103 protein-coding genes, 2 pseudogenes, 2 CRISPR repeat arrays and 1 other annotated feature (1 of these 108 running past the window's edge) are annotated in these 115,343 nt (G+C 57.6%); of the genes and pseudogenes, 18 read left to right on the top strand and 87 right to left on the bottom strand.

What is annotated here, in order from left to right; genetic code table 11:
• Window positions 1–985, top strand: the 3' portion of a protein-coding gene (locus QDI87_RS00515; RefSeq protein ID WP_278741929.1) for an L-fucose/L-arabinose isomerase family protein. It extends 509 nt beyond the left edge of the window; only the last 985 of its 1,494 coding nucleotides appear in the window; the start codon falls outside the window, past its left edge; the stop codon is at window positions 983–985.
• A 143-nt stretch (window positions 986–1,128) separates the two neighbouring features.
• On the opposite strand, the gene QDI87_RS00510 is transcribed toward QDI87_RS00515, so the two are convergent.
• The 4 genes from QDI87_RS00510 to QDI87_RS00495 form a co-directional block, all read right to left on the bottom strand.
• Window positions 1,129–1,722, bottom strand: coding sequence for a hypothetical protein (locus tag QDI87_RS00510; protein WP_278741928.1), 594 nt, complete (start codon window positions 1,720–1,722; stop codon window positions 1,129–1,131).
• A gap of 32 nt (window positions 1,723–1,754) precedes the next feature.
• Window positions 1,755–2,318: a hypothetical protein gene (locus QDI87_RS00505; RefSeq protein ID WP_278741927.1), complete on the bottom strand. Its 564-nt coding sequence runs from the start codon at window positions 2,316–2,318 to the stop codon at window positions 1,755–1,757.
• A gap of 109 nt (window positions 2,319–2,427) precedes the next feature.
• Window positions 2,428–3,006 carry a DNA-3-methyladenine glycosylase I gene (locus QDI87_RS00500; RefSeq protein WP_036375487.1) on the bottom strand — a complete coding sequence of 193 codons (579 nt, stop codon included), beginning with the start codon at window positions 3,004–3,006 and terminating at the stop codon, window positions 2,428–2,430.
• An 11-nt stretch (window positions 3,007–3,017) separates the two neighbouring features.
• On the bottom strand, window positions 3,018–3,335 hold the full coding sequence (locus QDI87_RS00495; protein ID WP_036375321.1) for a TIGR04076 family protein: 318 nt from the start codon (window positions 3,333–3,335) through the stop codon (window positions 3,018–3,020).
• Window positions 3,336–3,673: 338 nt separating this feature from the next.
• Here QDI87_RS00495 and QDI87_RS00490 point away from each other — a divergent pair.
• The 3 genes and pseudogenes from QDI87_RS00490 to QDI87_RS11725 all read left to right on the top strand — a co-directional run.
• Window positions 3,674–3,940: pseudogene (locus tag QDI87_RS00490) on the top strand (IS607 family transposase); the annotation flags it as partial.
• 17 nt (window positions 3,941–3,957) lie between these two features.
• Window positions 3,958–5,214, top strand: a complete 1,257-nt coding sequence (locus QDI87_RS00485; protein ID WP_278741926.1) for an RNA-guided endonuclease InsQ/TnpB family protein — start codon at window positions 3,958–3,960, stop codon at window positions 5,212–5,214.
• A gap of 242 nt (window positions 5,215–5,456) precedes the next feature.
• Window positions 5,457–5,609: a hypothetical protein gene (locus tag QDI87_RS11725; protein ID WP_368042937.1), complete on the top strand. Its 153-nt coding sequence runs from the start codon at window positions 5,457–5,459 to the stop codon at window positions 5,607–5,609.
• Here QDI87_RS11725 and QDI87_RS00480 read toward each other — a convergent pair.
• Entirely contained in the window at window positions 5,557–5,694 is a 138-nt protein-coding gene (locus tag QDI87_RS00480; RefSeq protein ID WP_278741925.1) for a hypothetical protein, read from the bottom strand. The two genes, QDI87_RS11725 and QDI87_RS00480, sit on opposite strands and share 53 nt — an antisense overlap.
• Before the next feature lie 42 nt (window positions 5,695–5,736).
• Between QDI87_RS00480 and QDI87_RS00475 the strand changes: the two genes are divergently transcribed.
• A complete protein-coding gene (locus QDI87_RS00475) occupies window positions 5,737–5,925 on the top strand; it encodes a hypothetical protein (RefSeq protein WP_278741924.1) in 189 nt (62 codons plus the stop codon).
• 30 nt (window positions 5,926–5,955) lie between these two features.
• Window positions 5,956–7,335 (top strand): DUF389 domain-containing protein, encoded by a 1,380-nt coding sequence (locus QDI87_RS00470; RefSeq protein WP_278741922.1) that lies wholly within the window; start codon window positions 5,956–5,958, stop codon window positions 7,333–7,335.
• A gap of 47 nt (window positions 7,336–7,382) precedes the next feature.
• Here QDI87_RS00470 and QDI87_RS00465 read toward each other — a convergent pair whose 3' ends face one another.
• From QDI87_RS00465 to QDI87_RS00405, 13 genes are all read right to left on the bottom strand, one after another.
• Entirely contained in the window at window positions 7,383–8,066 is a 684-nt protein-coding gene (locus QDI87_RS00465; protein ID WP_278741921.1) for a TerC family protein, read from the bottom strand.
• A 234-nt stretch (window positions 8,067–8,300) separates the two neighbouring features.
• Window positions 8,301–8,687, bottom strand: coding sequence for a C-GCAxxG-C-C family protein (locus QDI87_RS00460; RefSeq protein WP_036375304.1), 387 nt, complete (start codon window positions 8,685–8,687; stop codon window positions 8,301–8,303).
• Window positions 8,688–8,729: 42 nt separating this feature from the next.
• Window positions 8,730–9,251, bottom strand: coding sequence for a YaiI/YqxD family protein (locus tag QDI87_RS00455; protein WP_081828405.1), 522 nt, complete (start codon window positions 9,249–9,251; stop codon window positions 8,730–8,732).
• Between the two features lie 104 nt (window positions 9,252–9,355).
• The gene (locus QDI87_RS00450; RefSeq protein ID WP_155948061.1) at window positions 9,356–9,988 is read right to left on the bottom strand and encodes a hypothetical protein; all 633 of its coding nucleotides are present in this window, start codon (window positions 9,986–9,988) and stop codon (window positions 9,356–9,358) included.
• Between the two features lie 14 nt (window positions 9,989–10,002).
• Entirely contained in the window at window positions 10,003–10,398 is a 396-nt protein-coding gene (locus QDI87_RS00445) for a VOC family protein (RefSeq protein ID WP_036375301.1), read from the bottom strand.
• 65 nt (window positions 10,399–10,463) lie between these two features.
• Complete coding sequence (locus tag QDI87_RS00440; RefSeq protein WP_226866773.1) at window positions 10,464–10,880, bottom strand: UPF0158 family protein; 417 nt, start codon at window positions 10,878–10,880, stop codon at window positions 10,464–10,466.
• 121 nt (window positions 10,881–11,001) lie between these two features.
• Window positions 11,002–11,892 carry a prephenate dehydrogenase gene (locus tag QDI87_RS00435; RefSeq protein WP_278741919.1) on the bottom strand — a complete coding sequence of 297 codons (891 nt, stop codon included), beginning with the start codon at window positions 11,890–11,892 and terminating at the stop codon, window positions 11,002–11,004.
• Entirely contained in the window at window positions 11,889–12,902 is a 1,014-nt protein-coding gene (gene aroF, locus QDI87_RS00430; protein WP_278741918.1) for a 3-deoxy-7-phosphoheptulonate synthase, read from the bottom strand. The genes QDI87_RS00435 and aroF overlap by 4 nt, the downstream gene beginning before the upstream one ends.
• Before the next feature lie 50 nt (window positions 12,903–12,952).
• Window positions 12,953–13,183: a binding site (T-box leader), on the bottom strand.
• Window positions 13,184–13,317: 134 nt separating this feature from the next.
• The gene (locus tag QDI87_RS00425; RefSeq protein ID WP_278741917.1) at window positions 13,318–13,770 is read right to left on the bottom strand and encodes an N-acetyltransferase; all 453 of its coding nucleotides are present in this window, start codon (window positions 13,768–13,770) and stop codon (window positions 13,318–13,320) included.
• Between the two features lie 12 nt (window positions 13,771–13,782).
• A complete protein-coding gene (gene nth / locus QDI87_RS00420; RefSeq protein WP_278741916.1) occupies window positions 13,783–14,442 on the bottom strand; it encodes an endonuclease III in 660 nt (219 codons plus the stop codon).
• Between the two features lie 146 nt (window positions 14,443–14,588).
• A complete protein-coding gene (locus QDI87_RS00415; RefSeq protein ID WP_036375288.1) occupies window positions 14,589–15,950 on the bottom strand; it encodes a PFL family protein in 1,362 nt (453 codons plus the stop codon).
• A gap of 56 nt (window positions 15,951–16,006) precedes the next feature.
• Window positions 16,007–16,276, bottom strand: a complete 270-nt coding sequence (locus QDI87_RS00410) for an ACT domain-containing protein (protein ID WP_036375285.1) — start codon at window positions 16,274–16,276, stop codon at window positions 16,007–16,009.
• Between the two features lie 496 nt (window positions 16,277–16,772).
• The gene (locus tag QDI87_RS00405) at window positions 16,773–17,372 is read right to left on the bottom strand and encodes a hypothetical protein (RefSeq protein ID WP_278741915.1); all 600 of its coding nucleotides are present in this window, start codon (window positions 17,370–17,372) and stop codon (window positions 16,773–16,775) included.
• Window positions 17,373–17,677: 305 nt separating this feature from the next.
• Here QDI87_RS00405 and QDI87_RS00400 point away from each other — a divergent pair, with 305 nt between their 5' ends.
• A complete protein-coding gene (locus tag QDI87_RS00400; RefSeq protein ID WP_278741914.1) occupies window positions 17,678–19,099 on the top strand; it encodes an alanine/glycine:cation symporter family protein in 1,422 nt (473 codons plus the stop codon).
• 75 nt (window positions 19,100–19,174) lie between these two features.
• Here the strand turns inward: QDI87_RS00400 and QDI87_RS00395 are convergent, their stop codons facing one another.
• The 5 genes from QDI87_RS00395 to QDI87_RS00375 form a co-directional block, all read right to left on the bottom strand.
• On the bottom strand, window positions 19,175–20,836 hold the full coding sequence (locus QDI87_RS00395; protein WP_278741913.1) for a nucleoside kinase: 1,662 nt from the start codon (window positions 20,834–20,836) through the stop codon (window positions 19,175–19,177).
• A gap of 120 nt (window positions 20,837–20,956) precedes the next feature.
• A complete protein-coding gene (locus QDI87_RS00390) occupies window positions 20,957–21,955 on the bottom strand; it encodes an inorganic phosphate transporter (RefSeq protein ID WP_036375275.1) in 999 nt (332 codons plus the stop codon).
• A complete protein-coding gene (locus tag QDI87_RS00385; protein WP_005839353.1) occupies window positions 21,948–22,574 on the bottom strand; it encodes a DUF47 domain-containing protein in 627 nt (208 codons plus the stop codon). Before QDI87_RS00385 ends, QDI87_RS00390 begins: the two co-directional genes overlap by 8 nt.
• A 205-nt stretch (window positions 22,575–22,779) precedes the next feature.
• The gene (locus QDI87_RS00380) at window positions 22,780–24,024 is read right to left on the bottom strand and encodes an aminotransferase class I/II-fold pyridoxal phosphate-dependent enzyme (protein WP_036375263.1); all 1,245 of its coding nucleotides are present in this window, start codon (window positions 24,022–24,024) and stop codon (window positions 22,780–22,782) included.
• Window positions 24,025–24,214: 190 nt separating this feature from the next.
• Entirely contained in the window at window positions 24,215–25,447 is a 1,233-nt protein-coding gene (locus QDI87_RS00375) for an aspartate kinase (protein ID WP_055162465.1), read from the bottom strand.
• A 359-nt stretch (window positions 25,448–25,806) separates the two neighbouring features.
• On the opposite strand from QDI87_RS00375, the gene uraA reads away from it, so the two are divergent.
• From uraA to fba, 3 genes are all read left to right on the top strand, one after another.
• On the top strand, window positions 25,807–27,096 hold the full coding sequence (gene uraA, locus QDI87_RS00370; RefSeq protein ID WP_036375257.1) for a uracil permease: 1,290 nt from the start codon (window positions 25,807–25,809) through the stop codon (window positions 27,094–27,096).
• Window positions 27,093–27,992 carry an RluA family pseudouridine synthase gene (locus QDI87_RS00365; protein ID WP_036375254.1) on the top strand — a complete coding sequence of 300 codons (900 nt, stop codon included), beginning with the start codon at window positions 27,093–27,095 and terminating at the stop codon, window positions 27,990–27,992. The genes uraA and QDI87_RS00365 overlap by 4 nt, the downstream gene beginning before the upstream one ends.
• A gap of 133 nt (window positions 27,993–28,125) precedes the next feature.
• Entirely contained in the window at window positions 28,126–29,124 is a 999-nt protein-coding gene (gene fba / locus QDI87_RS00360) for a class II fructose-1,6-bisphosphate aldolase (RefSeq protein ID WP_036375251.1), read from the top strand.
• Between the two features lie 144 nt (window positions 29,125–29,268).
• On the opposite strand, the gene QDI87_RS00355 is transcribed toward fba, so the two are convergent.
• The gene (locus QDI87_RS00355) at window positions 29,269–30,033 is read right to left on the bottom strand and encodes an HAD family hydrolase (protein WP_036375248.1); all 765 of its coding nucleotides are present in this window, start codon (window positions 30,031–30,033) and stop codon (window positions 29,269–29,271) included.
• A gap of 87 nt (window positions 30,034–30,120) precedes the next feature.
• The gene (locus QDI87_RS00350) at window positions 30,121–31,905 is read right to left on the bottom strand and encodes a B12-binding domain-containing radical SAM protein (RefSeq protein ID WP_244881928.1); all 1,785 of its coding nucleotides are present in this window, start codon (window positions 31,903–31,905) and stop codon (window positions 30,121–30,123) included.
• Window positions 31,906–32,063: 158 nt separating this feature from the next.
• Between QDI87_RS00350 and pepF the strand changes: the two genes are divergently transcribed.
• Window positions 32,064–33,860, top strand: a complete 1,797-nt coding sequence (pepF, locus tag QDI87_RS00345) for an oligoendopeptidase F (RefSeq protein WP_278741912.1) — start codon at window positions 32,064–32,066, stop codon at window positions 33,858–33,860.
• A gap of 379 nt (window positions 33,861–34,239) precedes the next feature.
• Here pepF and rpmB read toward each other — a convergent pair whose 3' ends face one another.
• The 31 genes from rpmB to typA form a co-directional block, all read right to left on the bottom strand.
• A complete protein-coding gene (gene rpmB / locus QDI87_RS00340; RefSeq protein ID WP_036375242.1) occupies window positions 34,240–34,431 on the bottom strand; it encodes a 50S ribosomal protein L28 in 192 nt (63 codons plus the stop codon).
• Window positions 34,432–34,537: 106 nt separating this feature from the next.
• Complete coding sequence (locus QDI87_RS00335; RefSeq protein WP_036375238.1) at window positions 34,538–35,527, bottom strand: response regulator; 990 nt, start codon at window positions 35,525–35,527, stop codon at window positions 34,538–34,540.
• Window positions 35,528–35,541: 14 nt separating this feature from the next.
• A complete protein-coding gene (locus QDI87_RS00330) occupies window positions 35,542–37,383 on the bottom strand; it encodes an ATP-binding protein (protein WP_155948059.1) in 1,842 nt (613 codons plus the stop codon).
• A 137-nt stretch (window positions 37,384–37,520) separates the two neighbouring features.
• Complete coding sequence (fusA, locus tag QDI87_RS00325) at window positions 37,521–39,581, bottom strand: elongation factor G (protein WP_036375233.1); 2,061 nt, start codon at window positions 39,579–39,581, stop codon at window positions 37,521–37,523.
• Between the two features lie 170 nt (window positions 39,582–39,751).
• The gene (locus QDI87_RS00320) at window positions 39,752–40,261 is read right to left on the bottom strand and encodes a cob(I)yrinic acid a,c-diamide adenosyltransferase (protein WP_036375230.1); all 510 of its coding nucleotides are present in this window, start codon (window positions 40,259–40,261) and stop codon (window positions 39,752–39,754) included.
• A gap of 36 nt (window positions 40,262–40,297) precedes the next feature.
• On the bottom strand, window positions 40,298–40,741 hold the full coding sequence (ndk, locus tag QDI87_RS00315) for a nucleoside-diphosphate kinase (protein ID WP_036375227.1): 444 nt from the start codon (window positions 40,739–40,741) through the stop codon (window positions 40,298–40,300).
• A gap of 48 nt (window positions 40,742–40,789) precedes the next feature.
• Complete coding sequence (locus QDI87_RS00310) at window positions 40,790–41,314, bottom strand: gamma carbonic anhydrase family protein (protein ID WP_036375224.1); 525 nt, start codon at window positions 41,312–41,314, stop codon at window positions 40,790–40,792.
• Window positions 41,315–41,429: 115 nt separating this feature from the next.
• Window positions 41,430–42,677 (bottom strand): HD domain-containing protein, encoded by a 1,248-nt coding sequence (locus QDI87_RS00305; protein WP_055162441.1) that lies wholly within the window; start codon window positions 42,675–42,677, stop codon window positions 41,430–41,432.
• Between the two features lie 10 nt (window positions 42,678–42,687).
• Window positions 42,688–43,614 carry a homoserine kinase gene (thrB, locus tag QDI87_RS00300; protein ID WP_036375219.1) on the bottom strand — a complete coding sequence of 309 codons (927 nt, stop codon included), beginning with the start codon at window positions 43,612–43,614 and terminating at the stop codon, window positions 42,688–42,690.
• Between the two features lie 4 nt (window positions 43,615–43,618).
• On the bottom strand, window positions 43,619–44,920 hold the full coding sequence (locus QDI87_RS00295) for a homoserine dehydrogenase (RefSeq protein WP_055162438.1): 1,302 nt from the start codon (window positions 44,918–44,920) through the stop codon (window positions 43,619–43,621).
• Window positions 44,921–44,938: 18 nt separating this feature from the next.
• A complete protein-coding gene (locus tag QDI87_RS00290) occupies window positions 44,939–45,385 on the bottom strand; it encodes an ACT domain-containing protein (RefSeq protein WP_036375213.1) in 447 nt (148 codons plus the stop codon).
• 216 nt (window positions 45,386–45,601) lie between these two features.
• Window positions 45,602–46,201, bottom strand: a complete 600-nt coding sequence (gene plsY, locus QDI87_RS00285) for a glycerol-3-phosphate 1-O-acyltransferase PlsY (protein ID WP_055162254.1) — start codon at window positions 46,199–46,201, stop codon at window positions 45,602–45,604.
• Entirely contained in the window at window positions 46,201–47,532 is a 1,332-nt protein-coding gene (gene der, locus QDI87_RS00280) for a ribosome biogenesis GTPase Der (RefSeq protein WP_036375208.1), read from the bottom strand. Before der ends, plsY begins: the two co-directional genes overlap by 1 nt.
• A 36-nt stretch (window positions 47,533–47,568) precedes the next feature.
• A complete protein-coding gene (locus QDI87_RS00275; RefSeq protein ID WP_278741911.1) occupies window positions 47,569–48,978 on the bottom strand; it encodes a DUF512 domain-containing protein in 1,410 nt (469 codons plus the stop codon).
• Between the two features lie 94 nt (window positions 48,979–49,072).
• Window positions 49,073–50,116 carry a 30S ribosomal protein S1 gene (rpsA, locus tag QDI87_RS00270; RefSeq protein ID WP_244881918.1) on the bottom strand — a complete coding sequence of 348 codons (1,044 nt, stop codon included), beginning with the start codon at window positions 50,114–50,116 and terminating at the stop codon, window positions 49,073–49,075.
• A gap of 2 nt (window positions 50,117–50,118) precedes the next feature.
• Window positions 50,119–50,946: a 4-hydroxy-3-methylbut-2-enyl diphosphate reductase gene (ispH, locus tag QDI87_RS00265; protein WP_036375204.1), complete on the bottom strand. Its 828-nt coding sequence runs from the start codon at window positions 50,944–50,946 to the stop codon at window positions 50,119–50,121.
• Between the two features lie 101 nt (window positions 50,947–51,047).
• The gene (locus tag QDI87_RS00260; RefSeq protein ID WP_036375201.1) at window positions 51,048–51,653 is read right to left on the bottom strand and encodes a lysophospholipid acyltransferase family protein; all 606 of its coding nucleotides are present in this window, start codon (window positions 51,651–51,653) and stop codon (window positions 51,048–51,050) included.
• Window positions 51,654–51,657: 4 nt separating this feature from the next.
• Entirely contained in the window at window positions 51,658–52,314 is a 657-nt protein-coding gene (gene cmk, locus QDI87_RS00255; RefSeq protein ID WP_036375199.1) for a (d)CMP kinase, read from the bottom strand.
• 37 nt (window positions 52,315–52,351) lie between these two features.
• Window positions 52,352–53,656 (bottom strand): 3-phosphoshikimate 1-carboxyvinyltransferase, encoded by a 1,305-nt coding sequence (aroA, locus tag QDI87_RS00250; RefSeq protein ID WP_278741910.1) that lies wholly within the window; start codon window positions 53,654–53,656, stop codon window positions 52,352–52,354.
• A 44-nt stretch (window positions 53,657–53,700) separates the two neighbouring features.
• The gene (locus QDI87_RS00245; RefSeq protein WP_036375193.1) at window positions 53,701–54,945 is read right to left on the bottom strand and encodes an NAD(P)/FAD-dependent oxidoreductase; all 1,245 of its coding nucleotides are present in this window, start codon (window positions 54,943–54,945) and stop codon (window positions 53,701–53,703) included.
• Entirely contained in the window at window positions 54,942–55,691 is a 750-nt protein-coding gene (locus tag QDI87_RS00240) for a pseudouridine synthase (RefSeq protein WP_036375473.1), read from the bottom strand. Before QDI87_RS00240 ends, QDI87_RS00245 begins: the two co-directional genes overlap by 4 nt.
• 5 nt (window positions 55,692–55,696) lie before the next feature.
• A complete protein-coding gene (locus QDI87_RS00235; RefSeq protein ID WP_244881919.1) occupies window positions 55,697–56,905 on the bottom strand; it encodes a D-alanyl-D-alanine carboxypeptidase family protein in 1,209 nt (402 codons plus the stop codon).
• 99 nt (window positions 56,906–57,004) lie between these two features.
• A complete protein-coding gene (locus QDI87_RS00230) occupies window positions 57,005–60,391 on the bottom strand; it encodes a DNA polymerase III subunit alpha (protein WP_036375188.1) in 3,387 nt (1,128 codons plus the stop codon).
• Between the two features lie 109 nt (window positions 60,392–60,500).
• Complete coding sequence (locus QDI87_RS00225; RefSeq protein WP_244881921.1) at window positions 60,501–62,099, bottom strand: ribonuclease J; 1,599 nt, start codon at window positions 62,097–62,099, stop codon at window positions 60,501–60,503.
• Window positions 62,100–62,532: 433 nt separating this feature from the next.
• On the bottom strand, window positions 62,533–63,324 hold the full coding sequence (locus QDI87_RS00220) for a class I SAM-dependent methyltransferase (protein WP_081828404.1): 792 nt from the start codon (window positions 63,322–63,324) through the stop codon (window positions 62,533–62,535).
• 25 nt (window positions 63,325–63,349) lie between these two features.
• Window positions 63,350–65,320, bottom strand: a complete 1,971-nt coding sequence (mutL, locus tag QDI87_RS00215) for a DNA mismatch repair endonuclease MutL (RefSeq protein ID WP_036375181.1) — start codon at window positions 65,318–65,320, stop codon at window positions 63,350–63,352.
• Window positions 65,317–67,914: a DNA mismatch repair protein MutS gene (mutS, locus tag QDI87_RS00210; RefSeq protein ID WP_036375178.1), complete on the bottom strand. Its 2,598-nt coding sequence runs from the start codon at window positions 67,912–67,914 to the stop codon at window positions 65,317–65,319. Before mutS ends, mutL begins: the two co-directional genes overlap by 4 nt.
• A gap of 74 nt (window positions 67,915–67,988) precedes the next feature.
• The gene (gene miaB, locus QDI87_RS00205) at window positions 67,989–69,320 is read right to left on the bottom strand and encodes a tRNA (N6-isopentenyl adenosine(37)-C2)-methylthiotransferase MiaB (RefSeq protein WP_172674695.1); all 1,332 of its coding nucleotides are present in this window, start codon (window positions 69,318–69,320) and stop codon (window positions 67,989–67,991) included.
• Between the two features lie 202 nt (window positions 69,321–69,522).
• Window positions 69,523–70,983: a beta-Ala-His dipeptidase gene (pepD, locus tag QDI87_RS00200; RefSeq protein WP_036375176.1), complete on the bottom strand. Its 1,461-nt coding sequence runs from the start codon at window positions 70,981–70,983 to the stop codon at window positions 69,523–69,525.
• A gap of 109 nt (window positions 70,984–71,092) precedes the next feature.
• Window positions 71,093–71,632: a cell division protein SepF gene (locus QDI87_RS00195; RefSeq protein ID WP_051652179.1), complete on the bottom strand. Its 540-nt coding sequence runs from the start codon at window positions 71,630–71,632 to the stop codon at window positions 71,093–71,095.
• A 171-nt stretch (window positions 71,633–71,803) separates the two neighbouring features.
• Window positions 71,804–73,624 carry a translational GTPase TypA gene (gene typA, locus QDI87_RS00190; RefSeq protein ID WP_036375170.1) on the bottom strand — a complete coding sequence of 607 codons (1,821 nt, stop codon included), beginning with the start codon at window positions 73,622–73,624 and terminating at the stop codon, window positions 71,804–71,806.
• A gap of 263 nt (window positions 73,625–73,887) precedes the next feature.
• Between typA and gltS the strand changes: the two genes are divergently transcribed.
• The gene (gene gltS, locus QDI87_RS00185) at window positions 73,888–75,141 is read left to right on the top strand and encodes a sodium/glutamate symporter (protein WP_036375168.1); all 1,254 of its coding nucleotides are present in this window, start codon (window positions 73,888–73,890) and stop codon (window positions 75,139–75,141) included.
• 155 nt (window positions 75,142–75,296) lie between these two features.
• Complete coding sequence (locus tag QDI87_RS00180) at window positions 75,297–75,707, top strand: amino acid-binding protein (protein WP_036375165.1); 411 nt, start codon at window positions 75,297–75,299, stop codon at window positions 75,705–75,707.
• 95 nt (window positions 75,708–75,802) lie between these two features.
• On the opposite strand, the gene QDI87_RS00175 is transcribed toward QDI87_RS00180, so the two are convergent.
• The 8 genes from QDI87_RS00175 to QDI87_RS00140 form a co-directional block, all read right to left on the bottom strand.
• Window positions 75,803–76,825: a 3-deoxy-7-phosphoheptulonate synthase gene (locus QDI87_RS00175; protein ID WP_248617147.1), complete on the bottom strand. Its 1,023-nt coding sequence runs from the start codon at window positions 76,823–76,825 to the stop codon at window positions 75,803–75,805.
• 171 nt (window positions 76,826–76,996) lie between these two features.
• Complete coding sequence (locus QDI87_RS00170) at window positions 76,997–77,461, bottom strand: YbaK/EbsC family protein (RefSeq protein ID WP_036375159.1); 465 nt, start codon at window positions 77,459–77,461, stop codon at window positions 76,997–76,999.
• 94 nt (window positions 77,462–77,555) lie between these two features.
• Complete coding sequence (locus QDI87_RS00165) at window positions 77,556–77,717, bottom strand: hypothetical protein (protein WP_169737570.1); 162 nt, start codon at window positions 77,715–77,717, stop codon at window positions 77,556–77,558.
• A gap of 14 nt (window positions 77,718–77,731) precedes the next feature.
• Entirely contained in the window at window positions 77,732–78,538 is an 807-nt protein-coding gene (locus QDI87_RS00160; protein ID WP_278741908.1) for a hypothetical protein, read from the bottom strand.
• 57 nt (window positions 78,539–78,595) lie between these two features.
• The gene (locus tag QDI87_RS00155) at window positions 78,596–78,931 is read right to left on the bottom strand and encodes a hypothetical protein (protein WP_278741907.1); all 336 of its coding nucleotides are present in this window, start codon (window positions 78,929–78,931) and stop codon (window positions 78,596–78,598) included.
• Between the two features lie 239 nt (window positions 78,932–79,170).
• Entirely contained in the window at window positions 79,171–79,935 is a 765-nt protein-coding gene (locus QDI87_RS00150; protein WP_278741906.1) for a 5'-methylthioadenosine/S-adenosylhomocysteine nucleosidase, read from the bottom strand.
• Between the two features lie 176 nt (window positions 79,936–80,111).
• Complete coding sequence (locus QDI87_RS00145; protein ID WP_278741904.1) at window positions 80,112–80,771, bottom strand: hypothetical protein; 660 nt, start codon at window positions 80,769–80,771, stop codon at window positions 80,112–80,114.
• Window positions 80,772–81,363: 592 nt separating this feature from the next.
• Window positions 81,364–81,708: an RNA-guided endonuclease InsQ/TnpB family protein gene (locus tag QDI87_RS00140; protein ID WP_278743345.1), complete on the bottom strand. Its 345-nt coding sequence runs from the start codon at window positions 81,706–81,708 to the stop codon at window positions 81,364–81,366.
• Between the two features lie 107 nt (window positions 81,709–81,815).
• Here QDI87_RS00140 and QDI87_RS00135 point away from each other — a divergent pair, with 107 nt between their 5' ends.
• Window positions 81,816–82,811, top strand: coding sequence for an IS30 family transposase (locus QDI87_RS00135; RefSeq protein WP_278741901.1), 996 nt, complete (start codon window positions 81,816–81,818; stop codon window positions 82,809–82,811).
• Here the strand turns inward: QDI87_RS00135 and QDI87_RS00130 are convergent.
• The 6 genes and pseudogenes from QDI87_RS00130 to QDI87_RS00105 all read right to left on the bottom strand — a co-directional run bounded on the left by QDI87_RS00130 (window position 82,803) and on the right by QDI87_RS00105 (window position 85,659).
• Entirely contained in the window at window positions 82,803–83,360 is a 558-nt protein-coding gene (locus tag QDI87_RS00130) for a transposase (RefSeq protein WP_278741899.1), read from the bottom strand. The genes QDI87_RS00135 and QDI87_RS00130 overlap by 9 nt on opposite strands.
• Window positions 83,357–84,049 carry an IS630 family transposase gene (locus tag QDI87_RS00125; protein WP_270843451.1) on the bottom strand — a complete coding sequence of 231 codons (693 nt, stop codon included), beginning with the start codon at window positions 84,047–84,049 and terminating at the stop codon, window positions 83,357–83,359. Before QDI87_RS00125 ends, QDI87_RS00130 begins: the two co-directional genes overlap by 4 nt.
• On the bottom strand, window positions 84,034–84,501 hold the full coding sequence (locus tag QDI87_RS00120; protein WP_270843449.1) for a helix-turn-helix domain-containing protein: 468 nt from the start codon (window positions 84,499–84,501) through the stop codon (window positions 84,034–84,036). The genes QDI87_RS00125 and QDI87_RS00120 overlap by 16 nt, the downstream gene beginning before the upstream one ends.
• Before the next feature lie 83 nt (window positions 84,502–84,584).
• Window positions 84,585–84,944 carry a hypothetical protein gene (locus QDI87_RS00115; protein ID WP_278743394.1) on the bottom strand — a complete coding sequence of 120 codons (360 nt, stop codon included), beginning with the start codon at window positions 84,942–84,944 and terminating at the stop codon, window positions 84,585–84,587.
• 39 nt (window positions 84,945–84,983) lie between these two features.
• Window positions 84,984–85,028 (bottom strand): annotated as a pseudogene (locus QDI87_RS00110) (hypothetical protein); the annotation flags it as partial.
• Complete coding sequence (locus QDI87_RS00105) at window positions 85,018–85,659, bottom strand: IS607 family transposase (protein WP_278741895.1); 642 nt, start codon at window positions 85,657–85,659, stop codon at window positions 85,018–85,020. The gene QDI87_RS00105 and the pseudogene QDI87_RS00110, both read right to left, overlap by 11 nt.
• On the opposite strand from QDI87_RS00105, the gene QDI87_RS11720 reads away from it, so the two are divergent.
• On the top strand, window positions 85,659–85,958 hold the full coding sequence (locus QDI87_RS11720) for an EamA family transporter (RefSeq protein ID WP_423791155.1): 300 nt from the start codon (window positions 85,659–85,661) through the stop codon (window positions 85,956–85,958). The genes QDI87_RS00105 and QDI87_RS11720 overlap by 1 nt on opposite strands.
• A gap of 639 nt (window positions 85,959–86,597) precedes the next feature.
• Here QDI87_RS11720 and QDI87_RS00100 read toward each other — a convergent pair.
• The 17 genes from QDI87_RS00100 to ylqF all read right to left on the bottom strand — a co-directional run bounded on the left by QDI87_RS00100 (window position 86,598) and on the right by ylqF (window position 107,195).
• A complete protein-coding gene (locus QDI87_RS00100; RefSeq protein WP_278741894.1) occupies window positions 86,598–87,515 on the bottom strand; it encodes a winged helix-turn-helix domain-containing protein in 918 nt (305 codons plus the stop codon).
• Between the two features lie 12 nt (window positions 87,516–87,527).
• Window positions 87,528–90,671 (bottom strand): type I restriction endonuclease subunit R, encoded by a 3,144-nt coding sequence (locus QDI87_RS00095; RefSeq protein ID WP_278741893.1) that lies wholly within the window; start codon window positions 90,669–90,671, stop codon window positions 87,528–87,530.
• Window positions 90,672–90,749: 78 nt separating this feature from the next.
• Complete coding sequence (locus tag QDI87_RS00090; RefSeq protein WP_278741891.1) at window positions 90,750–91,844, bottom strand: restriction endonuclease subunit S; 1,095 nt, start codon at window positions 91,842–91,844, stop codon at window positions 90,750–90,752.
• Window positions 91,834–93,342 (bottom strand): type I restriction-modification system subunit M, encoded by a 1,509-nt coding sequence (locus tag QDI87_RS00085; protein WP_278741889.1) that lies wholly within the window; start codon window positions 93,340–93,342, stop codon window positions 91,834–91,836. Before QDI87_RS00085 ends, QDI87_RS00090 begins: the two co-directional genes overlap by 11 nt.
• Window positions 93,343–93,383: 41 nt before the next feature.
• Window positions 93,384–93,638 (bottom strand): helix-turn-helix domain-containing protein, encoded by a 255-nt coding sequence (locus QDI87_RS00080; RefSeq protein ID WP_278741887.1) that lies wholly within the window; start codon window positions 93,636–93,638, stop codon window positions 93,384–93,386.
• A gap of 27 nt (window positions 93,639–93,665) precedes the next feature.
• Window positions 93,666–93,923, bottom strand: coding sequence for a hypothetical protein (locus tag QDI87_RS00075; RefSeq protein WP_278741884.1), 258 nt, complete (start codon window positions 93,921–93,923; stop codon window positions 93,666–93,668).
• Between the two features lie 44 nt (window positions 93,924–93,967).
• Window positions 93,968–95,329 carry an IS701 family transposase gene (locus tag QDI87_RS00070; RefSeq protein WP_278741882.1) on the bottom strand — a complete coding sequence of 454 codons (1,362 nt, stop codon included), beginning with the start codon at window positions 95,327–95,329 and terminating at the stop codon, window positions 93,968–93,970.
• A 110-nt stretch (window positions 95,330–95,439) separates the two neighbouring features.
• Entirely contained in the window at window positions 95,440–96,813 is a 1,374-nt protein-coding gene (rlmD, locus tag QDI87_RS00065; protein WP_278741880.1) for a 23S rRNA (uracil(1939)-C(5))-methyltransferase RlmD, read from the bottom strand.
• Window positions 96,814–96,817: 4 nt separating this feature from the next.
• Window positions 96,818–97,483 carry an HAD family hydrolase gene (locus QDI87_RS00060; protein WP_278741877.1) on the bottom strand — a complete coding sequence of 222 codons (666 nt, stop codon included), beginning with the start codon at window positions 97,481–97,483 and terminating at the stop codon, window positions 96,818–96,820.
• A gap of 71 nt (window positions 97,484–97,554) precedes the next feature.
• Window positions 97,555–98,997, bottom strand: a complete 1,443-nt coding sequence (gene gatB, locus QDI87_RS00055) for an Asp-tRNA(Asn)/Glu-tRNA(Gln) amidotransferase subunit GatB (RefSeq protein WP_278741875.1) — start codon at window positions 98,995–98,997, stop codon at window positions 97,555–97,557.
• Window positions 98,997–100,466: an Asp-tRNA(Asn)/Glu-tRNA(Gln) amidotransferase subunit GatA gene (gene gatA / locus QDI87_RS00050; RefSeq protein WP_278741873.1), complete on the bottom strand. Its 1,470-nt coding sequence runs from the start codon at window positions 100,464–100,466 to the stop codon at window positions 98,997–98,999. Before gatA ends, gatB begins: the two co-directional genes overlap by 1 nt.
• 14 nt (window positions 100,467–100,480) lie before the next feature.
• Window positions 100,481–100,771, bottom strand: coding sequence for an Asp-tRNA(Asn)/Glu-tRNA(Gln) amidotransferase subunit GatC (gene gatC, locus QDI87_RS00045; protein ID WP_036378431.1), 291 nt, complete (start codon window positions 100,769–100,771; stop codon window positions 100,481–100,483).
• 109 nt (window positions 100,772–100,880) lie between these two features.
• Window positions 100,881–103,298: a primosomal protein N' gene (gene priA / locus QDI87_RS00040; protein ID WP_278741870.1), complete on the bottom strand. Its 2,418-nt coding sequence runs from the start codon at window positions 103,296–103,298 to the stop codon at window positions 100,881–100,883.
• 121 nt (window positions 103,299–103,419) lie between these two features.
• The gene (locus QDI87_RS00035) at window positions 103,420–104,952 is read right to left on the bottom strand and encodes a YifB family Mg chelatase-like AAA ATPase (protein WP_278741868.1); all 1,533 of its coding nucleotides are present in this window, start codon (window positions 104,950–104,952) and stop codon (window positions 103,420–103,422) included.
• 77 nt (window positions 104,953–105,029) lie between these two features.
• Entirely contained in the window at window positions 105,030–105,386 is a 357-nt protein-coding gene (locus tag QDI87_RS00030) for a YraN family protein (RefSeq protein WP_278741866.1), read from the bottom strand.
• Between the two features lie 106 nt (window positions 105,387–105,492).
• Window positions 105,493–106,275: a ribonuclease HII gene (locus QDI87_RS00025; protein ID WP_278741865.1), complete on the bottom strand. Its 783-nt coding sequence runs from the start codon at window positions 106,273–106,275 to the stop codon at window positions 105,493–105,495.
• Window positions 106,272–107,195 (bottom strand): ribosome biogenesis GTPase YlqF, encoded by a 924-nt coding sequence (gene ylqF / locus QDI87_RS00020; protein WP_278741862.1) that lies wholly within the window; start codon window positions 107,193–107,195, stop codon window positions 106,272–106,274. Before ylqF ends, QDI87_RS00025 begins: the two co-directional genes overlap by 4 nt.
• Window positions 107,196–107,302: 107 nt before the next feature.
• Between ylqF and QDI87_RS00015 the strand changes: the two genes are divergently transcribed.
• The 3 genes from QDI87_RS00015 (at window position 107,303) to QDI87_RS00005 (ending at window position 112,875) form a co-directional block, all read left to right on the top strand.
• Entirely contained in the window at window positions 107,303–107,887 is a 585-nt protein-coding gene (locus tag QDI87_RS00015; RefSeq protein ID WP_278741860.1) for a BsuPI-related putative proteinase inhibitor, read from the top strand.
• A gap of 109 nt (window positions 107,888–107,996) precedes the next feature.
• A complete protein-coding gene (locus QDI87_RS00010) occupies window positions 107,997–109,343 on the top strand; it encodes a hemolysin family protein (protein ID WP_278741857.1) in 1,347 nt (448 codons plus the stop codon).
• A gap of 126 nt (window positions 109,344–109,469) precedes the next feature.
• A CRISPR array of direct repeats spans window positions 109,470–111,449; the repeat unit is 33 nt; unit sequence ATTTCAATCCACGCTCCTCATGCGAGGAGCGAC.
• A 133-nt stretch (window positions 111,450–111,582) separates the two neighbouring features.
• Window positions 111,583–112,875, top strand: coding sequence for an ISL3 family transposase (locus tag QDI87_RS00005; RefSeq protein ID WP_072003553.1), 1,293 nt, complete (start codon window positions 111,583–111,585; stop codon window positions 112,873–112,875).
• Window positions 112,876–112,941: 66 nt separating this feature from the next.
• Window positions 112,942–115,325: direct repeats of the CRISPR family, unit length 33 nt; unit sequence ATTTCAATCCACGCTCCTCATGCGAGGAGCGAC.
• Window positions 115,326–115,343: the final 18 nt, after the last annotated feature.

The raw sequence follows: 115,343 nt of genomic DNA, 5'->3' as shown, positions 1-115,343 counted from the left end.
CACATTCGGCCCGCGCCCGCAGGACTTCTTCGCCTGCAACGCCCCGATCCAGCCGCTCTACGACCTCGGCGTCGAGATTGAGGAGAACTCCGAGCTCGACCTGCTCGTCGCCTACCGCGCCCACGAGAACGATCCGCGCATCAAGGACGTCGTCGCCGACATGACGGCAGAGCTCGGCACGGAGGGCGGCAACCCGTATCCGGATCTCCTGCCGCGCATGGCACAGTATGAATTGACGCTCATGGACTGGATGGAAGAGCACAAGGGCGCGCGCAAGTACGTCGCATTTGCCAACAAGTGCTGGCCAGCCTTCCCGACGGAGTTCCGCTTCGAGCCGTGCTATGTCAACAGCCGCCTCGTCTCGCGCGGCATCCCCGTCGCCTGCGAAGTCGACATCTACGGTGCCCTCTCCGAGTACATCGGCCTCTGCGTCTCGCAGGATGCCGTCACGCTGCTCGACATCAACAACTCCGTGCCGAAAGATCTCTTCGAGGCAAACATCAAGGGCGCGAAAGACTACACGCTCCAGGATACCTTCATGGGCTTCCACTGCGGCAACACGCCGCTCTGCAAGCTCCGCAAGGGCGGCGTCAAGTACCAGCTGATCCAGAACCGCCTGCTCGAGGACGGCAATACGCCGGACATCACGCGCGGCACGCTCGAAGGCGACATCGCCGACGGCGACATCACCTTCTTCCGCCTGCAGAGCACGGCTGACGGCCAGCTGCGCGCCTACATCGCCGAGGGTGAAGTCCTGCCAGCTGCCACGAATTCCTTCGGCGGCATCGGCATCTTCGCCATCCCGGAGATGGGCCGCTTCTACCGCCACGTCCTCATCGAGAAGCGCTTCCCGCATCACGGCGCCGTCGCCTTCGGCCACTTCGGCAAGACGATCTTCTCCATCCTCAAGTACCTCGGTGTCGGCGATGTCTCCTTCAACCAGCCGAAAGGCATGCTCTACCCGAGCGAGAACCCCTTCGCCTGATCCTCGTTCCTCCTGTTCTCACTCTGACTCTTTCCCAATCAAAAAGCTCCCGGCATCTGACCGGGAGCTTTTTTGTCTGCTACATCAGTCGAGCAGCAAGCTCTTTTCTTTTTCCTACTGTGGCACGCGGATCTTTTAGGCGCTCACCGCCCTTCCTCATCGCGTTCCCGCAGCTTGCAGAGGATGGCGTCATGGCGGTCCCAGAAGCCGGTCTGCTGCATGGCCGCGGCTTGGAGGCGCGGGAAGCGGGCGATAATCTCCCGTATGCTGCGCTCGGCAAGCTCGACGAAGCTCTCGTAGGTCAGCTGCAGGAAATGCCTGCGGCTGTCGATGAGGCTCGCGCCGTGCTGCGTGTCGTAGGGCATGCCGGGTACGAGTTCATCGTAGGGCGGTTCAGCCTCATCTTCATCATGCGGGAAGAACGGGCTCATCGTGACCATGAGCTCCATGCCGTCGACGCTATCGTCGAGGTCATTCCAGTCCTCCAGATCGTCGATATCCGCTTCCTCAGTATCATCGTCTTGCTCAGGGCTGCCCACTGCTTTATCACCCGATGCATCGCCTGTATCCGGCTCATCTTCAGTCAGCCACTCAATCTGGATGTCGTAGCAGACATCGCCGATGCGCACCTGGCCGAAGTACTCGCCGCCCGGAAGGACAGCCTGCCAGTCATTCAGCAGGCGCCAGCGCAGTTCCAGGAAGTCGGCCAGCGTGAAGTGCGACCAAGCCACCTGCATCGCTTCTTTCTCCTCTCCCCTATGCATGCTGCTCATGGATTCTGGTCCACAACGGCTTCAATCAGGATCGTCGTGACCTGCTTCTCCGGATTGACCGCCTTGAGGAACGTCCACGTGCGCTGCGTCTCCTCACGCGGCAGGCGGGCGGCCAGCAGAGTGTCATTCGTCAGGGCGAGGCGGTCGAAGGCCTGATTTGCAAAGAAGAGATTGTTCTCGTCAGCCTTGAGGCCCAGTGCCGTCAACGTGCAGTCAAAGACGACGCGCAGCTTCTCCTGCTCCGCCGCATCGATGGCACCGTGATGCGCGATGACGATGTTCGAGAGGCGCCCGGCCTGGTTCGCATTGAGGATCATGACCGTGCCCGCATCGATCCCGGCAAAGTACGAGATGTAGTTCCCCTGCACGCGCTTCGTCAAGTCGCCCGCGATTGGGTAGGCACTGATCTTGTTGTAGGCCGCAGCGAAGCCGTCCGCATCCAGGCTGTCCTCCAGCTGCACCTTTGTCTCCGTCAATTCATTGAGCCCCGCCGCCTGCGTGACCGAGATCGACGCCACCAGCAGGAGCAGCGCCAGTAAGCATGTACTGATTTTCTTCATGATGATTCCCCTTCACAAATACATGACATTGTATGGATTACCTATAGATTCTACCACACCCGGAGAACAATCTCCATCCTCATGCAAAATTCTCTCCCCGTCATGCAGCTCATACCGAAAGACAGGTTCCAGAAAGAAAGCAGCCGGGTTCATGTGACTCGATGACGCCGACGGCCTGCAGGTACGAGCAGATCGTGGTCGAGCCGACGAACTTCATGCCGCGCTTCTTTAGGTCTTTGGCCAAGGCATCGGATAGCGGCGAGGTAGTCAGGCCGCACTCGTGCACAGTTTTTCCTTCCGTCCACCGCCAGAGATAGCAGTCAAAGCTGCCATACTCCCGCTGGATTTCCCGGAAAACGCGCGCATTCCCTACGGCCGCCTCGATCTTGCGGCGATGGCGGATGATGGCATCATCTTGCATCAGTCGCTCGACATCCATTGCCGTAAATGCACAGACCTTTTCCAGATGGAAGTCTGCGAAAGCGCGTCGGAACCCCTCGCGCTTGTTTAGGACGCATTCCCACGAAAGACCGGCCTGGAAGCATTCTAAGAGCAGCATCTCAAAGAGCTTTCCATCGTCATGCACAGGCCTGCCCCATTCCTCGTCGTGATAGCGGACATAGCGTTCATTCTTTGGATTGGCCCAGAAGCAGCGCTGCCTGCCGTCCGGCCAGGAAAGATGTTCCATATATCTATCCCTCATTTCTCAGCATCTTCATCCAATGCTTCCAACAGGAAGCTCACCGGGCGAAAGCCATCGTTGCACGAAAGCATCGCGGAACGGGGATTCTTCATCCATCCCTCATAGAAATCTTCCGCACCGTGCGCGAGTCCCATGACGAACGGCGACATCGTCTCCCAGGCACTCTCGCAGAGCCCTTCCGGCCGCTGCCAGCCATTCGCGATGAATACCTGCCCTTCCTCCATCGCGCAGGCATCCTCCATCGGATTCTCGTACTTCGCCATGAGATCCTCATAGCAGGCCTTGCGCATCACCGTAATCCGCACCTTTTTCATCGTCACCCTCCCAAAATACGATCACTTGGATCTATCTCATACCGAAGTCTATCACATCGGGGATAAAAAACCAAGACATCAAACCAGTACAGTGTATCCGATGGATGTGAGAATTTGCATTTAAACTGTAAATCTGATATAATAGAAAAAACATATTGGATTACAAGGCGGAGTCTGTTCACCGACAGGCTCCGTCTATTTCTTTATAAGGGGGCTTTTTATTGTATCGGACAAATTTACAGAAAAATATAGTAAAAATATAAAATCAACCTCACAAAATATATAGGTTATTATATTAAAACACGTTATAATTATCTATAGAAAAAGGTGATTTCCATATGTTTGCTAAAGATGTTCTTCACATCTTGCAGGTTTCTAGGCCGACGCTCACGAAGTATGTCAAGACAGGGATTATCCGTGTCCATGTCATGCCGAACAGCCACTACGACTACAACGAGGAAGATGTCTACAAGTTCCTCAACAAAGACATGCAGCGCAAAACCTACATCTATGCCAGTGTCTCTACGCCAAAGCAGAAGGCTGACCTCAAAAACCAGATCCAGCTGCTCAAGCAGTTCTGCTTTGCAAATGGCTATACCATCAATCAAGGAGGCGATAGCGGATGATGAAACGAGTGGAACACCACCGGCTTAAACCATCATCGCCGTTCTACGCCATGCTGCGCGAATTCTGCCATCGTTCCAAGAACCTCTACAATCATGGAAACTTCCTGATCCGTCAGGCGTTCCTCGAGGATAGCAAATGGCTGCGCTATGGCGAAGTCGACCGCTTGCTGAAGGCTGACGTAAAGTACCCCGACTATCGGGAAATGCCGACTGCACAGACGGCACAGCAGACGCTGCGTATCTTGGACAAGAACTGGGCATCGTTCTTCGCGGCCATCAAGGACTGGAAGGCACATCCAGAGAAGTACAAGGGACGTCCTAAACTGCCGAAGTACAAACCGAAGGACGGCTATTTCCCGTTGGTCCTGACGAACCAGAACTGCAAGCTCAAGGACGGAGTCATTCGCTTTCCAAGAGTCTTTCAAGGATTCACGGTAAAGACCATCTTCTCTAGTCAGCCAGATGCTGTGTTCAAGCAGGCACGCATCATCCCGCATGGCGGGGAAATCGATCTGGAACTCGTCTATGAGATTCCCGAGGTCGAAGAGAAAGCGGACAATGGAAAATATGCCGCTATCGACATTGGCGTCGACAATCTCGCGGCACTGGCCTGGAACACAGGCGAACGACCTGTCCTGCTCAAGGGGGCGCCGCTCAAGTCGGTCAATCAGTACTACAACAAGCAGATGGCCAAGCGCAGGAGCATCTGTGAGCGGATGAATGGACGCCATTCATCCAAGCGAATCGCGCGGCTCACAGCGAAGCGGAACCGCAAGGTCGAGGATTACCTGCACAAGGCAAGCCGCAGGGTCATTGATTTGTGCGCGGAGCAGGATGTGTCGGTACTGGTCATCGGCAAGAATAAGGGCTGGAAGCAGGACGTGAGCCTCGGCCACAAAGTCAACCAGAGCTTCGTGCAGCTGCCTTTCGCCCGCTTCATCCAGATGCTCCAGTACAAGGCCGAGTCAATCGGCATGAAGGTTGTGCTGACGGAGGAGAGCTATACGAGTGGCACTTCCTTCTTGGATGACGAGGCACCGGTCAAAGCCTGCTATGACAAATCACGCCGGGTTCATCGCGGCCTGTTCTTGGCAAACGATGGTCAACGCATCAATGCCGATGTCAATGGTGCCTACCAGATCATGCGAAAAGTATTCCCGAATGTGAACGCAGACGGGATAGAGGGCGTAGCGTTACGCCCAGCTGTAGTAACTCTTTCGATGAGCGCTCGTCGCAGCTCAGGCTGCGCCTGATGTGAGAAAGAGTGAACAGCGAAATTTATTAAAAATACAAATATTATTATTTGTTATTTATAATAAATATAACGTCGTTATACCGAGTCTTATCATCATTGCATCAGTTGCACTGGGATGCATCGTGGTGCCTGAGGGCGCGAAGGCCGTCCTGACCGCCCTCAAGCAGGAACTGTTCAATTCCTTCAGCTGGATCTACATCCTCAGCGTGGTCTTCTTTTACCGAGAACATCGGCTACTACTTGACGCACATCGTAGAGCTGTCCTTCCGCACCTTTGCCTATAAGAGCACCAAGGAAGAGTGGTTCACGAGCTGGACCATCATGTACTGGGCCTGGTGGACTACAGGCGGAATTCGCGAAGAACGGGATTGCGGCGCAGGTCCGCAGCGGTGAAGAAGACGGGCTCCCGTACTGCGAACTCATCGTCGAGAGCGGCCGTCTCCGCGACTTCCTTTACGGTGTCGGCTGCAAGGAACACGCCGTCTCCAAGATGGTCGTCTCCTCCAGCCTCCTCCCGAAGATGGATACGGTAGATGACTTCGAGCCGGTCTGCTACTTTGCCGACGGCAGGCGCGGCTACAGCCTCAAGTACATGCGCCGCGAGGAACTGCTGACCGATGTCCTGCACCAGTACGAGCGCTATATCCGCATGATTGCCAACAGCAAGCATAATCTGTACCTATTCGACAAGAAGAATGATGAGACGTAATCTCTCCTGTGAAAGGTGATGTGAGATGAAATGATGTGGCGTGATCTATTCAATCTAAAGGGAGGCGCCGCCTCCATCCAAGAAATCAACCAGCGCATCCTTGCGGATGCGACGGTATCGGGGACGAATCTCATCGTCCTCGTCATGGCCATCATGATTGCCTGTGTCGGGCTGAACATGAACAGCGTTGCCGTCATCATCGGCGCCATGCTGATCTCCCCGCTCATGGGCGGGATCGTGGCCATCGGGTACGGCATGGCCACATACGATGTGCACTTCATCCGTCAATCCATAATCAAGCTCGCCTTCCAGGTGGGATTCGCCATCCTGACGGCCTCCCTCTACTTCGCCATCTCGCCGCTGGCCTACTCGACGGACGAGCTTCTGGCACGCACCTCGCCTACCATCTGGGATGTCATCGTCGCCCTGTGCGGCGGCATTGCAGGGGCCGTCGGCAATACGCGTCAGGAAAAGAGCAATGTCATCCCCGGCGTAGCCATCGCTACCGCTCTGATGCCTCCGCTCTGCACAGCCGGATACGGGCTGGCATCTGGCCATTACCCCTTCTTCCTCGGCGCGATGTACCTCTTTTTCATCAATGCCTTCTTCATCGCACTCGCAGCCTTCCTCGTCTTCAAAGTCCTCGGCGTCCCATCGCATGGTGATGTCGCAGCCTCACAATTCCAGCGGCAGCGAATCATCCTGGCGGCTCTCGGCATCTTGATCACGGCGCCGAGCATCTATCTCGCCTATCAGATGGTCGAGGAGAATCTGCGCGACATGCAGGTCAAGAGCTTCATCAGCGAGGACATGGATTTCCAGACGACGAGCGTCGTCTCCTACACCGTAAAGGACCACGTCCTCACCGTCGATCTCGTGGGCACGCTGCTGACCGAGAAAGAGATTGATGCCCTTCAGGACGAACTGCACGCGCGCAACAGGCTCCAAGACCTCGAGCTCGTCGTCATTCAGGGGCAGCGCGAACTCGACCGCGAGCAAGTCCAGAACCTCATCAATGCGCGGCTCGAGAAGCAGAGTACTTCCGAAAAGGAAGTCTCCTACAAGAACCTCTCCGCGCAGTATTACCCGGCCTACAAGCGCGCGAGCGCAGACCAGCAGACCATCGAGCTCCTCACCCAGCAGGCCCCCCTTCTCTTCCCCGAGGTCCTGTCCATCCAGGGCGGCACATTAACATCCGTAACGCCCCAGAAGGATCAGCCAAAAACGGAGAACAAAGTGGACCACAAGCGCTTCATGGTCGAAGTCATCGTCAAAGAGCCGCTCCGCCCAGAAGAAGCCGACCGCTTGCAGAAGTGGATTGCCGCACAGGTCGAGATGCCTGTCCTCATGACCGTCCAGACTGCAGATCATCCCAGTGACTTCTACGGCGACGGCATCGCCTGGCCATAAAAAACCTGCCCTCACCATCAAGGTGAGGGCAGGTTTTTTCTCTAGGCTCAAGCCGTTTGGCTCTTGGCGCGGCGGCTCATGCAGAAGCCGATGAGGATGACGCCTGCGGCGAGGACGGCCTGGATGGCAATGGCTGCCCAGTCGCCGACGGCGCTCGTGATCATTGTGCCGAGGATCTTGTCGTGGGCAATCATAGAGCCAGCCGTCCAGCCTAAGAGGCCTGCACCCGCGTAGAGCACGACGGGAAAGCGGTCCATGATCTTGCCGATGAGCGTGCTGCCGCCCACGATGATCGGGATGCTGACGAGGAAGCCGAAGACGACAAGCACGAAGCTGCCATGCGACGCACCGGCGATGGCCAGCACGTTGTCGACACCCATCGCAGCATCGGCGATGATGATCGTCTTCACGGCACCCATGAGGCTGTCCGACGCCTCAACATGCTCGTCCTTCTTCTCCGGCACGAGCAACTTCACCGCAATCGGCAAGAGGATCAGGCCGCCGATGGCCTGCAGGTACGGGATGGTCAAGAGCCATACGGCCACGAGCGTCATGACGAGGCGGATGATGACGGCACCGGCCGTGCCGATGAGGATCGCCTTCTTGCGCAGATTCTCCGGCAGTTTGTTCGCCGCCATCGCGATGACGACAGCATTGTCGCCGCCGAGCAGCAGGTCCATCAGGACGATCGTGCCGAGGGCCATGAGGAATTGCATCGATAAGATTTCCATGTGATTGATTCCTTTCTCCAGGTATCCATAAACAAAAAGAGACTTCCGCATGGTATCCGTGAACCGGGTATCATGCGAAAGTCTCACCTATTACATCCGTAACGCTACCACCAGCCGCTCGCGCGGCATGCTTGTTGACGGCAGACCAAAGAGGTTACTCCCCTTCGCTATTCGCTTGTAACATCAGTATAGCAGACCGACGTCCCTATTGTCAATCTGCCGCAGCAGGAAATCTCATCTAAGACGCTGCTCTGCCGCGCGCACGGCATAGCGCACGCAGTCGTCACAGGAGCAGAGCATCCTGCCCGTCTCGATGCCCTTGAGGTCCTTGCAGATCGTGGCACCGGCTTTTTCCTGGAACTCGTGCAGGAGTTCGCGCATGATGGCCGCCGTCGGCTTGCCGCTCTTGTTGCAGAGGCCCATGACCATGCTCGCGCCGCAGAGCGCCCCGCACGTCGCCTCCGTACAGCCCATGCCCATGCCAAAGCCCGAGCCGAGCGCCCGGAGCTCCTCCTCCGGCCTTTCGAGCTCATCGGCGAAAGCCAGCAGCACCGCCTGTGCGCAATTGCAGTCCTTGTGTTTATACGCCACGGCCTTTTCAGCCTTATCGTTCATTTCCATGATATGCTCACCTGTTTCCTTTGCAAAATACATTTCTTCCCATTATAGACCATCTGCATCATCTTGCAAACCATCTTCACGCACGGCATTTCCCGCAATGGCTGCAGCCGTTGCCCGGGCTGCCGCCACCAGCTGCAAGAGCCGTTCGAATTTCTGCGCAAACTTCTCGTCATCCGCCGCGGTGCGCTTGTGCGGTCCTTTGCCGTGGAACTTTGCCGAAGCGCGCCGCGCCTTCTTCATGACGTGGCGTTCCATGAGCAGGCGGTCGATGTTCTCCTCTGTGTACTGCCAACCGTTCTGATGCACGGCATAGGCCCGCTTGCCGAGCGCAAGCGCTGCCACGCCATAATCCTGCGTCACCACGATGTCGCCCGCGCGGCAGAGATTGATCAGCGCAAGATCGACTGCATCCGCACCAGCCCCGACAACCCTGACCTCGCTGTAATCCGATGATAGGATGTGATTCGTATCGCAGAGCAGCACAACGGGCACATTGTATTTCCGCGCTACAGTCTCAATCTGATGCACGACCGGACAGGCATCTGCATCGACAAAAATCTTCAAAAACATACGCCTCCTTGATGGATATATCTTCCCTACAGAATGTAAAAGCCGCCATATGCAAGACATAAAGGCATATGACGACTTCTATAGAATTATCCAACTGTTCAATTTGGCAGCAGGTCAGCCTGCATCTCATCGAGCATCGCCTGTGCCTGCTGCCAATCCGCATCATGCATGCCCGCAACGGCGAGTTCACGACTGGCCTGCTGCAGGAGCGGCATGATGGCATGAAGGTCATCCTGGCGCAAAAGGCACGCCTCTGCCTGCAGGAGCGTGAAGCGGGCGCGGTCGACCGGTGTGCTGCTGTCGAGCACGGCTAGCGAAGCCGTGATGGCCGCTTCGCTGTAGCGCCCGTCGTGCATGCACTTGTTGAAGAGCAGTTCACTCGTGCGGAGCGGCGTCTGATGGGCGCGGTTGTCGCGGATGGCCGCCTGCGTGATCCTGTACTGATCGTCGCTGATGACCGCCATCTCGCGGTACTTGAGGAAGATGCGGTTCTTCAGGCCCGCTCGGGCGCGGACGGCCCGGCTCAGGCCATTGTCACGCTCATCCGCTATCACAGATGCAGCAGCATTCTGAGCAGGGCTCGTCGGCTGTATCGCCTGTGCCGCAGCAGCTGACGAGGATGCTCCTGTGTACAAGCAGGTCATCAGCAATACAGACAGGCAGAGCGCTTGCCGGAATTTATCGCCCCCCTGCGCAGGCCTATTGCCATCCGTGTCGACAAAGATACGCATTGTCGCCCATTCCCTCAGCATTCCTTGAAGAACTCGATGGTCTCACCGCACGGCCCGACAGCAAAGGCGATGCGGACAGGGAACGGCGTCTCTGCAGGGATGGTCAGATCATTCGGCTCAACGGTAATCTTATAGCCTGCCTCGCGGACGGCCTTGACGCAGGCGTCCGGATCGTCCGTAGCGAGTGCGAAATGGCGCACGGATCCCTCAACATGGTTCTCGCCGCCCTGGGCGAAGATCTCGATGAGGCCGGCGCCTGTATCAAACATGATGCCGGCCTCATCGCCCTCACCCCAGCTGCGCTTGACGGGCAGCCCGAGGACATCCCGATAGAAATGGATGGCTTCCTGAAATTCTGCCTGGCAGCTGCACTTGAGTGCCGCATGATGCAATCCCTTGATCAATGACATAGAAAAGACCTCCTAATTCTACACAACTTACCATTTATTTATGCGCACCGGGTACCGGGACGCCATCACGGCTCCCGGTACTCGACAGCATTCTCCTCACACCAGTCGCGCGCGGCCTGCATCAGGTAATCCTGCTTGAAGGACTCCCAGGCAGGCTTCAGCAAGAGATGGCGAACCTGACGGCGGAAGCGCGTCACGGCGCCTGCCCCTTTCAAGGATTCAAACAGACGTTCTTTTACATCCTCGCGCGGGCGTGAGGCAGCAAACGCGTGCATCATCGCCGTCTCATCCTCATCCATGATATTCGGGATGGGGATATAGCGCTCCCAATCCTCTTCCATCACCATGGCATAGTGCATAGCATCGCGCTCGGCGAGGTCATCTGCCATCATGATGACTTTGCCCGCCGCGGTGTCGACATAGCCTTGACGCACATCGGACTGAGCAAAGGCCGCTGCTAATTCCTTTAAATCGACTTTCATTAAGTGTGTCACCTTCTGTCTTATGCGTTTGTTTTTATTATACTATGCTAACACAATAATGTCAGCAAGAGAAATACCCATGCGCTGGGATGCGGTCCATCCCGGCACATGGGCAGAAAAATCAGTTGGGATCGAATTTCTTGCTGGCATCCTGCAGGAGATGATCGCGCAGCTGCTTGGAAGCCGCAAAGTAATCGTGAACGGCCTGGCGATCGTGATGCTCGACAGCCGTGATGACCTCGCCGAGGATGGCCTGCAACTCACGCAGGTCGCTCGCGATGGCCTCGCCGTTCGTCATGCAGATATCAGCCCACATGTCGGCATTCGACGAAGCGATGCGCGTCGTGTCGCGGAAGCCGCCGCCGATGAGCTTGATGCAGGAGTCGCGGTCATCGCCAGAGCGGTTGAGCAGAGTGACGAGCGCAGCAGCCGTGACATGCGGCACATGGCTGATGACCGAAGCACAGCGGTCGTGCTTGGCGATGTCGAGCGTCGTAAAGTTCGCGCCTGTGTACTTGAGCACGCTCATGAGCTTCGCATGGGCCTCGGGCGGCGCCCCCGTGTCCTCGACAATGACGTACGCCTTGCCGACGAAGAGGTCCTTCATCGCGGCATCGACACCGCTCTTCTCGCGGCCCGTCATCGGATGGCCGGCGATGTAGTAGATATCATCTGGCAGGATCTTCTGCAAGTGCTGCCAGATGTACCCCTTCGTGCTGCCCGCATCCGTCAGGATGCAACCTTTCTTGAGGTACGGCAGGATCTTTTCCACCATCGGCACGATCTGCAGGACAGGAGGGCTCAGGAAGACGATGTCAGCTTCGGAGACCACGGCCTCGATATCGGCCGAGGCATAGTCAACGGCACCGAGCGCGACGGCGCGGTCCATCGAGGCCTGATGGCGGCAGAGCCCCGTGATGTAGATGTCCTCGCCGAGCTTATCCTTGAGGCAGAGACCGAGCGAGCCGCCAATGAGGCCGACGCCGATGATGGCGAGTTTCAGACGGCTCATAACGTGCGCCCCATGACTGTGCAAATCTTGCCGAGCTCACCCATCAAGGCATTGAAGTTCTTCGGCGTGAGGCTCTGGTCGCCATCGGAGAGCGCGACTTCTGGATGCGGGTGCACCTCGATAATCAGGCCGTCGCAGCCAGCGGCGACAGCGGCGCGCGCCATCGGGCGGACCATCTCCCAACGGCCCGTGCCGTGGCTCGGGTCGACAATGATCGGCAGGTGCGAGAGTTCCTTGATGGCCGCGACGGCGCTGAGATCCAGCGTGTTGCGCGTGAATGTCTCGTAGGTGCGGATGCCGCGCTCGCAGAAGATGACCTGCTCATTGCCACCCGCCATGATGTACTCGGCTGCATTGAGCCACTCGCTGATGGTCGCCGCGAGGCCGCGCTTGAGCATGACCGGCTTCTTGGCCTTGCCGAGCGCTTTGAGGAGCTGGAAGTTCTGCATGTTGCGCGCGCCGACCTGGTAGACATCGGCGTACTTGCCGACGAGCTCGATGTCGTCCTTGTCGACGATCTCCGTGACGACCTTGAGGCCTTCTTCATCAGCTACCTCGCGCAACATTTTGAGGCCTTCTTCGGCAAGCCCCTGGAAGTCGTACGGGCTCGTGCGCGGCTTGAACGCACCACCGCGCAGGAACTTCGCCCCGCCGGCCTTGACAGCCTTGGCAGCTTCACGCAGCTGCTCGATGCTCTCGACCGAGCACGGGCCGGCCATGACGACGACTTCCTTGCCGCCAATCTTGACACCGCCGACATCGACAATCGTGTCCTCCGGATGGAAGTGACGACTGACGAGCTTGTATTTCTCGGTGATGCGCACCGTCTTCTCGACGCCCTCGAGCATGCTGACCTCGAGGTTGGCGATCTTCTTGCGGTCGCCGATGACGCCGATGATTGTGCAGTCCTCACCGGTCGACAGATGTGCCTTGAGGCCGACCTGATGCAGGCGCTCCTCGACTTTCTGGATGTTCTCTTTCGTGGCATCTGGTTTCATGACAATGATCATAATGATTTCCTCCTGACAATCCCCCGAAGAATAGAAAAAGCCCGCCCCTCTACAGGGACGAGCTGATATACCCGTGGTACCACCCTGCTTGCCGATGCAAGCCTCTCACTTCGGATACTGACATATCCTAGCCTCTGGTAACGGTGGCGCTCCGGCGGGGCCTACTCTCTTCAGCCTGCTGCTCCTGAGTGTATTTCATCCCCTCTCCCTGCGCTGTCACACCAGCCCAGCGCTCTCTTCAAGGAAGTCATGGGATTACTTCTCTCATTCTCTGCATTTCACTTGATGTATACTACCATACCAGATTTGTTACAGAATGTCAATGCATTCTCTCCAGAATCGCCCAAAATTGTACAATCAAGGCAATCCCCGCAAACATGTATTGCACCGATCACGCGTATCGCACAGACGGCAATCAGACGCGGACCATCGCGATCTCATCGCAGTTCGGGAACTTCGGGCAGTCGATGCATTCCTTCCAGACCTTGTGCGGCAGTTCTTCTTTCGTGATGGTCTGGAAGCCGAGCTTCTGGAAGAAACCCGGCTTGTAGGTCAGCGTGAAGTACTTCTCGACGCCGAGCACATCGCCTTCCTCGATGAGGCGGCGCACGATCTCCGCACCGATGCCCTGGCGCGTCATGTCAGGCGCCACGGCCATCGTGCGGATCTCGGCGAGGCGGTCCCAGATGATGTGGAGCCCGCCGACACCGACGACCTTGCCCTCGTCATCGATAGCGACAATCATGTCGCGCAGCGTCTCATAGAGCGTATTGCGCGAGCGCGCGAGCATGACACCGTCCGTCGCATAGTCGTTCACGAGATGGTATATCTCCTCAATATCGGCAAAGGTTGCCTTCCTGTACTCCATATTCTCTCTCCTTTACTTGGTCTTGGTGTCGCTGCCGGTGAGCGGCTCTGCGCTCGGGCAGACGGGCGCGAGCGGGCAGATATCACAGGCGGGCTTCCTCGCCTTGCAGATCTTGCGGCCGTGCCAGATGAGCCAGTGATGCGCATCCGACCACTTCTCCTTCGGGATGTTCTTCATGAGGCCCTGCTCCACGGCCAGCGGCGTCGTGCCCGTCGCGAGCTGCAGGCGGTTCGCGATGCGGAAGACATGCGTGTCCACAGCGATGGCCGGATGATGGAAGGCCACGCTCATGACGACATTGGCTGTCTTGCGGCCGACGCCCGGCAGCCGCTGCAGTGCGTCAAAATCATCCGGCACCTGGCCGCCGAACTCCGTGCAGAGCATCTGGCAGGCCGCGAGGATGTTCTTGGCCTTGTTGCGGAAGAGCCCGCAGTCGCGGATCTCATTCTCGAGTGCCGCGAGGCCCATCGCCATGATGTCCTCCGGCGACTTTACTTTCGAGAAGAGACGCTTCGTCGTGACATTGACACGCTTGTCGGTGCACTGCGCCGAGAGGATGACGGCAATCAGGAGCTCGAATGGGTTATGGAAGATGAGTTCCGGCTTTGCCCCGCGGTATGTCTCCTCGAGGATGGCCAGCTGCTCTTCCCGTATCTTCTTCGTTACACGCATGCAATCCACTTCCTGTTCTGCAAAATGGCAAAAATGGCAAAAGGAAGGGCCCAATCCATGAATTGAGCCCTTTCTGAGTTTCACGATTTATTCTATTATAGCAGATTCCAGGCGTCTGGCAAGTGACAAGCGCCCGGCAGCTGACATCAGTTCGTCAGGCTGCGGATCGGTGCGGGGATGCGACCGCCGCGCGCGATGAAGGCCTCGGAGCTGTACTGATTGCGCACCGGCACGATCGGGCAGTAGCCGAGCAGTCCGCCGAACTCGACCATGTCGCCGACCTTCTTGCCCGGCACAGGGATGACGCGGACAGCCGTCGTCTTGTTGTTGATCATGCCGATAGCCGCCTCGTCGGCGATGATGCCCGAGATCGTCGCAGCCGACGTATCGCCCTCGATGGCGATCATGTCGAGGCCGACCGAGCAGACGCAGGTCATCGCCTCGAGCTTCTCGATGGAGAGGCTGCCCTCAGAGACTGCATGGATCATGCCCTCGTCCTCGCTGACCGGGATGAAGGCACCCGAGAGGCCGCCGACGTGCGAGGAGGCCATGAGGCCGCCCTTCTTGACCGCATCGTTGAGCAGTGCGAGGGCTGCCGTCGTGCCCGGTGCGCCGCAGCTCTCGATGCCCATCTCCTCGATGATGCGCGCGACACTGTCGCCGACAGCCGGCGTCGGTGCGAGCGAGAGGTCGATGATGCCGAACGGCACGCCGAGGCGCTTCGACGCCTCGCGCGCGACGAGCTGGCCGACGCGCGTGATCTTGAAGGCCGTGCGCTTGATCGTCTCCGCGATCTCCGTGAAGTCCGCGCCCTTGAGGTCTTCGAGAGCGTGCTTGACGACGCCTGGCCCCGATACGCCGACGCTGACGACCTTATCCGCCTCACTGACGCCGTGGAAGGCGCCCGCCATGAACGGGTTGTCTCCCGGCGCGTTGCAGAAGATGACGAGTTTCGCGCAGCCGAGCGCCTGCTGGTCACGCGTGAGCTCTGCCGTGCGCTTGACGACTTCGCCCATCTCGCGCACGCAGTCCATGTTGATGCCCGTCTTCGTCGAACCGAGGTTCACCGAGGAGCAGACGAGGTCCGTCGTCGCGAGGGCCTGAGGAATCGAGTTGATGAGCACGCGGTCGCCGTGCGTGAAGCCCTTCTCGACGAGTGCCGAGAAGCCGCCGATGAAGTTGATGCCGATTTCCTTGGCGGCGCGGTCCATCGCCTCAGCGACCGGCACGTACGAGTCAGTCTTGCAGGCATCGGCCGCGATGGCAATCGGCGTGACCGAGACGCGCTTGTGGATGATGGGGATGCCGTACTCCGTCTCGATGTCCTCGCCCGTCTTCACGAGGAATTCCGCCGACTTCGTGATCTTGTCGTACACGTTCTGGCAGAACTTATCGATGTTCGGATGCGCACAGTCGCGCAGCGAGATGCCCATCGTGATCGTGCGGACATCGAGCTTGTTTTCCGTAATCATGCGGTTTGTTTCTAAAATATCATCTATCGTTATCACAGGGCTCTTTTCCTCCTAAACGTCATAAAAAGCCAATCCGGAACAAGTGACGCCGCTCAGACATTGTGCATGACATTGAAGATGTCTTCATGCTGTGCCTTGATGTCGACATTGATCTCCTTGCCCTTCTCCTTGAGCGTCTTCTGCAGCTCTACGAGATTGATCTTGCTCGCGCTGATCTCCGCAATCATGACCATGTTGAAGAAACCATCCATGATATTCTGATTGATATTGAGGATGTTGACATTATTCTCGGCAAGGATCTGGCTGACCATCGCGATGATGCCGACGCGGTCCTTACCAACAACAGTTACTACGAGTTTCATTTACACATTCTCCTTACTGTTTACTGTCCAAAAGTATAACACCGTTTGTAACAGGTGGAACAATGTCCCCACACAAACTATTTCTTTCATTATAGCAAGGCTTGATGAAAAAACCAATAGATGTCGTGAAATTTCTCGACGCTTTGCACCTTGTGTATATAAATTGTATACAAAAAAGGCGAAGAACGCCGTGTTCTCCGTCTCATTTCGTACTATTCTTTCATATGCGCTTTATCTGGCAGAATCATGCATTCAAGCTGATGACTTTGCCCAGAGCCTCTACGTTTGCATAGGACTTGAATACGTGCTTGATAATCTTCTTCATGGAAAAACCTCCTATCTTTTCGCGGTTTCACCCGGGATTTGATGATACGACTACCATAACACAACACAAATTCCACGTCAATACAGTAAAAAGAAGAAGTTTTCTTAAAAAGTTTCTCTATTTTCGCGCATTTAAATCAATAAACCGCAGCACGCGCTGCGGCTCATCCGTTCAAGCCTTCTGCAGAACGAAGCTTATCCCATCTGCCGTGCTGACTTCGTAATCGGTCGAAGAAAGTATGCCCGCGACGAATCTGCTGCGCAATGCCTGGTAGACGGCGGGGCTGCCTTCGACTTCCGTCCAGTAGTGGCTGTGCACATCCGCCGTCTTATCCCAGCGGAACGTCTCGGCCGTCTGGTCGCGCATCATGTTGACGCCATCACACGGCATGCCGTCGACGAGGTGTGTCGTCAAATACTGGAAGAGCTCGCCCGCCCCAGCATCGGCCGGCGCAGCCTGCTCCCTGCCCACTTCGTACGCCAGCTCCTCGAGCACAGCGAGACGCTCCGGATGGCCGAACAAGAGCTCCGTGACGAGTGCCGCCAGGCGATGCTCGACATCCGCGATGCTCTTTGAGAGCCAGCCGTGGATATTCGAGACGTCGATGATCGCATCGAGCGGGCGGTCCTCGCGGCTGCAGTACACATCAAGCGCACTCGCCTCGGCCCAGCCCTCCGCAGCAGCGCGCTTGGCGATCTCTGCGATGAGCTGCTCCTGCAGCTGATTCTTCCCGTATACCATAAAGTGGATGGGGGCTAAAAACATGCTCATAAAAAGTCCTCCTGTATCTCAGTCATGCAACGGCGCATATACAACGGCCTGGCAATCGTTTGTTAAGATCTGTTATGTCAAGGTTTCATCCATGTAAAAAAAGGGGGAATGAATGCTATGCTTGATATTCTACCTGCAACATGTTTCCCCCGCCGTGACTTCTGTTACACTTTCGCTCTTTTTCTTGCTGATTCTCGTTCTTTCTTGACTCTCGTAGAAAATTTCTTTATAATAAGTATATATTTATGATATGGATTAGAATTTATTTTATTTATCTATCCATCAAGAAAAGTGAGGTATGATTTATGGATGCATTGAATGCGGTGGTCTCCGCCATCAACAACGTGCTGTGGTCCTACGTGCTCATCGTCGTGCTCGTCGGCTGCGGCATCTGGTTCACGCTCTCCACGCGGTTTGTACAGCTGCGCATGCTGCCAGAGATGATCCGGCTGCTGACGGAGGGCATCGGCCACAAGACGGAAGGCGATGCGATAAGCTCCTTCCAGGCCTTCTGCGTCAGCACGGCTTCGCGCGTCGGCGTCGGCAACATCGCAGGCGTCGCGATCGCCATCGTCACGGGCGGCCCCGGTGCCGTCTTCTGGATGTGGGCCATCGCCTTCCTCGGCTGTGCGACGGGCTTCGTCGAGAGTACGCTCGCCCAGATCTACAAGCTGCCGCGCGGCAACGGCAAGTTCCACGGCGGCCCGGCCTACTACATCAAGAATGCGCTGCGCCAGCCCGGCGTAGCCAAGCTCTTCGCCTTCCTGATCTCGGTGACGTTCGGTCTCATCTACGTATCCGTACAGGCCAACACGATTGCGCTGTCCGCCCAGACGGCCTTCGGCATCGCCCCGATCTATTCCGCTGCCTTCCTCTGCGCGCTGACGGCGCTCGTCATCTTCGGCGGCATGTCGCGCATCGCGAAGTTCACGGAATTCCTCGTGCCCATCATGGCTGGCATCTACCTCTTGACGGCCCTTGCCATCATCCTGCTCAACATCGATAAAGTCCCGGCGATGTTCGCCCTGATCCTCCACGATGCCTTCTCGCCGCAGGCGGCTGTCGGCGGCGGACTCGGCACAGCTGTCATCACCGGCGTCAAGCGCGGCCTGTTCTCCAACGAGGCCGGTGAAGGCTCCGTGCCGAATGCCGCAGCGACGGCCGATGTCCCCCACCCGATCAAGCAGGGCCTCGTCCAGGCGTTCGGCGTCTACGTTGACACCTGGATCGTCTGCTCTGCCACGGCCTTCATCGTTCTCCTGACAGGGCAGTACACGATCGGTGGCGAGCTCACCGGCATCGCGCTCGCCCAGGCATCGCTCGCGAGCATCTTCGGGCCACTGGCACCGGCAGCTGTCTCCATCCTCATTTTGCTGTTTGCCTTCAGTTCCATCGTCGGCAACTACTACTACGGAGAAATCAACATCGCCTTCTTTGAAGGCAATACCAGGAAATACCTGCTCGTCTTCCGCGCAGGTGTCGTGATCATGGTCTTCTTCGGTTGCCTGGCTGAGCTCTCCCTCGTCTGGAACCTCGCCGACCTCTTCATGGGCTTCCTGTGCCTAACCAACCTCTACGCCGTCATCCGCCTCTCCAAGTACGCGCGCATCGCCCTGTTCGACTATGTCAAGCAGAAGAAAGAGGGCCACGAGGAACCGGCCTTCGACCCCGCCATCCTCGGCGACGAGCACGGCATCCACGCCTGGGGCGTAGACAAGATCAAATAATCCCATCCCCCAACATCAAATATCAGATAACAAAAAGCTGCCCAGAACAATGGGCAGCTTTCTTGTCATTCACACCTAATCTTCTCCCTTGAAGAACACAGACTTGCCGATGAACTCGCGCAGGATGGAGTTATTCGGCACATCGTCCTCATCGGGCAAATCGAGGAAGTACTGGCAGAAGTCGAGCAGGCGCCTTGCCTTCGTGTACTCCGGCACATCCGGCGTCACGGCCTCGAGCATCGGCACGGCGTAGCGGCGCAGCGCTGCGAGCTCATAGATCATCGCGGAGTTGAACATGACGTCCGCCTCTTCCTGATACGGGAAGATGTACTTCTCCTCACCCTGGCGCACATCCGGCCACTGCTTGAGGGTCTTCAGCGCGCTCGCGCCGCGGAACTGGTAGTCGCGCACGAGGCGGCGGATGAGGCGCGCATCTGTCGTCGGAATGCGGTTATGGGCATCGATGTTGAGCTGCGTCAGCGCGCTGACGTAGATTTTGAACTTGTAGTCACGCGGGATGGCCGCCGTGAGCTTTTCGTTGAGGCCGTGAATGCCCTCGACGATGATGGGCTGGCTCTTCTCGAGTGTCAGCGGCTCCTGTCCCTCCCACTCGCGTTCACCCGTCTTGAAGTTGTAGCGCGGCAGCACGACGCTCTCCCCCTTGAGCAGTGCGAGCATGTCCTTGTTGAAGAGGTCGACATCAAGCGCCTCAAGGCATTCGTAGTCATAAGCCCCCGCTGGCGTTTTCGGCGTATCCTCGCGGTTGACGAAGTAATTGTCGAGCGAGATGGATACGGGTCGCAGCCCCATGACCTGCATCTGCACGCGCAGACGCTGCGCGAAGGACGTCTTGCCCGACGAGGAAGGCCCCGCGATGAGGATCAGGCGCAGCTTCCGGCAATGCTTGGCGATGTAGTCGGCAATCTCGGCGATGTGCTTCTCCTGCAGGGCCTCCGAGACGCGGATGACCTCGCTGATGCGGCCCGTGCGGATGGCCCGGTTGAGGTCTGTGACATAGCGGCAGCGCAGGATGTCGGCCCAGTTCTTCGCCTCGGTCAAGACCTCCGAGAGCTTTGGCTGCGGCATGGTTTTCGGCACGCTGCCGCGGCTCTTGAGGTCTGGCGTGCGCAGGAGGACGCCGGACTCAAAAATATCAAGCGCAAACTTGCCAAGATGGCCCGTCGAGCCGATCATCGCGCCGTAGAGGTAGTCGCAGTATCCGCCGCAGCGGTAGATGCTGACGTTCGGCAGCTTGAGCGAAGCGATGAGATTGGCCTTCTCGACCTGCTTCGTCTCCTTGAAGAGCTTGACCGCTTCGTCGCGGCTGAAGACCTCCTTGACGATGGGGCGGTTTTCCTGAACGATGACGCGCATCTCTCGCTCGATTGCCGTGACCATCTCCGGCGTCAGCGGCTTCCCCGGCACGCTGATCTCGCAGTAAAGGCCGTTGTTGGCGCGGAACATCGCCGCGACTTCCGCCTCTGGATAGAGCTCGTGCACGGCCATGATCAACAGGAACTCGACCGTACGCCGGTAGATGATCCAGCCCTCTTCGCTCTCGAGCTCGACAAATTCGACAGAACGCGACTTGCCCACCGGCGTCTGCAGGTCGTGCAGCGTGTTGTCGAGCTTGACGGCAACAATGCGGCTCGCGTATTCCTGCTGGTAATCCGCTGCGAGGTCGCGCGGCATGACTTCCGGCAGGATATTCCTCTCTTTCCGTATCGTGACAAACATGTCAATGCCCCCTTCTTGAACCCTTTCTGAAACAAAAACCGGAACATGTGTTACTCTTATTGTAGCACATGTTCCGGTTCAAATGTCAGTCCAAACATCGGGAACGTGGTTTCATATTTCTCATTTGAAGATCCAAAGTACGAACTGGTAGGCAACGGCGCCCATCACGGCCGTGCACGGGATCGTCAGCACCCAGGCCGTAACCATCTGCTGTGCGACGCCCCAGCGGACGGCATTGACGCGCTTGGCCGTGCCGACGCCCATGATGGAGCCCGAGACGACGTGCGTCGTCGAGACAGGCAGGTGCAAGAGCGTTGCCGAGAAGATGACCATCGATGAGTTGAGGTCAGCAGCGAAGCCCGAGATCGGCTCGAGCTTGAAGATCTTGCCGCCGATTGTCTTGATGATGCGCCAGCCGCCGACGGCCGTGCCGCAGGCCATCGCCGTCGCCGCGAGGACCTTGACGTACGTCGGGACCTCGAAGACGTCGATGTAGCCGCCCGAGAGCAGGGCCAGCGTGATGATACCCATCGACTTCTGCGCATCGTTCGAGCCGTGCGAGAAGGCCATCATCGCAGCCGAGAGGATCTGCATCTTCTTGAATTTGCCGTTGATGGCCGACGGGCTGAAGCGCCCGAAGATGCGGAAGAGCACGGTCATGACGAGACAGCCCGTCACGATGGCGATGATCGGCGAGGCGATCAGCGAGAGCACGATCTTGCCGATGCCGTAGAAGTTCAGGCCGTCCGAGCCGACGGAGACGAGCACCGCACCGATGACACCGCCGACGAGCGCATGCGACGAGCTCGACGGCACAGCGAACCACCAGGTAATGAGGTTCCAGACGACCGCGCCGATGAGCGCCGCGATGATCACGTGTTCGTCGACATGCTGGGCCGACTTGACGATGTCCGCGCCGATGGTCTTCGCGACGCCCGTGCTGTACATGGCACCGAGAAAGTTGAGGAACGCCGCCATGATGATGGCGTGGCTCGGATGGAGAGCTCGCGTGGAGACGGACGTTGCAATGGCATTGGCTGTATCGTGGAAGCCATTGATGAAGTCAAACAGCAGTGCGAGCCCGATGACTGTAAAGATCAAGAGCTGGAGTTCAGGCATACTTCATTACCACTCCTCGGAGCATATCTGCAATCTTCTCGCAGTGGTCGAGCGTGTTCTCGAGGTTCTCGAGGATGTCCTTCCACTTGATGAGCTCGATCGGATCTTTCTCTTTGTCGAAGAGGTAGGCGACTTCATGGCGATAGACGCGGTCACCCTCGCTCTCGAGGCGGCCAATCTTGTGGGTTGCCTCGAGGATCTGCGCCTGATTCTTGCGGATGTTCTTCAAGAGCGAGAACGCACGGATAATCTCCTCGGTGCTCTCGATAAGCAGCTTCGTCAGCGTGACCGCGCCGCTCATCGCCTTGCCCGTCCGGTACATCACGATGCGCTGCAAGGTCCCCTGCAGATTGTCCACACCATCATCGAGGCCATTGGCCAGCGCGTAGATATCCTCGCGGTCAATCGGCGTGATGAAGGTCAGATTCAGCTTATCGATGATCTTATCGTTTACGGCATCGGCTGCGTGCTCGAGGTCAACAACTTCCTTCACCTTGTCAGCGGCCTTGCTGTAATCCAGCATGACTTCGTCCATCATGAGTGCACCCTGGTAGAAATACTGGGCGCTTTCTACGAACAAGTCAAAGAACTCGCTGTCCTTCTGCTTGAACTTAAACATCTTCTTCTGCGTCCTCCTAGATCATGAACGAAAACGAACCTATTGCATTGTAGTGCAGTGTTAACAAACCTTAACAATTAAACTATAACATCAATCACGGCACACATCAATAAAAAAATTTCAGCGCATACAAAAAAGCGCGCGAAAAAAGGCCCGACATCCGCCGCAAAAAGCGGATGCGGGCCTTTCGGTCGTATCGGGAAAATTAGCCTTCGACGGCCTGCAGAGCCTTGAGGACCTTCGGAGCGATGCCCTTCATCTTCTCGGCCGAGACGGAGCAGGCGGCGATGCGGACGCCGAGCTTCAGCGGTACTGCGAAGATCAGGTCATCGTGCAACTTGTCGCAGACGGCCTGCGGGTCCTTCGCCGGCACGGCGAGGAAGAAGCCGCCCTTGTACGGAAGGGCATTGAGGCCGCATGCCTTCGCCTCTTCCATGAAGAGGTTGCCGCGATGCTGGATCATCTTGTAGTAATCATCGCGCTCTTTCTCGAACTGTGCGAGCGCGCTCTTGTCCTGCTGGATGCGGGCGAGCAGCGTCATCGCGCCACGGTTGATGTTCGACCACGTCGCGCGGCTCGTGTACTTGTTGACTTCCTTGAACTCCGTGATGACTTCCTGGCTCGAGGAGACGGCGACGAGTGCACCCGTGCGCTGGCCGTAAGCCGTGTAGCCCTTCGACATCGAGAAGGCGAACATGACGAGAATGTTGCTCGGCAGATTGCCGAACTTCTTCATGAAGCGGCGCGTCTCGTTCTTCTCGCCGGCGAAATCGATGTAGGCGATGTCGACGAGGATGCTCATCTTCTTGCCCTTAGCTGCATACTTCTTCGTGAGGTCGAGGACATTGTCCCAGTCCTCCTCCGTCAGGCTGAAGCCCGTCGGGTTATGGGCCGGCGTGTTGATGATCGTCAGCAGGCTGTCCTGCTTCGCCATGATCGCGTCGACCTTCGCCGTGAAGTCCTCGATGTTGAAATTGTTGTCCGCATCGAAGAGCTTGTAGTTCGTCAGATGCGAGCCGCACTCGTTGCAGATGACGTTGTAGGTGCCCCAGAACCAGTCGGCCGTCAAGACTTCATCGCCACGCTCCGCATAGTTAGCCACAGCGTGATGGATGGCACCCGTGCCGCCCGCCGTCGCGATGGCACCGAAGTAGCCCTCCGGCTTCTGGTCAGCAAACGTCAGGTCAATGACAGCGTCGAGGTACTCAGGAAGCCCCGGGATTGGCGCATAGCGCGCGTAATCCTCGATGGACAGCGAGCGGAAGACGCGCTCCATCGTCGGGATGCTCGCGAACTTGCCGTCCTCGTCCATCATGACGCCCATCGTCGCATTCGTGACCTTGTCGGCGCCATACTTCTCTGCTGCCTCGCGGCATGCTGCGCTCGCACCAAAAATCGCATCCTTCAATCTCTTGCTCGCTGCATGCGAAGCCGCCATACTCGTCATCATAAAATAACTTCCTTCCATACAAACCAATATCCATATAATGAGTATATCATAAACGTTTTCCACCCATATGTCCATATACCGAAAAAACGTATACAATATTTCTCAGCATCTCGATTCCCCCGCGCATCGGAAGATCTCAGCGCGCGGTCAACAAGAAAGAGCCACCCCCGAAAGAGCGGCTCCCTCATGTTTATGCCTTAGCCGGGAAGAACTCGTCGTGGATTGCATTGACTGCATCCTTGAGCTGCGAGCCCTTGACGAGGCAGGAAATGCTGATCTCCGACGTGCTGATGATATCGATGTTGATCTGGGCCTTCGACAGAGCGCCGAACATGCGCGCTGCGATGCCCGGGTTGCCGAGCATGCCGGCGCCGACAATCGAGACTTTCGCGACATCCTCCTCGATGAGGACGGCGATGGCGTTGAGCTTATCGGCAACCTTGTCGACGACCTTCTTGGCCTGCGCCAGGTCATCCGTCGCCACCGTGAAGACCATGTCCGTGACATTCTTCTCGATGTTGCGGATGCTCTGCACGATCATGTCGACATCGATGTTGGCCTCAGCGAGAGCCGAGAAAATCTCATGGGCGATGCCCGGCGTGTTCGGGATGCCCAGGACGGCAATCTTTGCTACCTTCTCATCGTGTGCGACACCGCGGATCACAAAATCCTTATCTTCCATTGTATAATCCTCCCTAATGATCGTGCCCGGTTTGTTCGTGAACGTCGAACGAACGTGAATCGGGATGTTGAAATACTTGCCCATCTCGACGGAACGCGGCTGCATGACGCCGGCGCCGAGGCGCGCCATCTCGAGCATCTCGTAATACGTGATCTCCTTCATCTTGCGCGCATTCTTGACGATGCGAGGGTCAGCCGAGTAGACGCCGTCGACGTCCGTGTAGATCTCGCAGCTGTCGGCCTTGAGTGCACCGGCCAGTGCGACAGCCGACGTGTCCGAGCCACCGCGGCCGAGCGTCACGAGATCGCCGATCTCGTCCGAGCCCTGGAAACCAGCGACGACGACGATGTTGCCCTTGTCGAGTTCCTCATGGACGCGCTTCGGCTGGATGTCCTTGATGCGGCCCTTCGTGTGCACAGAGTCCGTGCGCATGCCCGCCATCGGCCCCGTCAGGGAAATGGCCGGCTGGCCGAGCGACTTGAAGGCCATCGCGAGCAGCGCGATGGAAACCTGCTCACCCGTCGTCAGCAGCATGTCCATCTCTCGCGCGTACTGGTACGGGTCCTTCGTGATGCCATTGGCCAGGGTGATGAGATCATCCGTCGTGTCGCCCATCGCAGATACGACCATGACAATCTGGTCGCCCGGCTGCTTCTCGCTGAGCACTCTCTTCGCTACATTCATGATTTTCTCTGTGGTAGCGACCGAGCTGCCACCGAATTTCTTTACAATAAGCGCCATGTTTCTCCCCCTAAACATCTGCCGGCACATCCGCCATAAACGGACAGCGCAGGCGTTTTGTTTGTTAAAGTGTTTAATCGAGACATATTATACAAGAATTTCAGCGGCCTGTCTACCGTCTTTCACGATTTTTGCGTAAAAATGTTTTCTAGGGAAGCACATATGAAAGTCATCATGTTACATTCTCAGCAAAAAACAGAAGATATTATCCTGTAAATGATAAGATTTTCCGCTTTTTCAAGGGAAAACAAGAAAAGTGGACAGCTGTCCCATCCTATGATAAATTGGATACGGAATGAATTGATCCATAAGACTAGACGCGCAAGAGCAGTCATAGTAATCGAAAGGAGTGTCTCATCTTGCAAAAACGTCCCATTGGTGTCGAAGAGAAGCTGCCGCTTCTCGAGACGATCCCACTCTCGCTGCAGCATCTCTTCGCGATGTTCGGCTCCACCGTGCTCGTACCGATCCTCTTCAAGATCAACCCGGCCACGGTCCTCCTGTTCAACGGCATCGGCACGATCCTCTACCTCGTGCTCTGCAAGGGGAAGATCCCGGCCTACCTCGGCTCGAGCTTTGCCTTCCTCTCGCCTGTCTTCCTCGTGCTCGCGCAGTACAGCTATGAGGCAGCCCTCGGCGGCTTCATCTGCGTCGGCATCGTCTTCTGCCTCGTCGGCCTGCTCGTGCGCGCCGTCGGCACGGGCTGGATCGATGTGATCTTCCCGCCCGCCTCGATGGGTGCCATCGTCGCCGTCATCGGCCTCGAGCTCATGCCGACAGCCGCGGGCATGGCCGGCCTCACGGGCGACAAGGCGGACAGCACGGCGATGTTCGTCTCGCTCGCGACGCTGGCCATCACCATCTTCGCCTCCGTCGCCTTCAAGGGCTTCCTCTCCATCATCCCGATCCTCATCGGCGTCGTCAGTGGCTACATCATCGCGGCCATCTGCGGCATCGTCGACTGGACGCTTGTCGAGAGCGCGCCTTGGTTCGCCCTGCCGACGTTCTACACGCCGAAGTTCGACCTCGGCGCCATCCTCATCATCCTGCCCGCCTCGCTCGTCGTCATCGTCGAGCACATCGGCCACCTGATCGTCACGGGCAACATCGTCGGCCACGACCTCACGAAGGATCCCGGTCTCGACCGCTCCATCTTCGGCAACGGCCTCTCGACCATCATCTCGGGCTTCTTCGGCTCGACGCCGAACACGACGTACGGCGAGAACATCGGCGTCCTCGCCATCACGAAGGTCTTCTCGACCTGGGTCATTGGCGGCGCGGCCGTCTTCGCCATCCTGCTCTCGTGCCTCGGCAAGCTCGCTGCGCTCATCCAGAGCATCCCGACGCCTGTCATGGGCGGCGTCTCCATGCTGCTCTTCGGCGTCATCGCCGCCTCGGGCATCCGCATCCTCGTCGAGGCCAAGGTCGACTACAACAACCCGATGAACCTCCTCTTGACGTCCATCGTCATGGGCATCGGCGTCTCGACGGCCAGCCTGACGATCGGCACCGTGAGCTTCAAGGGCATGTCGCTCGCCACGGTCGTCGCCATCATCCTCTCCCTCGCCTTCCGGCTCATCGCCATCGCACGCGGCGACAAGGCGCCGCTCACCGGCCAGGCCTCTTCGAAGGACACGACAAAAGAATGACGCAGATCCGCGTCGAACTGCCAGAAGCCTTGACGAGAATGCCCGTCAAGGCTTTTCTGACGCAGAAAGAAGGCATATCCTCCACCCAGTGGAAGCGCATCAAGCACTCCGGCACCTTCCGTGTGAATGGCATCCTCTGCAATGCCGCCCGCACCGAAGTCAGGTCGGGCGATATCATAACGTTTGACATCGTGCGGCCGTCGGACATCGAGCCAGAAGACCTGCCGCTCGACATCCGCTACGAGGACGACTACCTGATGGTCGTCAACAAGCCGGCGGGGCAGCTCGTTCACCCGACGACAAAAGAGGCGCATGGCACGCTCGGCAACGCTGTATTATATTGGTACAGAGCGCACGGCGAGCACCACGCCTACCATCCCGTGCACCGGCTCGACCGCAACACATCCGGCCTCGTCCTCATCGCCAAGGTCCCGCAGGTTCAGTACAAGCTGACGCCGCGCCGCGGCGAAGGCAAGCTCTTCCACCGCGAGTACCTCGCATTGATTGAGGGCGAGCTCACACCGCCTGAGGGGCTCATCGACGCGCCGATTGCCCGCGCGCTGCCGAGCATCATCCTGCGCAAAGTCTCGCCCGACGGACAGGCCGCCCGCACGCATTACGACACCGTGCAGACAGACGGGCATCTCTCGCTCGTCCACCTCATGCTTGACACGGGCCGCACGCATCAGATCCGCGTCCACCTCGCGCACCTCGGCCATCCGCTCCTCGGCGACGACCTCTACGGCGGCAGCCTCACGCGCATAAAGAGGCAGGCCTTGCACGCCGCGCGGCTCCACTTCCGCCATCCACTGACAAACGAGATGATCGATGTCCGCTCCCCCCTGCCGTCCGATATGGAACAGATTGTCTCGGATTTCCATCATCCGAAACGATAATTCCTATTATTTACGCGCGAATGACGATATTTTCATAAAAATTGACTTTCGCCTATACACCAAGGGCCTGTTCTATGCTATAATGAAGTCAGTTCGTATAAGTGAACATGATTTCATTAGGGGGTAATGAAAAATGCCATTAGTTGGAACGAAAGAAATGTTCAAGAAAGCTTACGAAGGCGGCTTCGCTATCGGTGCTTTCAACATCAACAACATGGAGATTGTACAGGGTATCACGGAAGCAGCTGCAGAGCTGAATTCCCCGGTTATCCTCCAGGCTTCCGCTGGCGCACGCAAGTACGCTAAGGGCCCGTATCTCCGTCACCTCGTCGAGGCAGCCCTCGAGGTCAACGATATTCCTATCGCTCTGCACCTCGATCATGGTCCGGATTTCGAGACCTGCAAGGCCTGCATCGATGATGGCTTCACGTCCGTAATGTTCGATGGCTCCAAGTACGAGTTCAAAGAGAACATCAAGCGCACGCAGGAAGTCGTTGCTTATGCACATGAGCATGGCGTCGTTGTCGAAGCTGAGCTCGGCAAACTCGCCGGCATCGAAGATGATGTAAAGGTCGCTGCTCACGAGGCAGCTTACACGCAGCCGGAAGAGGTTGAGGAATTCGTTCGTGAGACGGGCGTTGACTCCCTCGCTATCGCAATCGGCACGAGCCATGGCGCATTCAAGTTCAAACCGGAGCAGTGCACGCGCAATGCTGACGGCGTTCTCGTACCGCCTGAGCTCCGCTTCGACATCCTCGCTGAGATCGAGAAGAAGATCCCTGAGTTCCCGATCGTCCTGCACGGTGCTTCCTCCGTCATCCCGAAGTACGTCAAGATCATCAACGAGAACGGCGGCAAGCTCGATGACGCTGTAGGCATCCCGGAAGATCAGCTCCGCAAGGCTGCTAAATCCGCTGTCTGCAAGATCAACATCGACTCCGACCTGCGCCTCGCTATGACGGCTGGTATCCGCGAGCACTTCTTCGCTCATCCGGAGCACTTCGACCCGCGTCAGTACTGCGCTGACGGCCGCTCCTACATCAAGGAACTCGTTGAGCACAAGATCAAAGAGGTTCTCGGTTCTGAGGGCAGCGCTGCTGGTGTCATGGAGCTCGTTAACGCCAACAAGTAATCCTAGGATTCACCAAATGGCAACAAAAAAGACTGTGTTTCAGCACAGTCTTTTTTATTTTATTGCAGACATCTTGGCGTAAGAGGCGCTCAGGCATCCCTCCCGCCTGAGCTTGACGGGTGTTCAACTTCTGCCCCTCCGTTATCAAAGATGGGCCAGCAGCATATCTCCTACACTAGGATAGACAGCTACAGCGGCTTCTTTCATGAAAGGCTCTGCCGTTTCAACGGTGCAGCCGTGAAAGTATTTGACCGCCGGCAGATCGTTCTGGTCGTCGCCGATGAAGAGCGTCTCTTCTGGCTGCCAGCCGCTCACTTTCAGCAAGCGGCGCAGGCCGTCGCGCTTGTTGGCGTCCTTGAGATTGAAGTCAATGTAGTTGCGGTTGATGTTGCCGATGACCTCTGGGAAGGCTTTCGCGACTTCTGCCGTCACGGCTTCCGCCTCCTCCACCGATCCGCAGCGCATGCTGAGCTGGACGACCTTCTCCATCGACGCTGCGCGCTCAAACGTCAGCGTCTCCATCGGGATGACCAGGCCGAACTCGATGGACGAGCCGGTATCGAGCAGATACATATCCGTCTCGGTCAGCAATCGCATCGGGTTCTTGGTCTGGCGGATGAGTGGCAGACGGAGCATGCCCTTGACGAGCGTCTCCGCGAAACACAGGCTGGACAGGAACTCCCTCTTGTCGTTGACGATGACGGCACCGTTGTTGCAGACGAGGTAGTCGGGATGGAGCGCCGGGTACTTGCGCAGCTCGAACTCGATGAGACTCAGCCCCCTGCCCGTGCAGATGCCGAATTTATTGCCAGCAGCCTGCCACTTGGCGACGGCTTCGATATTTGACGCGGGGACGGGCTGGCGGTGTGGCGCGAACGTCCCGTCAAAATCAGTTGCAGCTAATTTCATTGTTCACACATCCTCATTTCTACAGCGCGGCACTTGCAGCTGCGCTCTTATTTTCATCAATAAAGCTATTATAGCACGATAAAGCTATTATAGCACGATTTCCTGGCATGTCACATCAGGGCCTGTGAAGTCGAAGAGCAACACCGTCTCGCGCGGCTCGGCAATGCCTTCGGCAGCCTTTCGCACATCGCAGGCAAAGAACTCGATATGGTAGCGGCCGCGCACGGCACGCCAGTTCTCGAAGACGAAGCCGGGCAGATAGGCGCGCGGCCTCTCGCTGCGCCAGAAGGGTGCCGTCTTATCTTGATGCTTTTCCATATCCCAGTCGAGATAAACGGGACGGATGCGGCCGCCGTCGGCCATCAGGGCATCAAAGCGCAGCAGGTTGTCGAGAAGAACTGCCGCCGTGCCATACGCATCCCCTGCAAAATCGCGCAATAAGCCGTAGAGGTCTTTTGTCGCATGGCCAACCTTATGATAGCCATGATTCTCCCACCAGTCGGTAAAGCGCTTCCAGAACGCAAAGGCATCACCGTGCTCCTGCGCCTTTATCAAGAAGTCGGCCGTATGGCGGCAGCGGCCCGCATTGTAGTACGTCTCAAAGACGTCCTCGAAGCTGTGGAACCAGCGGATCTCTCCGTACGTCAGGGCGTCGGACCGAAGCACTTCGTACGGTGCCATGGCCATGTACGCATAGCGGTATGGCTCGACGAGCTGCATCATCGAAGCGCCCTTGAGGAACTTCAGGAAGCCGAGCTGCAGCATGTCGGCGTGCAGCTCGTAGACATCGTTGAACGACCGCGCGAACGAATCCATGCCCTCGCCCGGCAGGCCGATGATGAGGTCGACATGCAGGTGCATGTTGTGGAACGAGAGGATGCGCCGGATGTGCGCGGCAATCTGTTCCCAGTGATTGCAGCGCGAGACAGCCTGCAATGTCTTCTCATTCGTCGACTGGATGCCGATCTCGAGCTGGACGCGGCCGCGCGGCATCTGCGCCAGCGTCTCTAGGACGTCTTCATCGAGGTAATCGATGGCCACCTCGAAGTGAAAGTTCGTGCGCACCGTCTGAGGAAGGGCCAGGATGTACTGCAGGATGGGCAGGAAATGCGACTTCTTGGCATTGAACGTCCGGTCGACAAACTTGACCTGACGCACGTCGTGGCGCACGAAGAAATCGAGCTCGCCAAAGACGCGCGCGAGCGGCAAAAAGCGCACTCCGGCCGTCGCACACGACAGGCAGTAAGCACAGGAGAACGGACAGCCACGCGATGTCTCATAATAGAGAATGCGTTCCTTGATGGGCTCCATCTCCGCCTCGCGGTAAGCAAAGGGCACCTGTGAGAAATCCGCTACGGTCACAGCCGTGCTCTCGTCGATGCTGCCGTCCTCCCGACGCATGGCGACGCCCGGCAGACTCACCAGACGGCTGACCTCAGCAGCCCGCGCCTTATCGAGCTTCACCGCGCGCAGCCGCTCAATGAGCTGCACGACAGCTTCCTCCCCCTCGCCGCGCACGACAAAGTCGACCATCGGGAACTCCCTGAAAAACGCTGCCGTATCGTATGAGACCTCCGGGCCGCCGCAGACGATGATGGTATCGGGCAGCGCCGCCGGCAGGAGCCGCAGCAAGTCCTTGACCATCTCGATATTCCAGATGTAGCAGGCAATGCCCAAGACACGCGGCCGCCGCTCATAGATCTCCCCGAGCGCCGCGAGCAGCTGATGGTTGATCGTGAGCTCCAAGATCTCCGAGCCTGGCACGCATTCGCGCAGGTAGCGCACGGCCAGCGATGTATGCGAGTACTTCGCGTTGATTGCCAGCCAAAGGATGCCCTCCTGTCCCCGTTCTTTCCACTCTCCGTTTTTCACGATATCCAACGCTCCCCTTCTTCTCATTCTATGTCCCCTATTGTAGCATGCGCCCCAAAAATCCGCAAAATGACAGAATCATGCCCGGCTATGCTATAATAGGGACAGCAGCATCACCCGCAAGGAAAACATGAACAAACCAGGAAAGGATGACCGATATGACAAATAAGACGATTCCCGCACGAAAAGACTGCCCTGCCACAGAGAAATGGCATCTGTCCGACATCTATGCGACACGAGAAGACTGGCAGGACGCACGCGACAGCATACCGGGACAACTCGATGATATCCAGTCGTTCCGCGGAAGGCTGAAGGACCCGCAGCAGCTGCTCAACTGCCTGACGAAGCAGGACGAGATGGAGATCACGCTCTCTTCCGTCTTTGCCTGGGCGCGCATGATGGCTGACACCGACACGGGCAACCAACAGTATCAGGCCGATGCCGCAAGCGTCATGCCGCTGCTCGACCAGACCGGCGCCGCGACGGCCTTCATCGAACCGGAGCTGCTGGCCCTGCCAGAGGAAACGCTCAAGAGCCTGCCCGATGCCCTGCCCGGCCTCGCGAAATACCGTTTCCGCCTGCAGGAGCTGCTGCGCATGAAAGCGCACATCCTGACGCCGGAGCAGGAAGCCTTCCTCGCGCGCACGGGTGAGCTCCGCAGCGCTCCGCGCAACACCTACACCGTCATGGCCAATGCCGACCTCAAATTCCCTGACACACTCTCAGAGGACGGCAGGCTCACGCCGCTCTCCGAGAGCCGCTATATGAACTTCCTGCGCAGCGAGAAGCGAGAAGTCCGCCAGGATGCGTTCACGAAGCTTTTCCAGACGTACCACGCCTTCCGCAACACCTTCGCCTCGCTCTACAGCGCCTCCGTCAAGAGCAGCCAGTTCACGGCCTCCATGCGCCACTACGAGACGATGCGCGCAGCGGCGCTCGATGTCAGCAACATCCCGCTCTCCGTCTACGACAGCGCCATCGAAGCGACACACGCCGCCCTTCCCGCGCTCCACCGCTACATGGCGGTCAAGAAGCGCCTGCTCAAGCTCGATAAGGTCCACATGTACGACCTCTACGTGCCCGTCATTGAAAAGCCAGCTGCCGCCTACACTTACGAGCAAGCCACAGCCATCCTCAAAGAAGCCCTCGCGCCGCTCGGCAGCACCTATGAGCATGACCTCTTCCAGGGCCTCGAGTCAGGCTGGGTCGACCGCTGCGAGAACCAGGGCAAGCGCAGCGGCGCCTACTCCTGGGGCGTCTATGGCGTCCACCCCTTCGTGCTCATGAGCTGGAACGACACCTACGAATCCATGAGCACCCTCGCCCACGAGATGGGCCACTCCATGCACAGCTGGTACAGCAGCCAGGAGCAGGACTTCGTCAACTCCGAATACACCATCTTCTGCGCCGAAGTCGCCTCCACGACGAACGAGAACCTGCTGCTCGAGTACATGCTCCAGCATGCAAAAGGGCGCGAGCGCCTCTACTATCTCAACCTCTACCTCGAGCAGATCCGCACCACTGTCTTCCGCCAGATGCTCTTCGCCGAATTCGAGCTCCTGACACACGCCGCCGTCGAGAAAGGCGAGGCCCTGACCGCTGACAAACTCGAATCCATCTGGATGAAGCTCAACCGCACCTACTACGGCGAAGACGTCGTCCTCGACACCGAGCTCGCCGCCGAATGGAGCCGCATCCCCCACTTCTACCGTCCCTTCTACGTCTACCAGTACGCAACAGGCTACGCTGCCGCCATGACCCTCTCCCACAACCTGCGCACAAAAGGCGAGCCCGCCCAGAAAGCCTATCTCCACTACCTCGCCAGCGGCGGCAGCGACTATTCCATCACCCTTCTCCAGCGTGCGGGCGTCGACATGACCACCCCCGAGCCCTTCCAGATCACCTTCCAGAAATTCACCGACTGCCTCAACGAACTCGAAACGCTGACCGAATAACCTCATCTCATCTGCGATTCCCTAAGCCAAAAGCCATTATCCATAAGCGAAGCTTCAGCCTGCTGCGCGGAGCGTTGGATAATGGCTTTCGGCGCCTCACCTTGCACTCGCATAAATCAAAAAACAGGTGTCCATAAGCGAAGCTTCGGCCTGCCGCGCGGAGCGTTGGACACCTGTTTTTTGACGCCTCGCCTTGCCTTACCTCTCACTAACGTAAGTCAAAAAGAGGGTATCTATAAGCGCAACTTCAGCCTGCTGTGTGAAGCGTTAGATACCCTCTTTTTGACGCCTCGTTTCTTGAATGCAAATAAATAGAGCAGATAAGATTCTCTCTTATCTGCTCTATTTATGATATATCAGCTTTGATATTATGCGCAAATCAAAGGGCACGCTGGACCTTGCCAGAACGCAGGCAGCGCGTGCAGACGTTGACACGTTTGACCTCACCGTCAACAACAGCGCGGACACGCTGGATGTTCGGCTTCCAGGAACGTTTCGTCTTCAGGTGGGAGTGGCTGACGTTGTTGCCGGACAGCTCGCCTTTTGCACAAAACTCGCAAACATTTGCCATGTGTTACACCTCCTTCATACTCAGGGGCATGATGACCCCCAAACACAATATAAGTATTCTACCACAAATGACGGACCCATGCAAGTACTTTTGCTTGACAAGTCTCTCAAGCGATCATCGCCTCCGAGAAGTAGGCGAGCAGATTGCGATACTCCCCTAATGGCGTCTCAAACAGCAGCTTGCGAAGGAATTCCACCTCCTGGCGGCTGATGCCGTTCGTATGCGCCACACTGTTGCGCTTTTCCTTGACCGAAGAGATCAGCCTGACGAACCCCTGCGGCCAGCTGTTCTTGTCGCGGTAAACATGTGTGACCATCTCGCCCATCATAACTTTCGTCTGCTTGTCGACAAGGCCCTTGTGACGGAAGAGCTTCAGCATGATGTACTCCACGCCCTTCGCGTAGCCGATGGCCACGGGCGAATAGTCCATCTCCTTGTCCGTGATGTGGCGAAAAAGGACATCTGCCGATGCCAGAAACTTGATAGCCTTGGCGTCGAGATTCTCATAGTCCGCCTTGAGCGTGCGCTCCAGCGTCGTTAAATCTTCGTGGACATCGGCCGAAGCAACAGCTTGCTCCGTTGCCGGCGCATAGGCTTCGTAGAGTTTCTGCGCCTTGACATCGTCGTCCTTCTCGCTCTGCAGCGAATGGCGCAGGTTGCGAATCTCCTCTTCCTTGACACCGAGTAGCTGCGTCTTCGACCGCTCCCGCAGGATTTCCTTGAGCTTGAAGTAGAACTGCGTCTCTTCCATCGGCTTGTGCTGGTAATGGACCATGTCATACTGCGTGATGGACTCGAGTTCCTCCGCATTGTCATTCGCCGTCAGGAAGAGGATGGGCGTCTGTGGTGCCTGCTTGCGGATCCGTGGCAGTGCTTGGATGCCTGTCTCGCCGCCCGGCCCTGCTTGGAATAGGTTGTCGAGGATGATCAGCGCAATCTCGCCAACCGTGTGCGCGATGCGCCGCTTGCGCAGGCGGTCTAAAAAGACACGCGGGCTGTAGTAATCCTCAAAGGTCACCTCGGGGTATCTCTTTACGATGATGTGCTTCATGCTCTCGTGGAGCTCCTTTTCATCGTCTACGATGATGATCAGCATAAAATTCCTCCTTATCACACTGCTGCAGAAGTCTTAGACGATTTACGACTTGCATGTCCTGCTTCATCTGCCTGGCAGAGCGGGATGTAGATATCGGTCACGGCATATTTGCGGTCCGAGCCGCTCGGGCGCTCGGGCCATTCCCTGTTGTAGGCCTCTATCTGACCATTGAGAAGGTCGACGAACAGCGAGATGTACATCGTTCCCTCGCCCTTGCGTCCCTCTTCCTTCGAGCTCGGCACCGGTTCATGGTAGATCTTGTTGACGATGGTGGCGGGGAAGCCCGCGACATTGTCACGATAGCGGATGCGGTACCAGTCCGCCCCATCCTTCGACACCACGGCGAACTGCAGCTGCACATCGGCGTGGAAGGCATCATATCCCTCGAAGTCATCGCAGTCATCGAGCGCTTCGAGAACACGGTCGAGCTCCTGCCCCGTGTTGTACGAGAGGTTGTCGAGGATGCTCTCGATGCGGCACGCATTGAGGTTGACATGATGGCCAGCGAGGTTCTCGCGCGCATAGGTGATCGTCAGGCGCTCGCGCGAGAGGTCATCGGACAGGCAGTCCTTCTGGAAGTGCGCAATGAGCAATTCCGTCAGCTCTGCCGTATCGTAGACCGCTGGCTCTGTCGTGATGATGTCGGACGTCGCGTAGAGCTGCTTGATGATGCGCTCGACAGCCGGATGGATGAAGGCCTCGTAGAGGTGGTTCTCGAAAGCCACCGTCTCCTCCTGCGATGCCTTGCGGCCCGTCACTTCATTGCGCAGACTGTGGCCGCCGCTGTGGAGCTCCTGCTCCACAAAATCACGCCAGGAGAATTCCATGTTCTGGAGTGTCTGCGCCGGGTCGTACCGCGTCGTCTTGATGATGCCCTTCTCCAGTTGGTTGTGGACGAGCTTATAACGTTCCAATTTATTATTGGATTCCTTAAGCTCCTGATTTTTGTGTTCAAGTTCCTTTCTCCGTCGTTCAAGCTCCGCCTTATCTTTATTCTGCTTCTCGCCGTAGTAGAACAGAAAGATCAGCGCGGTGAAGAAGCAGTAGAAGTAGATAGCAAAGTCGTACGAGCGCTGGTAGTTCTTCTTACGGATGAAGCTCGTATCTGACTTCCAGTCGTTGATGGAGAAGAGGATGGCCCGGCTGAAGCCATCGCTCCAATACGGGCGGTTCGCATACGAGTACGAGAAGGAATATGTGTTGGAACCGATTGTGAAATCATCAAACGGCACAAACTTGCTGTCATCGTCGTCGGGGTAGCCACCCGGGTACTTCTCGCGGAAGCGCACAAGGTACGGGATGCGCTCGACGTGATAATAGCGCGTGTAGTCCTCCGTGATGGGGCAGCTCTTGTAGGCCTTGCCGTTCTTCAGGATGGTGATGCCCACGCGGCTCGCAATCTTGCCGTCCCCGAGCTGCCAGATCTGATGGCGCAGCAGGTCGTCGATGCACTTGTCTTTCTCAGCCTGCGGCGCATCCATCGAGAGGATGCTCTGTACGCTGTTGTAGAGGACGAGCCCCTCCTCTGCTTTCGAGAACTTCGCGCCGTTGTAGAACGTCGTGAAACTGAAGAAGTACCAGGTCGCCCCTGCGAGTAGGAAAGCGAGCAGGAACGCCGTCATCTTCACCGAAAAGCTCAGCCGGCGGATGCTCCGGAACATCCCGACAGGGTACGCCCAGAACACGACGAGTAGGACGTACTGCACATAGGGGATTTCCTGATTCTCGTTAGCCGCATAGGCAACGATAGTGACGAGTGCGACCGACACGATGGTCCAGAGCTGCCAGAGCCTGCTCTGGCACCAGGCCTGAATGATATCTTTGATGATGTCCAAACTGCGAATGCGAATGGCCAATACAACACATCCCTTCTCTATATGATATACAGAATATCACTTATTCTTACAATAGAAACGCCCCACTGGCATGGATTCCCCATGTCAGCGGGGCGCTCCCCTCTATCCTATTCTACCACATCATGCTGCATGGTGCCTCAGTCCTTTGCGGCGCGGATGATCTCCTCTGCGTTTTTCTCGGGGACTGGCTCGTAGCGGGCGAAGGCGAGCGTGTAGCTACCGCGGCCCTGGGTCAGGGAGCGAAGCTCCGTCGCGAAACGGTAGAGCTGCGACTCAGGGATCTCGGCATGGATCTCGCTCATGTCCTTGCCCTTGCCCTCGATGCCGAGGATGCGCGCACGTTTGGAATTCAGGCGTCCCATGACATCGCCCATGTAATACTCCGGCGCGGTGATGCGGATGTCATCGATTGGCTCGAGCAGGATAGGGCTCGCCTCCATGACGCCCTTGCGGATGGCGAGGGCCGTCGCTGTCTTGAAGGCTGCCTCCGAGGAGTCGACCGTGTGGTACGAGCCGTCGTAGAGGTTGACCTTGACATCGACGACAGGGTAGCCCGCCAGCACGCCGCCAGAGAGCGTCTCGGCCGTGCCCTTCTCAACGGCCGGGATGTACTGGCGCGGCACACTGCCACCGAAGATTGTCTCAGTGAATGCATTGCCGGCGCCGGCCTCCTGCGGGCTGATCTCCAGCCAGACATCGCCGTACTGGCCGTGGCCGCCGCTCTGCTTCTTGTGCTTGCCCTGCACCTTGACGCTCTTGCGGATTGTCTCGCGGTATGCGACGCGCGGCTCATGCAGTTCGAGCTCGACGCCGAACTTGCGCTGAAGCTTGTCGCGCAGGACCTCGAGGTGAACCTCGCCGATGCCGCGCAGGATTGTCTCATGCGTCTCCGGATTCTTCTCCACGACGATGGTCGGGTCTTCATCCTGCTGCTTGGCAAGCGCGCCGAAAACCTTGTCCTCCTCGCCCTTCTTGTGGGCGGAAGCTGCCATCGCGAGCATCGGGGCCGGGTAGGCGATCTCCTCGTAGACGATGGGGTCGGCGCTATCGCAGAGCGTATCGCCCGTCCTGACCGACTGCAGCTTCGTCGTCGCGACGATATCGCCGGCCTCCGCAGCATTCAGATGCTCCTGGCGCTTGCCCTGCAAGGAGAAGATCGTACCGACGCGCTCCGCATTCTCCTTGTTGGGATGCATGTAAGTGGCATCGCCCTTCATCGTGCCAGAGAAGATGCGCAGGTAACTCATGCGGCCGACGAACGGGTCGACAACCGTCTTGAATACCTGTGCCGAGAACGCATCCTCCGTATGACGCTCCTTGAGGTCCCCGTCCTGCGGATCCATGCCGATGGCGACGTGGAAGTACGGCGTCGGCAGGTACTCGACGATGCCGTTCATGAGCTTCTTGACGCCGATATTCTGCTTCGCCGAGCCGCAGAAGACCGGGAAGATCTTGCCGGCCTGGATGCCCTCAATCAGAGCGGCCGCCACTTCGACCTCCGTGATCTCCGTACCTTCGATGTACTTCTCGAGCAATTCGTTGTTGAACTCCGCGACAGACTCGATGAGCTTCTGGCGCGCCTCCTCGACGTCGCCCTGGATGTATTCCGGGATGTCGGCGATGAGGTCTTCCTCGTCATGCGTGACGATCTTCATGTGCAGGGCCAAGAGGTCGACGACACCCTGGAAGGCCGCTTCCTGGCCAATCGGCAACTGCACGGGCACGACACCCGCGCCAAAGCGCACGCGCAGCTCTTCGACGACTTGCTGGAAGTCGGCGTGCTCGCGGTCCATCTTGTTGATGAAGAACGCGCGCGGCAGCTCCGCTTCCTCGGCATAGCGCCATGCCTTCTCCGTCTCGACCTCGATGCCAGACGGGGCCGAGATCACGATGAGGGCACTGTCCGCTGCCGTCAGCGCGCCCTTGACTTCGCCGACGAAGTCCGGATAGCCCGGCGTATCGATGAAATTGATCTTATAGTCACGCCATTCGCAGGCGGCAAGCTTCAGGTTGATCGTCATGCCGCGGCTCTCTTCCTCCGGCTCGCAGTCGAGCACACTCGTGTGCTCTTCCACACTGCCGAGGCGCTTGACAGCACCCGCATTGAACAGGCAGGCATCGAGCAGGCTCGTCTTGCCCGTCTTGCCATGGCCGATGACGGCAACGTTGCGCAGGTTGGAACTCTTGTAAGATTTCATCGCAATCCCTCCTAGTGCTTCCTATTTTTGCTTATGTGTTCTATATTCGCTAGAAGTCAGAATTTTCCTGCCTGATAAAAAAGAAATCATGAGTCCTCATGCAAAAATGTCCCTGCCGACAATGGACGATTGTCCGTTGTCGGCAGGGACACAGGTTCTTCTTCGAAGGCTCAGTCGTCCTCGTAGATGTCCTCTTCGAGGCGCATGAGCAGGTAGCAGTAATCCGAGAGGCGGTTGAGGTAGATGCGGTCGCTTGCAGCGACTTCTTCTGCCTCGGCCAGACGGCAAGCACAGCGCTCAGCGCGACGGGCCGTCGTGCGCGCGAGGTCCAGCATGGCGCCGCTCTGCGAGCCGCCCGGGATGATGAAGGCGTGCTCCTCGGGAAGGTCCGACTCCACATCGTCGCACCAGGATTCGATCTCGCGGACATCTTCCATCGTGATGCGCGATTCCGTGCCGCAGCTCGCAAAGTCGGCCATGAGCGCGGGCAGCTTGCGCTGGAGCTTCAGGATGCGCTCGGCGACATCGTCCTTGTCGGAAAAGGCGCGTGCCAAGCCCAGTGCCGAATCAACTTCATCGAGCGTGCCGTACGTATCGACGCGCAGACCGCTCTTCTTGACGCGCTCGCCTGTCAAGAGGCTCGTCTCGCCGTTATCTCCTGTCTTTGTCGTGATTGACATGATAATCCCTCCTAGCACTGATTATTGATCAATCTATCAATCATCGGCTTCCACATGGTAGGTGCCATCGTAGATTTCCGTCTGATTGAAGAAGATCGCGATCTCGCGCGCCGCACTCTCCGGGCTGTCCGAGGCGTGCACGGCATTGCGGCGGCCAGAAGTCGCGAATTCCTTGCGGATGGTGCCTTCCTCGGCATCCTTCGGGTTCGTCTTGCCGTTGATCTTGCGCACGCGGGCAATCGCGTCTTCGCCCTCGAGGACCATCGCGATGAGCGGGCCCGATGTCATGAAGCCAACGAGGTCCTTGTAGTACGGACGGCCGATATGCTCGGCATAGTGGATGGACGCCAGGCGCTCATCCATCTTCAGCAGCTTCATGGCCAGGATGCGGAAGCCCTCACTCTCATATCGTTTAATGATATCGCCTGCATGATGTCTTGCGAATGCGTCTGGTTTGATTAGTACAAGTGTCTTTTCCATTTCTGATGATCCCCTTATTCCTGATATTGACGGATTGCAGCAGCTGCTTTAGAGACGTTCTGCTGCTTCCTTGTAGTGCTCGGCCACCTTGCGGTAGCGCAGCGAAGATTCCTTCAGTGCCTCGATCTCATCATCGCGCAGGCCGCGGATGATCTGCGCCGGATTCCCGTAGACCAGGGAGTTCGACGGGATCTTGCGACCCTGCTCGATCATCGTGCCGGCACCGATGACGACGTTCTCGCCGATGACCGTATCCCCCATGATGATGGAGCCCATGCCGATGAGCGTGTGGTCGCCGATGCTCTTGCTGTGGATGACGGCATTGTGCCCGATGCTGACACCCTCGCCAATCGTCGTCGGATGATCGTGCATCACGTGTATGGTCGCATTCTCCTGGATGTTCGTGTTCTTGCCGATCTTGATGGGCTGGAAGTCACCGCGGACGACGGCGCCGAACCAGATGCTCGTGCCCTCCTCAATCGTGACATCGCCGGTAACGACGGCTGTCGGTGCCAGGTATACGCTCTCGTCAATCTTCGGAGCGGCGGATTTATAGGGCATGATGATTGCCATACAGATTCCCCCTTGCGCAGGATTTTCTTTTAATTGTTCGTCTATTTATAATAGATTCGCGAAAAAAAGAAATCTTCCTGCCTTGAGCAGGAAGATTTCTTCTTTGCTTGCAATATCATGCCCGGGCACGCACAGCCGCGAGTGCCTTCACAAGGACGGCAGTCTGGCGCTCGGCGAGCCACTGTCCGACGGCACGGCCCGCAAGGCCACTTGGTGCATCCTTGCCGCTGACGCCATGCATGGCTGCGAGCAGCGCCTCGCCGTGCACGAGGTAGTCGGGCAGGCTCTGATGATCGGCTTCGATGACCGCGTTGAAGTCCGCAAGGCTAAGGACGGGCCGCTGCTTGTCGACGAGCAGCAGCAGTGCGGCAATCTTGCCGGGACGCTCTAAAAGAGGCGCCCGCATGTGCTGCTCAATGAGGAAGCGGCCCGCGCGCAACCAGTCCTTCGGCAGCGTCACGCGCCTGTTCCACGAGGCAAGCTGTTCGAGCCCGCGCAGTTCGTGGCCATAGTGATGTGGCTCCATCTCCTTTGGCGTCGTGCCCTTGCCGATGTCGTGGACGAGCGCGGCAAAGCGCGCGGCGATATTTGGCGTCCTCTCGGCAGCACGGTCGACGACCTGCATCGTGTGCTGCCAGGCATCGCCCTCGGGATGGTACTCAGGCGGCTGCGTCTTGCCGATAAGCAGCGAGAGCTCAGGAAAAGTCACGGCGAGGATATCCGCCTGCTCGAGCGCGCGGAAGAATACCGAAGGCCTCGGCGACTGCAGGGCGCGCCGCAATTCAGCGACGATGCGCTCCTGCGGCTCATGCTGGAGCTCTGCGCGGCAGGCGTTCATGTAACGGATTGTCTCCTCCGTGATGGAGAAGCCGAACTCCGCTGCCTGGCGCGCTGCGCGCAGGGCGCGCACAGGATCTTCGGTGAAGTGATGCGAGACGGCGCGGATGACCTTGTCCGCCACATCCTGGGCACCGTGGTACGGGTCAATGAGCTGCTTTCCCGGGAGCTCCAGCGCCATGCTGTTCATCGTCGTGTCCCGTCTGTAGAGGTCCTCCTCCACCGTGACCGATGGGTCGTACGAGACGCGGAAGCCGCGGTAGCCCCGCCCCTCCTTCTTCTCCTTGCGCGCGAAGGCGACCTCCGAGAGAGAGCCGTCGATGGAGACGAGGTAGACCGGGAACCCGTGGCCGACTTTCTGCGCCGCTGGGAAGAGCTGCTGGAAGTCTGCCTCAGCAATGCCCGATACCATGTAGTCCTTGTCGTGCGGCCGCACGTGGCGCAGAGCGTCGCGCACCCAGCCGCCGACGATGAAGACGCGCGCACCATTTGCGCGCAGGAGCTCTGCAAATGCCTCTTCCGTCATACACTTATCCTCACTTCAGGATCTGTGCACCGTGCGTGTCGAGGTCGAGCGTCAGGATGCGCGCATCGACGTCATGCTTGCGGAATGCCTCGAGCATGGCCTTGCCGACAGCTTCCTCCGCATGGCGGCGCTCCAGCACGTAGGCGATGAGGCACGGGCCGGCACCGCTGAGCGTCGCGCCGGCAGCGCCCGCTCGGCGCGCGGCCTTGAAGACATCGTACATGCCCGGGATGAGCTCCGCGCGGTACGGCTGATGCAGGGCATCGTCGAGGCCAAGCCGCAAGTAGCGCTCATTGCCGCGCGTCAGGGCGGCGACAAGCATCGAGGCGCGGCCGATATTGAAGATGGCGTCCTTCATCGGCACTTCCGTCGGCAGGACCTTGCGGGCCATGCGCGTTGAGAGCGGGAAATTCGGCACAGCGACGACGAACTTCATGCGGAAACGCGGCAGGAAGCTGAAGCAGTCGACGCGGCCGTTCGTGACCGCATTGACGGTAAAACCGCCGAAAATGGCCGGTGCCACATTGTCGGGATGACCCTCGATGTTCGTCGCGAACTGCAGGATCTCGCGGCGGTTGAAGGGATTGCCGATCAGGGCATTCGCCGCCGTCAATCCGGCGACGATGGCCGTCGCCGAGCTGCCGAGGCCGCGCGAGAGCGGCACGCGGTTCTCCATGTGGATGACGGCGCCGCGGTATTCCTTGTCCTTGCCGGCCTTCTCTAAGAGGTACTGCGCCGACCGCCAGACGATGTTGCGGTTGTCGCACGGGATGTTCGTCGCCCCCTCGCCCGTCATCGTGATGGACAGGCCCGGCTCGCGCGTCAGGCGCAGCTCCAGGTCATTGTAGACCGTGCAGGCGAGGCCGAGGCAGTCAAAGCCTGGGCCGCAGTTGGCGCTCGTACCAGGGACACGGACGCGGACACATTTCTCTGCCATACTCTTACCCCCGTTCCTCATTCTCGACGCGGATCACATTGCGGATCTCATCGACGACAGGCAGCTCGCGCAGGGCCTTCAGCGCCTTCTCGATGCGCTCGTGCTCGACGAGATGCGTGATGGCGACGATCTCCGCATGGTCAACGACATTGCGGCGCGTCTGGATGACCGACTTGAGGCTCACGCCGGCATCGCCGAAAGCCGTCGCGATGGCACCGAGCACGCCCGGCTTATCGTCGACGAGCAGGCGCACATAGTAGGAAGAAGAAGTCGCCTCGAGCGGGCAGAGCTTCTTCTGCTCGTAGCACGTGCAGCGAACATGGCCGAAGGTGCGGTTGAGGATGTCGCGCGCGACGTCGATGATGTCGGAGATGACAGCGGAGGCCGTCGGCAGCGAGCCGGCGCCCTGGCCGTAGAACATCGCCTCGCCGATGGCGTTGCCGCGCACGAAGATGGCATTGTAGACGCCGTTGACCGAAGCCAGCGGATGCGTCTTCGGCAGGAAGACCGGATGGACGCGCACATCGACGCCGTTCTCATCGGAATCCTTGCCGACAGCCAGCAGCTTGATGACATAGCCGAGGTCCTTCGCGTACTCGATGTCGTCCGGCGTGATCTTCGTGATGCCCTCGACCGAGACATCCTCGAGCTGCACGCGCGTGTTGAACGCCAGCGACGAGAGGATGGCCGCCTTGCGCGCCGCGTCGAGTCCGTCGACGTCTGCTGACGGGTTCGCCTCGGCGTAACCCTTGGCCTGTGCCTCCTTGAGGACGGTGTCGTAGTCGGCACCGCACTCCGTCATCTTTGTCAGCATGTAGTTCGTCGTGCCGTTGACGATGCCGAGAATCTCCGTGATGCGGTTGGCTGTCAGGCATTGCTTGAGCGGCGTGATGATGGGGATGCCGCCGCCGACGCTCGCCTCGAAGCGGAAGTCGACGTCTTTTTCCTCTGCCATCGCGAACATGTCCTTGCCGAACTGTGCGACGACATCCTTGTTGGCCGTCACGACACTCTTGCCTGCCTCCATCGCGCGCAGCATGTACTCACGCGCGGGGTGGATGCCGCCCATGAGCTCCACGACGACATCTATCTCCGGATCCTCGAGGATATCCTCGATCTTGTCTGTGAGATGCAGATGCCCGAGCTGCGGGCGCGGCTTCTTGACATCTCGCACGAGCACCGTCTTGATCTCGATCGGTGTGCCGACGCGTTCCGTAATCTGCGGCCGATTCATCTCGAGCACCTGGATAACACCAGAGCCCACCGTACCGGACCCGAGCAAACCGATTTTAATGACTTTTTCCATCCGACACACCTTCTTTCCTTACGACTGTCCGAGGACTTCGAGGCGCTTGACGCCATCGACCATGCGGAGCTTATCGAGCAGAGCTTCGAGATCGACCGAGAGATTGGCCGTCTCGATGGAGACTGTGGCATTGGCGACACCCTGCAGCGGGATGCCCTGGTTGATCGTCATGACACTGCCCGAGTCTGCCGAGATCGTGTTGAGCACGCTCGAGAGGACGCCCTTCTTGTGCTCAAGGAGCAGCGTCAGCGTGACGATCTTGTTGCGACTCGCCTCGTAGAACGGAAAGACATAGTCCTTGTACTTGTAGTAGGCACTGCGCGAGAGTTCCATCTTCTCGACGGCCTCGTTGATCGTGCGCGCATCGCCGCGCTTGAGCATCTCTTTGACACGGATGGTCTTCTTGATTGCCTCTGGCAGGATCTCCTCGCGGACGAGGAAGAATCCGCTTTTCTCCTTGTTCATATATTACGCCTCCAATGGATACTATTCTTTTGACAAAGGATAGTATACCATAAGATGTGCACAAATGCCAATGAAATTTCCGGATTTGTCCAAATCATATGGATGGATTTCACAAAATGTTAACTTTCTCACCATTTTGTGCAAAAAAACAGCCTGCATGCGCAGGCTGTAAACATCTGTAGCAAAACTAGATACGGTCACATGACACTTTTCAGGTCAGTCGCGGTGACCGGCGTGGATCTTGTTCTCGGTGCCATTCATCAAACGGACGATATTGGCCTTGTGGCGGATGATGATGAAGGCCGCTGCGAGCACGCCGAAGGCCGTGTAGGCACCCGGATAGCCCCAGGCATACGAGAGGATCGGCACGAGTGCCGCCGCGATGCACGAGCCGAGCGAGACGTACTTCGTGACCATGACGATGGCGAGCCAGACGAGGAAGACGATGAGGCTCGGCAGCGGCATGAGCATCGCGATGACGCCGAGGCCCGTCGCCACGCCCTTGCCGCCCTTGAAGTGCAGGAAGAGCGAGCACGAGTGGCCGACGATGGCCAGGATGCCCGCTATGACCATGACGAGCGGCAGAGGCGCGAACACTTCCGCGAGGCCGACGCTAAGGGCGCCCTTGAGGAAGTCGAGCAGGAAGATCAGGAAGCCCGGTCCCTTGCCGAGCGTGCGCCAAGCATTCGTCGCCCCGATGTTGTGGCTGCCGTACTCGCGCAGGTCGACGTGCCAGATGAGCTTGCCGAAGACGAGACCGTTCGGGATGGAGCCCAGAAGGTAGCTCGCGAGGCAGACGAGGAGGACCGATGCCATCAGTAATCCTCCTCCTCTTTGCGCGCGCGCACGATGAGGCGCAGCGGCGTACCCTCAAAGCCGAACTGCTCGCGCAGACGGTTCTCGATGAAGCGCAGATACGAGAAGTGCATGAGCTCCGGATCGTTGACGAAGATGATGAACTTCGGGGGGCAGATATCCGTCTGCGTCATGAAGAGGATCTTGAGCTGGCGGCCGCGGTGCATCGGCGGCGGGTTGATGGAAACGGCATCGCGGATGAGCTCGTTGAGGACGCTCGTCTTGATGCGCATCGCCTGCTGCTCGGCCACGTAGCGCACGAGGTCCGTCACGCGCGCGACGCGCTGGCCCGTCAGGGCCGAGGTATAGAGCACCGGCGCGTACTGCAGGAAGCCGAGCTTGTCGCGCAGTTCCTCGGTGAAGCGCAGCGTCGACTTATCGTCCTTGTCCGGGTAGATATCCCACTTGTTGACGACGATGACGACGCCCTTGCCCGACTCGTGTGCATAGCCCGCGATCTTCTTGTCCTGCTCCGTGATGCCCTCGAAGGCGTTGATCATCATGAGCACGACGTCGGCGCGGTCGATGGCGCGCAGCGAGCGCATGACACTGTAACGCTCGACGGCCTCCTCGATCTTGCCGCGGCGGCGCATGCCTGCCGTGTCGATCAGCGTGAACTTCATGCCGTCCTTCGTGAAGTGCGTGTCGATGGCGTCACGCGTCGTGCCCGGCACGTCGCTGACGATGACGCGGTCCTCGCCGAGGATCGCGTTGACGATGGAGGATTTGCCGACATTCGGGCGGCCGATGACGGCGATGCGGATCTCATCCTCATCCTTGCTCTCCTCGACCTTCTTCGGGAAGGCCGCGACGATTGCGTCGAGCAGATCGCCGAGATTCATCGCATTCGATGCCGAGATGGGGATCGGATCGCCGAGGCCCAGATTGTAGAACTCGTAGACGTCCATCGCGCGCTGCGGGCTGTCAATCTTGTTGACCGCGAGGATGACCGGCTTCTTCGTGCTGCGCAGCAGGCGCGCGACCTCTTCATCTGCCGTCGTCAGGCCGGAGCGGCCGTCGACGAGGAACAGGATGACGTCGGCCTCCTCCATGGCCAGCTGTGCCTGCTGGCGCATCGACTTGAGGATGTGGTTGCTCTCATCGAACTCGATGCCGCCGGTGTCGATCATCGTGAAGTGCTGGTTGAGCCACTCCGCGTCGAGATAGATGCGGTCGCGCGTGACGCCCGGCATGTCGTCGACGATGGAGACGCGCTTCTTGCCGATCTGATTGAAGAGCGTGGACTTGCCGACGTTCGGGCGGCCGACAATCGCCACGATTGGTTTGCTCATATTCATCCCTCTTTCTCTATAAAATAAACATGTGAATCAATACTGGATATTCTTGGTATAGCCCGCGTTGCTCTGCCACATGTAGGCCGTCTCACCCGCACGGCGCTTCGCGTAGTGCGGCCAGTCCATCAGGGCGCGGTAATAATCCGCGCCCGTCTGCACGGGCTCGATGCGGCTTTCGGGGAACGCCTCGCGCATGGATGAGAGGCTCACGTCGTCGAGGAAGATGTCCTCGCCCGAGCGCAGGGCGGGCTCAGGGATCAGGATGCCCGCGCGCGGGCCATCGAGGCGCTTCAGGGCCACCATGATGTCATGCGCTGTCAAGAGACCAGAGACGTTGACCGTCGTGCCGAAATGCTCGTTCTCGACCGGCACAATACGCACATGAAGGTTTGCATGCGCATCTTCCGCCTTCCTCGCGAGCTCCTGCATGACAGGCGCGACGGCCGTGCCCGTGACGACATCGAGATAGACAGGCTCTTCATACGATGCGATTTCCTCGTGCGCATTGGACTCCTTATCCCAGTCGTTGATGAAGTTGCGCGTGAGTCCGATGCCGTTGTCGAGCTGTGGGAAGCCGTCGTAGAACGAAGTCGGCGGCACAGGGCGGCCCGCGAGGAAGTAGAACTCATCGCCGAGGTAGATGAAGGTGCGCCCCTCCTCCTGCTGGATCTTCTTCTGCCACTTCTCGACTTCGTCGATGACGCGCGCCGCTCCCTCTGCATCGAACTGGTGCAAGGGGAAGGGATCTGTACGGTACTTCGTGATGCCAACGGGGACGATGGCCAGCGACAGCGCGTGCGGGCGGCGCGCGACAACCTCGCGTATCGTGCGCTCGAGCTCTGCGCCGTCATTGAGGCCAGCGCAGAGCACGACCTGCGTATGGTAGTCGGCCCCCGCCTCCTCGAGATGGTCGAGTTGCTCCGCGATCTTCGCCGCACCGGGGCAGCGCAGCATCTGCGCGCGCAATTCGGGGTTCATGCACTGCACGGAGACAAAGAGCGGCGAGAGATGGAACTGCTTGATGCGCCGGAAGTCATTCGGCCCCATGTTCGTCATCGTGACGAAGTTGCCGTAGAGGAACGACAGGCGGTAGTCGTCATCCTTGATGGAGAGGCTCTGGCGCATGTTCGGCGCGATCATATCGACGAAGCAGAAGTAGCAGTGATTCGCGCAGTTGCGGATGCCGTCAAAGACGGCCGACTCGAACTCGACACCGAGCTCTTCGTCGATTTCCTTCTCGAATGAGATCATCTCCTGCTCACCATCTGCATGCTCGACGAGCATGTCGATCTCCTCGTCCGCCATCGCGAAGCTCAGATCGATGATGTCGCGCAGTCCCTGCCCGTTGATCTCGAGAATCTTGTCGCCCGGCACGAGTTCGAGCTCTTCTGCGAGGCTGCCCGGATAGACGCGCAGGATGATACCTGGATAATATTTGCTCATATTCTTACTCTCTTGCACTACAAACAAAGGAGTGATGCATAAATCATCACTCCTCAGAATGTCTTATCTTATTTTAGACGCAAGTCCCAATCGCTCAGTCGCGAGCCTTCGTGATGGACAGCGAGATGCGCTTGCGCTTCGTGTCGATGCGGAGGATCTTGACGCGGACGATGTCGCCGACATGAACGGCTTCATCGGCGCGCTCGATGCGCTTGTCTGCGAGCTCGCCCATCGGGATCAGGCCATCGAAGCCCGGCTCGATCTCCATGAATGCACCGAAGTCCGTCAGCTTGATGACTTTGCCTTCGATGATCTGGCCTTCGCTGTACTTCTCAGCGGAGTCGTACCACGGATCACGCATCGTGTCCTTGACGGACAGGGAGATGCGCTTGCTCTCCGGATCAACGCTCTTGACATAGACGTCGAGCTCCTGGCCGACTTCGAGGACATCCGACGGATGCTTGACGCGGTGCCAAGCGAGGTCGGAGATGTGTGCAAGGCCGTCTACGCCGCCGATATCGATGAATGCACCGTAGTCGACGAGGCGCTTGACCGTGCCGCGTACCGTCTGGCCAGCCTCGAGCGTGGAGAATACTTCCGCTTCCTTCTTCTCGCGCTCAGCCTCGAGGAGAGCACGACGGGAGAGGACGAGACGCTGCTTGTGGACATCGATCTCGATGATCTCCGCCTCGACCGTCTGGCCGACATAGATGGAGAGGTCCTTGACAAAGTGGAGTTCCATCTGGGATGCCGGGATGAAGCCGCGCAGGCCATCGACGGATGCCACGAGGCCGCCCTTGACGACCTGCGTGATGTTCGCCTGGACCGTCTCGCCAGCTTCCTTCTTCTTCTCCATCTCCGTCCAAGCGACCATGCGGTCAGCCTTTACCTTGGAGAGGATGCCGCCGTTGTCGCCACCGAGGGAAACGACATAGACATCGATGACATCGCCGACTTTGACGACGTCCTCAGCGGACTCCGGAGCCGGGTAAGCCAGCTCGCGCTTCGGGATTGCGATCTCCTGCTTGTATCCGATATCGACATAAGCCTCGTCGCGGTTTACCTGGATGACCTTACCTTTTACAGTGGTGCGCTCCTGGATATCCGGCAGGGACTCCTGTGCTAATAACTCTTCCATGTTCATCTGTTCTGACACTTTTTATATACCTCCTTGATAATCCAGTCCGGTGTAGAAGCACCAGCTGTAATACCAATTTTCTTTATTTTGTCAAACCACTCGTCGTGCAGCTCCGCTGCAGTCTCGATGTGGTAAGTCAGGCACTTCTCGGAACAAAGCTGTGCGAGCCTTGTCGTGTTGGCACTGTTCTTGCCGCCGATGACCAGCATGAGGTCAACCTTGCTGGCAAGATCTATGGCAGCGGCCTGTCGCTGGTCTGTCGCCGTACAGATGGTTCGCAGGATCTTGATGTCCCTGGACTTCTCAAGAAGGCGCATGACAATCTGACGGAAGCGCGCTCCAGAAAACGTCGTCTGGCATACGATGCCGAGCTTGCCGCAGGGCTCTATCCCATCGGCTTCTTCCTCGGTCTCGATGATCTGTGCTCTTCCGGATGACCACTCGAAGATGCTCTTGACCTCCGGATGGTTCTTCTCTCCGATGATGACCACACTGTACCCTTCATCCACGAGCTCCTTGGCCGAAAGCTGCGCTTTCTTGACATGCGGGCATGTCGCGTCCACGAGCTCGAGTCCGCGGGCCTTCGCCTCGTCGTAGACCGCGGGGCCCACGCCGTGCGAGCGGATGATGACGGTCCCCTTCTCCATCTCCTCGAGACTGTCTACCGAGCCGACGCCCTCGCGGCGCAACCTGTCGACCATCTGCGGATTGTGGATGATGGGTCCGAGCGTACAGGCAGTCCCGTCAGCAGAAGCATTCTCCCTGGCAATCTTGATGGCGCGCTTGACGCCATAGCAAAAGCCAAGATAATCTGCTAAGATGACTTCCATACATCTACCACCATAAATCATATTATTGCAAAGACGCCCAGAAGGCTTTTTTACAATCTATAGCCTAGTATATCATGCATGAGGGCGTCAGGCAAATGGTTTTAGGAAATTTTTTCAATTTCTTCGCGCATGACCGCGATATGAGCCATGATTTCTTGCGAAAAGGCCTCAAGCTGCTCCTTGTCGCGTTTATCGCCCGTGAAATGCATCGGCTCGCCGTACATGATGGAGAGCTTTGGCAGGAAGCCGCCTTTCTGCATGATGCGGTCCGTACCGACGATACAGGCCGGCACGACAGGAGCACCGCTCATCGCGGCGAGCAGGCCGACGCCGGCCTCGGCCTTGTGGAGTTTCCCGTCCTTGCTGCGCGTGCCCTCTGGGAAGAGGCCGAGCACACGGCCCTGCCTGAGCACATTGACGGCCGCCTTGATGGCGCCGCGGTCTGCCGCGCCGCGCTTCACGGGGAAGGCATGGCAGCGGCGAATGGCCGCGCCGAAGATCGGGTGCTCGAAGAGCTCGATTTTCGCCATGTACGAGACGGGGCGCGGCAGGAACGTCGCGAGGAGCGGCGGGTCCCAGTTGCTCATGTGGTTGGCTGCGAGGATGACGGGCCCTTCTGCGGGCAGGTTCTCCTTGCCGTACGTCTTGGCGCGGAACAGCAGTTGAAAGATGACGGCAAAGATGATGCGGAGTGTCGTGTAAAGCATCGTATCACCTGCACATTCCGATGATGCGAGCGACGACCTCCGGGATCGTCATGCCCGTCGTATCGAGAAGCGTCGCATCGTCTGCCTGGACGAGCGGCGAAATCTCGCGCTCCATGTCGGCCTTGTCGCGCGCGGCGATGTCGTGCTCGATATCCGCGAGGTCAACAGCGAGACCTTTCTCTCGCAATTCCTTGTAGCGGCGGTTTGCGCGCTCCGCGATAGAGGCCGTCAGGTAGATCTTGACATCAGCGCCCGGCAGCACATTCGTCGCGATGTCGCGGCCGTCCATGAGGACGCCGCCGCGCTCTGCCATCTTGCGCTGCAGGTCGACCATCTTCTCGCGCACGGGGCCGAGCGCAGCTACCTTCGAGACAATGTGGCTGACCTCCGGCGTGCGGATCTCACTCGTGACGTCCTGGCCGTCGACGCGCACCGTCGTCTTGCCGTTCTCATACGAGAGGTCCACGTCGATGTCGGGGACGACAGCGAGGATCTTCTCATCCGTGACCTCACCGCCCTGCTGCAGGACCTTCCAAGCCACGGCGCGGTACATGGCCCCCGTGTCGATGTAGGTATAACCCAGTTCCTTGGCTGCGAGCTGTGCGACCGTGCTCTTGCCGGCGCCCGCCGGCCCGTCGATTGCTACTACGAGTTTCTTCAAGACAGATTCCCCCAAATCAAATTGATATGTACTGCACTCATGCCTGCAGGCGAGCCAGCGTGTCGTAGAAGGCCGGGTACGAGATCGTCACGCACTCGGGGCGCTCGATCTCGGCGCCCTCTCCGGCCGCGCCGAGGATAGCAAGCGACATCGCCATGCGATGGTCATCGTACGAGAAGCAGGTTGCCGCCCGCACCTTCGTGCCGCCGTGGATGACGAGGCCATCTTCGCTCGCCTCGACAGCACCCGGCGCGAGCTTGTTGAACTCGTCCGTGACAGCCTGCAGGCGGTCCGTCTCCTTGACGCGGAGCTCACCGGCACCCGTGATGACCGTATCGCCCTCTGCAAAGAGCGCAGCCACTGCGAGGACCGGGATCTCATCGATGAGGCGCGGCATGATCTCGGCGCCGAACGACGTGCCATGGAGCTTCGCCGCCTCGACGCGAATGTCAGCTGCCGCCTCGCCGCCGCTCACGCGCTCGTTCTCCAGCGTAATCTTGGCGCCCATCGCCTCGAGGACATCGAGGATGCCCGTGCGCGTCGGATTGACGCCGACGTTCTTGAGGAGCAGGTGGCTTCCCGGCACGACGGATCCCGCGACGAGCCAGTAGGCCGCCGAGCTGATGTCGCCCGGAACCTCGATGGATGACGGCGCATGGAACGATTCGACAGGCTCAATCGTCACAGCCGTGCCATCCTTCTTCGTCTCGACGCCGAAGGCCTCGAGCATGCGCTCCGTGTGGTCGCGCGAGGTGAAAGGCTCGATGACAGTCGTCGGACTGTCGGCATACATGCCGGAAAGCAAGATGGCCGACTTGACCTGTGCACTCGCGACAGGGCTCTCGTAGACCATGCCGTGCAGCTTCCCTTCAGCCGGCACGATCGTGATCGGCAGCTTCGTGTTCTTCTCGCGGCCGTAGATCTTTGCGCCCATCGCCGAGAGCGGCTTGATGACGCGTCCCATCGGGCGCTTGTGCAGCGAGGCATCGCCCGTGAAGGTCGTCAAGAACGGCTGCGGCGCAAGGATGCCCATCATGAGGCGCAGTGTCGTGCCCGAGTTGCCCGCATCGATGATTGTGGAAGCTTCGCGGAGGCCGTGCAGGCCGTGGCCGCAGACCACAAGAGACGTCTCCGACTCGAACTCGACAGAGGCGCCCAGCGCCTTCATGCAGGCCGCCGTCGAGAGGCAGTCCTGCGCGTGCAGGAAGTTCGTGATGTGCACGGGCGTCGAGCCGAGCGCCGAGAACATGACACTGCGGTGCGAGATGGACTTGTCGCCGGGGATCTCGATCGTGCCGCGCAACCCCTGCCTTGCCTTTGCAATCGTCTTCGTGTTTTCCATAGAGGTTCCTCCACTCCATTCATCAATCATACTTCAATAGCGCATCAATCGTCGTTCCAGACACTCCAGCAGCCGGCCGCATTGCCCATGGAGAAGGCCGCCTGCAGGTTGTAGCCGCCCGTGTAGGCATCGACATCGACAACCTCGCCGGCGAAGTAGAGGCCCGGCACGAGCTTCGACTCCATCGTCTTCGGATTGATCTCCCGCACGGAAACGCCGCCAGCCGTCACGATGGCCTCAGCGAGCGGCCGCGTCTTCGTGATGGTCAGCGTCAAGTGCTGCAGCGTCTCCGCGAGGCGGTGGCGCTCCTCCGCCGTGACCTGGTGGACCGGCTTTTCCGGGTCGAGGTAGGCGCAGTCAAGCACCGGCTCGATGAGCTTATGCGGCAGGAGGTCCAAGAGACCGTTCTTCAGCGACTTGCGGATGTGCTGCCCGAAGTCGCGCTGGATGCGCGCATCGAGCTTCTCCGGCGTCAGCGCCGGCTTGAGGTTGAGCTCGAGCTCGACGAACTTCCCCTCGGCAAGGCACTTGGCCGCCCTGCGGCTCATCGAGAGGATGATGGGGCCCGTCACACCGAAGTGCGTGAACATCATCTCGCCGAACATCTCCTGCACTTTCTCGCCGCCAGCGAGAAGTGTCGCGCGGACATTGCGAAGCGATAGGCCCTGGACATCTTTGACCCACTCTTCTTCTGTCTCGAGCGGCACGAGCGACGGGCGCAGCGGCACGACCGTGTGGCCGAGCTTCCTTGCCATCTCGTAGCCATCGCCCGTCGAGCCCGTGCCCGGATACGAGGCACCGCCCACCGCAAGGATCACGGCATCGGCCTTGTAGTGCGCGCCCGACTTCGTGCGCACGCCCGCCACGCGCCCCTCCTGCAACAGGATGTCCGCGACGGGCATCTCGAGCTCGATGCGGACGCCGAGCTCATGCAGCCGATGCACCATCGCGTCGACGACGTCCTGTGCTTTGTCGCTGACGGGGAAGACGCGATTACCGCGCTCGACCTTCACGGGCACGCCCTGCTGCCGGAAGAACTCCATGACATCCTGATTATCGAAGGCGCGCATCGAGCTGTTGAGGAAGGCGCCGTTGCCGTGGATGTTGCGGATGATCTCTGGCACATCGGCGGCATTCGTGATGTTGCAGCGCCCCTTGCCCGTGATCATCATCTTGCGGCCAGGCCGCTTCATCTTCTCGAGCAGAGTGACCGCCGCACCGTTCTCGGCCGCGCGGATGGCGGCCATCATGCCGGCTGGGCCGGCTCCTATGACTAGAATCTGTTTCATCTCGTTAACCCCGCCAATCTGTAGAGCCTGCTGACTTCTTCCTGCGTCAGGGTGCGGTGATGGCCGCGCGCGACGCCCTTCAGCGTCAGGTCGGCAAAGCGCACGCGCTTTAAGGCCTTGACATCACAGCCGACGGCTGCGAACATGCGGCGGACCTGGCGATTGCGCCCCTCGTGTATCGCGATAGACACGCGCGTGAAACCGCGCTCGCGCTCACTGAGCTCGCGCTCAGGGAGCAGGCTGACCTTCGCTGGAGCCGTCATACCGTCCTCGAGCAGCAGTCCATCCCGGAGCATCTGAAGCTTTTCCTCCGTCAGCTGCCCAGTCACGCCCGCATGGTACGTCTTCTCGACCTCAAAGCGCGGATGCAGGAGGCCGTTCATCAAGGTGCCGTCATTCGTGATGAGCAAGAGCCCTTCCGTGTTGTTGTCGAGGCGGCCGACCGGGTAGACGCGCTCCTTCACTTCCGGCAGGAGGTCGAGCACCGTGCGGCGGCCGCGGTCATCCTTCGCCGTCGAGAGATAGCCCTTCGGCTTGTTCAAGAGCAGGTAGACATGATGCTCCACCCCGCCGATTGCCCTGCCATCGACCGTGATGGCATGTGCTGCGGAATCGACCTTCGTGCCGAGCTCGCGCACGACTTTGCCGTCAACTCTGACGCGGCCCTCCAAGATCATCTTCTCCGCCGCGCGCCTTGAGGCGATGCCGGCCTGGCTGATGATCTTCTGCAAGCGTTCTTCTGCCATCGCCATCATCCTTTCACCAGTGACCGCAGGAAGTTCCAGACGGTCAGGAAGAACGAGCGGCGCGTGACGTCCGCTCCGGCGAGCAGATCGGTCGAAGCGACTTCCTTGCCGTCGAGTTCCACGACGAGACGTCCGACGGTATCGCCTTCCTTGATGGGGGCGCGCAGGCCATCGGCCTCGATGCGCGTCTTGTAGGCTTCGCCCTCGCCCTTGAGCTTGGCAAGCGTCAGCGTCTCAGCGGCCATGAGTGGCAGCTTGCGGCCCGTGCCGCCCGCGACACTTGCATAGCCCGCTACATCGCCCTCATGGACGATCGTATCCGGCTCCACATGCGCGAAGCCGTAGTCGAGCAGCTTGATAGAGTCGTTCCACATGTAGACCGAGTCGAGCACGACGGCGACGAGCTGCAGGCCGTCCTTCTTCGCGCCCGAGACGAGGCAGCGGCCGGCGGCATCCGTGTAGCCCGTCTTGACGCCGTTCGCACCGCGGTAGAGCCAGAGCATCTGGTTCTCGTTGCGCAGGTGATGCGACGAGTCCTTGACCCAGTCGAAGTCGATCTCCTTCGTACTGACGATTTTCTCGAAACCCGGCACGCGGTAGCCGTAAGCCGTGATCTTCGCGAGGTCGTAGGCCGTCGTGTAGTGGTCGTCGCGCGGCAGGCCATTGGCATTGGCAAAGTTCGTGTTGACGGCGCCAATCTCGTGCGCCTTCTCCGTCATCATCACGGCGAACTTGTCGACAGAGCCCGCGATGTGCTCGGCGACAGCGACGGTCGCATCGTTGCCGGAGTGCATCATCATGCCGTAGAGCAGGTCGCCCATGCGGATCTTCTCGCCCGCTTCGAGCCAGAGCGTGGAGCCCTCCGTGCCGGCCGCATTGCTGCTGACGGTCACCATGTCATCCATGTTCGAGTGCTCGAGCGCCAGGATGAGCGTCATGATCTTCGTCGTGCTCGCCGGGAAGCGGCGCTCGTCCTTGTTGCGCTCGTAGATCACCTGGCCCGACGCGGCGTCGATGACGACGGCCGAGCGCGCCGTCAGGTTCTGCAGCGGGTCATCGGGGCTGATGACGAGCCCCGGGATATCCGGGCGCGGCATCTCTTTGATATCATAGACAGCCTCTGCCTGAGCAGGCGTGGCGGTGAGCTGCGGCACGATGAGTGCCAGCGCAAGCCCGCCCGCGAGCAGGAGACGGCCGATAGTCCTCTGTTTCAATATCGTTTCAAACTCCTTATGTTCCCTCATTTTCCCTCAAGAGAAGGACAAATCATCCTTATTCTATCATCCATTTCCGCTTCCCGCAACAAGGCGCGCTCAGCGCTTCCGGACTTTGCTCGCACCGACGATGGACTCGAGCCGCTGGAATGTCTCCGCCGCGTCATCGAGCCAGAAATTCTCGCGGGCCTTCTGCCAGTGGCCGCCCGAGTGGAAGAATGTCGCGTATGCGCCGTGGTGCGCAACGATGAGCTGCTTCATCTCCTCACGCTTCGTCTCCGGAAGGCCGCCCGGTGGCAGCTCGATGTAATAGGCAAAGCGGTAGTCCTTGAGCGCCCAGACAGAATCAGCGATGATCTTGACCGACTCGTCCGTCATGTCGATGCGGCCCTGCACGACGACAGGCGTATCTGGCACGAGCAGGTTCATGTTCTGGTAGAACGTGCGCGGGAAGACGGTGACTTCGACGGAGTCGGTAAAATCCTCGACCGTCGCAAAGCACATTGTGTCCCCCTTCTTCGTCGTGATGCGCTTCGCCTCCGTCAGCATGCCGCCGATGCGCACGACCTGTTTGTCGCGCACGGCATCCGGCTGCAGGCTGCCGATGTGCGGCAGATTCTCAAGCTTCGCGGCGTACTGGTCCAAGGGATGGCCCGTGATGTAGAAGCCCGTCGCCTCCTTCTCCCAGTTCAGCAGCTCCGCCTTCGGCACCTCATCGATGTCCGGCAGCTGCAGCATGCCTGTCTCCTCGATCGTCTCGTCGGAGAACAGTCCCATCTGGCCGCTCACCGCGTCCTTCTGCTGCTGGGCTGCTTCCATGACAGTCTGCGGCAAGATGGCCAGGAGCTGGCTGCGCTTCGCGCCGAACGAGTCGAACGCGCCGCACTTGATGAGACTCTCGATGACGCGGCGGTTGACAACGCGCATGTCGACGCGGCGGCAGAAGTCGGAGAGCGAGCTGAACGGGCCGCCGTCCTCGCGGATGCGCGCGACGTTCTCGATGGCCGTCTCGCCGACATTGCGCACGGCAGCGAGGCCAAAGCGAATGGCTGCCCCGTCGACGCTGAAGTACGCAGAGCTCGCATTGATGTCCGGCGGCAGGATCTTGATGCCCATGCGGCGGCAGAGCTCGATGTACGTCGCAACCTTCGGCGTGTCCATGATGCTCGTGAGCATCGCCGCCATGAACTCTGCCGGGTAGTGCGCCTTGAGATAAGCCGTCTGCCAGGCGACGAGCGCATACGCCGCACTGTGCGACTTATTGAAGCCGTAGTCGGCAAAGTGCGTCAAGAGATCGAAGATCGTGTTGGCAAGCCCTGCCTCGATGTGGTTCTTCTCGCAGCCGGCGAGGAAGTTCTCTTTCTGCGCCATCAGGATCTCGTGCTTCTTCTTGCCCATCGCGCGGCGCAGGAGGTCTGCCTGGCCGAGCGTGAAGCCCGCGAGCACCTGCACGATCTGCATGACCTGCTCCTGGTAGAGCACGACACCGAACGTCTCCTTGAGGATGGGCTCTAAGAGTGGGTGCATGTATGTGACTTCCTTTTCCCCGTGGCGTCCCTTGATGAAATCCTCGACCATGCCGCTGCCGAGCGGGCCCGGGCGGTAGAGGGCGACGAGCGGGATGAGGTCGGCGAAGTTCTCCGGTGCGAGATCGCGCACGAGCTGCGTCATGCCGGCCGACTCCATCTGGAACACCGCCCCCGTCTTACCCTCGCAGAGCATTTTCGAGGTCAGCTCGTCCGTCAATGGGATCTTCTCGATGTCGACCGTCTCGTGGCGGCTCTTCTCGATGTTCGCGATCGTATCGCTGATGACCGTCAGCGTGCGCAGGCCGAGGAAGTCCATCTTGAGGAGGCCGAGCTCCTCGACGTGGTCCTTGTCGTACTCCGTGACGAGCGTGCCCTCCGAGATGGAGACCGGCACGTAGTCCGTCAGCGGGTGGCGCGCAATCACGACACCGGCGGCATGCGTCGATGAGTGACGCGGCAGGCCCTCAATCTTGCGCGCCAGGTCGATGAGGCGGCGGATGTCCTCGCTACTCTCGTACGCTTTGCGGAAGTCGGCTGACTCCTGCATCGCCTTGTCGAGCGTGATCTTGAGCTCGTTCGGCACAAGCTTCGCGATCTCTGCGACCTCGGCGTACGGCAGGTTGAGCACGCGCCCGACATCGCGGATAGCGCCCTTCGCCGCCATCGTGCCGAAGGTGACAATCTGCGCGACGTGATCGTAGCCGTAGCGCTCCTTGACGTAGTCGATGACCTTGCCGCGCTGGATGTAGTCGAAGTCGACATCGATATCCGGCATCGTCACGCGCTCCGGATTCAGGAAGCGCTCAAAGAGCAGGTCGTACTGCAGCGGGTCGAGGTCCGTGATGCCGAGCAGGTAGGCGACGATGCTGCCTGCGGCCGAACCGCGCCCCGGACCGACGCCGATGCCGTGCTCGCGCGAGTAGTTGATGAAGTCCCAGACAATGAGGAAGTAGCTGTCGTAGCCCATGCGGTGGATGATGCCGAGCTCGTACTCGAGGCGCTCACGGATCCTTTCCGTGACCGCCCCATAGCGGCGCGGCAAGTTCTCCTCACAGAGGTGGCGCAGATACGCTTCATCGTCGGCATACGGCGCGGGGATTGGGTAGTACGGCAACTGCAGCTGGCCGAAGGTGAAGTCGACCTCACAGCGCGCGGCAATCTTCTCGGTGTTGGCGATGGCCTCCGGAAGGTCCGGGAAGAGCGCCGCCATCTCCTCCGGCGATTTCAGATAGTAGTCGTCGCTCGGGAAGCGCATGCGGTCGGGGTCGTCGAACGTCTTGTTCATCTGGATGCAGAGCAGGATGTCGTGGAACTCGCTGTCCTCGCGGTGCACGTAATGCAGGTCGTTCGTCGCGACGAGCCCGACATCGTACTTCTTCGCAAGCTCGACGAGTGCGGCGTTTGCCTTGCGCTCCTCCGGCAGGCCGTGGTTCTGGATCTCGAGGAAGAAGTTCTCGCGGCCGAAGATCTCGAGGTACTCGCGCACGAGCGCATCGGCATGCTCGAGGTTGTCCTGCAGGATGGCGCGCGGGATCTCACCGGCGATGCAGGCCGACAGGCAGATGATGCCCTCATGGTACTGGCGCAGGAGATCCTTGTCGACGCGCGGCTTGTAGTACATGCCCTCGATGTTGGCCAGCGAGACGAGCTTAACGAGATTGCGGTAGCCCGTCTGGTTCTCCGCGAGCAGGATCAGGTGGTAATAGCGCACACCATTGACCTCGCGGTGTTCCTGGCGCGCGCCCGGGGCTACGTAGACCTCGCAGCCGATGATGGGCTTCACGCCCTGCTTCTTGGCTTCCTTGTAGAAGTCGATGACGCCGTACATGGCGCCGTGGTCGGTGATGGCGATGCTGTCCATGCCGAGCTCTTTCGTCGTCTTGATGAGCTCCTTGATGCGGCTCGCACCGTCGAGCAGGCTGTATTCCGTGTGGACATGGAGGTGGGTAAACGGCATGCTTTCACTCCTTCCCGTTTTCCTCTTGTGATACGGTCTATGTGATACAATCAGCAGAAAAGCCGGAGACGCAGCTCCGGCTCAGATTCCATATGGTACGATGGTACGCTCAGACTTCCATGATGATTGGCAGGATCATCGGGCGGCGGCGCGTCTTCTCGAAGAGGTAGCGGCCCAGCGCATCGCGCACATTCGACTTGATGGCGGCCCACTCCTTGACCTTCTCGTCCTCGCAGCGGTCGAGTGCCTGCTGCACGCGTGCCGTGGCCTCGTCCATCAGCGCTTCAGACTCGCGCACATAGACAAAGCCGCGCGAGACGATGTCCGGCCCTGCGACGACGCGGTGCGTCTGCTTGTTCATCGTGACGACGACGATCAGGATGCCGTCCTGCGAGAGCTGGCGGCGGTCGCGCAGCACGATGTTGCCGACATCGCCGACGCCGAGGCCATCGACCATGACCATGCCAGCCGTGACCTTGCCGGCCACCTGGCCCTTATCGCGCGTGAACTCCAGGATCTGACCGTTCTCGCTGATGAAGATATTCTCCTTCGGCATGCCGAGCTCGCGCGCGAGGCGGGCGTGCTGCACGAGGTGATGGTACTCGCCGTGGACCGGGATGAAGAACTTCGGGCGCACGAGATTGTGCATGAGCTTGAGCTCCTCGCGGCTCGCATGGCCCGAGACGTGGATGCCCTGATTGCGGCCGTAGATGACGTTGGCGCCGAGCTTCATGAGGTTGTCGATCGTCTTCGAAACGAGCTTCTCGTTGCCCGGAATCGGCGTAGCCGAGATGATGACCGTGTCGCCCGGCACGATGCCGACCTTGCGGTGGTCGGACATCGACATGCGCGTCAGAGCCGACATCGGCTCGCCCTGGCTGCCCGTCGTGATGATGACCATCTGCTCCATGCGGTAGTTGTGGATCTCGTCGATATCGACAATCGTGCCTTCAGGCGCCGTGATGTAGCCGAGCTCGAGTGAGATGTTGACGACGTTGACCATGCTGCGGCCGAGCACGGCGACGTGGCGCTTGTAGCGCACAGCCGTGTCGATGACCTGCTGGATGCGGTGGACGTTCGACGAGAACGTCGCGACGATGATGCGACCGCGCGCATTGTGGAAAGCGCGGTCAAATGCCGCACCGACCGTGCGCTCCGACGGCGTATGGCCCTCGCGCTCCGAATTCGTCGAATCCGCCATGAGCACGAGGACACCGCGGTTGCCGAGGTCGGAGAAGCGGCGGAAGTCCGTCATCTTGCCGTCAATCGGCGTGTAGTCGAGCTTGAAGTCGCCCGTGTGCACGATCATGCCGACCGGCGTCTTGATGGAGAGGCCGACGGCGTCAGGGATCGAGTGATTGACGCGGATGAAGCCGACACTGAAGCAGCCGACATTGATGATGTCGCCCTGCATGACCGAGTGCAGGTTGCTCGAGTCAACGCCGTTCTCCTTGAGGCGGCCCTCGAGGATGCCGAGCGTCAGGCGCGTGCCGTAGACCGGCACATTGATTTTCTTGAGGACGTACGGCAGTGCGCCGATGTGATCCTCGTGGCCGTGCGTCAGCACGATGGCCTTGATCTTATCCTTGTTCTCGATGAGGTAGCTGATGTCCGGGATGACGAGGTCGATGCCGAGCATGTCCTCATCCGGGAACATCAGGCCCGAATCAATGACGAGAATCTCGTCATCCACGCGGATGACTGTCATATTCTTGCCGATCTCCCCCAGGCCTCCGAGAGGGATGATCTGTAATTTCTGTGCTCCTTTAGCCAAAAAGTACACCTCCAAAGTGTTTGCTGCATCTCATAGCAGAATGCAAATGCCAAATTTATGATACATCTTTATTTTGATATACGTCGTGTATAGTTGCTGGATAGAAATCCCCTATCGTCTCATTCCAACTCTTATGACGCGCTAAGGGGACGCTCCCCTGAACATGACAAGAAATCCGTGCTGCCTCGAACGATGCAAGGCATCTGTCATGATGAACGTCGCGCAGGAATGGTAGTATGAAGTTTTTATCCGATCAAATCATTCTTTTTTATTGTATCATCAAGAAGCACATAAATCAATGTAAAAAGACACTTCCCGCAGGAAGTGCCTCAAAAAAGTGTATCGGGAAACATCCTCAGAAGGATGCTCAGAGGATGCGCACGCCGTAGTGGACCTTGCTGTAGCGGCCGCCCATGATCTGCGTGAAGCCGAGCCGCTCGAACTCCAGGCTGCGCGCGTTCTCCTTGAAGACGACACGGCGCCTTGCGACACGGCAGGCCTCCTCGATCATCGCCGGCGAGACGGGTGCGTGGTTGGCCACCGTGCGCAGCGGCGAGAGACTGCGGCTCTCGAGCAGCGGATGCCGGAACATCGGATCGAAGTAGACGACGTCGACCGAGTCATCCTCCTGCTGCTTCAGGTACGAGAAGGCATCTGCGCAGACCGTCTCGATGCCGCGCATGGCCTCCTGTATCGGCCAGTTCTCCGCCTTGAAGTGCGCGAGGCCGTAGCCGACGACCGTCTCGATGAGCGGCTGCGACTCGATGCCCGTGACCTTTCCCTCCGGGCCCACGGCAAAGCTCGCGACGATTGCATCGGCGCCGAAGCCGAGCGTGCAGTCGAGCACGCTCATGCCGTGCGAAAGGCCCATGGCCTCGACCATGCGGTCGCCCGTGCCCGCGCTGCCGAAGCGCAGGTTCTTGAGGCGCAGATGCGCCATATTCGGGTGGAAGAAGAGATCGCCTGCCGGTGTCGAGAGCGTCAGCAGCCCCTGCTTCGCGATCAGGATGAAGTCGACCCCGTAGCGCTCGCGCAGGGCTTGGCCCGAGAGATTCGCGCGCGGCACATAGGGGATCTTCGCGTGCTCCGCCGCCCATTTTGCCAGGGAGACGGCATCATCCGTGCACTTGCGGCCCGTCGTTGCGATTGCCTGAACCATCGTATCATCCTCCAAATATATAAACTCAAAAGCCAAAGCCCGTGCGCTTGAACATCTTGGCCAGCTCTTCACTGCTGAACTTCAGGATGGTCGGGCGGCCGTGCGGGCAGGTGTAGGGGAACGCCGTGTGCGCGAGCGCATCGAGGATGATCTGCATCTGGCGGAAGCTCAATTCCTCGCCGGCCTTGATGGCCGCACGGCAGGCCGTCGTCGCGAGGCAGGCCTGGCGGATTTCCTTCGCCGTCGTCTCGTGCATGTCCATGAGATTCGTCAGGATCTCGCGGATGATATCCTCTGCCTCACTGACGGGCACATCGGCGGGCACCTCGATGAGGCGGAATTCCTGATTGCCGCTCATCTCCATATGGAAGCCGAGCGATGCAAAGAGCTCCTGATGCGACGCAACGAGCTCCGCCTCCTTGCGGTCAAAGCTCAAGATCTGGTGGACAAGCAACTGCTGCGACGGGATGTCGCCCGCCATCGCCGAGAACTTGTCGAACAGGATGCGCTCGTGCGCCGCGTGCTGGTCGACGATGTAGAGCCCCTTGGCGTCCTGCGCGATGATGTAGGTCAGGTCAACCTGGCCGATTGGCACGACCGAGCCATCGTACTGGAGGACCTCCCCTTCCTGGCATGGCGAAGCCTCTGCGTCGACACCGGACTTCATGGCCGGGGCCGACGATTCCGCCACCATGCCCGGGTGATCAAGAACGCTTGAGTCAGGCATCGCTGCCGCCCCGCGCTCCTCGCGCAGGCTTTGCTGCGCGGCCGAGAAGCCCGCCATAGTACGAGCAGAGATGGGCGCCGTGCGATGCACGGCCTCATAGATTGTTTTGGGCTGAGCTCGCTGCACCGCTGGCTGCCCTGCAGGGCGCGCCTCAGCCTGCGGCCACTGCGGGATGATGGGCTCAGCGAGCGGCTCTGTCGCCGGCACGAACTGCATGGGCTCCATCGTCACGTGCTGCTCCGGCTTCTCCACGACGGCAGCCACTTCGCCAAGGCCCCGCCCTGCCGGGCGGATGGCGTCGAGCACGGCCTTGTAGACGGCCTTGAAGACGCGGCTCTCGTCCTCGAATTTGAGCTCACTCTTCTGCGGGTGCACGTTGACATCGATCGTGCGTTGCGGCACCTCAATGCAGAGGACCGCCAGTGGGAAGCCGCTCTTCGGGATCAGAGACTTGTAGGCATTGTCGATGGCCTTGGCGATTGCGCGGTTCTGGATGATGCGCGAATTGACGATGTACGTCTGCCAGGCGCGGCTGCTCTTGAGCATCGACGGCTTTGTGATGTAGCCGGAGATCTTGATGTCCTCGTCCTCAAGCGTGAGCCCCAGGAGAGAGTCAGCTGTCTTTCCGCCATAGATGGCCTGTATCGTGTCGTAGAGGTTGCCCGTGCCAGGCGTCACGACGGACATCTTGTTGTTGTTGATGAAGTGGAACTCGATGTCGGGACGCGAGAGCGCGAGCTTGACGATGAAATCGTTGATGCGCGAGCCCTCCGTGTGATTCGTCTTGAGGAATTTCTTGCGCGCCGGCGTATTGAAGAAGAGGTCCTCTACCTTGACCGTCGTGCCGATATTGCAGCCCGCCTCGATGAAGTCCGGCTCCTTGCCGCCCGTGATGGTCACGCGCGTGCCGAGGTCGTCACCCTCGCGGCGCGTCAAGAGCGTGAAGCGCGAGACGGACGCGATCGTCGGCAGGGCCTCGCCGCGGAAGCCCAGCGTACCGACGGTATTGAGGTCACCGACTTCGCGGATCTTGCTCGTCGCATGGCGCAGGATCGCGAGGTGCGCGTCCTCCGCACTCATGCCCCGGCCGTTGTCCGTCACGCGCATGAAGCTCGTACCGCCCGCCATGATCTCGACTTCGATGCGAGTCGCGCCCGCATCCATCGCATTCTCGACGAGCTCCTTGATGACAGACGCCGGCCGCTCCACGACTTCGCCAGCCGCAATCTTGTTGATGGTATTGTCGTCAAGTACATGGATCATCGTCATGCTTTACCAGCCTCCCTCTTGGCCTGCTCCTGCAGGCGGTAGAGCTCATTCATCGCCTCGAGCGGCGTCATCGTCATGACATCGAGCGCGAGCAAGGTGTCGCTGAGGCTCGAGGCAAAGAGAGAGCCCATATCCTGTGCAGCAGGCTCGGCCTTTGCCGCACGGCCTTCCGCCTGCTCCGCTCTGGCAGCGGCCGTTGCGTCCGGCGCCTCCGCCTCGAGCATCGCGAGAATCTCCTCGGCGCGGCTCGTGACCGACTTCGGCAGGCCCGCGAGCCGCGCGACATGGATGCCGTACGACTTGTCGGCCGCACCGCGCACGATACGCCGCAGGAAGGCGACCTGGTTGCCGCGCTCCTTGACGGCCACGCAGAAATTCTTGATCTTATCATCCTCGAGGTCCGTGAGCTCGTGATAGTGCGTCGCGAAGAGCGTCTTGGCGTGGACCTTCTTCTCGATGTGCTCGATGACGGCGCGCGCGATGCTCATGCCGTCGAACGTGCTCGTGCCGCGGCCAATCTCATCGAGGATGACAAGGCTGTCCTTCGTCGCGTACTTGAGGATCTGCGCGACTTCATTCATCTCGACCATGAAGGTGCTCTGACCGCTGACGAGGTCGTCGCTCGCGCCAATGCGCGTGAAGATGCGGTCGACCGGCGAGATGGCGGCCTCGCGCGCGGGGATGAAGCTGCCGATCTGCGCCATGAGCGTCAAGAGAGCCACCTGGCGCATGTACGTCGACTTACCCGCCATGTTCGGTCCCGTGATCAGCATGATCTCGCAGTCCTTGTGGTCGAGATGCGCGTCGTTCGGCACGAAGAGGTCGCGCGTCAGGATGCGCTCGACGAGCGGATGGCGGCCGTCCTTGATGTCGATGACGCCGTCCGTCCGCATCGAGGGGCGCACGTAGTTGTAGGTGCTGGCCGCCTCCGCGAGGCTCGCGAGCACATCGACGAGCGCGATCTCATGCGCCGTCTGCTGGATCTCCGTCAGGTGCGCCTTGACTTCTTCGCGCACATCGGTGAAGAGATTGTACTCGATGTGGACGATCTTCTCCTGCGCGCCGAGGATCTTCGTCTCGAATTCCTTGAGCTCCTCCGTGATGTAGCGCTCAGCATTCGCGAGCGTCTGCTTGCGGATGTAGCGGTCCGGCACGCGGTCCGCACCGCTGTGGCGCACCTCGATGTAGTAGCCGAAGACCTTGTTGTAGCCGATCTTCAGCGCCTTGATGCCCGTCTGCTCCTTCTCGCGCTCCTCAATCTCCTGCAGCATCGCCTTGCTGTCGTGCGAGATGCGGCGGTACTCGTCGAGCTCCTCGTTGTAGCCCGTCTTGATGATGCCGCCCTCGCGCAGGCTGATGCCCGGGTCCTCGACAATCGCGCGCTCCAAGAGGTCGACGAGATCATCGAAGGTCTCCACCTTCGCCTCGGCCTGCTTGAGCATCGAAGACTTTGCCCCCTTCAGCTTCTCGCGGATCCCTGGCAGACAGCGCAGAGAGACCTTGAGCGCGATGAGGTCGCGCGCATTGGCCGTGCCGACCTCGATGCGCGTCAGGAGGCGCTCGAAGTCGTGGATCTCGCGGCAGCCGTCGCGCACGCCGCCGCGCAGCGAGAAATCACGGACGAGTTCCTCGACGGCATCGAGGCGCTGCGTGATGCCCGCGATGCTCAAAAGCGGGTACTCGAGCCACTTCTTCAGGAGGCGGCTACCCATCGCCGTCTCCGTGAAGTCGAGGACGTCTAAGAGCGTGTTCTTCTTGCCGCCGTCGCGCAGGTTGCGCGTGATCTCGAGATTGCGCAGCGTGTACGTGTCGACGACGAGATTCTCCGAGGCATCGAGGTACGCCAGCTGGTTGAGCTGCGTGAGGTCTGTGCGGACCGTCTCGTGCAGGTAGTCGAGCAGCGTCGCCACTGCCTCCTGCGCCTCTTCCTGCGCCGGTCGCTGCGCCGCCTCGAAGTGCTCGACGATGCGGTCCTCGACGTTGTGCGAGATCTCCGCAATCGGCGTGAACGAACAGTGCGGCAGGCGCAGAGCAGCGAACTCCTTGAGCGCATCTGCAAATGACGGCTCGCCGACAACGAGGAGCTCCGGCATCATCAGGCGGTAGAGTTCATCGAGGAGCATCTGCAGGCGGTTGCCGCCCTCGTAGATGCCGTAGAAGCACTCGCCCGTCGAGATGTCGGCACCGGCGAGCACGATCTTCTCGCCCGCTTCATAGATGAGCGCGATGTAGTTGTTCTGCGTCGCCTGCAGGGCCGACTCCGAGAGGATCGTGCCCGGCGTCACGACCTTGATGACCTCGCGCTTCGTCAGGCCCTTCGCCTTCGGGTCGCCGATCTGCTCGGCGATGGCCACCTTGTAGCCGCGCTTGACGAGCTTGTTGACATACGTCTCGGCTGCATGATACGGCACGCCGCACATCGGCGCATCCTGTCCTTTGCTGCGGCTCGTCAGCGTCAGGCCAAGCTCCTTCGAGACGAGCTTGGCATCTTCAAAGAACATCTCATAAAAATCGCCTAAGCGGAAAAACAGGATCGCGCCCGGATTCTGTTCCTTTGTCGCGAGATACTGCTGCATCATCGGCGTCATTTCCATCGATACGTACACCTCCTGGATAAAAGACGTGCTGACACGATGCCAGCACGCCTGTCATTTCTCTTATCGTTTTACTATACGCGCTCGCCCTTGAGGACCCAGGTCTGCGGGTGCGTGATGCGAACGTCGATGAAGTCGCCCGGCTTCTCGCCCGCATGCGCGAACAAGACAATCTTGTTGGTGCGCGTGCGGCCCATCCAGACGGATGCATCGTTCTTGCTTGGGCCTTCGACCATGACCTCCAGTGTCCTGCCGAGCAGTTTCTCGTTGATGGCGAGGCTGATCTCGTTCTGCACGGCCATGAGCGCATTCAAACGCTCCTTCTTGACCGACTCCTCGACCTGGTTCTCCATCGTCGCCGCGGGAGTGCCCGACCGCTTCGAGTAGATGAAGGTGTAGGCCGAATCGTAGCGGATCTCGCGCAGGAAGTCGAGCATCTGCTGGAAGTCCTCGTCTGTCTCGCCCGGGAAGCCGACGATGAGATCCGTCGTCAGGCTCACCTCAGGGATGGCCGCGCGGATGCGGCGCACGAGGTCGCGGTACGACTCCACCGTGTAGACGCGGTTCATCGCCTTGAGGATGCGGTTGCTGCCGTACTGGACCGGCAGGTGGATGTGCTCACAGAGATGCTCGCCGTCGCGTATGGCTGCGATGACCTTGTCGGAGAGGTCCTTCGGATGCGACGTCATGAAGCGCACGCGGCGGATGCCCGGCACTTCATCGACCATCTTCAGAAGATCCGCGAAGTCCGCAAGCTTGTGGTCCTTGCCATAGGAGTTGACATTCTGGCCGAGCAGCGTGACTTCCTCATAGCCGTTCTTCACGGCTTCCTCGACCTCGCGCACGATGTCCTCCGGCAGGCGGCTGCGCTCGCGGCCGCGCACGTACGGCACGATGCAGTACGTGCAGAAGTTGTTGCAGCCGTACATGATCGGCACCCAGGCCGAGAGGCTGCCCGCACGTGCGACCGGCACATCGTCCGGCAGTTCCGTCTCGCCGAGCTGGACATCGACGACGTGGCCGCGCTCCGCCTGGATCTCCTGCACGACGCGTGTGAGCTCGTGGACCTTGTTGGTGCCGAGCACGAAGTTGATGTGCGGTGCGCGCTTGATGAGCGCATCGCCCTCCTTCTGCGCCATGCAGCCCGTGATGCCGAAAATCAGCTCCGGGCGCTCGCGCTTGAGGCGCTTGATCTCACCGATCTTGCCGTAGACGCGGTCCTCCGCCGTCTCGCGCACGCAGCACGTGTTGATGAGGATGAGGTCAGCCTCCTCCATCGACTCCGTCCGCTCATAGCCGATCGTGCGGAGCTGTCCCATCATGCGCTCTGCATCGCTCTGGTTCATCTGGCATCCATAGACCAGGAGGTACGCATAGCGGTGCAGCTTGCCATCTATCATGTTCATACGTTCTTTTCCGTCCTTTTCTTTGCTGTCTATCTCATAATCAATGCTTTATTGTATCAAAAATGGGCTCGCTTGTCCATGACACAGGCCATAGAGGAACGGCAATACAAAGATGCCGCACGGAGGAGCTTTCCCCATGCGGCATCAACTATATGTGGTCTATCTCTGTCAGATCTGTCTCACAGCGCTGGCAGATACCGGCTCAAAGCACGGCAATCTTGTGCAGTGTCTCGACGATGAGGTCGACCTGCGGCTTGACCGTCGCGAGCACAAGATGCTCCTTCGGGCTGTGGATGTCCTTCGTCGTCACACCAATCGAGACCATGTCGAGCTGCGGGTTCTTGCGGAAGTGCCAGCCGCACTCGAGTCCAGCGTGGATCGTCTCGACCTTCATCGGCTTGCCGTTCTGCTCAGCAAACGTCTCTGCCACAATCTTGGCGAGGCGGCTATCCTTGTTCTCCTTCCAGCCCGGCGACTGCGTGCCGATGTGCGCCGTGAAGCCCGTGAGCTCTGCGACCGTCTCAGCGTACTGACGGAACTCGTCGAGCTTCTGGTCGACGGCCGAACGCGGGAAGAACTGGACTTCCACCTCGTCCGCCGTCATGTTGACGACGCCGAGGTTGGCGCTCGTCTCGACGAGCCCCGGGATGACCGTCGACATTGCGTAGACACCCGTGTGCAGGATCGTCAGGAGGTTCAGCAGGCGCTTTGCATCGCCCGCCGTCAGGACCTGCTGCGGCGCCTCGACGCTCGTCAGCGGCACGAGGATCTGCGGCTCGACATTGCCGTACATCTTCTTGAAGCGCTCCTGCTGGTCTTTGATGACCGCCTCAATCTCTTCTTTCGGGAGATCCGTGACAAAGACGGCCGCCGCATCGTTCGGGATGGCGTTGCGCGCCTTGCCGCCATCAAAGGATGCGAGCTCGACCTCGCCTTTCGCCTGCAGTGCTGTCAGAATCATCGCGAGCGTGCGGATGGCATTGCCGCGGCCGTCGCCGATGCGCTCGCCGGAATGGCCGCCGAGCAGCCCCTTGACCTCGATCTTCCAGGCGAAAGGCGTCTCAGGCTCCACGCGCTTTAGCGCACGCGTGAAGTCGAGGTCGACGCTGCCCGCGCTGCCGACTGTCAGCTCATCGTAATTCTCGCTGTCGCAGTTGATGAGGAACGAGGCATCCTTGAGATGCTCTGCCGAGAGGCGGATGGCCCCCTTCATGCTCTGCTCCTCATCTGTCGTGACGATCAGGCGCAGCGGGCCGTGGTCCTTCGCCGTCTTCATGATGTAGATGGCCTCTGCCACGCCGATGCCATCGTCCGCGCCGAGGCTCGTGCCCTCAGCCGAGAGGTACTCCTCCGTGCGCACGAGCTTGATGGGATCCTTGAGCGGATCGTAATCATAGCCTTCTTCCGCCACGCAGACCATGTCCATGTGGCCCTGCAGGATGGTCAGCGGCGCCTTCTCGAAGCCAGCCGTCGCCTTCTTGTCCGCGATGATGTTGTTCGCCTCGTCCTGCATGACCGTAAAGCCGAGCTCGCTGAGATACGACTTCAGGAAATCGCTGACAGCCTGCTCGTGACCGGATTTGCGCGGGATAGCAGCCAGCTTGGCAAACTCCGCGAGCACGCCCTCGAGCACCTCGTTCTGTCCTTCATGGTTCTTGTTCATCAAAATTCCCCTTTTCTGGTGTTCTGGTTCTCTTTTATCTACTGCAACATAAAACAGCCTGCCCCTTGAGGCAGGCTGGCATGAATCCGTGGTTCTATTGGATCAAGTATCAGTCCTTGAGTTCTGCCGGCATCGCTTCTGCGACATCGACGCCTTCCGGTGCGTAGAGCACGATCTGCTCCGAGATGCGCTTTGCGCAGCCGTTGACGATATAGCAGGCACCGTTGACGAAGTCACAGATGCGACGCTGCTCTTCAGCGGCAACGCGCTCGTAGTTGACAACAGCAGCCTTGCCGGCCTTGAGATTGTCCGCGATGTCCGTGACCTGGTCAAAGTTCTCCGGCACGTAGATCTGGACGCGCAGCTCCGGGATCTTCGTCGTGTGGACCGTCAGCTGCGGGTGCTGCACGCGCGCGCGGGTGCGGAGAGACGGTGCAGGCTCCTGTGCCTCCGTGCGCTCGACATAGATCGAGTCGCCGCCCGAGACTTTGTACTCCTGTGCTGCCGCATGAGACTGCCTAGCCGAAACCTGCTGCTGTTTCTTCTCGCCAGCAGCTTCCTTGCTATCCTCTACCTCTACGTCTTCCCACGGCATCAATACATCGATGAGGCCCTGGAACTTGCCTTTGATCGTCTCCATCCCACTCATAACATCTCGTCCTTCCACCTGAATTCATATTATCCACACACACATGTGTATAAAACTGGATTTAACTATCAACATGATAACACATTTCGACAGAAATTGCAAAAAACCTGCCGAAAAATTTCATTTCCGACAGGTTTTCTCTCATTTTTATTCTTATTGCGAAGTGCCGAATCAGCCCTTGCGCGCGTTCTTGGCGTTGCGGCCGCGGATCGTGCGGTCGAGGATAGCCTTGCGCAGGCGGATGTGCTCTGGCGTGACTTCGACGAGCTCATCGCTGTTGATGTACTCGATGGCCTGCTCGAGCGAAAGGATGCGCGGCGGCGTCAGGCGGATGGCCTCATCCGAAGAAGACGTACGCATGTTGGAGACGTTCTTCTTCTTGCACGGATTGATGTCGATATCGTTCTCGCGGGAGTTCTCGCCGACAATCATGCCTTCGTAGACCTGCTCGTTCGGTCCGATGAACATCGTGCCGCGATCCTGCAGCGTGTAGATGCCGTAGCCCGTCGTCTCACCCTGCTCGAAGGCGACGAGGGAGCCGCGTGTACGGCCCGGGATGTCACCCTTGTACGGTGCATAGCCGTGGAAGACGTGGTTCATGATGCCGTTGCCCTTCGTGCTCGTCAGGAGCTCGGAGCGGAAACCGATGAGGCCGCGCGCCGGGATCGTGAACTCGAGGCGCATGTAGCCAGCCGTCTCCGTCATGTTCGTGAGCTCAGCCTTGCGCGTGCCGAGGCCTTCCATGACAGCGCCCATGTACTCCTGCGGTACCTCGACCGTCAGGTTCTCGATTGGCTCGCAGAGCTGGCCATTGATCGTCTTGTAGACGACTTCCGGTTTGCCGACCTGCAGCTCGTAGCCCTCGCGGCGCATCTCCTCGATGAGGATCGAGAGATGCAACTCGCCGCGACCCGATACCTTGAAGACATCCGGCGAATCCGTCTCTTCGACCTTCATGGCGACGTTCGTCTCAACTTCCTTGAACAGGCGGTCGCGCAGATGGCGGCTCGTGACGAACTGGCCTTCACGGCCGGCGAACGGGCTCGTGTTGACACCGAACGTCATAGAGAGTGTCGGCTCGTCGATGCGGATGGCCGGCAGTGCCTCCGGCTTCTCAGCGTCAGCGACCGTGTAGCCGATGCTGACATCACCGAGACCCGTCAGTGCGACGATCTCGCCCATCTTGGCTTCCGGCACTTCGATGCGTTGCATGCCCTGATAGACAAAGACCTTGCCAATCTTCGCGCGGATCTCCTGATCGCCGTTGATGAGCACGACATTCTGATTTGTGCGAGCCGTGCCGCGGCTGATGCGGCCGACAGCGACGCGGCCGACGAAGGCATCTGCCTCGAGCGTCGTGACCATCATCTGCAGCGGGCCGTCCGGATCGCCGTGCGGAGCCGGGATTTCCTTGACAATCGTCTCCATCAGCGGCTCGAGGTTCGTGCTGTCATCGTCCATGCTGTACTTCGCAATACCATCGCGAGCCGTCGCGTAGATGACCGGGAAGTCGAGCTGATCGTCATCGGCATCGAGTTCCATGAAGAGCTCGAGGACCTCATCGTAGACATCGTCCACGCGCTGGTTCGGCTTATCGATCTTGTTGATGACGACAATCGGCTTCAGCTTCTGCTCCAGGGCCTTGCGCAGGACGTACTTCGTCTGCGGCATCGGGCCTTCGAATGCATCGACGAGCAGGAGAACGCCGTCGACCATGTTGAGGACACGCTCGACCTCGCCGCCGAAGTCAGCGTGGCCCGGGGTGTCGACGATGTTGATCTTGATGCCGTTGTACATGATGGCCGTGTTCTTCGAAAGAATCGTGATGCCGCGCTCGCGCTCGATATCGCCCGAGTCCATGACGCGTTCAGCCACCTGCTCATTCGAGCGGAATACATGGCTCTGCTTCAGCATGGCATCGACCAGCGTCGTCTTGCCGTGGTCGACGTGTGCAATGATCGCGATATTGCGGAGCTTATCATTAGTCATCATACTCATTCTGTGTAATCTGCCTCCTATAAAAGAAAAGGGATACCTGTCGTATCCTCACTTGCAAACTAAAATTACTCACTTATTATACATGCTTTCCCCGCGTAATGCAATAGATTTCCGAAGGCTGCCGCGCGCGGCCGTGCAAAATACTTTTGTGCAACCTATAACAAAAGTGTTGTATCTCCAATGATTTTTTGGTATGATAATAGCCACGTTACAGATTTACACGTAGGCAAGAATACTCAGCAAAGGAAGTCCCCATCATGAACATCGATCTCAACATCTACCAGACACTCGCTGCCGCCACGGCGGTCTACTACATCGGCGTACTCCTGCGCCTCAAGATTCCCTTCCTGCGCCGCTACTGCATCCCGGCCCCTGTCATTGGCGGCATCCTCTTCGCCATCCTCAACGACATCCTCTACGTCAACGGCATCTGGACGTATCGCCAGGATACCGTCATGCAGAACGTCTTCATGATGCTCTTCTTCACGAGCATCGGCTACACGGCCAGCATCAGCCTGATACGCAAGGGCGGCTCGCTCGTCGCCAAGATGGCCGTGCTCACCGCCCTCCTGATCCTGTGCCAGAACGCCATCGGCATCGCCCTGGCGCACGTCTTCGACCTGAGCCCGCTCATGGGGCTCGCGACGGGCTCCATCCCGATGGTCGGCGGACACGGCACATCCGGTTCCTTCGGCCCTGTCCTTGAGAGCGTCGGCCTCGACAACGCGACGACGATTGCCTTTGCCGCTGCCACCTTCGGCCTCGTCTCCGGCAGCCTGCTCGGCGGCCCGATGGGCGAATTCCTCGTGCGCCGCTACGGCCTCACGAGCGTCGCCGAAGAGGAGCGCCTCGACCCAGCCAACACGAGCGACGAGCTCGAGAAGCTCGAGCAGGCCGCCCACGGCGAGCGCAAGGCCATCGACGAAGAGAAGCGCGCGGGGCAGAGCATCAACAACTACCGCTTCATGAACGCCCTCGCGCACCTGCTCATTGCCATGGGCCTCGGCACCGTCATCAGCCAGCTCTTCATCAGCGCCGGCCTCGTCTTCCCGAACTACATCGGCTCCATGCTCGTAGCCGCCATCATCCGCAACATCTCCGACTACACGCACGCCTACAAGATCTACCAGCGCGAGAGCGAAGTCCTCGGCAACCTCGGCCTGACCATCTTCCTCTCGTGTGCCCTCATGAGTCTCAAGCTCTGGCAGCTCTCCGACCTCGCCATCCCGATGATGGTCATGCTGCTGAGCCAGGTGCTCTTCCTCGCGCTCTTCGCCAAGTTCCTGATCTTCCGCGTCATGGGCCGCAACTACGAGGCCGCCGTCATGGCAGCGGGCACCTGTGGCTTCGGCCTCGGCGCCACGCCGAACGCCATCGCCAACATGTCCGTCATGGTCGAGCGCTTCGGCCCAGCCCCGACCGCCTTCTTCGTCATCCCGCTGATCGGTGCCCTGATCGTCGACTTCGTCAACTCCTCCATCGTGACCGTGCTGCTGAACCTCCTCGCCTGAATGATGAGCCAGCTTCATGTAACAACATTACACCTTATCTGTGCAAGGCCTTTGCGTTCTGGCAGGCGTTATGATAGAATGGACATAGCAATCGTAGCAATCGCTATATTCATCGTTCATCAACTTCAAGATTCACAAAAGGAGATCACGACTCTATGCTCAATCAAGTTTCTGTATTCGCCGAAAACACAAAAGGCGCTCTGCGCAAGATGACGGCTGTGCTCGCAGCAGCGGACGTCAACATCTACTCCATGCTCGCCAGCGACAGCGCTGAGTTCGGCATCATCCGCCTCGTCCTGACGGACCCAGAGCGCGCACTCGCCGAGCTCAAGAAAGCCGGCTACCAGTGCCACATCGACAAGGTCATCGCCGTCGAGATGGGCGACACGCCGGGCAGCCTCGACGCGATTCTCAAACACCTTGAAGAGGCCAATGTCTCGCTCGACTACCTCTACATCTCCTATGACCGCCAGGCCAGCCAGCCGGTCGTCATCTTCAAGACGCAGGAGCCAGAGGCCGAGACATTCCTGCGCGGCAAGGGCTACAAGCTCGTCGACAAATTCTGATTCAGTTCAAGCACTCAGAAAAAGGAGCCTGCCACACAATCTGTGGCAGGCTCCTTTTGACTCTGATTCGGTTATCTGATTGGCCAGTAGCGCAATCAGAGCATCTCCGCGAGGTCGAAGATGAGCTGCTGCGTCTTGTCCCAGCCGAGGCACGGATCCGTGATGGACTTGCCGTACGTGCCCTCGCAGATCTTCTGGTCACCGTCCTCGATGTAACTCTCAATCATGAGGCCCTTGACGAGCGTGCGGATATCCGACGAGATCTTGCAGCTGTTGACGACATCCTTCGCGATGCGGATCTGCTCGAGATACTTCTTGCCCGAGTTCGCATGATTCGTGTCGACAATGACAGCCGGGTTCACGAGATTGCGCTTGTGGTATGCCTCGCAGAGCGAGCGCAGGTTCTCGTAGTGGTAGTTCGGCAGACTGTTGCCGAAGCTGTCGACATAGCCGCGCAGGATGGCATGCGCCAGCGGGTTGCCCTGCGTGCGGACTTCCCAGCCGCGGAACAGGAACTCCTGCGAGTGCTGTGCCGCTTCAATCGAGTTGAGCATGACCGAGATATCTCCCGACGTCGGGTTCTTCATGCCGACCGGGATGCCAATGCCGCTCGCAATCATGCGGTGGAACTGATCCTCGACGGAGCGCGCGCCGACAGCTGCGTACGACAGCAGGTCTGACAAGTAGCGGTAGATCTCTGGGTAGAGGATTTCCTCTGCACACGTGAAGCCCGTCTCACGCACGACGCGCGCATTCATCTCGCGGATCGCGATGATGCCGCCGAGCATGTCCTCCTTGCCCTCCGGATCCGGCTGATGCAGCATGCCCTTGTAGCCGATGCCAATCGTGCGCGGCTTGCTCGTGTAAAGGCGCGGCACGATGAAGATCTTGTCTTTGACCTGCTCCTGAACCGGCACGAGGCGATGCACGTAGTCGAGTACAGCTTCCTCGTTATCTGCCGAGCACGGACCGATGACGAGCAGGAAGCGGTTGTCCTTGCCCGTGATGATGTCCGCGATCTCCTTGTCGCGCTGCACCTTGATCTTCTTGACACGGTCATCTATCGGAAACTGCTCCATGAGCTCCTGCGGTGTCGGTAACTTACGGATGAATTCCATTTGCATTTCCATTCAACTTGCCCCTCTCTTAGCTGTGATGCCTTCCATTATATCATAGATTCCGAGATATCCATAGCAAATCTGCGGCATCCATCCGCATCCTCACGAAACATTTTTCAGCAAACGGCGCCCGTTTCCACTCGACAGACATAAAAGTCTCGCCGTCAAACATCATCTCTTCGCAACATCGACCCATCCCTCTGCCGGTATGATGCGAAAAAGCTCCTCCGGTGTCAGGCGCACGGCACTGTGATCATTTCCCGCAGCGGGATAGACCGTCTCAAAGCGGTGCAGCGATCCATCGAGGTAGACCGGCACCCCCTCTTTGATTGCGAACGGGCAGACGCCGCCCGGCGCATGACCGATGAATGACTCCACCTGGTCGAAGGGGATCATGCGCCCTTTCTTATGGAACGCCTCCTTGAAGCGGTGGTTGTCTACGCGCACATCCCCCGCGAGGACGACGAGCAGCGGCGCGCCGTCCACGAGGAATGACATCGTCTTGGCAATGTGCCCAGGCTCCACGCCAAGCGCCTGTGCCGCCAGTTCCACCGTCGCCGTCGACGCCTCAAACGTGATGACGCGGTCCGCCATCCCCTTCTGCTCCAAAAACGACAGGACTCTCTCGATTGACATAGCGATTCTTCTTTCTGACTGAACTTTAGCTTCGATGTAAATTTGTAAATTTCGTATTGCAGTTACATTCGCCAGACAGCCGCGAAATCCTGCCTCAGCCCTTCTTCTTTTTGCCAAACAGCAAGTCGAGCACCATGCGACCGACCTTGCGCTCGACGCCCGACTTCGTCGTCGGGATACCCGTCTGCCGCGCAAACTGGCGCTTCGCATTCGTGATGCCGAGCAAGGTCTTCCAGCTGAACCCACCCTTATTCATGCGATTCACCTCCATCAGAATCCGCCGTCGTCGCCGCCATAGTCATCACCACCGCCATAATCGCCGCCACTGTAGTCGTCTCCACCGTAGCCACCATAGTCATCATCGTGGCCAGAACCCGAATCGTCGCCATAGCTGCCGTAGTCGTCATTGCCGTAATCACTGTAATCCGACTGACCATTCCCATAATCGTTGTCATCGTCGACCGACCAGTCAGCATCCCAATCGATACCGTCATCGCTCAGTCCATCGTCATCCGCATCATAGTCATCGGGATCCTCAGTGGCATCGGTCTGATCATCTGCATCGTAGTCGTCTGCAACATCACTGTAACCATCCATATCATCTGCATCATAGTCATCCGCATCGTATGTATCTGCGTCCAACTGCTGCTGTGCGCGCTGTGCCGCAGCCATCTGGTCGAGTTGCGCCTGCTGTGCCTCCGCATCATGATGATGCATCAGCGCCGCACCAGCCACAGCACCGGCCACCGCCGCAGCCGCCGACATGCGGCTGTCGTGCTGCCGGTCCAGCATGTTCTGTCGATGGATTCTTGCCAATTCCCGGCACTGCTCCGCCGTCAAGCGCGGCCCAGCCGTCCGCGAACCCCCATTCGGCCCCAGCTTCGTCGCCAGAGCCGGCTGCTGTTTCGCATCAGCCCCTTCTGCAGCAAAAGACGCAGCTTTCACCTCTGGCGGGACCGGCTCAACCAACTCCGCCGCCTTCTCAGCCTCCGACTTTCTCATCTTTATCGGGCGATGCGTGAAAAAAACAGCTGCACCAGCAATCAACAAACCCATCAAAACCGTCCCCATGACCATACAAAGCACCTCGAATCTAAAAACATCTGATCCGGCAAACGACTTCTGATACGTCTATCATTCCACGCCCGGCCAGTGTTCGACAAACTCGATCGTGATGTCCGGAAAACTCTCGACATACTGTATTGTGAAGTCTTCACCGTAGTCCACGAACTGCCACTCGCCGATATCATCCGGAAAATGCTCGACCGCCTTGACCCGCAGATCCGGGAAACTGCTGACGACCTTCACCTTGATGTCCGCGTTGTACGCCACGACCTTGACCTTCCCCGCCAATCGTATCCCCTTGTAGTAGCCATCTTTATTGATTGGCGAAGCCGCCAATGCTACCGTCGACAAGACGAGCAGCAGCACCGCCGCCAGAATCGCCGCCACGCTGATTCTCTTTCCCATGATTGTCCCCTCCGCATCATTCTCTGTACCTTCTTATATCTTCATCTGTTATCAGAAGAATTCGAGACATCCGGCTAAAACTCCTGCCGGGGCACTTCATTTGCAAGAATACATTCCTGCACTGACAGCCTGAACGGATGACAAAACGCAACAGGTCAATCGAACAGCAAGCGCTGAAAAGAGGCTGCAGCCAAGATAAGATTGTATCTTGGCCGCAGCCTCTTTAGGTTATCTTTCTTTTAGCACATGTCCTGCCAACATTCTCGCAGCAACGCAAGTACATACTCTTGACAGACAGGTCCCGTCCCGAGGTCCCAAGGGTCCTGATTCATCAGGATACTGTTCGAGATGATGCGCACATCGAGAAATGGCACATCGAATGATTGGCAGACCTGCGCGACAGCATCTCCCTCCATCTCCTCTGCCAATGAGCCATAGAATCCATGCAGGAAATCGATGCGATCCACTTCACAGTTCCAGCTGTCGCACGTCGTGATGGTTCCCTCGACTACCCTGCCATGTTCGTACCTTGCAGCAGCACGACGGGCAGCAGCAAGCAGAGTGGGGCTTCCCTCATGATAGACCTCCTGCAGGAATTCCTTCCGATCCTTGTCCCAAGCAAAGACACCGAGCTGTTTCAGCCCGCGGTAATCGACTCCCGCGCCAGCCGCGCGATAATACGTCTGCCAGGCAGAAGAATTTGCTGTCCGCGCCCCGAGCACGATGTCGTAAACAGACAGCGATGCATCATGGGCGCCAGCCGTTCCCTGGCTGATGATTGCCTGAGGATGATACCGCGCAATGGCAAGCGCCGCCAAAGCTGACGCATTGGCCATGCCCCACTGCGTCTCACAGACTACAAGCCCATGTCCTTCAAGTACTCCACGCGCACACCGGAATGGCCCAAACGGCTCCTCCCGGACTTCCGTCATCTGGTCGATGATATGCTGCGTCTCCACGCTCATCGCACCTTGGACAACAATCGGACCTTGTTGATTCTTCACAAAACACATCCCCTAACACAACGACCCCTACCTACTCTAACAATCAAAAAATTCGAGATGTATAGCCAAAAGTCCTGCAACAACGTCTCGTGGTGTAAACAATGAGAGTATCTTGCGCCAAAAATGTGCATCAAAAAAGCTCCGCTGCATGAGCAGTGGAGCTTTGACAGTTCATTTTATTTGAGCAGTCCTGCCTCGTAGACAATGAAGAGAATGGTAAAGCCTGCGAGATACAGGAAGCCGAAGACACCGAGCCAGAACAGGCCGCCCGTGACTTTATGCGCTCCGCTCCGCACGAGGGAGAAGTTCAGCAGCGCAAAGAACGGCGTCGAAACGAAGGAGCAGATCATCGCGAAGTAGAGAAGCGTTGCCACATCGCTCATGAATCCGGCGATGATGACAATGCCGACAAGGGACGTGACCGTCATCCAGATATTGAGGTTACGAGCCGAGCTCTGATCCTTTTTCATCAGGAGGCGCAGCGCCTCATTATTGGCACGGGAATAACCATCGATAACGGTGAGCGTCGTGCCGAACATGCAGAGGAACGCGATCACGGCAATGAGCAGTTTGGACCAGTCGCCGATGGCGAATGCGTACATCTTGATCAGCTGACCGATATAGGCAACACCGGCTGCCTCAACCTTTTCACCCGTTCCGTACTGGACGAGTGCACCGAGTGCCATGAATACCAGTGCGAGGATTGCCGTGCCGATATAGCCGACGTTGAAGTCGAAGATGCCATCCCGGAAGCTCACCGGATTCAGGCGGCGCTTAGCCACGACCCACATCGAATTCAGGGCGGAAATCTCGATCGGCGCCGGCATCCAGCCCATCAGTGCTACGATAAAGCCGAGAGAAGCGAGCGTCCAGGGATCCGGTGCGACGAATTACAAAATAGCTATAAGTACTCTCTTGTGGTACAATCGTGTTTTATGAACTCGAGGAACCAATTGTGCATGCTTCCCAATGCATGGTCATCGATACACAAAAATAGAGCTGTTCAAGCGAACAGCTCCTCCGTCATACTGCGTCAGCGCCTCTATCAAATATTATTTATTATTGTTAAGTAAAAAGGCTCTCTTACCAGCAATAATGGCAATTGAGAGCCCTTTTTTGCTTTTGAACGTCCCGTCATTCCTGACGATACGACAACGTGGAGCGTCATCCTCGCCTTAGTATTCATCTGCTCCGTCTTTGGCTTCACCGTTACTGAAAACTTATAAAAAGCCACATCCTGTTGATGAAAAACTGACTTTTACGTTTCGTTCCTCGTTCATCGCATCCGTTTTTGCCCTCCCGAAGGACAAGCTACTTACGTTTGATATAATGCTCCGGAGGCTTTGACATGACACTCCTTGCTCTCGCAAGGAAGTAAGTCTGTTCCCGACTAACGAATCGGTACTTATCTACATGGACTTCTTTCTATCAGCTTGCAGATGTCATTTGCTCTGCGTCCCCATAACGTTTGAGGTTCAGTGCTGCTTGGAAGTCACGATCGATTACATTGCCACATACGGGACAAACGTACATCCTCTCCGACAGGTTCAAGTCTTTCTTGACATGGCCACAGATGACACAAGTTTTGGAGCTCGGATACCATCTATCTGCTATGATAACAGATACCTTGGCCCAATATGCCTTGTATTCAATCTGTCTGCGGAATTCATAAAGATTCTGTTCCTGGATCTTCTCGGATAAATATCGATTCTTCATCATGCCACGGATATTCAAGTCTTCGAGACATACAAAGCTTGGTTTTCGCTGATGGATTTACAATCTAAGTGCAACAGCTCCTAGACAACCAAATTAAAATGACACATAGACTTCTTTGCTATAATGGTGTTTGAAGAGAACTACCTATAACAAAAGGAGAGCCTATGTGCCACTACACACATCTTACACCATTTGAGCGAGAAAAGATACTCTTTTTTCTTGCTGAGGGCAAATCCATCACGGAGATTGCCCATCTGCTGAAGCGCAGCAAGTCGACCATCTCACGTGAGCTTCGCCGCAATGCGGCTCCTGTTGACCAGCCCATGCCATATTGCCCATTGACTGCACAAGCACTCTACAAGCAACGCAGGGAAGCCTGTCATCCGCATAAGCGCCTTGAGCATGCACCTCTGCACTCCTACATCCAAATCTGCATCTTGGAGTACCACTGGTCGCCAGAGGAGATTGTCGGACGGATCCAGTTGGAGCATGGCTGCCGTCTCGTCAGCGTTCCGACGATCTACCGTGCTATCCACGCAGGACTGCTGAACCCGCCAGGGGCTTCAGCGAAGTTCGTACTTCGGAAACTACGGCATCACGGGAAACGGCGTCACAAGAAAGGCAGCGAAGAACATCGTGGCAAGTTCGTCATATCGCACCCCATCGAAGAGCGTCCTGCCAGTGCAGCGAACCGTTCCGTCCGTGGCCACTGGGAAGCGGATACTGTGGTGGGCAAGCAAGGAAAGGCATGCCTCGTCACACTGGTGGACCGGAAAAGCCGGTACTTGCTTGGTGGAAAAGCCATGAGCAAGACCGCCGCTGCAGTCAACAAGGTGATGTGTGAGGCGCTCTCTGGGCAACCGCATCTGTCGGTCACGCCGGACCGAGGAAAGGAATTCTCGAAACATGCTCTGCTCAAAAAGGAGCTGAAGCGTGTGACATTCTACTTTCCTGCTCCGCACCACCCATGGGAGCGCGGGACCAATGAAAACACCAATGGCCTTTTACGGGAGTTCTTCCCGAAAGGCAAGGACATCACGGATACACCAGAGGATTACATCCAACGGAAATACCATGAGTTGAACCTGCGCCCCAGAAAGTGCCTTGGCTACAAAACACCATATGAGGTCTATTTCTCAAAGGTGTTGCACTTAGCTTGACAATTCGCCCTTTATGATTGCCGTCGTAGTCTGATGCACATGGTTCTGACGAATATTTGCCAGTCTGTGATTAATCCGTAAAAGCTGTTTTTCACTTTTTATAAGGTTGCTCGTTTTGCAGTAACGATCTCCTTTCTTATTCATTTGGTATTTTCGAGATACCTGACGCTGCAGCCTGCGTCTTTTCTTCTTGAGTCTTCTTATTGCACGGGTCTTGTTGATATTCCTGACCTTAGTGGCGTCAGAGAGTACTGCCAAGTCCTTGATGCCTAAATCAATGCCAATCCCTTCTGAGCGAGTATATCGACGTTTCCTATAAGCAAAAGACAGCCCGCGCAAAGGTTTCAAATTCCGGGCTGTCTGTATCCCTACCGACAGCCACCAGCTCTCCCCATCGAACGCAATCCGTGGATTCGTGTATTTCGCCAGGACAGGAATCCTATTCCGTTCGGCAAGTCGGATCCAGTTAAGCCGCTGACGGTTCTTCCGCCTGCTTCCTGCAAGGCTTTCTAGTGTAGAGCCTCTTCCATATATATAACAATCAATCACTTGCTCAAATCTGGGTACAAAGATACCAGCTTGACTCTGGCTTTTTCCTTAGTGAATAGCCAATGAATCGGTGTCGGTTTCTTGTTCCGCTTATTTTCCCACGCACGGACTTCACGTTGCAGCTTGGTAAAGCTTTCGATTCGTCGGTTGAGACATTGCCTGCTCAATACATTCAGCTCGATTTCGGCCATGTTTAGCCAGCTGCCATGCTTCGGCGTATGGTGTATCTCCAACCGCCCCGCCAGCCGGCGGGCCACATCTGGCTTGAAGCGCTTGTAAAGTGAGCCGAGTGCATGCGTATTCAGATTATCCATGACCAGGACGATCCGTTCAGCACGTGGGTACATGACATCGCATAGATACTGGATCTCTTCAGCCCAGTCCAGAGCGGTCCGCCGCTCCCGCACTGAGATATGCTGGTGCCCCGTAAGCGGCTCTACAATAGCAAAGATACTGCAGGTTCCATTGCGCTTGTATTCTGCATCGATTTTCTCGACAGCACCAGGGCGCATAGGAAGCGGCTCACGGACTTCGCCGAGGAGCTGTAAAGGCTTCTCATCCAGGCAGACCACAGGCCGCTTGCGTGCATAAGGACGCTCATATACGTCGATGATGTCTTCCATGCAAGCAACAAAATCGGCATCCTGCTTCTTGGGAATGCACCAGTAGCCTTTCAGGTGAGGGCGCAATGTGTTTTTTTTAGCATTCGCCGAACGGCTTCCTCACCAGCAGTGAGCCCCAACTCAACTCTTGCGTGGTCTGTGAGGAGTTTGATGGTCCATCTGGCATACCCTTCCGGCGGGGCGCCACAGGCCATGGCAATGATCCTGGCCTCCATGGCACCGTCGATCTTGCGCGTGGCATGATCTGAATTCACATTGCGATTCAAGGTCAGCGTGCGCTGAAGCCCGCTCTCGCAGTAAAGCTTGACGATATTGCAGACCATCTTCAACGACACGCCGAGGTAATACGCACAGTTGCGATACGTGGTGTCGGGATTCGTGTTGCAGTCCAGTGCCAGCAAGATCTGGCAGCGTTTCTTGATGGTGTTGCATGTCTTGTTTGAGCGCAAGACCTCCTTCAGCTGATTGCGTTCCTCATTCGTCAACATGATCTTGTACTTACGGCTGTGTCCACTCATGATACAACACCTCCATACTGGTGACTATGTCTATATGCCTATTATACCAGAAAATGTCAGGTGATGTATATATGAGAGAGGTGCTACACTAGTTTGACATGTGTCTCTGTGAACTGTATCTTGACATTGTCCTGATAGAAACGGAAGTCTCCGTTCTTCTTACTCCTGAACTTGGGATGACCGTTCATGTCATAGACGGTTAAACTCTTGCCAATGCGGTTACAATGCGCAATTTTCTTTGAAGTGTACTTGATGTAGCCAGGCTGCTTCTGCTTGCGGAAGAAGTTCTTGTAGGCAATGCACAAGTCTTTGATGGCCTGCTTCGTGACGTTGTTCGATACATCCTGCAGCCACTTGTTTTCCTCTGCATGGCGCAGAACCGTGAACTCTTTACGAAGTGCGCTGTCCGTCTGGATTTTGTGTCCCTCACAGAAATGATCCATCTGCTTGTTCAGTGCCCAATTATAAGCATATCTTGCAGCACCAGCAAATTGAAATAGTTTAGTCTTCTGTTTGTTATTCGGCAACAGCTGTACTCGGATTGACTTTATCATCTGAATCATCTCCTGCCAACTCTTGAATCATCTTCTTTGCCTGATGCGCTCGTTTTCCTTGAAGTTCGCAACTGAATACTGTGATAATTTGCATCAAATCTTCCACCAGTTCCTGTTGTTCACTTTCCCGAGTCGTATCAACAATCTCGATTTTACATCCATGGATTGTGGCAATTGTTTCAAGAAGCTCAAAGCCAAAGCGTAAGAGCCTGTCCTTATAAAGGACAACAACTTTCTCGACTTGATTGGTTTCTATCCTGCGAATCAGATCTTGCAGCCCCTCCTTCGTATAATTGATTCCAGAGCCTATATCTGTGATGATTTCAAACGGATTTCCTTGCGCGTACAGGTAGGTTCTCAAATTCTCTACTTGTCGTTCAAGATCATCCTTTTGCTTGCGGCTTGATACCCTGCAATATCCGATGACTTTTCTGGGCGCGAACTGAATCCCTGTCACAGCACACAATTGCTCTTCTGAATAGTAGCGGTAGCCATTCGTCGAAGTATGATGAGGATGAAGCCGGCCGCTTCTATCCCAATTTCTAAGAGTTTGTGGGGTGACCCCGATGATTTTAGCAAATTTATTGATGGTATAGTATTTCAATGGTATCACCTCAATACTATTTTACCAATAAATTGTTTTTTAAGCAAGGCTATTTATATTTTTTTACAACTTTATTTTGGCTGTCAGCGGCCTTCCAACCCGTCGCCCAAAAGTATACCAGTGCCGAGAAGGCCGGCCTGTTCACAGCGCTCAACCCGCTCATCGCCGCCATCCTAGGCGTCATCTTCCTGAACGAAACCTTTACGCACATCCAATCAGTAGGAGCGATCTGCATCCTCTTGGGCATCACCATCGTCCAGCTTCCCCTAAAATATCTCTGCAAAACACATCGTTCTTAAAACGACACCTCTACTTCACATACATCATTCCATGAATGACGAAGACCGCCACGAATATGTGTGGCGGTCTTTTTGAAGGTCAGTCCTTAACTTGTGACAGCAATACTACATCTCCACATGGCACGAGACAAGCACCTGAATGTCTGGATTCCGTACACATTTCCGCCCGTTCGCGGAAACTGCTCAAAGCCAAAAATCGACGCTTTTACAGGTGCTTTTCGTTTGCGGAAATATGTCCAAGTGCTATTTCTACCTATAATACAGCGGGCAGGAGAGACGCCATCGTCTCGACCTCCTCTCCTCTGCTCAATCGGTTTATGATCAAGGTCTAGGCCCAGTATGCCGTTAACTTGGTCGGTATCTTAGTCGCTTATCTTGGTCGTTCACCGATCAAGTTGCTTTCTCCTATACCTCTGATTTCGGCTGTTAGGTTCGTCTATCAAGACCTCATCTTTGATATACAATGCCCGTATGTGCTTTCAGCCCGGAAACCGCGCTGTTTCTGGGCTTTTCTTTGTTTCAGGGCATAGAGCGGGAGCACACTTCCGGCCCTGTATTCGTATGTGGCTGTGGCTCTCGTAGTCAAAAGCGACACCCCCAATCTGCAATCGTTAAATAGTATGGCTATCGTTGAAAGGGTTAGTCGTCCTGGTATTCAGCCAATGCGTCAGTGTCAATAGCCTTGATTTCAAAAGTTTTTCGCGTGGATACACAGAAGTTATATTCAATCATCAGATTAGCAAGTCGTTCACCATCAATGAGAATGATATGATGCGTTTCAGCATAGTCCCTTGCCTGCTGTGAAAACCTCGCCGTTGTGACAAAAAGTCCGTCACCGTGCTTTCCGGCGATTGCACCTACGAAGCTCTGAATGTCTGGTCTGCTGACGACTTTATCCAATGCCCATTCTTTTACCTGAACATAAATCAGAGAAAATCCAAGTTTGTCTTCCATGATGACACCATCGATGCCTTCATCTCCTGAAGCTACAGTCGCGTGACTCCCATATGCCACGGTTCCATACCCCATCTTTGACAAAAGATCAACGACGAGCTTTTCAAACGTGTAGGAGTTTATCTTCAACACCTCACTGAGCAGATCAGAAGCCAGACTGGCATTAATCTGTTTATAGGCCTCTTCAAGCTGGTCGTCGGGCGTGAGATCCGTCGGCTGTGGAACTGCGGGAGGAGTAACGCCACTGTCTTGTGTTTCGGGTGCTGATGTGAAATCCACAAAAGAAGGGAATTGTTCCAGATACTTGGAATCTATCTTATCCGGATTATCTGCCACTACTTTCTTGCCAGCATCAGTAATCACAATTGTCGCACGAGCCGGGCTGTCGAGAAGTCCAGCCTTTTTCAGATAGGTCTTTGCCCAGCTAACCCGGTTCTTGAACACAGTTTGCCTGCCGCTCGGAAGCAGCTCAGCAAGATCTTCTGCGGACAGATTCAGCTGCTGAGCTAACATCGAAGTCACATCTTTCATCTTGTAGACTTCCCCGTCTTGTACTGCCACCAGCAGCGGCTTCATCAACTCATCGTATTTTGGCACTGCCATAATTGATTCTCCTCATTCCTTCTTCCCGTATTCAGCCTGCGGTTCCGCGACCATAGCCATATCGTCGGTCTCGTTCACGTACTGATTCAATCTGTTTGAATATGCGCTGACGCGCTCTCCCATGTCGTTGTTGTCGGCCCAGAGCTCGCACTGCGTCATCACGGTCTGGACGGCATCGTCCATACCTTCCGGCGGATACTTGTGTTTCTTGAGAAGTCGCTTGATCAGCATACGCATCTTCGCACGCGCCGAATCCCGCTTCTGCCAGTCGATCGTCCGATTCTTCCGAAGCGTGTCCGCCAGTTCCTTCGTGATGGCGATCAGCTCGTCGTTCTGGTAGAAGTCCTTGATGGCCTGCGGCTTGGTCAGCGCATCATAGAAGGCAAGCTCATCCGCTGTAAGACCAAGCTCCTGACCTTCCTTCTGAGCTGCCTGTATCTGCTTGGCAAGGTTCAGCATCTCTTCGATGACCTGTTCGTTCGTCAGCATGCCGTTCAGATACTGGTTCATTTCCTGCTGCAGGATCTCGCTAAACTTCTGCGACTTCACAACATTCGTGTGCTTGTAGACAACAACCTGCTCGGCAATCAACTTTTTGAGGAGCTCGACTGCGAGATTCTTCTCCTTCATGTTGCCGATCTCTTCAAGGAATGCCTGATCGAAGATAGAGAAGTCGCGGTTGGCATCCTGGAACAGGTTGATCACGCCGTCACTGTGAATACTGGCCTTGAGGAGGTTGCTAATCCGGGCGTTCATTTCCGGCAGGGAGATTTTCTTGCCTTCACCCTGATTCACGAGACGGTTCACCAGCACTCGGACGGATTCGAAGAACGCGGCTTCGATCCGCTCATCCTCTGTAGCGAGGGAGGAGCACAGAGACAGCGACTGCTTGAGCATGAGTGCTTCCTTGAGGAACATATCCCGGTCCTCCTCCTTGTCAACAGCGACGATGAAGTTGACCGCGCCACTGATCGCCTTCGAACGGACGAGGTTGCTGCCATGAATGAAGTCAGAGTAATCGTAGCCGTAGAACAGATCGCGGCAGACGGACAACTTCTCCTGGAACTTCGGATACGCGACCTTCGCCACATCAGTGGCGCCGTAGTTCTTCCGGTCGCGAGCCGTGTAATCGTTCATCGCCTCCTTGAGAGCGGATGCAATGCCGACATAGTCGACGATCAGGCCGCCTTCCTTGTCCTGAAAAACACGGTTGACGCGGGCGATGGCCTGCATGAGGTTATAGCCCTTCATCGGCTTGTAGATGTACATCGTGGCAAGCGACGGCACATCAAAACCGGTCAACCACATGTCAACGACGATGGCGATCTTGAACGGACTGTCATTATCCTTGAACTCGGCTGCCAGCTCATCCTTATGCCGTTTGTTCCCAATGATCTCAGCCCATTCCTCCGGGTCCTTGTTGGAGCTGGTCATGACAACCTTGACCTTGTCCGTCCACGCCGGGCGAAGCTCCAGAATCCGCTTGTAGATCTTCATTGCGATCGGACGAGAGTATGCGACGATCATCGCCTTGCCAGTCAACAGGTTCTCCCGGTAGTTCTCGTAGTGGTCGAGGATGTCGTTGACGAGGGATTCGATGGTCTTGTCGTTTCCGAGGATGGCCTCCATCTGGCCGAGCTCCTTCTTGCTGTGCTCGACAACATCCGGATCGGCGTTCTCCGCCATGATGTCGTATTCCTTGTCGATAAGGGCGAGCGTATCCGCGTCGAGCTTGAGTTTGATGACGCGGCTCTCGTAATAGACAGGACGTGTTGCTCCGTCCTCGACAGCCTGCGTCATATCGTAGATGTCGATATAATCGCCGAACACCTCGCGCGTGTTCCTGTCCTTCAAGGCGATAGGCGTACCGGTGAATCCGATGTATGTGGCATGCGGCAGGCTGTTGCGGATCACACGCGCAGTGCCAGCCTTGATCTCGCCGGTCTTGAAATCGATCTTCTCCTTGAGTCCATACTGCCCGCGGTGCGCCTCGTCCGCCATGACGATGATGTTGTGACGCTCGGAAAGCGGCTCATGCGACTCCTCGAACTTCTGCATGGTGGTGAAAATGATGCCATTCGCCTTCCTGCCGTCGAGCAGCTCTTTCAGGTTCTGACGGCTCTGCGCGTGGATCGGGTCCTGGCGCAAGAAGTTCTTGCACTTGGCGAACTGGCCGTAAAGCTGGTCGTCCAGATCGTTCCGGTCAGTAATGACAACGATGGTCGGTGAGTCCAGCGCCTCCTGCAGAAGATGCGCATAAAAGACCATGGACAGGGATTTTCCGCTCCCCTGCGTATGCCAGAACACACCGCCTCTACCATCGGTCGCCATACCTTTCTTCGTAGACTCGATAGCCTTGCGCACAGCGAAATACTGGTGGTATCCGGCGAGGATCTTGAACTGCTTCAGGCCTTCGTTGGAGAAGCAGATGAAGTTCTTGATGATGTCGAGCAGGCGCTCCTTCTGGAACATCCCCTCGAAGAACGTGTCGAACTGCGCGTACTGCGTGTTCTCGTAGCTGCCGTCCTTCGTTTTCCACTCCATGAAGCGGTCTTCACCGGACGTGATTGTCCCGGCCTTGCTCGTCAGGTGGTCGCTCATCACGCAAATGCAGTTGTAGATGAACATGGACGGGATCTCATGCATATAATTGCGAATCTGCGTATAGGCTTCAGAAGCGTCGGTCTCCTCGCGCGAAGGACTCTTGAGCTCCATCAGTACCACCGGCAGACCGTTCAGAAAAAGGAGTACATCCGGGCGCTTATTGCTGTTTTCAACGAATGTCCACTGGTTGGCGATGACGAAGGAGTTGTTGTCAGGATTCTTGTAGTCAACCAGATAGACGAGCCCAGCGCGTTCCTCACTTCCGACGAGATAGCGCACCTCCACGCCATGCTGGATATAGTCCATGAACACGGCGTTCTTTTGGACCAGATCAGCATTATCAAAGTTCTTCAGCTTGAACAGCGCCTCATGAATAGCGCTCTCCGGCATATCAGGATTGATACGGCGAATAGAATCCTCCAGATTGTCTTCGTATAGCGGGTCTTTATAGTCCCGGTCGAGATCCGGTCCGTAGACATGTCGCCATCCCATATTCTCGAAAAGCTCTATGATCGTATTCTCATAGTCGGCTTCAGTATAAATTCCTGACATAAAATCAACTCCTTTTTCACTTATCTTTATACTCCAGAGGAGTCCCTGTTCTCCGTTAAACAAGAATTTATATGCGGCTTAGAGATTGATGTCCGAGACGTCGATCTCGCCGGACATGAGCTGCGGCAATAAGAGATCGCGAGTTAAGGAAAGCGTCTCATTCTCAGCTTCATTAGCTTGAATTGATTCAGTTAACACTTTGAAAAGGGGCATATAAAAATCAAATGATTCTTTGTTATATATGAATTCAAACTTTGCTAAATCATTCATGACGATATATGGAATTGCTGAGCCACGAGTTCCGCCCATTATTTTCTTACTGAGTTCTAATTTGACGAACCAGTATAAAGGAAATATGTAGTCTGGATTTATTCCATTGAGCATTGTGCATGCGTACGTCCGTTGATAAAGATCGAACTTTCCACTGTAAAAACGTGTCCTACCAGTATATGCTCCATTTCCAGATACAATAATGGCATTACCATCATAAATATAGCTGTTGATTTGAAGTGAATCTGGTGCACACGTGAAAAATTTATATGCTCCACCTTCGACAGATGCGTTTGCGTTCTTCTTTCCGGTAAATATTGCACAATACTTGTCGAGTGTGGATATTTCGCCTTCTATCCCTGATTTTGGCGAGAAAAATGCCTGATAAAGTGCATCAGCTTGCTGCTCTAAATTCTTGTTTATATCCGTATTTAACTCGATTTTTTCGTCTATCACCTCCAAGATCCCAGCAATTCTGCATTGGTCTTCATACGAGAGCTCAGGCACTTCATATTCCATAATGGCTTTTTTATCACCACGAGGCATCTTTGTTCCCTTTGATGTAGCCATTGAATAATCAAAAAAAGTGTCATCCGCCAGCACATAATGCAAGAATCTGCTGCTCACTCCGTCCTTTGCCCTAAAGACAAGAACATCGTTAGAACATCCTCCGTCGAAAGTTGCATACCATATCTTCTTAAAATACGGTCGAATATTCGAGACCAGAACATCATTCTTCATAAAAGCCTGCGTCTGTTCTTGGGTAGGTAAGGATACAGCTTTAGTTATACCACCTTTGTTCGGTAGCATATTCTCGGTTGAAATATAGGTGTTATCATCAAGAGCCGACACCTTTATTTTTCCTTTTGCGTACTTGCAGATATCTGAAAGTTTATATTTCATATCCAATCGCCCCCAGCTTCTTCCTAATCTCATCCTCGAGCTCATGGGACTTCTTGAACATCTCGGAAAGCTCCGACGTCAGGCGATCCATCTTCTCCTCGAATGGTTCGCCGTCGTCTTCCTGCTCCTCGATGCCAACATAGCGGCCCGGCGTCAGGATGTAGTCCTGCTTTACAATATCCTGCGTAGTGGCGACAGCGCAGAAGCCCTTCACATCCTCCAGTGTTCCATTCTGGAAAGCCGAGAAGGTGTCCGCCAGCTTCTGGATGTCCTCATCGGTGAAGTCGCGGTGCTTCCGGTCGACCATGTGGCCCATCTTGCGGGCGTCAATGAAGACCGTCTTGCCTTTCTGCTTCTTGTTCTTCGTGATGAACCAGAGCGTGACCGGAATCGTAACGCTGTAGAAGAGATGCGTCGGCATGGCAACGATGCCTTCGATCAGGTCGTCGTTGATGATGTTCTTGCGGATTTCGCCTTCGCCTCTTGACTGCGTGGAAAGAGCGCCGTTCGCCAGCACCAGACCGATCTTGCCGTTAGGCGCAAGGTGGAAGATCATGTGCTGAATCCATGCGTAGTTGGCATTCCCGGCAGGTGGAAGTCCGTACTTCCAGCGCTTGTCTTCCTTCAGTTCCTCCTGTCCCCACGGATGATAGTTAAATGGAGGATTCGCGAGAATGTAATCCGCCTTCAAGGTCGGATGCAGGTCGTTCGTAAACGTATCCGCATTGTATGGCCCGAGATCCGCGTCGATTCCACGAATGGCCATGTTCATCTTCGCCATCTTCCAGGTGTCCGGATTCGCCTCCTGCCCGTACACGGAGATAACGCCGCGATTATGGCTGTGGCCCTCCGCGAATCGCTCACTCTGTACAAACATTCCACCGCTTCCACAGCAACAATCGTAGACGCGGGAATTCGGCTCCGGCTTCAGGATCGCGACCAGCGTTTTGACGATACTGGACGGCGTATAGAATTCACCGCCGCCGACGCCTTCCTTCTCCGCAAACTGTGCGATGCAGTACTCATACGTGCGCCCAAGCAGATCCTCGCTCGCCTGCGTATCCGACATGTCGATGTTGTTCGTGAAGATGTCCACGACATCGCCGAGAACCTTCTTGTCCAGATCCGGCGAAGCGTAGTTCTTCGGAAGCACGCCCTTCAGGCCCTTGTTGTCGTCCTCGATAGCGCGCATCGCCTTATCAATGACCGTGCCGATCTCCGGCGTATGAGCTGCTGCCGCGATGGTTTCCCAGCGGGCCTCCTTCGGCACGAAGAAGATATTGTCCATCAGATAGGCGTCCGGATCGTCTTCGAACCCGTCGCCATCCGCTACAAGCTTCTTGTACTGAGCGTCGAACGCAGCGGAAATATAGCGCAGAAAGATAAGGCCGATGATGACCTTCCTGTATTCCGCCGCCGGGATATGTCCCCACAGGACGCATGCCGCATCCCATATCTGTTTCTCAAAGCCAATATTGGCGTTAGTCTTTTCTGCCATTAGTCGTTACCTCTCGAGCTGTCACTCGATGAATCCTTTCATTAGATTTCTGCTTCTTTATGTGCATTCGAACTCGCTTTGTCTGTAGGCTCATCATCAGGCACAAACTCCATGATGTCTCCGATGTCGCAATGCAGCGCATTGCAGATCTCGAGCAGAGCCTTGGTGTTCACGTTTCCACCGTTTCCAAGCTTGGCGATTGTTGTTGCACTGACGTTCGCCATTTCGCCGAGTTCTTTTTTCTTTATTTCACGATCAATTAACAGCTTCCACAACTTGTTATAGCTGAATCGCATATTCTCCTCTGTGTCTTATCTGAGACGTCATTCTGCTACATTCTCTTCCTTGTTTGTCTTCTTGGCCCATGAGTAGCCGAACAGTTCGTTGCCGTTCTCACTGAGATGGATGATTGTCGTTTCATTGAGAATCTCTTGTATACGTGGAGTCGGCGCTTCCTGCTTGTCATAGGCTATGAAGATCTGCTTGCCGCCGAGAACTGTGTTGAGCCCAGGATGGAATGTGATACGCCCACGTGGCTTGTCGTAAGCGATGTATTCGTCACTCATGAGTTCGCACAACATACCTCCGCACCTCCTTTTCGTCATCAAACAGCAGTTTACAGCTTTTAAGCCGCTTGCTCATCGCCCCAAGCCAATGCTTGCAGAGCCTTGAGCAATGTGCTTGAATTTATGCTACTTTGGGCTTTGGACACCAAAGTGGCGAAAAATACTTCCTTGTGGATCTGTTGGCTCAGTGCGTGCCGCAGCTCTTGCGGGCTCTTGTCCCGGTAGGTGCTCAGCCGCTCGTCCTCATACGGCAGGATCTTCATGAGAGCGTGCCCGGAATTCGTCAGGTTCAGCAGATGCTCAATCGCAGTCTTTGTGCGAACTTTGTAGCTGCCGAGCTCCCAGAACATCTTCTGCTCGTAGTAGTTCGTCTCAATGCCCCAGCGGAGCTTGTAGAGCTTGAGCGGGTAAATCGCCATATGCTTGGAGCTGGTGTTGCGGAGCCCTTTGTTCTCCTGCCAAGCAATGCTCATGTGCAGCGCCATCGGATCTATGGTGCTGAAAAAGAGACGGTACGAGCCACTCTTGCTCAACGTCACATAGGCATGGACTGTACGGTCGCCAAAGATGCGCGTTTTCACCAGACGGTGAGCAACAAAATAGTTGTCCATCCGGCAAAGGTAATTCGTGAGATCATTGGCAATCTCGTCCAGCATCAAGCGTTTACCGTACTTTGGTGGACGGCCGCGACGGCCTGCCGTCGAATCCGGCAACTCGAACATGGCCGTATCGTGGCGTGCATTGCAGATCACGTTGAGATTCGGATAGCTGAGAGCATGTGCGAGCAACTCGCGCTTGGCGTACCAGCTATCGAAGAGCAGGATTACCTGGCATTTTTCAAGGATTGGCATGACTTCATCGAGAAGCTGGCAGGCAAGCTTCAGCTTTGAAGTTTCGCCGTTGCTCATGACGTAGCCAATCGGTACCGCAATATACCGGATCTGCTGCTTGCCCGCCTTCTCGTGGAGAACCGGCACGCTCATCGTCAGGCTGACAAAGGCATGGCCATTGAAATAGGACTTGCCATCGTGCTTGGCATGGTCGTACAGAATGCCCACACCGTCGAAATGCTTGCCCCACTTGGCAATGGTCATGTCATCCACACTGAGCAGGATAGGCTCCTGCCGTAGCACCTCCGGCACTATGGCAAGCGCTCGTAGCGTCAAGGCCTGGCGAATGGATGCATCCGTGACGAGCCCATTGCCAAGAGCGCGGTAATAACTGTTCAGCGACGCATCCGTCTGCTTCGACAGGAACTGCCGGAACAGGCAACGCACCGACGAAGCCGACTCCAGAGCCAGCTGAGCGATGAGGAGCCACGCCAACAGATGGCGCGTCGGCCTCGTCGCAGCTGGGAACAAAGAAGAAAAAATCGTCAGGAGTCTACCAATCACGGAGTTCTCGGTGTATAATGAGGTCATCGCATAGCCTTTCTCTTGGGTGTTAGTGTGGTTTAGCGATTTCATTATACACCATCAGGAGGCTATGCAATTTTATTGTGCTTCAAAAAGCTGTAAACTGCTGGATAGTATCACAAAGATACTTTCTCAATCAACGCGACCGTCTCGACGTGCGAGGTCATCGGGAACATGTCGACGGGCTGGACCTTCTCGGCCTTGTAGCCGAGAGGCTCGAGAATGGCGAGGTCACGGGCGAGGCTGGCGGGGTTGCAGGAGACGTAGACGATGCGGTCGGGATGCATGTTGGCGAAGGTCTTGAGGACGGTCTCGGTGCAGCCGGCGCGCGGCGGGTCGACGACGACGACATCGGCGCGCACGCCCTGTTTGTAGAGGCGCGGCATGACTTCTGTCGCATCGCCGACGATAAACTCGGCGTTGCGGACGTTGTTGTCGCGCGCGTTCTTCTGTGCGTCGAGGATGGCCGGCTTAACGATCTCGATGCCGTAGACCTCGCGGGCCTTCTGCGCGAGGAACAGGGTGATGGTGCCAGTGCCGCAGTAGGCATCGATGACGGTCTCTTCTCCCTTGAGGTTTGCGAACTCCAGGGCCTTGTTGTAGAGGACTTCCGCCTGCTTCGTGTTGACCTGGAAGAAGGACCGCGGTGAGATGTGGAAGGTCAGGCGGCCGATGCGGTCGAGGATGGTCGGCTTGCCCCAGAGCAGATTCGTCTCGCGGCCCATGATGACGTTGTTGCGATACGTCTGGATGTTCTGGTGAATGCTGACGACATGCGGCAGGCGCTTGCGCAGGGCCTTGACGAACTCCTTCTCGCGCGGCAGCTGCTTCGTGGCAGTGACGATGACGACCATGAGCTCGCCGTTCTCGCCGACACGGCCGACGACATGACGCAGGACGCCGGTGTGGCGGTCCTCATTGTAGACCGGGATGCGCAGTTCGGTGATGATCTCGCGCACGGCGTTGACGATTTCATTGTTGCCTTCCTTCTGGATGTGGCAGTCGTGTGTGTCGATGATCTCATGTGATCCCTGCGCAAAGCAGCCGATGACGGTCTTACCTTTGACGCGCCCAATCGGGAACTGCATCTTGTTGCGGTAGTTCCACGGGCTCTCCGCGCCGATGGTCGGCTCGACGAAGAGGTCTTTCTGGCCGCCGATGCGCGTGACGGCGTCGATGACCTGCTGCCGCTTGGCCTTGAGCTGTGCCATGTAGTCGAGGTGCTGGAGCTGGCAGCCGCCGCACTGCTCGTAGATCGGGCAGGCTGGCACAACACGGTCACGGCTGGCGCGCAGGACCTTGAGGAGATGGCCTTTGGCATACGTCTTCTTGACTTCGTCAATGGCGGCCTGGACCGACTCTCCAAGCAGGGCCCCCGGCACAAAGACCGTGAAGTCTTCGTATCGCCCTACTCCTTCGCCGCTCGTGCCGAGCGTGCGGATCGCAATCTCATATGATTTTCCTTTTTCGACGGGAACTTTGTGTTTCATGATATTATCCTTTTGCAAATGTCAATTTCTCGAAGAGTTCCGCTGGGTTAGCGAGGATGACCTTGGCGCCGTGCTCGAGAAGCTCTTTCTCGGGACGGAAGCCCCAGAGCACGCCGACGGGCAGGAAGCCAGCGTTGACCGCCGTGTCCATGTCGACACTCGTGTCGCCGAAATAAGCGACTTCTTCAGGCCTTACGCCGTATTCCTTGGCCATCATGAGGACCTTCTTCGGATCTGGCTTGATGGGAAGGCCGGGGCGGTCACCCATGACGGTCGTGAACGTTCCCGCGGGGAACATGCCGCCGATGATCTCATCGGCCGCCTGCTGATGCTTGTTTGTGCAGACGCCCATCGGGATACCCTTGGCCTTGAGCGCGTCGAGCATCGCCTGGATGCCCGGGAACGGCCCTGTGTGGTCGCGGTGGTGCTCGTAGATGGCCTGATAGCGCTTCATCGCCTCGATGACAAAGGCCTCATCGGCGGCCTTCTCCTTCGGCAGGGTGCGCTCAATGAGCTTCTTGGAGCCGTTGCCGAGGTAATAGCGGTATTCATCAAGAGGATGCGTCGGGAATCCGTAGGACTCGAGCATCTCGTTGACGCTGATGGCCAGGTCCTCGAGCGTGTCGACAAGCGTGCCGTCGAGGTCGAAGATGGCTGCTCTGTATTGCATGATGACTCTTCCTTTCTTTTTATCAAAAGCCTTCCCGGTCGGGAAGGCTTTTGTACTTCCAGTATCCTGTTTTAGTCCGCAAGCTTCTCGGCGAGCATCTTGTTGACCATTTGCGGGTTGGCTTTGCCGCGCGTGGCCTTCATGACCTGGCCGACGAGGGCTCCGATGGCTTTCTTCTTGCCGCCCTTGTACTCTTCGACAGCTTTCGGATTCGCGGCAATGGCCGCATCGACAGCTGCCTCGATGGCGCCCGTGTCCGTGATCTGGACGAGGCCCTTGTCCTTGACGATCTTCTCCGGCTCGTCCTCATTCGTCCACATCTCCTTGAAGACCTTCTTGGCAATCTTGCCGGAGATCGTGTCCTTCATGATGAGGCCGATCATCTTGCCGAGGCGCTCCGCACTGACCGGGGACTTCGTGATGTCGATGCCGTCCTCGTTGAGGTTCTTGGCGAGGTCGCCCATGATCCAGTTGGCCGCGAGCTTCGGGTCAGCGCCCGTCGCGACGACGGCGTCAAAGTACTCGGCCATGGCGCGCGAGCTCGTGATGATGCCGGCGTCGTAGTCGGACAGGCCGTACTCTTTCTCGAGGCGGGCGCGGCGTGCATCCGGCAGTTCCGGCAGCTCGCTGCGGTACTTCTCGATCGTCTCCTCACTCGTGACGATTGGCGGCAGGTCCGGCTCCGGCATGTAGCGGTAGTCGTGGGCGTTCTCTTTGCTGCGCATCGAGAGCGTGATGCCGCGGGCCGGGTCGAACGTGCGCGTCTCCTGGACGACGTGGCCGCCGTCCTCGAGCACCTCTTCCTGGCGCTCGATCTCGTAGTTGATGGCGTCCTCGAGGTTCTTGAAGGAATTGATGTTCTTCATCTCCGTGCGGGTGCCGAGCTCTTTCGTGCCGACCGGGCGCAGGGAGACGTTGATGTCGGCGCGCAGGTTGCCCTCTTCCATGCGGCAGTTCGAGACGTCGATGTACTCCATGATGGCCTTGATCTTCTCCATGTAGGCGCGAGCCTCTTCCGCAGAACGCAGGTCTGGCTCGGAGACGATCTCGAGGAGTGGCACACCCGTGCGGTTGTAGTCGACGTTGCTCGTCGCGGAGTCTTTGATGGTCGTGCCGGAGTGGACGAGCTTGCCGGCGTCTTCCTCCATGTGGATGCGCGTCAGGCGGATGCGCTTCTTCTCACCGTCGACGTCGATGTCGACCCAGCCGTGCTCAGCGATCGGCAGGTCGTACTGGGACGTCTGCCAGTTCTTCGGCAGGTCCGGGTAATAGTAGTTCTTGCGGTCGAACTTGCTGTACTTGTTGATCGTGCAGTTCGTCGCGAGACCGGCCTTGATGCCGAACTCGACGACGCGCTTGTTGACCGTCGGCAGAACGCCCGGCAGGCCGAGGCAGACCGGGCAGACATGCGTGTTCTGCTCTGCGCCGAAGCCCGTAGCACAGCCGCAGAAGATCTTCGTTTTCGTCTTGAGCTCGCAGTGGATCTCAAGGCCAATGACTGCTTCGTATTTCATCAGTGGTTCCCTCCCAGCTCAGGCATCTGCTTGTGGTAGTCCTGGCTCTGCTCATACGTGTAGGCCGTGCGGATCAGTGTCTCCTCCGCGAGCGGCTTGCCGATGATCTGCAGGCCGATGGGCAGGCCCTTGCTGCTCTTGCCGCACGGGATGGAGATGCCCGGCAGGCCGGCGAGGTTCAAGGGGACGGTGCAGACATCCTGCAGGTACATCTGCAGCGGGTCTGCAATCATCTCGCCGATCTTGAAGGCCGGCGTCGGAGCCGTCGGCGCCATGATGACATCGACTTTCTTGAAGGCTTCCGTGTAGTCCTGCTGGACGAGCGTGCGGACCTTGAGTGCCTTGAGGTAGTAGGCGTCATAGTAGCCGGCGGAGAGCGCGTAGTTGCCGATCATGATGCGGCGCTTGACTTCCTCGCCGAACTTCTCATCGCGCGTGTTCGTCATCATCTGGACGAGGTCCTCGCCGTCGACGCGCTCGCCGTAGCTGACACCATCGTAGCGCTCGAGATTCGTCGCAGCCTCAGCCGGTGCGATGAGGTAGTACGTAGAGATCGCGTACTCCGTGTGCGGCAGGGAGATCTCGACGACTTCTGCGCCGAGTTCCTCGTACTTCTTGATGGCCGTGCGGACAGCCTGCTCGACCTCCGGATCCATGCCCTCGACGAAGTACTCCTTCGGCAGGCCGATCTTGAGGCCCTTGACGTCCTCGACGAGCGACTTCGTGTAGTCCGGCACCTCTGCTGCACTCGACGTGGAGTCCATCTCGTCGTGGCCCGCGATGATGTTGAGCAGATGCGCGCAGTCGGTGACATCGCGCGTCAGGGGGCCGATCTGGTCAAGAGAGGACGCGTAGGCGACGAGGCCGTAGCGCGAGACGCGGCCATACGTCGGCTTCATGCCGACGACGCCGCAGAAGGAAGCCGGCTGGCGGATGGATCCGCCCGTATCGGAGCCGAGTGCCCAGATGGCCGTGCCAGCGGCGACGGCTGCGGCACTGCCGCCCGAAGAGCCGCCCGGCACGCAGTCGAGGTTCCACGGGTTGTGCGTCACATGGTAGGCGGAGTTCTCTGTCGAGCCGCCCATGGCGAACTCATCCATGTTAACCTTGCCGAGGATGACAGGATTCTCGGCCTTGATCTTCGTCATGACCGTCGCATCGTACGGCGGCACGAAGTGCTCGAGGATCTTCGAGGCGCAAGTCGTCTTGACGCCCTTCGTGCAGATGTTGTCCTTGATGGCACCCGGGATGCCCTCGAGGAAGGAAATCTCCTCCCCTGCCGCAATCTTCTTGTCGACGGCCTCTGCCTGTGCAAGAGCCTCCGCGCGCGTGATCGTCAGGTACGCCTCGACATCGCCCTCGACCTCATCGATGCGGCTGAGCACATCCTGCGTCAGCTCGACCGAAGTGATTTCCTTATTGACGAGCATGTCGTGCAGGACATGCGCCGGTTTATCGTATAATCTCACAATCGTTCCCTCCGTCAGTCCTCAAGTACCTTCGGCACCTTGAAATAGCCGTCTTCCTGCAGCGGCGCATTCGCGAGCGCTTCCTCGCGCGGCAGCGACGGCTTGACGACATCCTCGCGGAAGACGTTCTGCATCGGCAGCGCGTACGTCGTCGGCTTGACATTGTCCGTATCGACTTTGGAAAGATTGTCCATGTACGTCAGGATCGAGTCCATCTGCTGGATGTAGGTCTCAGCCTTGCCCTCCGGCACCGAGAGGCGGGAGAGGACCGCGACGTTCTCCAGGTCTTCTTTCGTTACTTTCATATTTTCACCATCCAAATCAAATTGCATGTTCATGCTCGTGCTGAAAAACACCTTTTTATTATAGCACATTCTGGGGCAGCAAAAAAGAGAACCGCCTGCGTAGGGCGGCTCAAAACATCGTGATGGGGTCGATGTCGATGGCGACATCGGCGCGCAGGTGGAGCCCCTGCTCCTTGAGGAAGTCGTGCACGGCTGAAATATCGGCCGTCTTGATGAGCACGACGAAGCGGTAGACGCCGCGGAAGCAGGCGATGAGTGCGGGCGCAGGGCCGATGACCTGATGGCCCTCTTGTCCGGCAAAGGCGAGCTCGAACGCCTTGACGAGCGCGGTGGCATTCGCCCTCGCCTTCTCCTCCGACGCGTCCTGGTAGAGCAGCTTGACGAGGCGGCTGTATGGCGGGTAGAAGAGTTCCTGACGGAGGGCAATCTCCTTGTGAAAGAAGCCCTCGTAGTCCTGCCGGATGCCGCAGGTCACGGCGTAGTGCGTGGGATTGTAGGTCTGAATGACGACCTGGCCGCGCGTCTCGTGACGCCCGGCGCGCCCCGCCGTCTGCGTGATCAGCATGAAGCAGCGCTCTGCCGCGCGGAAATCCGGCATGTTGAGGCTTGAGTCGGCACTGATGATACCGACGGCCGTGACATTTGGGATATCGTGCCCCTTGGCGACCATCTGTGTGCCGAGCAGGATGTCGTACTCGCCGCGCCGGAAACTCTCGAGGATCTCCTGATGGGCGAATTTCGTCGTCGTCGTATCGCGGTCCATGCGGATGACGCGCGCGGACGGCACGAGCTGCCGCAGTTCCTGCTCGAGCTTCTCCGTGCCCGAGCCGAAGTACTTGATGTAGCGGCTGCCGCACTTCGGACAGACATCGGGCACTGGCTCCTGCACATCGCAGTGATGGCACTTGAGCTGACCGCTGCGGTGGTAGACGAGCGGCAGGCCGCAGTGGCGGCAGCGGATGACCTCGCCACACGAGCGGCACATGACAAACGTCGAGAAGCCGCGCCGGTTGAGCATGATGATGACCTGCTGGTGCTGCGCGATGGTGTGCTCGATGAGCTCCTGCAGCGAGCGCGAGATGATGTGGCGGTTGCCCATGCGCAGCTCCTCGCGCATGTCGACGCAATGGATGATGGGCAGCGGGATGTCGCCGATGCGCCGCGGCATGACGAGCAGCGTGAGCTCCCCCTGTGCCGCGCGGAAGTACGACTCGAGCGACGGTGTCGCACTGCCCAGGAGCAGCACGGCCCCGTGGACGCGCGCAATCTTCTCGGCGACGACGCGCGCGTGATAGCGCGGCGACTCGTCCTGCTTGTAGCTCATGTCTTGTTCCTCGTCGAGGATGACGAGGCCGATGTCATCGGTCGGCGTGAAGAGCGCCGAGCGCGCACCGATGATGATGCCCGCCTCATTGCGGCGCACGCGCAGGATGGCGTCGTTGCGCTCCGCGAGGCTCAGGCGGCTGTGCATGACGACGAGATCATCGGGAAAGTACGCCTTGAAGGCCATGACGACCTGTCCCGTCAGCGCGATTTCCGGCACAAGCACGATGACGCGGCGGCCGGCCGCGCGCACGCGCTCGGCGAGCTCGATGTAGACCTGTGTCTTACCGCTGCCCGTGACGCCCTTCAGCAGGAAGCCCTGGTAGCGCGCCGCATCGATGGCCGGATAGACACGTGCGACGACCTGGCGCTGGTCATCCGTCAGCTCAATCGCGCTGCGCGTCGCCTTGGCGTCGCGGTAGCTGTCGCGCAACACGCGGCGGCGGCGGATGGCGGCGAGACCAGCTGCCTCCAGATTGTGGACAGTCGCCAGACTGACGTGCTGCGCCTTCAGCGACGCGAGCGGAATCTCCGGCGTCTGCTGCAAGAGGTTCAAAAGATGCACCTGCGCCTTCTTGCGCCGATAGTCTTCCAGGAGCTGCGGCGTGACCTCACCGCAGAGCGCGACGAATTTCTCGTACTGGGCCGCGTCACGCTTCTGCGCCTCGTAGACCTTGCGGACGATGTGGTACTTCTGCATCTTCTCGAGAAAGTCAGCCACATCCGCTTGCCACTCCGGCAGCGCCTTGGCAATCGCTGCCTTCTTCTGCGGCCCCTCGCGGCGCAAATAGTCGTAGATAGCGCGGCAGCCCGGCATCGCGAGCAGCATGTGGTCCTGCTGGCTCTCGTCCGCTTCGTAAAGCACCGTGATGCGCAGGCCGCTCTTTCCCGGCATGAAGAGCCGCATGATCTCAGCCAGCGAGCAGAGATAGAACTCCGAGAGCCAGCGCGCGATCTCGATCATCTGCGGCGAGAACCAGCACTCCTCATCGACGGCGGCGATGATGTCCTTGAGCTTGATCTTCTCCGGCGCTTCTGCGAGCTCATGCGTCTCGACGACAAAGCCCTCGACCTTGCGGCTGCCGAACGGCACGAATACGCGCCAGCCCGCCTTGATTTGCTGGAGCTCCTGCGGCACGCGGTACGTATAGGCCCGCGCAATGCTCTTGACGGGGATATTCACAAAAACATCGGCTGTCTTCATCCGTCTCTTTTCTTCCTTTCTGGATCCTGTCTTCTGGATTGTGTCTGAATCGTGATGCCTTCCATTATATCCTGTCGCCTGCCATCTGGTCAAAGGAGCTGCTTCGCTATCGCTCTGCCGTTCACTCCACCGAAAGGCCGATGTCGCTGCGCAGCTGGACGGCCTCGGCGATGTGCTTGGCTGCAATCTTCTCCGGTGCCCCGTCGAGGTCCGCGATCGTGCGCGCGACCTTGATGATCCTGTCGTAAGAGCGGGCCGATAAGTTCATGCGGCGGAAGGCCAGCTCTAAAAGCGACTGTGCCTCGTCCGTGAGCGGACACACACGCTGCAGGATGGTGTGGTTCATCTGGGCATTGCAGAAGCGGCCAAACGGATGCAGGCGCGCGAGCTGGCGCTGCCTTGCCTGCTCCACGCGGCCTCGTATCGTCTCAGACGACTCAGCGCGCCGCTTCGAGGTCAGTTCCTGATAGGCGACGCGCGGCACGCGGATGTGGATGTCGATGCGGTCGAGCAGCGGCCCTGATATCTTGCGCGTGTAGCGGCGGATCTCGCTCGGCGTGCACTCACACGTCCGGCCGCCCGACTCATCGCCGTAGTAGCCGCACGGACAGGGATTCATCGCGCAGATCAGGATCATGCTCGACGGGAACGTCAGCGTCGCGTGGACGCGTGAGATCGTCACCGCCCTGTCCTCCAACGGCTGGCGCAGTACCTCGAGCGTCGCCTTGGAAAATTCCGGCAGCTCGTCGAGGAACAAGACACCGTGATGCGCGAGCGTGACCTCGCCGGGACGCGGCACACTGCCGCCGCCGATCATCGCGACCATCGACGTCGTGTGGTGCGGGCTGCGGAACGGGCGCTCCTGCACAAGGCCGCCGCCCTGCGGCAAAAGACCCGCGATGCTGTAGATTTTCGTGACCTCGAGCGCCTCCTCGCGCGAGAGGCGCGGCAGGATGGAACTCAAACGGCGTGCGAGCATCGTCTTGCCGGAGCCCGGCACGCCGATCATCAGCAGGTTGTGACCGCCCGCCGCCGCAATCTCGAGCGCCCTTTTTGCCTGGAACTGCCCCTGCACATCAGCGAAGTCATCGCAGAGTACAGGCCGCTCCTCTGCCTCCGACGGCACAGCCGGTGCAAGCGCTTCCTGCCCATTGAGGAACTGCACGACCTCATTGAGCCGGTCGAGCACATAGACCGTGATGCCCTCGACGAGCAGCGCCTCGTTGGCATTGCCGCGCGCAACAAAGACGGACGTCAGCCCCTTCTCTCGCGCGGCGATAACCATGGGCAAGATGCCGTGCACTGCGCGGCACTCCCCTTCCAAGGAGAGCTCTGCTGCAAAGAACGACGTCTTGATTGAGTCCTGCGGCACAACGCCGTACGCTGCGAGGAGGCCGATGGCGATTGGCAGGTCGAGGCCGGGACTGTCCTTGCGGATGCCGGCCGGCGCGAGATTTATCGTGACCTTCTCCTGACGCAGCTGAATGCCGGAGTTGCGGATGGCCGTGCGCACGCGCTCCTTCGACTCACGCACCGCCGTGTCTGGCAGCCCAACGATATCAAAGGCAGGCAGTCCCGCCGCCGAATCGACTTCCACGGCGATGATGAGCCCGTCGACGCCCATCGTCGTGCCGCCAAATGATCTTGCAAACAATCGCAATCCCCCCAATCTCTACGACTCGCCTGCCGTTCCGCTTTTCCGCTCGAGAAGGCAGGCAGCCTGCAAAACGCTCACGTCTCAAACGCGCCGGGCAGGTGATGGATTTCCCAGCGCTCCCCTGCGACGCAGACCTCAATGACATCAAAACGACAGAGACAACCGTCGAGATGTCTCTGCCGCAAGAACCAGCGCGCAGACTGGATGATTTTCTGTTGTTTCCGGTAATCGACAGCGGCTGCTGGCCGACCGAAGCGCCTCGTGCGCCGCGTCTTGACTTCAATAAAGGCCAATGTCTCCCCACAGGCCGCCACGATGTCAATCTCACCGCGCGGCGTGCGAAAATTGCGCGCAAGAATCTCGTAGCCAGCCTCCTTGAGAAAGACGGCCGCGGCCTCTTCGCCCTGACGGCCAAGTTTCGTCGTGTCCATGATTCTCTCCACATTCCCTATAATTTTCAAACGATTCGTATAGTTTTATTATAGGGGCTGAGCGAGAAAGAGTCAAGCATCCTGCAAAGCAGTCCGATACCTGCAGTCAGATTCCGTCGAAGTCGTAGGAGAGCGAACGTACTGGCTCGAAGGAGCGGCGGTGAATCGGGCACGGACCGTACTTCTTGAGCGCCTCGATGTGCTGCGCCGTGCCGTAGCCCTTGTGCTGCGCGAAGCCGTACTCCGGATAGACCTTGTCGTACTCGTCCATGAGGCGGTCACGCGTGACCTTGGCGATGATTGAGGCCGCCGCTATCGAAGCGGACTTCGCGTCGCCCTTGATGATGGACTCTGAGGGCATCGGCAGCCTGTCGAGCGGCACGGCATCGATGAGGACTTCCTGCGGCTCCGGCCGCAGCGAGAAGATAGCCTCGTACATGCCGTTGATCGTCGCCTGGTAGATGTTGACGCGATCGATTGTCTGCGCGTCAATGAGCGCCGTGCCGACGGCGATAGCCTTCTCCTGGATCTCATCGAAGAGCTCCTCGCGGACCTTGGCCGAGATCTTCTTCGAGTCATTGAGCTTCGGCAAGCAGAGGTCGTGCGGCAGGATGACGGCCGCCACCGAGACAGGACCGGCGAGCGGACCGCGGCCCGCCTCGTCGACGCCCGCCACGATCTCGTGGCCGCGCGCCCAAGCCGAATGCTCGTAGGCGTAGAGCTTCAGCAATCGTTCGTGCTCCGCCTGTGCCTTCTCGTAGCGGCGCACGAGGCGGGCCGCAGCCTTGCGCGTATCCGCGCGGCAGGCGGCGAGGAATTCCTCGCTGACCGCGCCAGCGGAAAAGGCCGCCTCGAGTTCCTTTATCGTGCAGTCTGCGACGGCCTTCATTCCTTATCCCCCCGCTTCTCATCAGCAGCTTCCGTCGAGGCAGACTGGGGGACCTCATCGAGCGTGACGAGACCGAGCTTGCCGCTGCGGAACTCTGTCAGGACGATGTTCTGCGCCTTCTCGAGGTCGATGACGCCGCCCTTGACGAGGCAGCCGCGCCTGCGGCCGATGGCCTCTAAAAGCTCGATGCCATCTTCCGGCATATCCTCCTTGAACTTGAAGCGCTCCTGCAGGCGCTCCGGATAATCGCGGCGCATGACAGAGAGCAGGAGCGCCGTGACCTGCTCGCGGTCGTAGATATCGTCGTTGATGGCACCCGTGAACGCAAGCTTCAGTCCGACCGTCTGATCTTCGAACTTCGGCCAGAGGATGCCCGGCGTGTCGAGCAGGTCGAGCGCAGCGCCGATCTTGATCCACTGCTTCGCGCGCGTGACACCCGGCTTATCGGCTGCCTTCGCCTTGACCGCGCCGGCCAGGCGGTTGATGAGGGACGACTTGCCGACGTTCGGGATGCCGAGGATCATGCAGCGCGCCGCGCGCGGCCGACCGCCGTTCTTGACGAAGCGGTCCGTCTTCGGTCGCGCGAGTTCCTCCGCCTTCGCGACAAGCTGCTTCATGCCGCGTCCCTTGACCGAGTCAATGGCGACAGCCGGGATGCCCTGCGCACGGAAATACGCGAGCCAGCGCTTCGTGCTCGCCGAATCCGCGAGGTCCGACTTGTTGAGCGCGATAAGGCGCGGCTTCTCCTTGATGATCTCCGCCAGCATCGGGTTGGCGCTGCTCGCCGGGATGCGCGCATCGAGCAGCTCGATGACGACATCGACGAGCTTCAGATTCTCCTCGATCAACCGCTGCGCCTTTTTCATATGGCCAGGGAACCACTGGATTCCCGGCAGGTCATTTCTTGTTTCTTTATCCATGTGTTTCGATTCCTCCGAACAAAAAATCTCATATCCATTATAGCATATCATGGTACAATAGAACTAATGATACCAGATTTAAAACGACAGAATCAGGAGTGATCATCATGAAGAAATATACCCTCATCCCCGCGCTCGCCCTTGCAGTCGGCGCCATCTCCTTTTCCTCCATACCGGTGGCTTCGGCATCCTTTGGCACAGGCATCGGCGTCTCGTTCCCGACCTCGGGCTCGCACAGCAGCGAGATTGTGCCGTCATATGCCGCCTTCAGCTTCGATAAGATTGTCGAGGAGCTGACGGTCGAGGAAAAGCACGGCCGCCTCGTCATGGAGCTCAAAGTCACGAATGACGGTGACAGCGACTATTCCATCGCGCATCGCGACGGCCAGGTCTACGACTTCGCCATCCTCGACAAGAACGGCAAGACACTCTACAAGTGGTCGGACGGCATGGCCTTCACGCAAGCCGTGACGAGCTCCACCGTCGCCGCCCACAAGAGTGAAGTCTACACAGCAGAGCTCGACCGCAAGGCTTACCGCAAGATCAAGGACGACGGTGTGCTCGTCACGGCCTGGCTCGTCGATACGCCTTACAAGATCACGACGCGCATGCCGACAAAAGTCGGCAGCTCCACGCCTGTGACGCTGCACGGTGGCATCATCATCGGCAATGGCCCTTGGTATGATGACTGAGTCTTCTGCTCCTGCTCCGCCAGATGTGACAAAGCACCATAGTTATGCTATATTATAAAGAACACAGTTTACACTATATTTCATGCAGATAAAAGGATGTGTATCATTTTTGGACAATACTGACGCGGGCCTACTGCTCGTCTTACTCTTGTTACTGCTGTTTGCCAATGCCTTCTTCTCCCTGATTGAGACGGCGCTGACGGAAAGCCACCGCGGCCGCCTCGAGAAGCTCGCTGAAGATGGCAACCGCGACGCAGAGGCGGCACTCGGTTTGCTCGAGAACGCAGAAGCGCCGCTTTCCCTCGTCCAGGTCGGCATCACGCTGACGGGTATCCTAATGGGAATCTGTACGGGTGCGTTCATTGCGCCGTACCTCGCCACCTTCATCTCGTTCCTGCCGCATGCCACGCTCATCGCGATGATTCTGAGCATCGTCGTCGTGACGTACATCGCCCTGCTCTTCAGCGAATTCCTGCCGAAGAAGAAAGCCGCACAGAATCCTGAGCGCATACTCATGAAGTATCACCGCATCGTCGCAAGACTCACGCATCTCGCACGGCCGTTCATCCGCTTCCTGTCCAGCTCCGCGAGCGGCGTCCTGCTGCTGCTCGGCATCAACCCGAACATCGAGGACACCGTTACAGAGGACGAGGTCAAGGACCTCATCGAACAAGGCACAGAAGACGGCACCTTCGAGAAGTCCGAGCAGGCCATGGTCGACCGCATCTTCCACATGAGCGACCAGACGGCCTACTCCCTGATGACGCCGCGCACGCAGATGCTCTGGCTCGATCTGACAGATTCCCTGCGCCACAACCTGCGCATCATCCGCGAGCATCCGCAGAATGTCTTCCCCGTTGGCCGCGAGAACCTCGACGATTTCTGCGGCGTACTCTACGCCAAGGACCTCTTGAATGCCTCGCTCGAGCGCAAATCGCTTGACCTCGCGCAGTACATCCGCAAGCCCATGTTCGTGCCGCGCTCGATGGAGACCTTCCGCGTCCTCGCGAAATTCCGCGACACGGGCATCCACGAAGCCATGGTCCTCGACGAATACGGCGGCGTCATCGGCTTCATCACCATGAACGACATCCTGCAGGAGATCATTGGCGACTCCATGTCAAATGTCGAGCCCGACCCCATCCAGTTCACGCCGCGCGATGAGCACTCATGGTACGTCGACGGCCTCTGCTCCATCGATGACTTCAAAGAGCGCTTCGACATCGCCGAACTTCCCGACGAAGACCACGACCACTACCAGACGATGGGCGGCTTTTTGACCTCCTACTTCGGCTACATCCCGAAAGTCGCCGAAAAATGCGAGTGGAACGGCTTCACCTTTGAAGTCGTCGACATGGACCGCGCCCGCATCGACAAGATCCTCGTGACGCGCGAAGAACAACCGACCGCCGATGAAAAAGACACATCAGCAAAGGCAGACGGCAACAAAAAATAAACCGTAAATCCAATCAACTTTAAAATAACGCATAAAAAGGCTGCGGCCAGGATGCAACATCATCCCGGCTGCAGCCTTTTTCAATGCTCTTAAGACTCAGTCCATCGCCTGCCAATAGGCCTGCAGATTTCAATCCACGCTCCTCATGCGAGGAGCGACCATCCCATTTGCTGACCTTCATGTCGCTCCACTCTTCATTTCAATCCACGCTCCTCATGCGAGGAGCGACGATTTATAGCCGATCATTTCGGCAATCCTGCTAAATTTCAATCCACGCTCCTCATGCGAGGAGCGACAAGGTGTCGAGCGCACCCGCCCACGAATTTCATTTCAATCCACGCTCCTCATGCGAGGAGCGACTAGACCTTCTTGATCTTGTGATCGGCGAGCCAATTTCAATCCACGCTCCTCATGCGAGGAGCGACGCAAAGGCCAGAAGGTTGACGGGCGGCAGATCAAATTTCAATCCACGCTCCTCATGCGAGGAGCGACCAAGGCAGCAATGTATCTTTACGACCGTCTTGTAATTTCAATCCACGCTCCTCATGCGAGGAGCGACCTGCCGTGCCAGCAGAATCAATGCGATGAGGAGGGGATTTCAATCCACGCTCCTCATGCGAGGAGCGACCAGACTTGCGCGACAATCGTGCAACATTGCCGTATTTCAATCCACGCTCCTCATGCGAGGAGCGACGAGAGTTCGCAAAGAGCGCGCGGGAAGCGTAAAATTTCAATCCACGCTCCTCATGCGAGGAGCGACGGCGATGCAAGCAGAACGTCTTGTCCCGACAATATTTCAATCCACGCTCCTCATGCGAGGAGCGACGAGGGCGCGAAAATCTGGGAAAAGCACCTGATTATTTCAATCCACGCTCCTCATGCGAGGAGCGACTGCCACGGCGCGGGCGCGTCCCGTCATCAAAGTCATTTCAATCCACGCTCCTCATGCGAGGAGCGACGATTTTCATAATAATCACCTCACTTAATCCGCAGAATTTCAATCCACGCTCCTCATGCGAGGAGCGACATCTTTGGCTTTCCCGCCTCGGCCGCCGGGCGCATATTTCAATCCACGCTCCTCATGCGAGGAGCGACGGCTGCCTGCTCTAAAAGCTCACCTCGATGTGCAAATTTCAATCCACGCTCCTCATGCGAGGAGCGACGCGGGCGTCGTCGCCGTCTGCTGAGGTGCTGCATTATTTCAATCCACGCTCCTCATGCGAGGAGCGACACGAGTTCGACATGGCGTTTGCCAAGCTCGAGATTTCAATCCACGCTCCTCATGCGAGGAACGACCAGCGCCTGCTTACGCAGTCGCAGGTTGCTCGCAAATTTCAATCCACGCTCCTCATGCGAGGAGCGACCGGGGAATCCCCGACGACGTGCAGCGTTGCCATACGATTTCAATCCACGCTCCTCATGCGAGGAGCGACTATCCCGTCAAGCTCGTCCGGCCGTGCGATCGAGCATTTCAATCCACGCTCCTCATGCGAGGAGCGACCCTTGTTGTTTTCGAGGTTGTCGTCAGCCGTGTCATTTCAATCCACGCTCCTCATGCGAGGAGCGACCTTTGCTCCTAAGCTCATCATTCGTCGAGCCCTTAATTTCAATCCACGCTCCTCATGCGAGGAGCGACCTATGGCGATGCATTCCGCCAGTACGTGCAAGAATTTCAATCCACGCTCCTCATGCGAGGAGCGACTGGTAGGTAAGCTGGAAGATGGGCTTATCCCCTAGATTTCAATCCACGCTCCTCATGCGAGGAGCGACGTGACGATGACGGTCGGTGACTCTGTCCACGGATTTATTTCAATCCACGCTCCTCATGCGAGGAGCGACTGCAAGTCCCATCGAGCAGACTTAGGTTTACATAATTTCAATCCACGCTCCTCATGCGAGGAGCGACAAGGGTGGGACATTATCACCGTATGCTGAGTGGATTTCAATCCACGCTCCTCATGCGAGGAGCGACCGGGAAGCTACAACTTGAGAGCAAAGATGATATATTTCAATCCACGCTCCTCATGCGAGGAGCGACGCGATGAGAAGCAGCTTGTTGTCGTAGTCATTCGTATTTCAATCCACGCTCCTCATGCGAGGAGCGACGTAGGGAAGATGTAGGGCACTCCATCAGAATGTGTGGGGAACTAACTCTTCCCATCCCTTATGACCATTGAAAAAGCATACATTTTCCTGTACGATATTTTCGGCTAAAAAACACATCGTACGGGGGAAATGTATGCTCACCAAAAAGATACTCAAATCAATCCTAAATGTCAAGCATACCGCTATAGATGACATGAAAATTTTGCCAGATGGAACAATTGTCATCAAGGCACATCCTACCAAAGACGAACAATGCCGTTGCGGCATATGTGGCAGAAAATCTGTCCACTATGACAATGGCCGCGGTGGCACCCGTTCTTGGCGGGCTTGCGACTGGAATACCCACAAAGTCTATATTGTAGCAGATATACATCGTGTCATGTGCCCCAAACATGGGGTCGTTACGGCATCTGTTCCTTGGGCAAGGCATAAGTCCCGTTTTACAAAGGAATTTGAGGAGCTGGCCACTTGGCTCTCCTTGTCCTGCACGAAAACCGCTGTTGCCTCTTTGCTCAGGATTTCTTGGAATACCATCGGCTCTATCATTAGCAGGATGCGGGCTGAACTTGATGCAAATCCAGCCGCACACTTCGTGGGACTTGTCCGCATAGGCGTTGACGAAACCAGCTACAAGAAGGGACACAAGTACATAACGGTGGTCATCAATCATGACACAGGTAAGGTTATCTGGGCTCATGAAGGACATGGCAAGACCATTTTCACCAAGTTCTTCAAGCTGCTGAGCAAAGAACAACTGGCCAATATACAGCTTGTATCTGGTGATGGTGCCAAATGGATTCAGGCATGCATCAACGATTTTTGTCCGGTAGCCAAGCGATGCATTGACCCGTTCCACGTTGTACAGTGGGCTACTGAAGCCCTTGACGAGGTGCGTCGTTTAGCATGGCGTGATGCCTTGAGGAATCCAGCAGATAAGACTCCGAAGAAACGCGGTCGTCCCAAGAAAGATACCACAGCCAAAGACTTGAAAGGCTCTCGGTTTGCTCTGGGAAAGGCTCCGGAGCATCTCACCAAGAAACAGCAAGCTCAGCTTGAATTCATTGCCAAGGCTGACAAGCGGCTGTATCGTGCCTATCTGCTAAAAGAGAAACTCCGTCTTGTTTTCCAGTGCGAGAATGTCGCTATCGCCAAGAAAGAACTGGACGGATGGATTAAATGGGCTCAGCACTGTCGCATCAATGTGTTTGTCGAGCTCCAACGGAAAATACGCCGTCACTACGATGCCATACTGGCAACAATGGAGCATCATCTGTCCAACGCCGTACTGGAGGCGACCAATCGGAAAATCAAGCTATCCGTTTACATGGCCTACGGATTTCGTAATATAGACAACATGATTGATATGATTATGCTCCGCTGCTCCGACATTGATGTAAGGTTACCATGGGATTATGAAGCTACTTAGCAGGCTGGGAATTTCTCCACACAAACTGATGATGCCTCAGATGTAGAGCAATGGCGTTCTTCAAATATTTCAATCCACGCTCCTCATGCGAGGAGCGACATGATATCGACGCGATCGGCGCGGACGTCATCGAATTTCAATCCACGCTCCTCATGCGAGGAGCGACGTCAGTGGTCACGCTTCGACGAGTGGAGCGACATATTTCAATCCACGCTCCTCATGCGAGGAGCGACGGTCGCGTTGTGCGTTTGGAAGTAGTAGAGTGCATTTCAATCCACGCTCCTCATGCGAGGAGCGACCCGGGCGCCTTTCGCCAAATGGCAACAGAGGGTATTTCAATCCACGCTCCTCATGCGAGGAGCGACCGCCGCAGTATATACACCGCATTTCTATAGCGCGATTTCAATCCACGCTCCTCATGCGAGGAGCGACTCACATGATTTCTTTAGAAGCTCTATTTTTTCAAATTTCAATCCACGCTCCTCATGCGAGGAGCGACGCCGGCACCTCGTCTCCTTCCCAGAGGGACGCCTTATTTCAATCCACGCTCCTCATGCGAGGAGCGACAGAAGCAGGATCATGATTTTTTTCAAGATGCCACGATTTCAATCCACGCTCCTCATGCGAGGAGCGACGAAAGTACGAGGCTGTAGAGGCCGGATTCGTTGATATTTCAATCCACGCTCCTCATGCGAGGAGCGACTTGTACGCATTGTTCGCCGCTTCCTGATTCTTGTTATTTCAATCCACGCTCCTCATGCGAGGAGCGACTGTAGTAGTCATGCATGAGCTTGACGGCCATGTCATTTCAATCCACGCTCCTCATGCGAGGAGCGACCACAGCCGCCTATGAGGGAGACACGGACGCACAAATTTCAATCCACGCTCCTCATGCGAGGAGCGACGCCGCACGTGCCCAGATACTATCCGCCGCGAACGGATTTCAATCCACGCTCCTCATGCGAGGAGCGACCATCGCCCAAATTGCAAAACCTTGTCCTTCAACGATTTCAATCCACGCTCCTCATGCGAGGAGCGACTGGACAGACGATGCCACACCACAGAGGACATCTGATTTCAATCCACGCTCCTCATGCGAGGAGCGACACATTGTTTTCCCCTTGGGCGATACTCCAGCGTTATTTCAATCCACGCTCCTCATGCGAGGAGCGACTTAACTCAACGATTGCCTGTGCAAACTCACTAGATTTCAATCCACGCTCCTCATGCGAGGAGCGACCCTGATGACAACATAATATGACAACGTATCTCATTATTTCAATCCACGCTCCTCATGCGAGGAGCGACAAACATTCCTTTGTTCCTCCATCGACAATCAATAGATTTCAATCCACGCTCCTCATGCGAGGAGCGACGTTACTCATCATCCATCCACGGGATTTATTGAGATTTCAATCCACGCTCCTCATGCGAGGAGCGACGCGGATCGAGAAGACAAAGCGCAAGTAAGCGCAATTTCAATCCACGCTCCTCATGCGAGGAGCGACAAGACGACGCCGCGGTGGCAGACCATACCCTCTTTATTTCAATCCACGCTCCTCATGCGAGGAGCGACGTCAAGAGCTGGAAGGTGCGCCACTCCTGGGACCATTTCAATCCACGCTCCTCATGCGAGGAGCGACCCAGGCGGGCGAATGCGGCGAGGTCCTTTTTGTTGAATTTCAATCCACGCTCCTCATGCGAGGAGCGACTTGCCCTTCGTCTTGCGGTGCTTCGGATTGCCAAAATTTCAATCCACGCTCCTCATGCGAGGAGCGACGAGGCGTGATCTCGCTCAAGACGGCCGACAGGATATTTCAATCCACGCTCCTCATGCGAGGAGCGACGAAAAACGCAGAGGATTCCATGCAACAAGCAATGATTTCAATCCACGCTCCTCATGCGAGGAGCGACAATTATATGCTTCAAATTCGTTCACAATCACACATTTCAATCCACGCTCCTCATGCGAGGAGCGACTTTACAAAATGATAAATAATGATAATATCAAATGATTTCAATCCACGCTCCTCATGCGAGGAGCGACATCTCCCCCTGACTCCTGCCCTTCAATGGCAGCATTTCAATCCACGCTCCTCATGCGAGGAGCGACTATACCATTCTTCCTCTAGTGCATTTCGCTAAAATTTCAATCCACGCTCCTCATGCGAGGAGCGACTTCAGATGGCGTCAATTCCACCGATTCGTCAGCAGATTTCAATCCACGCTCCTCATGCGAGGAGCGACCTCAAGTTGTCATTTACCATTTATGGATACCATCATTTCAATCCACGCTCCTCATGCGAGGAGCGACTTCAGCTCTTTAAGATGTTGATTCATCTCTTCAAATTTCAATCCACGCTCCTCATGCGAGGAGCGACGCGATGGATAAGGCTTCAGGCGCACTTACTGTAATGATTTCAATCCACGCTCCTCATGCGAGGAGCGACGTAAACAGTTTGTAGACG

This window comes from Mitsuokella jalaludinii (assembly GCF_928722185.1).
GTDB classification, from domain to species: Bacteria; Bacillota; Negativicutes; order Selenomonadales; family Selenomonadaceae; genus Mitsuokella; species Mitsuokella jalaludinii.
The sequence above is the reverse complement of the archived record's forward strand: the minus strand, read 5'-3'. Positions and strand labels throughout refer to the sequence as shown.

Bases quoted from the DNA above. Each gene is read 5' to 3' on its own strand.
- QDI87_RS00510 (WP_278741928.1), bottom strand. From the start codon at position 1,722: ATGCAGGTGGCTTGGTCGCACTTCACGCTGGCCGACTTCCTGGAACTG.
- QDI87_RS00505 (WP_278741927.1), bottom strand. From the start codon at position 2,318: ATGAAGAAAATCAGTACATGCTTACTGGCGCTGCTCCTGCTGGTGGCG.
- QDI87_RS00500 (WP_036375487.1), bottom strand. From the start codon at position 3,006: ATGGAACATCTTTCCTGGCCGGACGGCAGGCAGCGCTGCTTCTGGGCC.
- QDI87_RS00495 (WP_036375321.1), bottom strand. From the start codon at position 3,335: ATGAAAAAGGTGCGGATTACGGTGATGCGCAAGGCCTGCTATGAGGAT.
- QDI87_RS00485 (WP_278741926.1), top strand. From the start codon at position 3,958: ATGATGAAACGAGTGGAACACCACCGGCTTAAACCATCATCGCCGTTC.
- QDI87_RS00475 (WP_278741924.1), top strand. From the start codon at position 5,737: ATGGATACGGTAGATGACTTCGAGCCGGTCTGCTACTTTGCCGACGGC.
- QDI87_RS00470 (WP_278741922.1), top strand. From the start codon at position 5,956: ATGATGTGGCGTGATCTATTCAATCTAAAGGGAGGCGCCGCCTCCATC.
- QDI87_RS00465 (WP_278741921.1), bottom strand. From the start codon at position 8,066: ATGGAAATCTTATCGATGCAATTCCTCATGGCCCTCGGCACGATCGTC.
- QDI87_RS00460 (WP_036375304.1), bottom strand. From the start codon at position 8,687: ATGGAAATGAACGATAAGGCTGAAAAGGCCGTGGCGTATAAACACAAG.
- QDI87_RS00450 (WP_155948061.1), bottom strand. From the start codon at position 9,988: ATGCGTATCTTTGTCGACACGGATGGCAATAGGCCTGCGCAGGGGGGC.
- QDI87_RS00445 (WP_036375301.1), bottom strand. From the start codon at position 10,398: ATGTCATTGATCAAGGGATTGCATCATGCGGCACTCAAGTGCAGCTGC.
- QDI87_RS00440 (WP_226866773.1), bottom strand. From the start codon at position 10,880: ATGAAAGTCGATTTAAAGGAATTAGCAGCGGCCTTTGCTCAGTCCGAT.
- QDI87_RS00435 (WP_278741919.1), bottom strand. From the start codon at position 11,892: ATGAGCCGTCTGAAACTCGCCATCATCGGCGTCGGCCTCATTGGCGGC.
- aroF (WP_278741918.1), bottom strand. From the start codon at position 12,902: ATGATCATTGTCATGAAACCAGATGCCACGAAAGAGAACATCCAGAAA.
- QDI87_RS00425 (WP_278741917.1), bottom strand. From the start codon at position 13,770: ATGGAGTACAGGAAGGCAACCTTTGCCGATATTGAGGAGATATACCAT.
- nth (WP_278741916.1), bottom strand. From the start codon at position 14,442: ATGCGTGTAACGAAGAAGATACGGGAAGAGCAGCTGGCCATCCTCGAG.
- QDI87_RS00410 (WP_036375285.1), bottom strand. From the start codon at position 16,276: ATGAAACTCGTAGTAACTGTTGTTGGTAAGGACCGCGTCGGCATCATC.
- QDI87_RS00405 (WP_278741915.1), bottom strand. From the start codon at position 17,372: ATGAGCATGTTTTTAGCCCCCATCCACTTTATGGTATACGGGAAGAAT.
- QDI87_RS00400 (WP_278741914.1), top strand. From the start codon at position 17,678: ATGGATGCATTGAATGCGGTGGTCTCCGCCATCAACAACGTGCTGTGG.
- QDI87_RS00395 (WP_278741913.1), bottom strand. From the start codon at position 20,836: ATGTTTGTCACGATACGGAAAGAGAGGAATATCCTGCCGGAAGTCATG.
- QDI87_RS00390 (WP_036375275.1), bottom strand. From the start codon at position 21,955: ATGCCTGAACTCCAGCTCTTGATCTTTACAGTCATCGGGCTCGCACTG.
- QDI87_RS00385 (WP_005839353.1), bottom strand. From the start codon at position 22,574: ATGTTTAAGTTCAAGCAGAAGGACAGCGAGTTCTTTGACTTGTTCGTA.
- QDI87_RS00380 (WP_036375263.1), bottom strand. From the start codon at position 24,024: ATGATGACGAGTATGGCGGCTTCGCATGCAGCGAGCAAGAGATTGAAG.
- QDI87_RS00375 (WP_055162465.1), bottom strand. From the start codon at position 25,447: ATGGCGCTTATTGTAAAGAAATTCGGTGGCAGCTCGGTCGCTACCACA.
- QDI87_RS00365 (WP_036375254.1), top strand. From the start codon at position 27,093: ATGACGCAGATCCGCGTCGAACTGCCAGAAGCCTTGACGAGAATGCCC.
- fba (WP_036375251.1), top strand. From the start codon at position 28,126: ATGCCATTAGTTGGAACGAAAGAAATGTTCAAGAAAGCTTACGAAGGC.
- QDI87_RS00355 (WP_036375248.1), bottom strand. From the start codon at position 30,033: ATGAAATTAGCTGCAACTGATTTTGACGGGACGTTCGCGCCACACCGC.
- pepF (WP_278741912.1), top strand. From the start codon at position 32,064: ATGACAAATAAGACGATTCCCGCACGAAAAGACTGCCCTGCCACAGAG.
- rpmB (WP_036375242.1), bottom strand. From the start codon at position 34,431: ATGGCAAATGTTTGCGAGTTTTGTGCAAAAGGCGAGCTGTCCGGCAAC.
- QDI87_RS00335 (WP_036375238.1), bottom strand. From the start codon at position 35,527: ATGCTGATCATCATCGTAGACGATGAAAAGGAGCTCCACGAGAGCATG.
- fusA (WP_036375233.1), bottom strand. From the start codon at position 39,581: ATGAAATCTTACAAGAGTTCCAACCTGCGCAACGTTGCCGTCATCGGC.
- QDI87_RS00320 (WP_036375230.1), bottom strand. From the start codon at position 40,261: ATGTCAATCACGACAAAGACAGGAGATAACGGCGAGACGAGCCTCTTG.
- ndk (WP_036375227.1), bottom strand. From the start codon at position 40,741: ATGGAAAAGACACTTGTACTAATCAAACCAGACGCATTCGCAAGACAT.
- QDI87_RS00310 (WP_036375224.1), bottom strand. From the start codon at position 41,314: ATGGCAATCATCATGCCCTATAAATCCGCCGCTCCGAAGATTGACGAG.
- QDI87_RS00305 (WP_055162441.1), bottom strand. From the start codon at position 42,677: ATGACGGAAGAGGCATTTGCAGAGCTCCTGCGCGCAAATGGTGCGCGC.
- thrB (WP_036375219.1), bottom strand. From the start codon at position 43,614: ATGGCAGAGAAATGTGTCCGCGTCCGTGTCCCTGGTACGAGCGCCAAC.
- QDI87_RS00295 (WP_055162438.1), bottom strand. From the start codon at position 44,920: ATGGAAAAAGTCATTAAAATCGGTTTGCTCGGGTCCGGTACGGTGGGC.
- QDI87_RS00290 (WP_036375213.1), bottom strand. From the start codon at position 45,385: ATGAACAAGGAGAAAAGCGGATTCTTCCTCGTCCGCGAGGAGATCCTG.
- plsY (WP_055162254.1), bottom strand. From the start codon at position 46,201: ATGGCATCGGTCCTCCTCGTCTGCCTCGCGAGCTACCTTCTGGGCTCC.
- der (WP_036375208.1), bottom strand. From the start codon at position 47,532: ATGAGCAAACCAATCGTGGCGATTGTCGGCCGCCCGAACGTCGGCAAG.
- QDI87_RS00275 (WP_278741911.1), bottom strand. From the start codon at position 48,978: ATGAGCAAATATTATCCAGGTATCATCCTGCGCGTCTATCCGGGCAGC.
- rpsA (WP_244881918.1), bottom strand. From the start codon at position 50,116: ATGGAAGAGTTATTAGCACAGGAGTCCCTGCCGGATATCCAGGAGCGC.
- ispH (WP_036375204.1), bottom strand. From the start codon at position 50,946: ATGGAAGTCATCTTAGCAGATTATCTTGGCTTTTGCTATGGCGTCAAG.
- QDI87_RS00260 (WP_036375201.1), bottom strand. From the start codon at position 51,653: ATGCTTTACACGACACTCCGCATCATCTTTGCCGTCATCTTTCAACTG.
- aroA (WP_278741910.1), bottom strand. From the start codon at position 53,656: ATGGAAAACACGAAGACGATTGCAAAGGCAAGGCAGGGGTTGCGCGGC.
- QDI87_RS00245 (WP_036375193.1), bottom strand. From the start codon at position 54,945: ATGAAACAGATTCTAGTCATAGGAGCCGGCCCAGCCGGCATGATGGCC.
- QDI87_RS00240 (WP_036375473.1), bottom strand. From the start codon at position 55,691: ATGGCAGAAGAACGCTTGCAGAAGATCATCAGCCAGGCCGGCATCGCC.
- QDI87_RS00230 (WP_036375188.1), bottom strand. From the start codon at position 60,391: ATGCCGTTTACCCACCTCCATGTCCACACGGAATACAGCCTGCTCGAC.
- QDI87_RS00225 (WP_244881921.1), bottom strand. From the start codon at position 62,099: ATGACAGTCATCCGCGTGGATGACGAGATTCTCGTCATTGATTCGGGC.
- QDI87_RS00220 (WP_081828404.1), bottom strand. From the start codon at position 63,324: ATGGTTCAGGCAATCGCAACGACGGGCCGCAAGTGCACGGATGATGCC.
- mutL (WP_036375181.1), bottom strand. From the start codon at position 65,320: ATGACGATGATCCATGTACTTGACGACAATACCATCAACAAGATTGCG.
- mutS (WP_036375178.1), bottom strand. From the start codon at position 67,914: ATGGAAATGACGCCGATGATGCAGCAGTATCTCGCGACAAAGGAACAG.
- miaB (WP_172674695.1), bottom strand. From the start codon at position 69,320: ATGAACATGATAGATGGCAAGCTGCACCGCTATGCGTACCTCCTGGTC.
- pepD (WP_036375176.1), bottom strand. From the start codon at position 70,983: ATGAACAAGAACCATGAAGGACAGAACGAGGTGCTCGAGGGCGTGCTC.
- QDI87_RS00195 (WP_051652179.1), bottom strand. From the start codon at position 71,632: ATGAGTGGGATGGAGACGATCAAAGGCAAGTTCCAGGGCCTCATCGAT.
- typA (WP_036375170.1), bottom strand. From the start codon at position 73,624: ATGATGACTAATGATAAGCTCCGCAATATCGCGATCATTGCACACGTC.
- gltS (WP_036375168.1), top strand. From the start codon at position 73,888: ATGAACATCGATCTCAACATCTACCAGACACTCGCTGCCGCCACGGCG.
- QDI87_RS00180 (WP_036375165.1), top strand. From the start codon at position 75,297: ATGCTCAATCAAGTTTCTGTATTCGCCGAAAACACAAAAGGCGCTCTG.
- QDI87_RS00175 (WP_248617147.1), bottom strand. From the start codon at position 76,825: ATGGAATTCATCCGTAAGTTACCGACACCGCAGGAGCTCATGGAGCAG.
- QDI87_RS00170 (WP_036375159.1), bottom strand. From the start codon at position 77,461: ATGTCAATCGAGAGAGTCCTGTCGTTTTTGGAGCAGAAGGGGATGGCG.
- QDI87_RS00165 (WP_169737570.1), bottom strand. From the start codon at position 77,717: ATGAATAAGGGTGGGTTCAGCTGGAAGACCTTGCTCGGCATCACGAAT.
- QDI87_RS00160 (WP_278741908.1), bottom strand. From the start codon at position 78,538: ATGGTCATGGGGACGGTTTTGATGGGTTTGTTGATTGCTGGTGCAGCT.
- QDI87_RS00155 (WP_278741907.1), bottom strand. From the start codon at position 78,931: ATGGGAAAGAGAATCAGCGTGGCGGCGATTCTGGCGGCGGTGCTGCTG.
- QDI87_RS00145 (WP_278741904.1), bottom strand. From the start codon at position 80,771: ATGGGCTGGATGCCGGCGCCGATCGAGATTTCCGCCCTGAATTCGATG.
- QDI87_RS00135 (WP_278741901.1), top strand. From the start codon at position 81,816: ATGTGCCACTACACACATCTTACACCATTTGAGCGAGAAAAGATACTC.
- QDI87_RS00120 (WP_270843449.1), bottom strand. From the start codon at position 84,501: ATGAGTGGACACAGCCGTAAGTACAAGATCATGTTGACGAATGAGGAA.
- QDI87_RS00115 (WP_278743394.1), bottom strand. From the start codon at position 84,944: ATGGATCATTTCTGTGAGGGACACAAAATCCAGACGGACAGCGCACTT.
- QDI87_RS11720 (WP_423791155.1), top strand. From the start codon at position 85,659: ATGGTATCACCTCAATACTATTTTACCAATAAATTGTTTTTTAAGCAA.
- QDI87_RS00100 (WP_278741894.1), bottom strand. From the start codon at position 87,515: ATGGCAGTGCCAAAATACGATGAGTTGATGAAGCCGCTGCTGGTGGCA.
- QDI87_RS00095 (WP_278741893.1), bottom strand. From the start codon at position 90,671: ATGTCAGGAATTTATACTGAAGCCGACTATGAGAATACGATCATAGAG.
- QDI87_RS00090 (WP_278741891.1), bottom strand. From the start codon at position 91,844: ATGAAATATAAACTTTCAGATATCTGCAAGTACGCAAAAGGAAAAATA.
- QDI87_RS00085 (WP_278741889.1), bottom strand. From the start codon at position 93,342: ATGGCAGAAAAGACTAACGCCAATATTGGCTTTGAGAAACAGATATGG.
- QDI87_RS00080 (WP_278741887.1), bottom strand. From the start codon at position 93,638: ATGCGATTCAGCTATAACAAGTTGTGGAAGCTGTTAATTGATCGTGAA.
- QDI87_RS00075 (WP_278741884.1), bottom strand. From the start codon at position 93,923: ATGTTGTGCGAACTCATGAGTGACGAATACATCGCTTACGACAAGCCA.
- QDI87_RS00070 (WP_278741882.1), bottom strand. From the start codon at position 95,329: ATGACCTCATTATACACCGAGAACTCCGTGATTGGTAGACTCCTGACG.
- rlmD (WP_278741880.1), bottom strand. From the start codon at position 96,813: ATGAAACACAAAGTTCCCGTCGAAAAAGGAAAATCATATGAGATTGCG.
- QDI87_RS00060 (WP_278741877.1), bottom strand. From the start codon at position 97,483: ATGCAATACAGAGCAGCCATCTTCGACCTCGACGGCACGCTTGTCGAC.
- gatB (WP_278741875.1), bottom strand. From the start codon at position 98,997: ATGAAATACGAAGCAGTCATTGGCCTTGAGATCCACTGCGAGCTCAAG.
- gatC (WP_036378431.1), bottom strand. From the start codon at position 100,771: ATGAAAGTAACGAAAGAAGACCTGGAGAACGTCGCGGTCCTCTCCCGC.
- priA (WP_278741870.1), bottom strand. From the start codon at position 103,298: ATGAAGACAGCCGATGTTTTTGTGAATATCCCCGTCAAGAGCATTGCG.
- QDI87_RS00030 (WP_278741866.1), bottom strand. From the start codon at position 105,386: ATGGACACGACGAAACTTGGCCGTCAGGGCGAAGAGGCCGCGGCCGTC.
- QDI87_RS00025 (WP_278741865.1), bottom strand. From the start codon at position 106,275: ATGAAGGCCGTCGCAGACTGCACGATAAAGGAACTCGAGGCGGCCTTT.
- ylqF (WP_278741862.1), bottom strand. From the start codon at position 107,195: ATGGATAAAGAAACAAGAAATGACCTGCCGGGAATCCAGTGGTTCCCT.
- QDI87_RS00015 (WP_278741860.1), top strand. From the start codon at position 107,303: ATGAAGAAATATACCCTCATCCCCGCGCTCGCCCTTGCAGTCGGCGCC.
- QDI87_RS00005 (WP_072003553.1), top strand. From the start codon at position 111,583: ATGCTCACCAAAAAGATACTCAAATCAATCCTAAATGTCAAGCATACC.